This is a genomic window from Arthrobacter sp. AFG20 (assembly GCF_002892795.1).
Classification (GTDB): domain Bacteria; phylum Actinomycetota; class Actinomycetes; order Actinomycetales; family Micrococcaceae; genus Arthrobacter.
Genome location: NZ_PJMC01000016.1, coordinates 1 through 110637 on the forward strand (window position 1 = coordinate 1; position 110637 = coordinate 110637).

The following is a 110637-nucleotide window of genomic DNA, read 5'->3' on the forward strand; positions in this document are numbered from 1 at the left end:
CGGCGTCGAGCTACTTCATGAAGTCCCCGCCGGAGCAGTTCAACGACGACCTCGCCCGCGAAAAGGTCGAGGCCTTCATCCGCGGCGACCTCGACCGCTGACCCCGGACCCTTCCTCACATCCTGCAGGTTTTGACCGGACCCTTCCTCAGGTCCTGCAGGTTTTGACCGGATCCTTCCTCAGGTCCTGCAGGTTTTTGCGCGATGCTCCCTCACCTTTGGGTGGGGGAGCATCGCCGCTTAAGCCTCCGTTTCGTAGCGCCGAATCGCGTGGCTCGCGTGCGCGAGCGCCAGCAGCTTCAGGATCAGCTGGCCATGCAGATGCATTCCGACGGCCGCCGTCATGATCAGCTGATTGACGTCTTCCGGCGCGGTTGTGGCCGAAATATTTACTGTGGCAATGGCGTCCACTGCCAGGCTGTAGGCGTCGAGCAGGTCATCGGTTACCGGCACGCCGAGACTTTCCATTAGGGCCAGGTGGGCATTGAGGGAGTTTCTGGCATCGCTCGGTACGTCCGGCCAGTTCCGGAAACGTACGACGGCGTCGCCCGCCGGTGTGCGGACGTCGCCGTGCTCCCTGCCCACGTCGTCGAGGCCCAGCACCGTGCGCTGGACCGCAGCCAGGAGCTCAAGGCGGGGCACGCCGTCGTCGGCCATCCTGAGCAGGGAACCGATCTGGGCGATATTCAGTCCGACCACGCGCCGCAGCGTCTGGATGAGTTCCAGCCGGCTCACGTGGAGTTCCCCATACTCCGCCCGGGTGGCGCGGACCGAACGGCCCGGGGGCAGCAGCCCCTCGCGCAGGTAGAACTTGATGCTGGCGGGGGAGACTCCCGTCCGCTCGCTGAGTTCCTTCAGCTGCATGCCCGCTCCTTTCTCGGCGGATGGCAGCCGGTTGGATAGCTGCTGCCGCGCTGGCTATCTTGATTTACACAATAGGATAGTGCTCCTATCCTAGAGGCATGGAGCCTTGGAATGTACTGCTTGCCAGCCACGTCATTGCCGCCCTTTTTGTCCTTGCTATTGGCCCGGTGCAGATCCTTCGGCGCCGCCGGGACCGCATCCACCGGACCATGGGACATCTGTGGGTCGCGGCCATGTATTATGTCTGCTTCAGCAGTTTCTGGATCGTCAGTGACGGGCATTTCAGCTGGCTTCACGGGCTCTCCGCGTTCACGATCGTGACGGTCACCCTTGGACTGATCAGCGCGATTCGCCGGAACATCCCGGCGCACAGGGGGAACATGATCGGCAGCTACATCGGCATTGCTGTGGCGTTCGGCTTCGCCGTCGCGGCTCCGGGGCGTGCCATTCCTCGCCTCTTGGCCGTGGATCTGCCGACTGCGCTGTACGTTGCCGCGCTGGTGGCGCTCAGCGTCGCCGTCGTCTTCATCTCGCTCAGGCGCGGTGAGAGCCGTCGCCCTGGCACGATGCGGACTGTGGAGCAGCCCACGGCAGTTGCGTCCCCAGCGGGGAGCACGGCGGGCCGAAAGTAGTACCCGCACCCCCAAACGCCTCCTCACCTTCCGTCGCTTCAACCCCGACGCTTCCTCACCTTTCGTCGCTTGACGAGGAACCCTTCCTCAGCTGCTGGTTGGCTCCTAGCCCTGCCTGTGGATAACTTCTGCGGGGCGGGGCGGTTTCGAGCAACAATGCCGTATGCAAAAACGAACCGATCTACCTGTCAGCCTGGTGTCTGCCCCCTTCACCCTGGGATCCGCCAAAGCTTCAGGTGTTCCGCCCAACAGACTCCGACGGGCCGACGTCGCGCATGTAAGTCGTGATCTGTACCGCCCCACTGCCTGGAGCTTCGAGCTTGAGGCGGCGGCGCGGGCACTCTCTGCGGCATCACCCGGCGCCTGGATCTCGCACGTCACAGCGGCCCGGATTCGAAGGCAGATCCTTCCGCCTTGGCTGGCGGACTCGACTGAGCTGCATCTGAGCAAACCCCATTCCCTCCCGGAAGTGCGGCGAAGAGGGGTGATCGGGCACAGCGTGCTGGCATCGGAAAGTGAGATCGAATTCGTCGACGGCATCCGTATCAGCAGCAGGTCCCGCACCTGGCTCGATATGGCGAGACGGCTGTCGGAGAGCGAACTGGTCTGCATGGGCGATGAACTGATTCGCGTTCCAAGAGCGGAATTCGAAGACCGCACCCAGCCGTTCGACACGCTTGAGGGATTGCGGTCCCTCGTCGCCCGCCATCCGAATCTTCAGGGAGTGGTCCGGGCGCGTGCCGCGATCGAGCGGATGCGTGTCGGAGCGGATTCTGCGCCCGAGTCGCTACTCCGCCTCGCGATGGAGGACGCAGGCCTTCCGGAGCCTCAGCTGCAGGTGCCACTGCGAGAGGACAAGACCATTGGTCCGACTGCCGATCTCGGCTACAGGCATCGGCGACTGGCCATACAGTACGACGGCGGCCACCACCTCCTCGAGCCCCAAATCTTCAGCGACAAGCGGCGTGACAAAGCATTCGAGGCTGCTGGGTGGACCGTTGTTGTGTTTGGCAAGAAGGATTTGGCTGACGGCTTCGACCGGGCCATCCGCCAGATCAAGCGTGGAATGCGAAGGAGTCGGCTGGACCATCCTCAGGCGTCGGGATTTGCCGATGACGCCTGAGGAGGGGTTGGGGTGGAAGCGACGGGACGTGAGGAGGGGTTGGGGTGGAAGCGACGGGACGTGAGGAGAGGTTGGGGTGGAAGCGACGGGACGTGAGGAGGGGTTGGGGTGGAAACGACGAAAGGTGAGGAGGGGTCTAGAAGAGGCCGACCGGGTTGCCGTCGTCGTCCACGTCCATCCGCATGGCCGCGGGGACGGCCGGAAGGCCCGGCATGGTCATCACCGCTCCGGTCAGGGCCACGATGAAGCCGGCGCCGGTCTTCGGGATGACGTCGCGGACGTGGATGGTGAAGCCCTTGGGAGCCCCGAGTCGCGAGGCGTCGTCCGTGAACGAATATTGGGTTTTCACCATGCAGACCGGCAGCCCGGACCAGCCGTTCTTCTCGATGTCCGCCAGGCGGCGCAGGGCAGGCACCGAAAAGTCCACGCCGTCGGCGCCATAGATTTCCTGGACGATGGTGCGGATCTTGTCCTCTACGGACATGTCCAGCGGGTAGAGATGCCGGAACGACGACGGTCCGTTCACCGCAGCGACAACCTTGGCAGCCAGCTCATCGCCGCCGTCGCCGCCCCCGCCCTTTCCCCAGATGTCAGCCACCGCGGCCTGGATACCCTCGCCGGCGCACCAGCCGAGTAGCCAGTTGAGCTCCTCCACGCTGTCCGCGGGGAACTTGTTGACCGCTACCACCGGCGTCACGCCGAACCGCTCCACATTCCGGACATGCCGGCGCAGGTTCACCACGCCCGCGGCCAAGGCCTCGACATTCGGCTCCTTCAGCCGGTCCTTCCGAACCCCGCCTTGCATCTTGAGTGCGCGAATGGTCGCGACCACCACGACGGCGGCCGGCGCCACATCAGCGATCCGCGCCTTGATGTCCATGAACTTTTCCGCGCCGAGGTCGGCCCCGAACCCCGCCTCCGTCACCACGATGTCGGCAAGCCGGCGGGCGGTCTGCGTGGCGATCAGCGAGTTGCAGCCGTGGGCAATGTTCGCGAACGGGCCGCCATGGACCAGTGCGGGGGTGCCGGCGATGGTCTGGACGAGGTTCGGCTTGATCGCGTCCTTCAACAGCAGCGTCAGTGCGCCCTGCACGCCCAGGTCCGCCACGGTGACCGGCGTCCGGTCATAGGTGTAGCCGAAGGTGATGCGGCCCAGCCGGTCCCGGAGATCGGCCACGTCGGTGGCGAGGCAAAAGACCGCCATGATTTCGGAGGCGACGGTGATGTCGAAGCCGTCCTGGCGGGGTACACCCTGTGAAGGCCCGCCGAGACCAATGACCACCTCGCGAAGGGAACGGTCGTTCATGTCCAGTACCCGTTTGAACGTCATCCGGCGCGGGTCGATGTTCAGTTCATTGCCCTGGTAGATGTGGTTGTCCACGAGGGCCATGAGGGCATTGTTGGCGGACGTGACGGCATGGAAGTCGCCGGTGAAGTGCAGATTGATCTCGTCCATGGGCAGCACCTGGGACAGGCCGCCGCCCGTGGCCCCGCCTTTCATGCCCAGGATCGGCCCGAGCGAGGGCTCCCGCAGCGCGACCATCACCTTGTGGCCAGCCCGCGCAAGCGAATCCGCGAGGCCCACCGTTATGGTTGATTTTCCTTCTCCTGCGGGCGTCGGCGACATCGCGGAAACCAGGACCACTTTTCCGGCGGGCGCAGGGGCTGACAGCTTTGCGGGGTCGATCTTGGCTTTGAAGCGGCCATAGGGCTCCACGGCCCCGGCATCGATGCCAGCGGCAGCGGCGATCTCCTCGATCGGCCGGAGCACTGCCCTGCGGGCAATGTCCAGGTCGCTCAGGGGAGTGCTGCGCTGGCCGGTATCGGTCAGGGGAGTGCTGTCAGACATCGTCGTCCTTTCCGAAGGTGGTTAGCCGGTGAGCCGTGACCCGTAGACGGCGGCCATGGGGTGGCTGGAGGCATATTCGTCGACGGCGGCGTGGTAGCTGTCGAGGGTGATGGCGGCGGTGCGTTGCCAGCCGGAGTTTGCTGCGTGGATGGCGGCGGCGGTGCCCATGTGGTGTCGGGTGGCGGGGTCGTCGTGGAGGGCTTCGAGGGCGTCGGCCCAGTCTGATGCCCGGTGGCCGTCCACCAGAAGCCCGGTGCGGCCGTGGCTGACTGCGCGGGCGAGTCCGCCGACGCGCGTGGCGACGACGGGGGTGCCGCAGGCCTGGGCTTCCAGCGCCACGAGGCCGAAGGATTCGCTGTAGGAGGGCATGACGACGACGTCGGCTGCCCGGTACCAGGCGGCGAGTTCCGGTGCGCCGACCGGCGGGTGGTGGGTGACGGCGTCGTCCAGTCCTGCGGCGCTGACGAGGGTTTTGAGGTTGAAGTCCTTGGCGCCGCTGAGCGCGCCAAGGATGGTGAGTTTAAGGTCGATGTCGGGGCGCCGTTGGCGGAGCAGGGCGGCGGCCTTGAGCAGGATCTGCGGGCCTTTGAGCCGTTGGATACGGCCGGCGAAGAGCAGGTGGAAGGTGCCGGGTGCGATGCTGTGCTCGGTCCGGGAACGGGTCCGGAAGGCAGGGGTGAAGACGGAGAGGTCGACGCCGGGGGGCGCGACATCGATGTGGTCGAAGTCGGCGCCGTAGTGGGAGACGAGTTCGGCGGCTTCGGCGGTGGTGTTGGCGATGAGCCGCGTGGCGCCGTCGACGATGCGGTGTTCGCCGTCTTCCCGGCGGCGGGGTTCGGGTTGTTCACCGGAGTTCAGGAGGAGGTTCTTGACTTTGGCCATGGTGTGCATGGTGTGCACGAGCGGGATGTTCCACAGGCCGGAGAGCTCGAGGCCGGCGACGCCGGAGACCCAGTAGTGGGTGTGGATGAGGTCGTAGCGGCCGTGGGGCTGCCGGGCGCGGATGCGTTCGATTTCGGCGACCATGCTGTGCAGCAGTTCGGGGAGTTCTTCTTTGGGGAGTTTGCGGGGCGGTCCGGCCATCACGTTGTGGACGCAGACGCCGGGGTCGGGGTGTTCGACGGCGGGCTGGCCGGCGGCGGTGGAGCGGGTGAAGATTTCCACTTCGATGCCGGTTTCGGCCAGGGCGGAGGCGAGGCCCCGGATGTAGACGTTCATGCCGCCGGCATCCCCGGAACCGGGCTGTTCCATCGGGGAGGTGTGCAGCGACAGGAATGCCACTCGCTTGATCACAGACATGAGCCTCCCTCCTCTCCGTACTGCTGGAACTGCATCGGATAAAACACTACTCCTGAACAGTCCCGGCAACGGCGGCGTTTCAAGTGCTTCATACGTGGTGTTTCACACGCCAACCAGTGCGGCCGGCGGATGTAGCACGGTGCTGCTAAGACCACTCCGGTGTCCTGCCACCAACCGGTGAGAGTCAACCAGTGCGCGCCTTCAGCGGCGCCATAACCCGGGCAACTCCGGAAACGCGCTTTCGTAGCCGGTGAGCAGCGCGTTGGCCAGCGCCGCCGAGCCGACCAGCGGATGTTCGGCGAAGGCTTCCAGTGCCGCTTCGCGGTCGCCAGCAGAAGCCGCACGCACAGTGAGCAGCTCCACCTTCTTGACCTGCTGCAGAAGGCCGAGTTGCTGCTCGGCGGGCCGGGCCTGCGGAATGGGTACTGCCCCCTCCGGCGTAACCTTGCAGGGAACTTCGACGACGGCGTCCGCCGGCAGCCCGGGAATCGCGCCCTGGGGACCGCCCCCCAGGGCGAGGGACTGTCCAGCCGAGTTGGGTGTGTTGAGGATCAGCTCGGTGGCGCCGGCACCGCCGGCCAACGCCCGCATCACCGCCAGCGCCACCTGCTCGTAACCGCCGCCGGCGAGGTCCTCGGGGTTCCGCGACTCGCCGCCGGCCCTGGCCTCGGCCAGGTACCCCTCCTCGCGGGACCGCCGCGCGGCCTCCCACAGGCCGTACGCTTCGTCGCCGGCGGTGGCCAGCCGCGGATACAGCTCCGTCTGCTGGCCGTGGATCGACTCACCGCGGGTCCTGGCCATGGCCCGCATGCCAGCCGCCGCGCGCGCCGCCTCGTAGTAGTAGAACAGGTACTCGTTCGGCAGCAGTCCCAGATCGCGCAGGAACGGCTGCGGAAACAGCCTGCCCTCCTCGAAGCCGGACATGGCATCCGCGTCGGCCAGCAGGTCGGGGAGGACATCCCGGCCGGCGCTCTCCAGCCGGTACAGCCAGCCGAGATGGTTCAGCCCGTAGTAGCCCACGCCGTCGAGCCTTCCCGCCGGCAGCGGCACCCCAGCCGCCCGGGCGGCTCGGTGTACCAGGGCGCTGGCGGAATCGCAGATGCCGATCACCTTCCGGCCCAGAACAGGAACCAGCGCCTCGGTGACCATCCCGGCCGGGTTGGTGAAGTTGATCAGCCAGGCGTCCGGGCAGTGCGTCCGCATGCTGGCGGCCAGCTCCAACATGGCAGGGATGGACCGGAGCGCGTAGGAGATGCCGCCCGCGCCGGTGGTTTCCTGACCGAGCAGCCCGAGGTCCTGGGCCACCCGTTCGTCGGCAACCCTGCCGGCCGTTCCGCCCGGGCGGATGGCGGCGAACACAATGTCCGTCCCGTTGAGGGCGTGGGGGAGGGACGTCGTGGACGTCACGGCGGGCAGGCGCCAGCAGGAACGTCCGACGGCGGGACTTCCGTCCGGAGCGCCCCCCACGTCCGAGGACATGGACCTCAGTACAGCCTCGATGGCGGCCAGCCGGCCGCCGTCGACGTCGAACAGCACCACCTCGCTGACCAGGCCTGAATAGGGCCCGGAACACAGGGCACGGTAAACGAGGGGAACCCGGAATCCGCCGCCGCCGGCGATCATGAGCCGCATGGCAGGAGTCTATGCGCAGCGGCCGACAACATGGCCTGACCTGCGGCGCCGGAGTCCCGCCGTCGCACTCCAACCCCCACATCGCGGGGTTTCAACGCCAAGGTACACAGCGTAATGTGCCGAACATGGAGGCGAATCCCGCACGCCGTTTCGACCCGCTTGCGGCCGTCCGTACCCAGGCGGCCGGAGAGCTCGACCTGCTGCTGGCCGGGACCGTTTTTCAGGACATCATCTTCACCGGGTTGCCGCACGCGCCCGAGCCTGGAACCGAAATCTGGAGCGAGGGGATGGGCAGTTGCCCGGGTGGCGTGGCCAACCAGGCCATCGCGGCCGCGCGCCTCGGCTTGCGGACCGGGCTGGCTGCGGCCTTCGGCGACGACGGCTACGGCGACTACAACTGGAAAGTCCTGGACCGGCAGGAGCACGTGGACCTGTCCCTGTCCCGCCGGATCCCGGGCTGGCATTCGCCGGTGACCGTATCACTCAGCGTGGACCACGACCGCTCGATGGTCACGCACGGGCACCCGGCGCCGGTGACCTCCTCCGAGCTGATTGGGAATCCGCCCCGCGCGCTGGCTGCTGTGGCGGACCTCGGCCATGAACTGGAGCCGTGGGCGCTCGCGGCGCACAAGGAGGGAGTGAAACTGTTCGGCGACGTCGGCTGGGACCCCACCGGCGAATGGTCCCACGCGCGGCTTGCCAACCTGCAGTACTTCCATGCCTTCATGCCCAACCAGCGCGAGGCCATGGCCTTCACCGGCAAGGACGATCCCTGGGCCGCGCTGTACTCCCTGGCGGACCGGGTGCCGGTGGCGGTGGTGACCCTGGGGGCGCAGGGGGCCATGGCAGTGGACTCGGAAACCGGCGAGGAGGAGTGGGTACCCTCCCTGCCGGTGGCCGCCTTCGATCCGACCGGTGCCGGGGACTGTTTCGGGGCCGCGTTCATCGTCGGGAGCCTTGCGGGGTGGCCCCTCAGCGACCGGCTGCGGTTCGCCAATCTCTGCGCCGCGCTGGCAGTCCAGGAAGTGGGCGGGTCCCTCGCGGCGCCGGGCTGGGGCGACATCGCCGACTGGTGGAAGCGCGCCAACGCCCGGCCGGAACGCCGCGGCAGCCAGTGGCTGCGCCGCTACTCCTTCCTCGCCGACATCGTCCGGGATGTTCCTCTTCAGGCGCAGCGGCGCGCGGCCGCCACCATCGCGCACCTCTCGGACGCCTGAGTCCCCGGCACGCCGCCGGCCCGGCAATTATTCGGCCCGAAGCGCCAGCACTAGAATCAGTAGCGTGATTTATCCAGCAGCAACAGGAGACCGCCCGGCAGCACCGGGCCCGGTCGGGACGGCCCACGGTTACAACCGGACGGCCCATGAACGCTCCGCCGTGATCGACCTCGCGGCCATCCGGCACAACGTCCGCCGGCTCGCCGCGGCCGCCGAACCGGCCAAGGTTATGGCGGTCGTCAAGGCCGACGCCTACGGACACGGCGCCGTGCCGGTGGCGCGTGCGGCCCTCGAGGCGGGCGCCAGCTGGCTGGGCGTCGCGCACATCTCCGAAGCGCTGGCACTGCGCGCGGCAGGCATCGAAGCCCCGCTGCTCGCCTGGCTGCACACCCCGGAAAGCAACTTCGGCGCGGCGGTGGCGGCCGGCGTCGACATCGGGTGTTCCGGCTGGGAGCTGGAACAGATCGTGGCCGCGGCCCGGGAACAGGAACGGCCAGCGCGTGTCCATCTGAAGGTGGACACGGGGCTGGGCCGCAACGGCGCCACCGTCGAGGTGTGGGACCGGCTGGTGGGCGAAGCCGTGGAGTACCAGGACCAGGGGCTGCTGCGCGTGGTGGGCATCTTCTCCCACCTTGCCGTGGCCGACGAGCCGGAACGCCCGGAGACCGATGACCAGCTCGCCGCGTTCCGCGAGGTCCTGGCCATCGCGGAAGACGCCGGTGTGGACCCCGAAGTACGCCACCTGGCCAACACCCCGGCCACGCTGTCCCGGCCGGACACGCACTTCGACCTGGTCCGCGTGGGGCTGGGAGTCTACGGCCTCTCGCCCTTCGAGGGGCAGAACTCCGCGGAACTCGGCCTCCGCCCCGCGATGACCCTGCGCACCGTCGTGTCCCACTGCAAGGATGTGCACTCCGGCCAGGGCGTCTCCTACGGCTTCAACTACTACACCGCCGGGGAGAGCACGCTGGGGCTCATCCCGCTCGGCTATGCCGACGGCGTTCCCCGCGTCGCCACCGGCGGACCCGTCCGCGTGGAGGGCGTCACCTACCCCGTGGTGGGACGGATCGCGATGGACCAGATGGTGATCGATCTCGGCCCGTTGGACGTGACCCGGGGCGGCCACAGCGTCCTCGGGGCAGAGGCCGTACTCTTTGGCGACGGTGCCGACGGCGGCCCCACAGCGGACGACTGGGCCCGCGCCGCCGGCACCAACAACTACGAGATTGTCACCCGCATCAGCCCCCGCGTGCCCCGCACGTACATCAACGAATCGCCCAGCAGCGAAGCGCCGGCGCCGTGAGTATCCCGGAAACCGTCAACGCTCCGCTGTGGGTCCGGACCCTGACGGTCACGACGGCGGACCAGACCCACGCCCTCGGCGCGGCTCTGGCAGAGGTGCTCCGGGCGGGGGACCTCCTGGTGCTCACGGGCGAACTGGGCGCCGGCAAGACAACCTTCACGCAGGGCCTCGGCGAGGGCCTGGGCGTCCGCGAGGGCATCATTTCGCCGACCTTCGTGCTGGTGCGCATTCACCCCAACCTCCCCGACGGGCCGCGCCCGGGCGGGCCGGACCTGGTGCACGTGGACGCCTACCGGCTGGGATCGGCGTCGGAAATCGACGACATTGACCTGGAGAACACCCTGGACTCCGCCGTGACCGTGGTGGAGTGGGGCCGGGACCGCGTGGAGCACCTGACCGAGAGCCGGCTCGAGGTGGAACTGCACCGCCAGCTGGGCGGCGCCACCGCGGCCCACCAAACCGGTAACGGCGCCCTGGACTTCGAGTCCGAGGACGACGACGAACCCCGCACCATCATCATCCGCGGCTTCGGGCCGCGCTGGGCCGAACAGCCCGTTCTCGCCGCGGAAGGAATCTCCTGATGCTCATTCTCGCCATTGACACATCCGCCGTGGCCAGCGCCGCGCTGGTGTCCGACGACGCCCTGGAAGGCGTGGTGGGCAGCTTCTCCACCGAGGACACGAGGAGCCACGCCGAGGTCCTTGCGCCGGGAATCGAACGGCTGCTGGCAGACGCCGAGGTGACCGGGGCCGACATTGACGCGATCGTGGTGGGCGTTGGTCCCGGTCCCTTCACAGGGCTCCGGTCCGGCATTGCGACGGCGCGTACCCTCGCCTTTGTTTGGAACACACCATTGCACGGCATGATGAGCCTCGACGCCGTCGCCCTCGAGGTGGCAGAATCCACCGATGCGCCGGCCGAGTTCCTCGTGGCCACCGACGCCCGGCGCAAAGAGGTCTACTGGGCCCGCTACACCCTGGCCGCGGGACAGCTGCCGAAGCTCACGGACGGGCCGCACGTGGGCTTCGCCGCGGACCTTCCCGAGCTCCCGGCCTACGGCGCGGGCGCAGGGCTCTACCCGGAGGCCCTCCGCGCGGATCCGGACTTCAGCACCGAACAGCCGGACGCGCTGTACCTGGGCCAGTTTGCGCTGGCGAGACTGGAAGCGGGCGAGGAGCTCCTGGACTCCACGCCGCTCTACCTCCGTGAATCCGACGCGCAGGTCCCCGGCCCCCGAAAGCGTGCCCTGTGAACCTGCTGCCCGAATCATCCGGCAACCCCACACCCGGTGCTTCCGGCACGCCCGGCAACCCCACACCCGGTAACGCGCCCGTCCTGCGCCAGCTGGACTCGGGCGTGACCATTCGCGACATGCTTCCTGCGGACATCCCTGCCGTCCACGAGCTGGAGGTCCGGCTGTTCCCGGTGGACGCATGGCCGCTGCAGATGTTCTGGGACGAACTGATGCAGCCGGAAACCCGCCGCTACTTCGTGGCCGAGGCTCCGGATGGCATCGTCGGCTATGCGGGACTGATGTGCGTGGAGCCGATCGCCGACGTCCAGACCATCGCCGTGGTTCCCCAATATGAGGGCAGGGGAATCGGCACGGCGCTCCTCACCGACCTGATCGCCGAGGGGCGGCGCCGCGGCGCAGCCGACATCCTGCTCGAGGTCCGGGCTGACAACCCGCGCGCCCAGCAGTTGTACATCCGTTTCGGGTTCGAACAGATCCACGTGCGGAAAAAGTACTACCGCGACGGCGTCGACGCCCTGATCATGCGGCTTCAGCTGGAGGAAGTGCTCGCTGTGCACCAGGACATCGTGCACGACGCCGAACCCGAGCCTGCGCAGACTGATGAAGCCGGCCGCGCCGGCGAGACCGCTCCCACGGAGGCAGACCAGAAATGAACCGCTCGCAGCCGCTTGTACTCGGCATTGAGTCATCGTGCGACGAAACGGGCGTAGGCATCGTCCGCGGCACCGACCTCCTGACCAACACGGTGTCCTCGTCCATGGAAGAGCACGTCCGGTTTGGCGGCGTCATCCCCGAAATCGCCTCGCGCGCCCACCTGGACGCCTTCGTTCCAGCCCTGCAGGCGGCCCTCGCCGAGGCGGACGTGACGCTGGACGAGATCGACGCCATCGCGGTGACGTCCGGTCCGGGGCTGGCGGGTGCCCTGATGGTTGGAGTGTGCGCCGCCAAGGCGCTCGCCGTCGCCACGGGCAAGCCGCTCTATGCCATCAACCATCTGGTGGCCCATGTGGGGGTCGGCCTGCTCAACCCGCGCGCCGCCGGCAACACGGGCAACACCGGCGGCGTCGGTGCCTACAACCCCATACTTCCCGACAACCTCGGCGCCCTGCTGGTTTCCGGCGGGCACACCGAGATTTTGCGGATCCGCAGCATCACGGACGACGTCGAGCTGCTCGGTTCGACGATCGACGACGCCGCCGGCGAGGCGTACGACAAGGTCGCCAGGATCCTCGGCCTGGGCTACCCCGGCGGCCCGGCCATTGACCGGCTGGCGCGCGAAGGAAACGCCAAGGCCATCCGGTTCCCGCGCGGACTGACGCAGCCCAAGTACATGGGCACCGCGGAGGAGCCCGGCCGTCACCGGTACGATTGGTCCTTCAGTGGACTGAAGACTGCGGTGGCCAGGTGCGTGGAGCAGTTCGAAGCCGCGGGTGATCCCGTGCCGGTGGCTGACATAGCCGCAGCCTTCCAGGAAGCCGTGGTGGATGTCATCACGTCCAAGGCGGTCCTGGCCTGCCGGGAGCGTGGCATTACGGATGTGCTGCTGGGCGGGGGAGTGGCCGCCAATTCGCGGCTGCGGCAGCTGACAGAACAGCGCTGCTCGGCCGCCGGCATCACGCTGCACGTTCCGCCGCTGGACCTGTGCACGGACAACGGCGCGATGGTGGCCGCGCTCGGAGCGCAGCTGGTCATGGCCGGGATTGAACCGAGCGGCATAGCTTTCGCGCCGGACTCATCCATGCCGGTGACCACGGTCTCGGCGCCCGCCACGTACACGGCGCCCGCCAGCGCGGGCGCCTGAGGCCAGACGGTCCGGCTCGGCGCGGAGGCGTCGGGTTACGCCGTCGGGCCGTTCCGCATCTGCTTCACGAGATCGAGGACCACGGCCTGGAGGTTGCCGCCGCTTTCGGCGGCCACACGCCGCTGGCGCTGGTACCCCGCGCCGCGGCTGATGATCTTTTCGACGTCGGCCAGCTCATCCGGGCAGCCCAGCTTCGCGGCGATCGGTTCGAGCCGGTTGAGCGTCTCCAGCAGGTGGTCGGTGACGAGCCGCTCGTTACCCTCGGCGTCGAGGATGATGATCGCGTCCATGCCGTAGCGGGCGGCCCGCCACTTGTTCTCCTGGACGTGCCACGGCGGCATGGTGGGGATGCTGCCGCCGGCGTCCAGGATGTCGGAGAATTCGTGGACCAGGCACTGGGTCAGGGCCGCCACGGCGCCCACCTCCTCCAGCGTGGCCAGGCCGTCGCAGATGCGCATCTCAATAGTGCCGAGGGCCGGCACCGGGCGGATGTCCCAGCGGATCTCCGAGATGGCGTCGATCACGCCGGTGGTAAACATGTCCTGGACGTAGGACTCGTACTCTTCCCAGCTGGCGAACTGGAAAGGCAGTCCCGCCGTCGGCAGCTGCTGGAACATGAGGGCCCGGTGCGAGGCGTAGCCGGTGTCCTCGCCGCCCCAGAACGGGCTGGACGCCGACAGGGCCTGGAAATGCGGGAAGTAGTTGACCAGGCCATCGAGCACGGGAAGGACCTTGCTGCGCCGGTCCAGTCCAACATGGACGTGTACGCCGTAGATCACCATCTGCCGGCCCCACCACTGCGTGCGGTCGATCAGCTTGGCGTAGCGTTCCTTGTCCGTGACCGGCTGCAGCTGCGGCGGGCTGAACGGGTGGCTTCCGGCGCAGAACACCTCCACGCCCATCGGGTCCGTGACTTCACGAAGGGCGGCCAGGGAGCGGGCGAGGTCTTCCTTCGCTTCCGCGGCGGTCTCGCAGATCCCGGTAACCAGCTCCACGGTATTGAGGAGCAGCTCCTGCTTGATGTGGGGATGCTCGTCGTCCTCGTTCAGCTCGGGATGCCGTGCCACGACCCCGCGCAGGACCTCGTTGGCCACCGACGACAGTTCACCGGTCTGCGCATCCACCAGCGCGAGTTCCCATTCCACACCGAGAGTTGATTGCCTGGATGAAGCGAAATCAATCTTCATGTGTTCCTCGCTGTGTGCTGGCCTAATGACACCGGGTCCGGTCGCCGTCCGTTCCTGGCGAACGGCTGGCAGGGGAACGGTCATCCAAGTCTAGTGCAGGGGTAGCATCGAAGTGATGGCTTGGCTACACAGGGCGCGTGAGAGTGTTCACACCACCAGCCGCCCCAATTTCCCCAGGGTACGTCCCGGCATTGCACCTGCGCGCAACGCACCGGCGGCGTCTGCGGCAGCGCTCGCGGCGCTGTTCGCGGTTGCGTCGTGCACGCCGGCGGCACCCGAACCAGGACAGGGTACGACGACGGCGCCCGCGGCTTCCGCTTCCGGCTCACCGCAGGGGGCAGAGAGGTCTTCACCGCACTCCGGTTCACCCCAGACAAATACACAGAGTCCGGCCCCGCCCGCGGCGGCGCCCGCACCGAAGGACAGGGCGGCGCTGGGCTGGGGCCCGCAGCAGCGGGACGCCGACGCCGCCGCCTCGGCGGTGGCCAAAATGACCCTGGAGGAGAAGGCCGGGCAGGTGCTCCTGCCCTTCTACACCGGCCTTGACCATGAAGCGCAGGCCGCCGCGGTGGAACGGCTCCACCTTGCCGGCTCCATGATCATGGCCGACAACGTGCCCGGAACAGCCACCGGCCTGGTGGACATCCCGGCGCTGGCCGGGGCGACGCGGCGGCTGGACGAGGCGTCCCGCTCCGGGGGCCGCACCTGGCCCGGCCTGATCGGCGTTGACCAGGAAGGCGGAGCAGTGAGCCGCGTCGGCGCACCGCTGACCCGCTGGCCCACTCCGATGAGCTACGGCGCCGCCGGCAGCGTGCCCCTCGCCGCCGAGGCCGGCACCGGGCTGGCAGCGGAACTCGCGCCGCTGGGCTTCACCGTGGACTTCGCCCCCGCGGCCGACGTCACAATGGGTCCCGCCGATCCCACCATCGGCGCGCGGTCCATGTCCGCTGACGCCCGTGCCGCGGCTTCGCTGAGTGCCGGCTTTGCCACAGGCATGCTGGCCGGCGGCGTGCTGCCCACCGTCAAGCATTTTCCCGGGCACGGTTCGGTGACCACCGATTCCCACAAGGGGCTTCCCGTCCAAAACGCCACCCTTGGGCAGTTGAAGGCGCGGGACTGGAAGCCGTTCCAGTCCGCGGTCAAGGCAGGAGCGCCGATGATCATGACCGGCCACATCGCAGTGCAGGCCCTTGACCCGGGCGTGCCCGCGTCCCTTTCGAAGGCGACCTACACGGCGCTCCGCGGCCTTGGCTTCAAGGGCGTGGCGGTCACGGACGGGCTGAACATGGGCGCGGTGACAGACCGCTATCCTCACGGTTCCGCAGCGCCGGCCGCGTTGGCAGCCGGGGCAGACCTGCTGCTGATGCCGGCGGATGCCGCTGCCGCGCATGCCGCCGTCGTCGGGGCGGTTACCGGCGGGAAGCTCCCACTGTCGCGCCTCGAGGAGGCGGCCCGCCGGGTGGTCACCATGATGATCTGGCGCGGACGGACCGCACAGCCGAAGCCCCCGGCGGCACCGGGGAGCGGCGAGGCGCTATCCGCGAAAATTTCGGCGCGGGCCATCACCGTGGTGGCCGGCCGGTGCAAGGGTGCGTCCGTGGCCGGCCACATGCGGGTGGCAGGGGGCACGCCAGTGGACCGGGCCCGCTTCGCCGCCGCGGCCAAGGAGGCGGGGATCGCGCTCGGAACGGGGCCGCTGGTCACGCTGATCGGTTACGGCGGCGGGCCCGTGAAGGGCGATATTGCGGTGGCCCTGGATGCGCCGTGGTCCTTGGCGCAGTCCGTCGCGCCCACGAAGATCGCCCTCTACGGGCGCACGCCCGGAGCGTACAAGGCGCTGCTTGCCGTCCTGGTGGGGAAGGCCGCCGCCCCCGGGAAGCTGCCGGCCGCCGTCGGACCCTACCGGCCCGGCACGGGCTGCAACTAACAACCTGCTTCAGGTAATAAAGCCGGCCCCGCCGTTTAATGGAGGGGTGCCGATTCTCAATAAAGACATGACCTTGTGCATTTCCCTCTCGGCCCGGCCGAGCAACAACGGGACCCGCTTCCACAACCACCTGTACGATCAGCTGGGCCTGAACTGGATCTACAAGGCCTTCGCCCCCACCGACCTGGCCCAGGCGATCGCGGGCGTCCGCGGCCTGGGGATCCGGGGCTGCGCCGTCTCGATGCCCTACAAGGAGGACGTGATCGCCCTGGTGGACGCCATGGACCCGTCCGCCAAGGCCATCGATTCCGTCAACACCATCGTCAATGACGGCGGGCGGCTGACCGCGTACAACACTGACTACACGGCGATCGAGCAGCTGCTGCAAAGCAACGCCGTTCCTGCCGGGTCGTCGGTGCTGCTCAAGGGCGCCGGCGGCATGGCCAAGGCCACGGCCGCGGCCCTGCGCGACGCGGGGTTCAAGGACGTGACCATCATCGCCCGCAACGAAGCAACCGGCCGTGCGCTCGCCGATCTGTACGGCTTTGCCTGGCGCGGAGAGCTCGGCAGCGGCCCGGAGGCCTCCGCGGACATGGTCATCAACGTCACGCCGGTGGGGATGGCCGGGGGTCCGGAAGCCGATTCGCTGTCCTTCCCCGCCGAAACCATCGAGGCCGCCAAGATCGTCTTCGACGTCGTGGCACTGCCGGCGGAAACGCCACTCATCAAGGCGGCGCGGGCGGCCGGCAAGCAGGTCATCACCGGAGCTGAGGTTGCCACGATCCAGGCGCTGGAGCAGTTTGTGCTGTACACGGGAATCCGCCCCACCGAGGAGCAGGTCCGGGACGCCGAGGCGTTCGTCCGCGCCCAGTAGGGGCTGTAGCAACCAGCGTTACACGGGCTCCACCGAGACAGCCACTCTTTCCTCCCCGATCCGGGTGAGGACCAGGGTGGCTGTCTTTTTGCCTGCGCCCTTGCCTGCGGCTTTACCCCCAGCCAGCAGCTGCTTGCGCAGCTCCTCCGGGGTGACGGAGGTGCCGCGCTTCTTGATGTCCAGCACGCCGACGCCGTTCTCCCGGACCCAGGCCTTGAGCGCCTTGACGTTGTACGGCATGACTTCCAGGACCCGGTAGGCCCGGGCGTACGGGGTGTCCACCAGCTCCGGGGCGCAGATGTAGGCGATGTGCTCGTCCACGAGGTGGCCGCCCAGGTCGAGGGCGAGGTCGGCCACGAGCCCGGCTCGGATGACGGCGCCGTCCGGCTCGTACAGGAAGCCCTCCACCGGGCCAACAGGGGCCACGGGTCCGGCGTCGAACTCCTCCCCGCTGGTGAGTTCGGCGGCGCCTTCGGGACCGATGACCAGGGCGGCCCGGCGGATTCCCGGGCGGGCCACGGCGTTGAACCAGAGCGTGACTTCCGTGACGTCGCCGCCTACCGAGACCCACTGCGCCTCGCAGCCGGCAGGCACCGACTCGTGCGGCATGCCGGGGCCCATCTTGACGCCGACGGCGCGCCCCGCGGCGGCCAGCGACTCCACGAAGGACAGCGGCGGAGAGAACGCCTCGGGGTCCCAGATCCGCTTGGTGCCGGACGTGCTGGTGGTGCGCCGGGCGGGGTCCAGCCAGACGCCGGCCCCCTCCTCCAGCTCCACCGACGTCGCGTCCGAGTGGACCACCGTGGCGTGCGGAAAGGGAATGAGGTTGATCGTGGCGCAGGCGGCCGTGGTCTCGTCGACCTCCACCGCGGTCACAGCGATGTCCAGCGACGCCAGGGCCATGGCATCCGCGCCGAGGCCGCAGCCGAGGTCGGCAACGTGGCCGACGCCCGCCTGGGCAAAGCGCTGGGCGTGCCGGGCCGCCACGTTGAGCCGGGTGGCCTGCTCCAGGCCGGCCTGGGTGAAGAGCATCTGCCGGGCAAACTCACCGAACTTGGCCTCGGCCCTGGTCCGGAGCCGTGACTGCGTCAGGACTGCGGACACGAGTTCGGGGGAGTGGCCGGCCTTGCGGAGGCTTGAGCTGAGGGTGAAGGAGCGGTCCTCCCGGTAGGGTCCGAGCGAGGCCAGCAGCTCCCATCCTTCTTCTGTGAGGAGCGGGGCGATCTGGTCCTGCGGTGCTTCAGACATGGGATCAAGCCTAGTGGAGCGGCCGCCCCAAGCTCTTCCCGATAGTGTGGTCTGAATGGAATCCAGCGAAACGCCAGCCCCCGATCAGCCCGAAAGCACCAGCCCCCGTCCGGCACAGCATAGCCGCCTGGTCCGGTACGCACGCCCGGTGCTGATCGCCGGAGCCGTTGTCGCCGTCGTCTGTCTTGTCCTGCTGGTGATCATCTTCCTGCTGGACTCCTTCAATTCCACCGTCTACTCGGTGGGCGGCAAGAACATCAGTGACGCCACCGAGGAAGCCCGGCAGATCCGGGACCTGTACCTGGGGGCGCGTGTCGGCGGCATCGTGGTGCTCATCGTGTCGGTCGTGACCGCGGCGGCGGCCGCCGCCGTGCTTGTCCGCGAACAGCGGAAAGCGGGCGACCAAGACGCCGACGGCGGCGAGGACCTTGGGTTCGACGACCTCGCCGGGCGCTGAACGAAGGGTCCGCGCGGGTTACGGCGGATGAATTTCTGGCACTCGCCTTGACCGAGTGCTAACCCCTTACATAGAGTCATCATTAGCACTCTCCCTAGGAGGGTGCTAACACACGAAGAGCTGCCAGCCTGGCTGCTGCCGGCACCGCGACGACGGTCTGCCGCCAAGGCGCAACGGCTTTACTGTCCATGAATTTTGACGAAAAGGAGAGGTCCGAGTGTCGGTCTCTATTAAGCCTCTTGAGGATCGTATTGTTGTCCGCCCGCTCGAAGCCGAGCAGACCACGGCTTCCGGCCTGGTTATCCCGGACTCCGCCCAGGAGAAGCCGCAGGAAGGCGAAGTTGTTGCAGTAGGCCCCGGCCGCTTCGAAGACGGCAACCGCGTACCGGTTGACGTAGCCGTTGGCGACGTCGTCATCTACTCCAAGTACGGCGGAACGGAAGTCAAGACTGGCGGCACCGAGTACCTCGTGCTCTCCGCCCGCGACGTTCTGGCGATCGTCGTAAAGTAACTCTTTGGATCCCCGTGCCGCCGTCCGTGTCTGATTCTGTCTGACCGGTCGGCTGCACGGGGTTCTGTCTTGAAAGGACAAAACCATGGCAAAGCAGCTTGCGTTTAACGACGCTGCCCGCCGGTCGCTTGAAGCCGGCATCGACAAGCTCGCCAACACGGTTAAGGTGACGCTTGGTCCCCGCGGCCGCAACGTCGTGCTGGACAAGAAGTGGGGCGCCCCCACCATCACCAACGACGGCGTGACCATCGCCCGGGAAATCGAGCTGGACGACCCGTACGAGAACCTTGGCGCCCAGTTGGCCAAGGAAGTCGCCACCAAGACGAACGATGTCGCCGGTGACGGCACCACCACTGCCACCGTGCTCGCCCAGGCACTGGTCAAGGAAGGCCTGCGCAACGTTGCCGCCGGCGCCGCTCCGGGCCAGATCAAGCGCGGCATCGAGGTCTCCGTCGAGGCCATCGCAGCACGCCTGCTGGAGAACGCCCGTCCCGTCGAGGGCACCCAGGTGGCCAACGTTGCCGCCATCTCGGCCCAGAGCGACGAGGTGGGCGAGCTGCTCGCCGAGGCATTCGGCAAGGTCGGCAAGGATGGTGTGATCACCATCGAGGAATCCTCCACCACGCAGACCGAACTGGTTCTCACCGAAGGCATGCAGTTCGACAAGGGCTACCTGTCCCCGTACTTCATCACCGACACCGAGCGCCAGGAAGCCGTCCTCGAGGACGCCCTCATCCTGATTAACCAGGGCAAGATCTCCTCGGTGCAGGAATTCCTGCCGCTGCTCGAGAAGGCGCTGCAGAGCTCCAAGCCGCTGTTCATCATCGCCGAGGACGTCGACGGCGAGGCCCTGTCCACGCTGATCGTCAACCGCATCCGCGGCACCCTGAACGTGGTTGCCGTCAAGGCTCCGGGCTTCGGTGACCGCCGCAAGGCCATGCTGCAGGACATCGCCACGCTGACCGGCGCCCAGGTTGTGTCCCCCGAGCTGGGCCTGAGCCTGGACTCCGTGGGCCTCGAGGTGCTGGGTACCGCCCGCCGCATCACGGTGACCAAGGACAACACCACCATCGTTGACGGCGCAGGTTCGGCCGAGGACGTTGCAGCACGTGTTGCCCAGCTGCGCGCCGAGCTGACCCGCACCGACTCCGACTGGGACCGGGAAAAGCTGCAGGAACGCCTGGCCAAGCTGGCCGGCGGCATCGGCGTGATCAAGGTCGGCGCAGCCACCGAGGTTGAGCTGAAGGAAAAGAAGCACCGCATCGAAGATGCAGTGTCCTCCACCCGTGCAGCCCTCGAAGAAGGCATCGTGGCCGGCGGCGGTTCCGCCCTGATCCACGCGCTGAAGGCACTCGACGAGGATCCGGCTGTCACGGCACTCGAAGGTGACGCGGCTGCTGCGGTCGGCATCGTCCGCCGTGCGCTGGTCCAGCCGCTGCGCTGGATCGCCCAGAACGCCGGCCACGACGGCTACGTTGTGGCGGCCCGGGTTGCCGAGCAGGACAACAACCACGGCTTCAACGCCAAGTCCGGCGAGTACGAGGACCTGATCGCGGCGGGCGTCATCGACCCCGTCAAGGTCACCCGTGCGGCCCTTCGCAACGCAGCCTCCATCGCTGCGCTGGTGCTCACCACCGAAACCCTCGTGGCCGACAAGCCCGCCGAGGAAAACGAGCACGCAGGCCACAGCCACTAGGCTGCAGCCTGCTCTTGCGGTTCCTCAGAGGAGGCCCGGTCCAGCTGTTGCTGGCCGGGTCTCCTTTGCGCTTCCTGGCGTCCGGCTTTTAGCGCCCGCTACCTCCGGGTGCGAATGGCCTGCCGGCGCAGTCGCAGCGCGACGCCGTCGGGAAGCCGTTTGGTGACCAGCCGGTAAAAGTACAGGACCGCGACGGCGGCGGCCACGATGCCGCCGAGGTTCACCAGCAGTTGCAGGGCCGAGCCGGCCGCCTTGCTGAACTCGCCGAGGACCAGCGCCACGGCAACAAAGCCTCCCGCCGGCACGGTGGTTACTGAAATAAAGACGCCGATCAGGGCGGCCGAGCGCCCGCTGATCACGGAAAGCATCCCGGCGGCGCCGGCGAGGACAGCCACGATCAGCGAAAACGGTCCCGGGTGGTAGATGAACTCGGCCGCCGGGGCGCGGTCCAGCACATCACGCGGAAAGAGGTCCGCGGGCAGCGCAAGCCAGGTGATCAGCGCGGTGCTGAGCATCGCGATGGGGAAGCCCACACCGAGGGCAAGCGCCGCGCGCCCGCCGAGCTGCCAGTTTCCCCGCACCACAGCCACAGCCAGCGCCGCCAGCGGCCCGAACTCCGGACCCACGGCCATGGCACCGACGATCGCGATGGTGGAGTCGGTGACGATGCCGATGGCCGCAAGCAGGGTGGCAAGCACAAGGAACGACAGGAAAGTCCAGCTGAGCCGGGACTCTTCACCGGTCTGCCGCGACAACTCGTCCCAGATCACCGTGTCGGCGCCTTCTCCGGGCGCCGCTTCCTCAGCCTTGTCGGCCCTGTCGGAGAGAACCAGGTCCGGAGCTGTAAGGGCGATCGAACCGAGACTCTCAATCTTCAGGGCCCGGAGCTTCTCCATCAGCTCCTCCACCGATTCCCGGGCAACGTGCACTAGAATCACGTCGCCTTTGGGAAGGATCGAGGCGCCGGTATGCAGGGCAACCTCGGCCGTGCCGGCCTGCTGCTGGCACAGGTCAGCCACGAGAGCTGTCAGTTCGGCCGGAACGCAAATGCGCATCTGCACAATCACGGGGCTCTCCAATCCCACGCCGCTAAATTCCCTTAGGGCGACTCTATAGTGCCCATGAAACAGGTATCTGCCCTGCCGAGACGCGGGTCACATGCCGCGCGTTTGATTCGTCTCGAATATCACGAATCGGTAACATGGGTACTTTGTGCTGCCGTTTGAGGGGTTATCTGTGCCAGAAGCGAGATCGACTGACCCGCTGAGAAGCATGCCGCGCGAGGAGCCGGCAGGGGGACAAAATCAAGCGCCGCGGGCTGCCCGGCTGAAGGCCAAACCGGGCTACCGGCCCGAGGTCCAGGGCCTTCGTGCCCTCGCGGTGCTCATGGTGGTCACGTACCACGTGTGGCTTGGCCGGGTTTCCGGCGGCGTGGATATTTTCCTCCTCATCTCGGCGTTCCTGCTGACCATGTCCTTCGTCCGCAAGGTGGAAAAGGGCACGCCGCTGCGCCTCGTGAGTCACTGGCTGCACCTCTTCAAGCGGCTGATCCCGGCCGCCGTCGTCGTGATTCTCGGTGTGCTGGCCGGAACCTGGCTGGTCCTGCCGCAGAGCCGCTGGCCCGATGTCCTCAACGAGGCGTGGGCGTCCCTCCTCTACGGGCAGAACTGGCTGCTGGCCAACAGCGCAGTGGACTACTACGCGCAGGACCACTCGGGAGCCAGCCCGCTCCAGCACTTCTGGTCGCTGTCCATTCAGGGCCAGGTCTTCATTCTCTGGCCCCTCATCTTCGCCGGCTCCGCCCTGGTGTGGAGGCTGCTGCGGCGCCGCCGGGACGTCAGCTACCGGACTGTCCTGATGGTTGCCTTCGGCGGCATCTTCATCGCTTCCCTGGTGTTCTCCATCGACCAGACGGCCAGCAACCAGGCCTATGCCTACTTCGATACGCGGACCCGGCTGTGGGAGTTCGCGCTGGGATCGCTGCTGGCACTGGTGCTGCCCCACCTGAAGCCGGGGAAGGCGCTGCGCGTTGTGCTGGGCTGGGCCGGGCTGGCCGCCATGCTTTCCTGCGGCCTGCTGCTCACCGTTGACCGGTCCTTCCCGGGCTACATCGCGCTGTGGCCCACGCTGGCGGCGGCCGCCATCATCGTCGCCGGGCAGAGCGGCAGCCGGTTCGGCGTGGACCGGCTCCTGATCGCAAAGCCGCTGGTCGCGCTGGGGGACAACTCCTACGCCCTGTACCTCTGGCACTGGCCCATCCTTGTCCTGTCGCTTGCAGCCACCGGCATCGAAAAGCCCAATTTGGTCCAGGGCCTCGCCATTGTTGCCGGTTCCGTGGTCCTGGCCGTGCTCACCACCCGCTTCGTCGAGAAACCGCTGCGCGAATGGCACTGGCCGCAACTGCGGGCCTGGCGCACCGCCGTCGTGATTGTTGCCTGCGGCGCCCTGCTGGCCGGGCCTGTCGCGGTGTGGCAGACCAAGCTGACCGCAGAGGAAGCGGCAGCAGCCGCGCAGCCGCGCGAGCTGACTCCGGGTGCCGCCGCGCTGGCGCCGGAGAACGCCGGCAAGGCGACGCCGGAAGCCACCGTGATCCCGGCACCTGCCGCCATGAAAAACGAGTGGGCGGACATCGACGGGCTGTGCACCGGCGAAAACGTCCCCAGCGACCCGCTGCTCAACGGCTGCCTGCAGAACAGCAAGCCGGACAAGGTCACCAAGAGGATCGTGGTGCTCGGCGATTCCCACGCGCAGCAGTACATGGCCGCGCTCGGCCCCATCGCCAGGGACCACGGCTGGGAGGTGGTCACCCTCCTGAAGGGCAACTGCCGGTTCGGTGCCGAATCCACGGAGCGCGACGCCGACTGCAACGCCTTCAACAAGGCCAGCGCCGCGTACGTCATGGAGCACAAGCCGGACGCGGTGTTCACCGTGGCTTCCCTCACGCGTAAGGAAGCCCCGTTCGAAACCGCTGTGCCCGGCTACCTGGAGGGCATCAAGCCATTCACCGACGCAGGGATCGACGTGGTGGGGGTCCGGGACAACCCCCGCTTCGCCACCAACATGCCCGAATGCGTCCAGAAGTACGGCACCGACGCTCCGGAGTGCAACCCGCCGCTGGGCGAATCACTGGCCGCCAAGTCCCCGCTGGACGCGTACCGGGGCAAGGTGGACGGGCTGCACCTGATGGACATGAGCGACTTCATCTGCGCGGGCGGCATCTGCCCGGCCGTGGTGGGCAACGTGTACGTCTACAAGGACGACAACCACCTCACCAAGACCTACGTCCAGTCCATGATTCCGATGTTCGAGAAGCGGCTGCTGAAGGCGACCGACTGGAAATAGCGCCTCGGTCGTGCCTTTGCTCACAAAGCCGTCCCGGAATATGGGGATCGCCGCAGAGGTTCTAGAATTTATTCAATACTTCTGCACAGGCCAGTCCCGTAATGACGGGCTGGTCATCGGCTGCAACCCCTACCCGTGAACCTGTAAACCAAGGTAAGAGGCGCACTCATGACCCAGCCCGAGCACGACCCCTTCGGCTTCATCGGCCTGACGTACGACGACGTCCTGCTGCTTCCCGGCCACACCGACGTGATCCCCTCCGAGGCGGACACGTCCTCCCGGATCTCCAAGCGCATCACCGTCCAGACGCCGCTGCTTTCCGCGGCCATGGACACCGTCACCGAGTCCCGCATGGCCATCGCCATGGCACGCCAGGGCGGCCTCGGCGTCGTCCACCGCAACCTCGCGATCGACGACCAGGCCGACCAGGTGGACCGCGTCAAGCGCAGCGAGTCGGGCATGATCACCAACCCGCTCACCATCGGCCCCGAGGCCACGCTGCTGGAACTCGACGAGCTGTGCGCCCGCTACCGCGTCTCCGGCCTTCCCGTGGTCGACGACGGGAACCGGCTCCTCGGCATCGTCACCAACCGCGACACCCGCTTCGTGCCGGAATCCGACTTCCCGATCCGCCTGGTCAGCGACGTCATGACCAAGATGCCGCTGGTCACCGGCCACGTCGGCATCAGCCGGGAAGAGGCCTCGCACAAGCTGGCCACGAACAAGATCGAGAAGCTCCCACTGGTGGACGAGCAGGGGCGCCTGAAGGGCCTCATCACCACCAAGGACTTCACCAAGGCCGAGCAGTACCCGCTGGCTACCAAGGACGACGAGGGCCGGCTGCGTGTCGGCGCCGCCATCGGCTTCTTCGGCGACGGCTGGGAGCGTGCCATGAAGCTGGTGGACGCCGGCGTTGACGCCCTTTTCGTGGACACCGCCAACGGCCACTCGCAGGGTGTGCTGGACATGATCCGCCGCCTGAAGTCCGATCCGGTTGCTGCGCACGTGGACATCATCGGCGGCCAGGCCGCCACCCGCGAAGGCGCCCAGGCGCTGATTGACGCCGGTGCCGACGGCATCAAGGTGGGCGTCGGCCCGGGCTCCATCTGCACCACCCGCGTGGTGGCCGGTGTGGGCGTTCCGCAGATCACCGCCATCTACGAATCCGCGAAGGCTGCCATTCCGGCCGGCGTTCCGCTGATTGCCGACGGCGGCCTCCAGTACTCGGGCGACATCGGCAAGGCGCTGGTGGCCGGTGCTGACACCGTGATGCTCGGCTCCCTGCTGGCCGGCTGTGACGAGTCCCCGGGTGAACTGATCTTCGTCAACGGCAAGCAGTTCAAGAGCTACCGCGGCATGGGGTCCCTCGGTGCCATGCAGTCGCGCGGCAAGAACACCTCCTACTCGAAGGACCGCTACTTCCAGGCCGACGTCTCCGGCGATGACAAGCTCATCCCCGAGGGCATCGAAGGCCGCGTGGCCTACCGCGGACCGCTGGCCTCGGTGGCGTACCAGCTGGTGGGCGGCCTCCGCCAGACCATGTTCTACGTCGGGTCCCCGACCATCCCCGAGCTGAAGTCCCGCGGCAAGTTCGTGCGTATCACTCCGGCCGGACTGAAGGAATCGCACCCGCACGACATCCAGATGACGGTCGAGGCGCCGAACTACGGTTCGCGCTAGCCGCCGCTGACGGGCCGCCGGGATACCTCCCGGCGGCCCGTCGTCGATTGCACCGCCTCAGACGTGTCGGTGCCGGGGCTAGGCTGGAGCCATGTCCCAACCACGCCATCCCGCCGAACTGAACCCAAAAAAGGAACCCCAGCGGCGGCTGGCTCTGAAGCCCTATGCCCGTGCCGTGGCCCAGGTGCTCCGCGTCAGTTTCCACGCGTCGCCGGGTGCCGTGCTCATGAAGGTGGCCGGATCGCTGATCTCGGCGGTGCTGCCGCTGGTCACCACGTACTTCGCCGGCCTGACCACCACCGCGCTGGCCGCAGCCTACAGCGGGGACGCCGCAGCCGGGCAGCAGGCCATCGTGTACGTCATCATCACTGCCGCCCTCGGCCTGTTCTGGGGCGCGTTCGGCAGCGTGGACCGCTACATCCAGCAGCTCATGAGCTTCAGGGTGGGTGCCATCGTGGGGGACCTGATGTACGAGCGGTTCCTTGCGCTGGACTTCTGGCGGTACGACGACAAGGAAACGGTGGACCTCTACGACCGTGCCAAGCGGTTCTCCGACTCGTACGCCAGGGTCCTGGACCGGATCGCGGCCATCTTCACGCAGCTGGTGTCGGTGATTTTGGCCATCGGCGCGCTCCTGCTGGTGAGCTGGTGGATCGCCGTGATCGTGCTCGTCGCGATCGTCCCCAGCGTCTACCTGCAGTTCAAGCTGTCCCGCGAGCAGATCGCGCACTGGAACACCCAGGTGGATTCGCGCCGGCAGCGGCGGATGATCGAGACCAACCTGCTCCGGCCCCAGCACATCGCCGAGATGCGTCTGTACGGGATCGTCGGGTACCTCATGGGGCTGCGCTCCCGGCTCCGGGACGCGGACGAGAAGCGCCGGCTGGACTTCCAGAAGCGGTACATCCCCAAGCAGTTGGCCGCCGACGCCCTGCAGTACGCCGCGGAGGTTGTCTCGCTCATTTGGGTGGTCGGCCAGATCATCGCCCGCGCCCAGCCGGTCGGGCAGTTCCTCTACGTCCAGCAGATCGTCAGCCGGGCTCTGTCCACGGCGAACAGCCTGGTGTCCTCGCTCAGCTCGATCGACGAGGACCTCGCCAACCTCAAGGACTACGAACTGTTCATGGCACTGCCCGTGCACTCCAGCCATGCACCGCCGCTGCTGGAGGCGCCAAAGACGGTTGAGCTGCGGGACATCCGCTTCACGTACACCGGCAGCGACATCGAAGTGATCCGCGGCATCAGCATGACCATCCGCGAGGGCCAGCACATCGCCATCGTGGGGGAGAACGGCGCCGGAAAGTCCACGCTGATCCGCATCCTGGCCGGGCTCTACCGCCCGGATTCCGGCCAGGTGATGCTCGACGGCGTGGACCTCGCCGCCGTCGACGTCACCTCCTGGCACCGCCACCTGGCGGTGCTCAGCCAGGAATTCCTCAAGTACGAGTTCGCCACCGCGGCCGAAAACATCCTTTTCGGTGACGTCGACTCGCCCCGCGACGATGCGCGGGTCAGCCGTGCGGCCGCCGATGCAGAGGCGCTGGAATTCATCAACAAGCTGCCGAACGGCCTGGACAACCACGTCAGCAACTGGATGGAGGATCCGCGCGGCCGGAAGGGGAGTGGACTGAGCGGCGGGCAGTGGCAGCGGCTGGCCATGGCCCGGAATTTCTACCGGAACGCCTCCTTCATGGTCATGGACGAGCCCACTTCAGCCATCGACGCGCTGGCGGAGCACCGAATCTTCACCCGGCTGTTCGCCGAGCGCAGCAGCACCATCATCGCCATCAGCCACCGGCTCGCCACGATCGAGAAGGCAGACATCGTGTACATGCTGGAGGACGGCCGGATCGTGGAGCAGGGCACGCACCGGGAACTGGTTGCGCTCCGCGGCCGCTACTTCCGGATGTTCGAGTCCCAGCTCAGTGTTGAGGAGGCCGGGGGGATCTAGCTTCCGCCACCGTGGTCCGGACCCGGGCGAGGCTGGGCCGCGGCGGGACGCTGCTGAACCCGAAAGTTACCGGCGGGCTGATGGAGGACAGCGGTCCGGCGTCCGTGCCCTCCCAGCTGACGACGGCGGAGCTGACGTGGTGCAGGTCGCTCACCCCGTAATACTCCAGCCTGCCGTTCCCCGCCGTGCCGAAGGTCCTTGTTCCGGGGCTGGCTGCGGTCACGAGCGGGCTGACGGCGGTCAGCCAGCGGGTGTTCACGGCAACGGGCCGGGGGACCGCCCGCAGCAGAGAGCCCAGGAGGGCCCTGCCGCCGACAGTGGCCCGGAGAGCCAAGGGACCGGCGTCGACCGTCAACGACTGCCCGGCCAGCACGGCAGAGACGTCGACGACGCGGACCTCCTCGAAGCTGTAGGTGGCGGCGATGAACTCAGCCACCTCCTCCGCCGGAGCCAGCAGTATCCGCCGCGCCGACGGCAACTGCACCATCGCATCCGCGAACGGACCGAAGGGCGATTCCTGCCAGATCCCGACCACCGCGCGCAGGCCGGAGCCGGTCCCGATCCCTGCGATGTGGCCGTCGAAGACCCAGCGTCCGCCCATTCGGCCACTGTAGCTGGGATAACCTAGAGCAGTGACTTACGAGATTGAGATTGGCCGTGGCAAGCGTGGGCGTCGTGCCTACTCCCTGGATGACATTGCGATCGTCCCCAACCGTCGCACCCGTGACCCCAAGGACGTCTCCGTCTCGTGGCAGATCGATGCCTACAAGTTCGACATGCCGGTTATCGCGGCCCCAATGGATTCCGCCATGTCCCCGGCTACAGCCATCGCGCTCGGCAAGCTCGGCGGCCTGGGCGTCCTGGACCTTGAAGGCCTCTGGACCCGGTACGAGGACCCGCAGCCTGTGCTGGACGAGATCGGCGAGCTTGCGGACGAAACCAACAGCCCCGCCGTCACACGCAGGATGCAGGAGCTCTACAAGGCACCCATCCAGCCTGAGCTGATCACCTCGCGCCTGGCCGAAATCCGCGCCGCAGGCATCACCGTGGCCGGCTCACTGACCCCGCAGCGCACCCAGGAACACTACAAAACCGTGGTGGCCGCCGGCGTCGACATTTTTGTGATCCGTGGAACCACGGTGTCCGCCGAGCACGTCTCCAAGGACCATGAGCCGCTGAACCTGAAGCAGTTCATCTACGAACTCGACGTCCCCGTCATCGTGGGCGGCGCCGCGGGCTACACGCCCGCGCTGCACCTCATGCGCACCGGCGCGGCCGGCGTCCTGGTCGGGTTCGGCGGCGGTGCCACCACCACCACGCGGCGCGCCTTGGGCATCCACTCGCCCATGGCCTCCGCCATCTCCGACGTGACCGCCGCCCGCCGCGACTACATGGACGAATCCGGCGGACGCTACGTCCACGTGATTGCCGACGGCGGCATGGGCACCTCGGGCGACATCGTCAAGGCCATCGCCGTGGGCGCCGACGCCGTCATGCTCGGCACCGCCCTCGCCCGGGCGGAAGAGGCCCCCGGAAAGGGCTGGCACTGGGGCCAGGAAGCGCACCACCTTGAACTGCCCCGCGGCGACAGGGTCAACATCGGGACTGTCGGTCCGCTGGAAGAGGTGCTCTTCGGGCCGGGCCACCACACCGACGGAACCTCCAACCTGATCGGCGCGCTCCGCCGCTCCATGGCCACCACCGGCTACTCGGACCTCAAGGAGTTCCAGCGGGTCGACGTCGTGGTTTCGCCCTACGCCGGAAACTGACCTGCGGCCGCGGCAACACAGTCCGCGGCCCTGCCCATCGGCAGGCGTACGAAGTAGTCTGGTGAACTACAACGTTCGATGAGGATGGAGGCCTGTCATGACCGGTTTCGGTGAACGTCCGCCGGCGACTAGGGGAGCCTTGGGACCCGAGGCGCGGGAGTCCGCACTGGCGGCGCTCAAGGCTTCAACGGAGCCGGGCAAGGAACTGGACATCCTCATCGTCGGCGGCGGCATCGTCGGCACCGGGGTGGCCCTCGACGCCGTCACCCGCGGCCTGAGCGTCGGCATCGTGGAAGCCAGCGACTGGGCCGCCGGGACCTCATCCCGGTCCTCCAAGCTCATCCACGGCGGCCTCCGTTACCTCGAAATGCTCGACTTCGCCCTGGTGAAGGAGGCGCTGCAGGAACGGGGGCTGCTGCTTTCCGAGCTGGCGCCGCACCTGGCCCGGCCGGTGCCTTTCCTGTACCCGCTGACCAAACACTTCGTCGAGCGGCCGTACATCGGCGCCGGCATCGCGCTGTACGACGCCATGTCCATTTCCGGCGGGCACAAGCGCGGCGTGCCGTTCCACAAGCACCTGTCGCGCCGCGGCACTCTGCGCGCCGCCCCGAGCCTGAAAGACGACGCCTTCGTCGGCTCGATCCGCTACTACGACGGACAGGTGGACGACGCCAAGTACGTGGCCAACCTGGTGCGGACCGCCGCCTACTACGGCGCGCACGCGGTCAACCAGACCGCCGTCGTCGATTTCCTGCGCGAAGGCGAACGTGTGGTGGGCGCCAAGGTGGTGAACCGCGAGGACGGCTCCAACTTCAACATCCGCGCCAAGCAGGTCATCAACGCCACCGGGGTCTGGACCGACGAAACACAGGCCATGGTCACGGACCGCGGCCAGCTGAAGGTGCGCGCGTCCAAGGGCATCCATCTGGTGGTGCCGCGGGACCGCTTCCAGTCAACGGTCGGGCTGATCCTGCGGACGGAGAAGTCCGTGCTGTTCGTCATCCCGTGGGGGCGGCACTGGATCATCGGCACCACGGACACCGACTGGCACTTGGACAAGGCCCACCCCGCGGCGTCCAGCAAGGACATCGACTACATCCTGGAGCACGTCAACACGGTCCTCAAGCGGCCCCTCACCCGGGAAGACGTGGAAGGTGTCTACGCCGGGCTGCGGCCGCTGCTGGCCGGAGAAAGCGACTCCACGGCCAAGCTTTCCCGCGAGCACATCGTGGCCCACCCCGTGCCCGGCCTGGTGGTGGTGGCCGGCGGCAAATGGACCACCTACCGCGTCATGGCCAAGGACGCCGTGGACGAAGCCGTCCGCAGCATGGACGAGCGCGTGCCCCCGAGCTGCACCGAGACCATTCCGCTGCTCGGAGCCAGCGGGTTCAGGGCCGCCTGGAACCGCCGGAACCGGACCGCCGAGGAATCAGGGGTGCACGTCGCACGCGTGGAGCACCTGCTGAACCGCTACGGATCCATGACCTCTGAGGTGCTGGCCATCATCCAGGACCGGCCCGAACTGGCCGAGCCGCTGCCCGGCGCCGACGACTACCTGCAGGCCGAGGCAGTCTACGCGGCAACCCATGAGGGCGCCCGGCATGTGCATGACGTCCTGACCCGGCGCACCCGGATTTCCATCGAGGCGTGGGACCGCGGTGTGTCTGCCGTCCCGGTAGTCGCTAAGCTTATGGGAGAAATTCTTGGCTGGAGCGATGCGCAGCGGGAAAGCGAAATCAAGCACTACCTGGCGCGGGTGGAAGCCGAACGGCTCAGCCAGCAGCAGCCCGATGATGAATCGGCCGACGCTGCCCGGCTGGGCGCGGAGGACATCGTCCCGCTGCGCTGAGATCGCAGACCGCCGCCGGACGGGCCCCGGCCTCACTGAAGGGACACCACTTGGCGGAACCACTGGACCGTTACGATGCCGAGCTCACCACACCGGACATGGTGATCCTCGAAATGGACGCCGAGGACAAGGTGGACGCAGCCAGCCAGCTGGCCCGGAAGCTGTTCGACGCCGGCCGCGTCTCAGACCTCGAGGGTTTCCTGGCACACGTTAACGCCCGTGAGCACCAGCTCGCCACCGGCCTGCCGGGGGGAGTGGGCCTGCCGCACGCCCGCAGCGAGTTTGTCTCCGAGACCTCGATCGCCGTCGGAATCACCAAGTACGGCAAGGCCCTGGACTTTGGGGCCGCGGACGGACCGGCCACCGTGGTCCTGCTCATCGCCACGCCGGCGAGCTCGTTCTCCGATCACCTCGAGGTCCTCGCCACCCTGGCGCGTTCCCTGTCCAAGGAATCGTTCCGCGAGTCGCTGCGCCGGGCCTACGATGCGGACATCATCGCAGAGCTCATCAACTCAAGCCTGGTCTTCTTCGACCATTGACGATTGGAGGCAGGCTGCCCCGCCCTGGGCAGGCGTTTCGTTGTTCTACACACGGACGAAGTAACGTTAAGGGGTGTGGAAAACAGCCCTCCAGCCCCGGTGGATCGCAGGCCTGGTCTTTGCGATCGCCGTTTCGGGTGTCTTTGTGCTCCTGAGCCAATGGCAGTTCGGCCGTTCCACACAGCCTGAAGTGCCGGTCAGCCCCACCACGGAGCAGGTCCAGGCCCTGACAAAAACCCTGCAGCCCGGCGACTTCTTCCGCGGCTCGGTGGCGGACCAGATGGTCACGGCATCCGGCGCCTACGATCCGGCCAAGCAGGTCCTGGTTCCGGGCCGCCTCAAGGACGGCAAGACCGGCTACTGGGTGGTTACGGCCTTCGCGGTGGCAGACGCCCCGCTACTCAAGGGCGCGGCAGTCTCACCGAAAACCTACATACCGGTGGCCCGCGGCTGGATCGCCGATCCCGCCGACGCCAGCGCCCCGCCGTCGGGCGTAATCCGGCTGACCGGACGGCTGCTGCCGTCCGAGGCCCCGGTGCCCAACACGGCCCCTGAACCCGGCCGGGCGACGGCCGTGTCCGTGGCCGAACTCATCAACGCCTGGAACGTCAGCAGCTACCCGGCCTTCGTTTCGGCCACGGCGGAAAAGTCGGGAACGGCCGACGTCGGTGCTGCCGCCGGCAGCGGCCTGGAGCCGCTCAGCATCGCCGCCCAGCCCCCGGCCGCGAAGGTCAACTGGCTGAACCTGTTCTACTCCGTGGAGTGGATCGTTTTCGCCGGCTTCGCCCTGTTCATCTGGTGGCGGCTGGTCAAGGACGACTACCGCAGGAGCCTCGAGGACGCTGAGGATTCCGCCAGCGGGGACAACGACGCCGGTGGCAGCGGCAGACCAGAACCTACCCAACCCAACGAGATCCAACAAAAGGTACAGCCATGATCGAACCCAAGCCGGCCGTCCAGCCCTCGAACCCTACCGGGGCGCCGAAGAAGCGACGCTTTGGCGGCACGGAGGCGCAGATCCGCTCCGCCCTGAAGTTCTACAAGGTCATGGCCTACCTCACGGGTGCCATGCTGCTGCTGCTGTGCGCGGAGCTGGTGGCCCGCTACGGCTTCGGCCAGTACCTCTTCGCCGGGGGAACGGACGCCCTGACCGGCCAGCCGTTCGGCTTCGGCTTCGCCCAGGCGGAACCGAAGGGCGTCCTCGGCGGATTCAACGTGTCCGTGACCGTGCTCATCGTCCACGGCTGGATGTACGTCGTGTATCTGATGTCCAACTTCCGCCTGTGGACACTGATGCGGTGGCCGTTCGGCAAGATGATCCTGCTGGCACTCGGCGGCGTGGTCCCGCTGCTGTCCTTCATCGTGGAGAAGAAGTTCCACGCCGAGGTTGAGGCTGAACTGGCCGCCAACCCCCAGGCCGCCAGCCGCTACTGATCCGCGTTCCGTGCGTCACAGCGGGCCCCCTCAAGATGCGTCGGGGCAAGCGCGCAAAGTAGGCTAGTACGGTGACTACTCCCACTGCATCCCAGACTTCCCAGAAGCCGGTGCTGGTTGTTGACTACGGTGCCCAGTACGCGCAGCTGATTGCCCGCCGCGTCCGGGAAGCGAATGTGTATTCGGAAGTGGTTCCGCATACCCACAGCACTGAGCAGCTCCTGGCCAAGAACCCTGCCGCCATCATCCTCTCCGGCGGCCCCGCCAGCGTGTACGCGGATGGCGCCCCGAGCGTCGGTGCCGACCTTTTCGAGGCCGGCGTCCCGGTCTTCGGCATCTGCTACGGCTTCCAGGCCATGGCCAACGCCCTCGGCGGCAAGGTGGACAAGACCGGCCTGCGGGAGTACGGCTCCACCCAGACCACCATCCTGGGCGAAGGCCGTTCCGTCCTGGACGGAATGCCCCAGCACCAGAACACCTGGATGAGCCACGGTGACTCCGTCCACGAGGCTCCCGAGGGCTTCGAGGTGCTGGCCACTACGGCGGGTGCGGAAGTTGCCGCTTTCGCCAACGAGGAGAAGTGCCTGTACGGCGTGCAGTGGCACCCCGAGGTGAAGCACTCCGCCTACGGCCAGCAGGTGCTGGAAAACTTCCTCTTCAAGGGCGCCAAGCTGGAACCGAACTGGACCACGGGCAACATCCTTGAGGAGCAGGTGGATCGCATCCGGAAGCAGATCGGCGATGCCCGGGTTATCTGCGGCCTCTCCGGCGGTGTGGACTCGGCCGTTGCCGCAGCCCTCGTCCAGCGTGCCGTCGGTGACCAGCTGACCTGTGTCTTTGTCGATCACGGGCTGCTGCGCGAAGGAGAGGCCGAGCAGGTGGAGCGCGACTTCGTTGCCGCCACCGGCGTGAACCTCTACGTGGCCAACGAGCAGGAGCGGTTCCAGGCGGCGCTGGCAGGCGTCAGCGACCCTGAAACCAAGCGCAAAATCATCGGCCGCGAATTCATCAGGGCCTTCGAAGAGGCCGAGCGCGCGATCATCGCCGACGCCGCAGCGCACGGCGAAAAGATCAAGTTCCTCGTGCAGGGCACCCTGTACCCGGACGTCGTCGAATCCGGCGGCGGCGAGGGTGCAGCGAACATCAAGAGCCACCATAACGTGGGCGGCCTGCCGGAGGACCTGCAGTTCGAGCTCGTCGAGCCGCTGCGTGCCCTGTTCAAGGACGAGGTGCGTGCCGTGGGCGCCCAGCTCGGCCTGCCGCAGGAAATCGTCGGCCGCCAGCCCTTCCCCGGCCCCGGCCTGGGAATCCGCATCGTCGGCGAAGTCACCAAGGAGCGCCTGGACCTGCTGCGCAAGGCAGACGCCATCGCCCGCGCTGAACTGACCGCTGCCGGACTCGACAACGACGTCTGGCAGATGCCCGTGGTGCTGCTCGCTGACGTCCGCAGCGTCGGCGTCCAGGGCGACGGCCGCACGTACGGCCACCCGATCGTGCTGCGCCCCGTCTCCTCCGAGGACGCCATGACGGCCGACTGGTCGCGGCTTCCGTACGACCTGCTGGCCCGGATCTCCAACCGGATCACCAATGAGGTGGACGGCGTCAACCGGGTGGTGCTCGACGTCACCAGCAAGCCGCCGGGAACCATCGAGTGGGAATAGCGTTGTGAAAATGGCCGGCCTCCGCAGGGAGGCCGGCCATTTTGCATCCCCGGGTATCGCGTCCGGGACGGCCGCCAACTGTGCGAAATGCGCCGCAACTTGGACCGTCCCAGTGTTGCGGTCTCTCAACCGCGGCGGTTTCCGGCTACGCTCGAAACTATGCCCGTATGGTCCAAGGCGTCACGCGCAAGCACAGAAAAGAAGGCAGCAGTGTCAGTAGGTCAGGTCGACTCCGAGGGTTCGGAGGAGCTCAGGAAGTGGCTGTCCGGGCTCAAGCCCGTAACGGGGGCAGACACCATGCTGCGCTTCACCAAGACGCCCGAGGGTTCCATCGACCTCACGCACGCGCACCCTTCGGGCCTGGCGCAGCTCATGGCCGGGCGCCGCACGAGGCTTTCCACGCTGATCCGTGACCAGCAGCAGTACGTCGTGGCTGCGCGGGCCTCCCGGAACCTGCGCTCCAAGATCTTCGAACTGGCCAATGACCGTGGCATAGAGGCCGGGTACTTCTCGGCCGGCACCGTGGTCTGGACCTCGGCCGTCGGGGGCAAACCGCAGCGCGTCTCGGCACCGGTGATGCTGACCGCCATGTCGCTCACCATCCGCCCCGGGGAAGACGACTATGAACTGCAGCTCACGGAACAGGCGCGGATAAACCCGGCCCTGGTCCGCCACCTGAAAACCATCCACGGGATCGTGTTCGACGTCAACGCGGTGACACGGATGGCTTACAGCACCGCGCGGTTCGACCCCCTGCCCGTGCTGGACCGTATCAGCACCCTGGTCAAGCCGATCCACGGGGCCGACGTGGAGCACAACCTGCTCGTCTCCACCTTCGCGGACCTTTCCGGGAACCTCGACGATCCGTGGATCAACGGTCAGAACGAACTGGTGGCCTCGCTGGCCAAGACAGCGTCGGGCGAGATCGTCGACGTGCCCGCGCTCCAGCCCGGGCGCTTTCCCAGCGTGGACGAGCGGGACCCGGCGGAAGAGCTGCTGCTCCTCGACGCCGACGCCGACCAGCAGTATGTGATTGACGCCGTCCGTGCAGGGGACTCGCTGCTGGTGAGCAGCCCGCCCGGCACCGGCCAGACCCAGACGGCGATCAACACGATCGGTGCGCTCGTGGACGAAGGCAAGACCGTCCTGGTGGTGGGGGACCGGCGTGCCAGCCTCAGCGAGGTAGCCGGCCGCCTCGAGGACCTGGGCCTGGACTCCATCCTTTTCCAGTTGTCCGGAAACGCAACGCCGCAGCAGCTCAAGGGCCAGTTGGTGCGCGCCATCGTGCGTAACGAGAAGGCCCAGGAGCCGCAGCTCGGCGGCCTGCACAAGACTCTCACCGAGCACCGCCATGCCCTCCTGGACCACGTTGCGTCGCTGCACAACGTCCGGCAGCGGTGGGGCTGCTCTCCCTACCAGGCGATGCAGTCGCTCGCGGAACTGACGTCCATCCAGCCCGCCCCGGCCACCACCGTCCGCCTGAAGCGCAGCGTCCTGGACAGCATCCGCGACCGCGAGGAGCTCGCCGGACGGCTGAAGCGCGCCGCCGAACTCGGTGCGTTCAGCAGGGCGTCGACCACCAGCCCCTGGCACGGTGCGCGGCTGGTCACGCGCAAGGAAACCGAGGAAGCGCAGGAGCTGGCACGTGCGGTGGCGAAAAAGCTGCCGCTGCTCCAGGAACGGATGAAGGACGTGGCCAGCCACGCAGAAATCCGCCTGGGCACCACCTTCGCTGAATGGGGCTCGCAGCTCAAGCTCCTGGTGGCCGTCCGCGAAAGCCTGGACAAGTTCACCCCCGATATCTTTGACCGGCCCGTTACCGACCTGATTTCCGCGACGGCGTCCTCGTCCTGGCGCAGGGAGCGAGGCATCGACATGGCCTCGATGCAGCGGTCCCGCCTGCGGCGGGTGGCCAAGGAGTACGTCCGCCCGGGAGTCCATATCGCCGATCTGCACAGTTCGCTGGTGCTGGTCCAGGAACAGCGTGCCCAGTGGGCCGGATACGCCACCACGCAGCGGCATCCAGCGGTGCCGTCCGGCCTGGCGGAGATCAGCATCATGCACCGCGGACTGACCCGCGAGATGAAGATGCTGGGCGATGCCCTGCGGCATACGGCCGCCGGCGGTTCGCTGGAAAACATTCCCTACCCGGAGCTCATGGAGCGACTGGAACGGCTGGTCGCGGACACGCAGACGCTGCAGACCTTGCCCGAGCGCACGCTGCTCATCGAGAACATGCGCGAGCACGGGCTGGGGGAGCTGCTGGCAGACCTCTCCGAACGCGAGGTCGGGGCCGGGTCCGTCGCGGCCGAACTTGACCTGGCCTGGTGGCAGTCGGCGCTCGAAGCGATGATCAGCGGAGACGACTACCTTGCCATGTCCGACGGAGACGCGCTGCGCCAGCTTGAGGCGGAGTACCGGCTCGCGGACAACGCGCACATCGCCAGCGGCGCCGGACGGTTGCGATGGAAGCTGGCCGAGCGCTGGCGCGCGGGCATCGAGGAGCATGCCCGCCAGGCGGACCTGCTCCGGAGCCTGCTCAAGGACGGCCGCGTCACGCTGGCTGCGCTGACGGCGCAGGCGCCCGGGCTGGTTCCCATGCTGGTACCCGTCTGGTCGGTCAGCCCTTACCTCATGACCGGGCTCCTCCCGGCCGAGCAGAAGTTTGACGCCGTGGTGATCCTGGATGCCGAGGCGACGTCGCTGCAGGCGGTGCTTCCGGCCGTCGCCCGCGCCCGGCAGGTGATCGCCTTCGGCGACGACAGGATCGCCAGCCCACGCACCTTTACGGTCGCGGTGGAGCGTCTTGCCGCCGGCGAACAGTCGCACCAGAGTGTCGAAAGCGCGTTCACCGCGCTTTCGGCCGTGCTGCCGACGGCGCCGCTGCGCTCCGTATACCGCGCTGTGGACGAGGACCTGGTGCTGCAGCTCAGCAAAAACTTCTACGACGGCGGCCTCCGCCGGCTGCCGGAGGGCCAGTCGGCCACCGGGCTGGACCGTGCGCTGACGGTGGAGTACCTGCCCGACGGCACCGGCCTGCCCAGCGCGGACCATGAGGGCGTCGAATCGGTGGTGGCCGAAGTCAACCGGGTGGTTGAACTCGTGTTCGAACACGCGCGGCTCCGGCCCCGGACCTCGCTGGCCGTGGTGACCGCTAGCCTCCGGCACGCGGCACGCATCGGCGAGTCCATCCGGCTGCAGCTGCCCAACCATCCCTCGCTGTCCGGGTTCTTCACGGCAGGTGAAGAATCCTTCAGGGTTGTGGACCTGGAACGCGCCCAGGGGCTGGTCCGCGATCGTGTGATCTTCTCGCCGGGCTACGGGCGGACGCCGCACGGCCGGGCCCTGCACAGCTTCGGTCCGCTGTCCGCCGAGGGCGGCCGGGCCAAGTTCGCGCTGGCCATGACCCGGGCACGGCAGTCGCTGCACGTACTGACGTGCTTCAAGCCGGAGGACCTTGACCGGACGCGGCTGGCCCACGGCGCCGTCGATCTCTTCGAACTTCTGGACCGCGAGATCTCCGGCAACACCGATCTGGGGACTCCCGCATCCCGGGCAGCGGCAAGTGAACAGGCGCTGGGGGCCGATCCTCTGGTTGCAGATCTCGGTGACCGGCTCCGGGCCCGGGGTGCCCGCGTATGGCACCAGTACGACGGCGCCATCGATGTGGTGGCCGCGGCGGACCCGCTCAGCACCATGGGCCAGGACGACGCCGACATTCCGCGGCCGGTTGCCATCGAATCGGACGGCACCGAGCAGTACCGGCAGATGACAGTCCGGGAACGCAGCCGGCTGCGGCCCCAGCTGCTGGAGCGGCTCGGCTGGCGGTACATGCCGCTGTGGACCATCGAGGTCTTCACCGATCCCTCGGCGTGCGCCGACAGGATCGGCGGATACCTCGGGCTTGAGAAGCCTTCGCCCTCGGTGCGCTCGGTTGGCGCACCGGGATTCTTCCTGGATGACGACGTCAGTACCCTCGCGGTGGGTGACCTCGAGCCAGAGCCGGGGCAGGAGACCGCGTACGAGAACTTGGATGACCGTTTCGGCGACGAGCTGAGCCGTGACGACGCGGACGAGTCGGACGCGGATCAGCGGAACGCGGCTTCGTCGGGCGCGGATCAGACCGGCACCGATCGGACCGACCGAGATCAGACTGACATGGACCAGCTTGAGATTGATCAGACCGGTCCCGATCACGTGGCCGTTGACCAGCCGGATCACGACACTTCCGGTTACGACGCCGCGGGCGCCGGAGTAGGCTTCGGTTCTGAGGCTAGCCCGGACGGGCCGGCCACGGAATGGAAGGAGGGCCCGCTGTGACATCCGCCGGCGGGGCTGAACGCAAGGACGGGACCGAGGGCAAGGATGTGCAAGCCACGGCGGGGGAGAAGCCCGCACGGGTGCGCCCCAGCAAAAGCCGCGGACAGCAGCGGACAGGCGTGGTCCCCAAAAGGGCTGCCGAGGACGATCCGCGCACCTGGGGCGATGCAGAATCCGGCAACGACCACGACGCTTGGCTGAAAGAGCAGAAGCCCCCGCACTGGGGCTGAGCAATCGGGCAAACATACCGCGGATTCGTGCGGAGCCAAGGCTCCTGGGGCCGAGGATGCGCACTGGGAGGCTCACCGGGCGCCAGACCGCACGAGCACGAAAAACAGCTTTCCCTGGGTTGACGCGCCCGCCAGGGCACTGGCCTGCGCAGGGGTGGCGGCCACGACCAGGAGCCCGTCCGAATCCCCGGCAGCAAGCCACTGGCCGCTTTGGGCTTCCTGACCGGAGGTCCACAGGACCGGCACTGACTTGGCGAGTACCTTCGAGGCAGATGCCTGCTCATAGCCGTTGCCGCTTGTCAGGACCACGTTCACGAGTTGTCCGGGAGATACCAGCTGGATGGATGACGGGTCCGCCATCCGCAGCGGCACTGCAGCGGACCCGGGCGGCGCTCCCGTCAGCAGGCCTGGACCCACCAGTTGAGCATCGGTGAGGAGCTGGCCCTTGCGGAGCGGCGCTGCCAGCTGCTTGCCGTCCGCTCTGGAGCTATCAGCGAAGGTCCCGTCCGGCACCATGGCCGGCGGAACGCTGACGGTCTTGACATCACTGCCGTTGAGGTTTGCCCCGGCCGGAAGGTCACGGGCGGCGGCCAGGACGCTCACAGTCCGGGCAGGGGCAGGAGTCAGCTGGTGAACGGCGATCCCCGCGGCCGCGCAGAGGAGCAGTGCCACGGCAAGGCGCCGGTTACGGTTCAGCCATCCCGCAAAGCGCCGTCGGCGGGGACGCGGACGGGCGGCGGAACCAGGCAGTGCGTTGCGGCGCCCGGGACGAACGGCCGGGCGGCCTGCCCTGGCGGGGAAAACTCCGGTAGCTGGCATGCCGCCACGCTACGGGCCCCCGCTGGCCGACGACAGGCACCGGCAGCCGTATGTGGATAAGCCACTCACGAAACGCATCAAGGACTTGCTTGCAAGCGCGAACAGACACTGAGACCCAGGAATACCCGCACAAAGCAAAGAGTCCGGCCGGGTAAACCCGGGCGGACTCTCGTAGCTTGAAGGCGGCACGTGCCGCGGGAACCCGCCTAGCTCGCGGCTGCAGCCGCCGGGGCAGCGGATGATGCAGACGAGGAGGTGGCGGCCGGGGCAGCCGGTGCTGACGCAGCGGGGGAGGGTGAGACGGTGCTTCCCTTGGAATCGCGCGAATCAGTCCGGTAGAAGCCGGAGCCCTTGAAGACCACGCCGACGCTGTTGAACTTCTTACGAAGCGTCCCCTGGCATTCGGGGCAGGACGTCAGAGTGCTGTCGGTGAAAGACTGCACGATGTCGAAGGCATGGCTGCAATCTTTGCAGGCATAGGCATACGTGGGCACTATAGATCCTCCTCTTGGACAAACGGCAGGTCCCGTGCTGCCTGGTTCATTTGCCGGATTCTCCTTGACGGATCACCGCGGCGGAAATGACTCCATTAGCAGTCGCAGGGCCTGAGTGCCAATTCTATCACCCCGCCCGGGCGGGGTCACGCGAAGGCTACCAGCCCGGAGGGCGTGAGTACTGCTTCGACGGGGCGGTCGAAGTCTTCAGCCGGAATGGTCTGTGCGGGCAGGAGTTCGGAGTCGTAGATGATGGCGGCCTTCGGAAGGTGCAGGCCGCCGGCGTTGGCTGCGGCCAGGAACTTGTCGTAGTAGCCGCCGCCCTGCCCGATCCTGTTGCCGCTGCGGTCCACGGCCGTCGCCGGCATGAACATCCCGGCCGCAGTCCGCACCGTGTCCAGGCCGTGGCGCTCACCGGCCGGCTCCTGGATGGGCGCATACCGGCTGCGGACGAACTCGCTGTCCGGCGTCCAGAAGACCCAGCTGAGCTCGCGGTCAGGCTCGCAGACCGGGAGCAGGATACTGTGGCCGGCCTCATGCAGGGCGTGCAGCAGGGGAAGGGTGGGCGGTTCGAAATCGACGCCGAGGTAGGCGGTGAACGTGGCCGGGTTGCCCGCAGCGATGGACTCGGCCCAGGGCAGGCCATGGGAGGCGATGCCGTCGCCGGCACTGGAGAGGTCCGCCGCCGTCATCGTGGCCCGGAGTTGCCGGTGCCGGGAGCGGATAACGTCCTTCGAAGGCATGGTCCCTGTTGGCATGGGTGTTTTCCTTTGTCGCAGCGGCAGCGGCCGGGCCTCTGCCGGAAGCATTTACCGTATGAATGTTCCCTCGGATAGATTAGACGAGTGACTTCCACTAATTGTTCAGTCCGCAAGGCCGTAATCCCCGCTGCCGGGCTCGGCACCAGGTTCCTGCCAGCCACCAAGGCCATGCCTAAGGAGATGCTGCCGGTGGTTGACAAGCCGGCCATCCAGTACGTCGTTGAGGAGGCCGTCAAGGTCGGCCTGAGCGACGTCCTGATGATCACCGGCCGCAACAAGCGCGCGCTCGAGGACCACTTCGACCGCGTTCCGACACTGGAAGCGACGCTGGAGGCCAAGGGCGACACCGCCAAGCTGGAGTCGATCCAGGCCGCGAGCAACCTGGGCGACATCCACTACGTCCGCCAGGGTGACCCCAAGGGCCTTGGCCACGCGGTGTTGCGCGCACGCCAGCACGTGGGCCATGAGCCGTTTGCCGTTCTCCTCGGCGACGACCTCATCGATGCCCGCGACGATCTCCTCAGCATCATGATCGACGTGCAGGCGAAGACCGGCGGTTCGGTCGTGGCCCTCATCGAGGTGGAACCGTCCCAGATCAGTGCCTACGGGTGTGCGGATATCTCGGAGATTGACGGCGAAGGCTTCGTTAAGATCAACAAGCTGGTGGAGAAGCCGGACGTCGACGACGCGCCCTCCAACCTGGCCGTCATCGGCCGCTATGTGCTCCACCCCGATGTCTTCGACGTGCTGGAAAAGACCGAACCCGGCCGCGGCGGCGAAATCCAGCTGACGGACGCCCTGCAGGAACTGGCCAGCAGGGACGGTGAAGGCGGCGGCGTGTACGGCGTGATCTTCCGCGGCCGCCGTTACGACACCGGGGACAAGCTCAGCTACCTCAAGGCCTGCGTCGAGCTCGCCATCGACAGCGACGACCTCGGACCAGGTCTGCGTGCCTGGCTTCCGCAAATTGCCGCCCGTTTGTCCGAGTAACCTTTCATGAGGGTCAGCCACATCTGGCCGGTCACGCTGGAGTGCGGGGATATCGTCCTGCGGCCCATCAGATACCGTGACCGGAAGGAATGGACCGAGGTCCGTTCGCGCAACAGCGACTGGCTGGCGCCCTGGGAGGCCTCCAACCCGATCCCGGGCGGGGCGCTGCCCGATTACCGGCAGATGGTCAGGTCCCTGAACACCCAGGCGGCCCAGGCCACGGCTCTGCCGTTTGTGATCGCGGAGCGGACACCCGGATTCCGTGACCCTGTCATTGTGGGGCAGCTGACCGTCTCCTCCATTGTGTGGGGATCCGCCCTGATGGCGACCCTCGGCTACTGGGTGGACCAGGCCCGGGCCGGACATGGCATCGCTCCTACAGCGGTGGCGATGGCAACCGACCATTGTTTCCGGACCCTTGGCCTGCACCGGATGGAAATCAACATCCGTCCGGAAAACAGCCCAAGCCTGCGCGTCGTGGAAAAGCTCGGTTTCAGGGACGAGGGCTACCGCCCGCGTTATCTGCACATCAACGGTGAATGGGCCGACCACCGCGCGTTCGCACTGACGTCAGAGGAAATTCCAGAAGGACTCCTCAACCGGTGGCTGCGGGTCAGGCCCGCCTGACCTGCAGCCTGGCAGAGCCGCTGGTCAGAGCGGGGTTCCACGGATAAGTCCATTGATTTGAAGCTCGGCCGCGACACACCGAGACGAATGCCACAAGAGCCCCAACATTCCTCATACGGTTTTGTGTGTGGACTTCCCCCTTAGCAGCTCAGTCATCCTTGTGGCTGCTGTTGCGCTCTGGATCGTTTGGGTCGCCCCTTACGTGCTCCGCAACGGCCGGCATCAGTTCCAGACTGCCGGTGACCTGACGCTGGACAGCGTCGACGCCGAAACTGCAAACCCGCAAGCCGGGACGGTTGTGTATATGGCCGCCCAGCAGGAGAAACGCATGGACACCAGGAAGAGCAGCGAACCAGCAACAGGCCTTACCCCGGTTCCGTCCGGCAGCAGGCCTGCCGCCCTGGGGGCCGGCGCTTTTCGGATCCGGTACGGACGGACGGCAATCGCATTCGTTGGGCTGTTGTCCTTCCTGACGGCGATCATTGCCGGTCTCCTGCGTCTCTTCGGGATTGGTAACCCCTGGGTTCCGGTAGTGGCGCTCCTGACCGGTGTTGCCGCCGTCGTGGTTTTGCGGCGGCTTGCCGTCCGTGACCGACGCAGGAAAGTCAGCGCTGCCTTCAGGGCAGCCATGGGCTCGCCCTCCGACCGGACGCACGACCGGGTACCGGTCGCCGAGCGCCTCCCGGAGGCGGCGCCCGCGTCGGAGCCCGAGAAGCCCCGTGAAAGTGCGCTCTTCGATGCCCAGGCCGAAGCGCCGAAGCCCAAGCCCCTCACCGCAATCGAACTTCGCGAGGCTGCACTGGCAGTTGCCCTTGCGGCCGGCGATGAAAGCGCCGCAGCCCCGGTGCAGGGCCCGGCGGCCCCGCCTGAATCCAGCTGGGAACCGGTGGAGGTTCCCAAGCCGACCTACGTCGAGGCGCCCAAAGCCGAGCGTCCGGCACCCGAGCCGCTGGCGCTGCCCGAGGCTCCGAAGTCCGTGGGCAAGCCTTCACTCAAGCAGGGTCCGGCCGCCGCACCTCCTGTAGCCTCTCCGAATGCAGCGCCCGCCAAGCCGCTGACCAAGGCCCAGAGCGCGCTGAGCAACCTTGATGACGTCCTGCAGCGCCGCCGCGCGTAGCCTGGCGTCCGTGCAGCATCAGGTGTCACAGTAGTGGTTCGCATCTGCGTTGCCGGCGGTACTGGCGAAGCCGGCCGTGAAGTGGTGCGCCAGGCCCTTGGTCTGGGGCACGCCGTCGCCGTCCTGACCCGGAACCCGCCGCCACCGGGTGCCCGGGAGTATTACGACGGCGCCGCCTACTTCCGTGCGGACGTCACCACCGGAGAAGGGTTGGCGGAAGCGCTGGCGGGCGCCGACGTCGTCGTCGATTGCCTCGAAGCGCGGACCGGCAAGGCACTCAGGCACTATGCGGCCGGCGGCGCACTGCTGCTGGGCGAGGCCAAGGCGGCCGGCGTGGCCCGGGCCGTGCAGCTTTCCATCGTGAACTGCGACCAGAGCGCCCTCGCCTACTACCGGTCCAAGGCGGACAAGGAACGCGTGTATGCGAGATCGCCGCTCGAAACCCGGACGGTGCGGGCAACGCAGTTCCACAGCCTGGTGGCGGGGATTTTCGGTGCGGGTTCCCGTGTCGGCGTGGTGCCGGTGATCAAAGGTGCCCGGTTCCAGCCGATCTCGCCGGCCGACGTGGCGTCTGCGCTATTGGAAGCCGGACTGGGACCGCCGTCAGGTGATTCCCACGAGGTGCAGACGGTCGGAGGCCCGGCGGTGCTGGGCATGGGGTCGCTGGCCAGCACTTGGAAGCGGATAACCGGAGCCAGGGGCCTCGTGACAGAACTGCCGCTGCCCGGATCGACAGGCAGATTTCTGCGCGAAGGAAAGAACCTTGCGCCTGATCAGCGTTACGGACACGCTACATTTGAGGTCTGGTTGGCAAACCGGCAGGAAAATTTGTAGCCTAGGGAAACCGGCGTTGAAGTTCCTCAGGGAAACGGCGCCACGGGGTTATAGCTCAGTTGGTAGAGCGCTTCGTTCGCATCGAAGAGGTCAGGGGTTCGAATCCCCTTAGCTCCACAGTTACACCCCGGTCTTCGGACGGGGGTGTTTTTGTTGGCGCGTGCTCCACCCTTGTCGGAAAGATATTGCCGATTTGTTTGATTCGCCCGCTGCGGGAACTGCGCTTCCGCAGTGCCGAGTTCGCCGCGTGACCACGGCACGGTTGAACGTCAGGACTCTGCAGAACCGTGGGATTTGGGCGGGAGGTGGCCGCGCCGGGACGCTTCACGGACTACCTGCCGGATGTTCGCGAACAGCACGGCCTTTACTGCTGTCATGTCAGGGGAATGGCCGTGCTTCAGTGCGCTCTCGAGACTGGCGCAGTAGGATTCAAGGCGCCGCGCTCCGGCCATCCCGGAGCTGACCCTCAGGCTGATGATCGCCTCCAGAGTCGTCTCGGTATCGCCGCGCGTGAGGCCCTTGAAGATCTTGGCCGCCCGCACGGGGAGCATCACCAGATACTCCTCCATGAACTTCTGCGCCGCATCGTCGCCGGCTTCGTCTCTGAGGTCCTGCAGCGCCGCGTCATCCAGGACCGGAAGGTCCTGGCCCGCGTCCGGGTCCTCCGCCATGCAGCCACCTCATCCAGTTGTCCACGCCGTCCTGTGATTCTCATTGAAATGGTCCCGGACACAGCTCAAGAACCTGCCACCGTCATCGCAGGTTCGGATCAAGAGTTCGTCAGTATCCATCCAGGGAGCGGAGTCCGGCCCCGCATGCGGCAAGCTCCGGCGGCCCTTGGCCGCCCATGTAATTGTCCGCCGGGTCCGGGGTACATCGGGGGGAATGCGTTCCGGACCCGGCGTTCTGAAGCAATGGTTCGCGGCTACCTTCTGCTTCAGGGACAGGAACAGTCTGCGGCCTGAACATTATGAAATGCGGGTGCTACCTGATAGTCGGGCTTCGTTTTTACCCCCTGCGGGAGGGGTTTCGACGCCGCATGCCCGAGGTTTTCCCAAGCTTCGCCTAGTATCGCTCTCATGAAAAGATGGGCCGCAGAGCACCCCTTCCGGGTAGCCGCCATGGCTGTGGTGCTTGGATGGGGCGCGGTGGTAGCCGTGGACATGATCCGCGGGCGTCCACTTGAGGATGCCCTTTTCAACGCGTCATTTTGGATGGCCGCCGTCGCCGTGATCGGGTATTTCACCTGGAAGCGCAGCAGGAAGACGGCGGACAGACTCTCGCAGCGCGGGCAGATACTGCTTTACCTCCGCTACCCGGACGCCCGCCCCGGGTCCTTGAGTGGAATCTGGAACATGGGTGTCGCCACCCTGGAGCAGGGAAGGATCGAGTTTCAGCCCGCCGTCTACGACACCCTGGAACCTTCCGGCCGCAGCACAGCCCTCACGGGAATTGAAGCACTATCCGTTCCGCGGCTGCTCAGCCGGCAGGACGCAAAATATGTGAGTCAACGCCTGTTCCAGGTCGTGACCTTTGCGTCGGACGTCGGCCGCATTGAAATCGCGGCCAGCCCTGGCTCGTTTCAAACCATTCGGGAGACTGTCTTGACGAATCCCAGCGAATGAGGCGCTGCGAGACTTGCGTTTGCCCAGCGTGAGCGCAGGGGCGGCCTCGTCTTTGCCGACGCGAAAGGCGGCCACGGGCAGGAGGAGTGCCCCGCCCGTGGCCGCCAGCGTGTAAGAGATGCGGGCTACTGGCCGCCGCAGAACCTGCTGTAGGTGCTGCCGGCCTGCTCGTAGCCGGTCTTCAGGCCGGTGAGCTTCGCCTCGTCCGGGGTTTCCTTCGCGGACTCGTCCGTGTATTCCAGGATGGCCTGCAGCGCGGGCCGCAGCTCGTCGGAGGACACTGCCTCGATGGGACGGATCTGGTTGGCCAGGCGGGTCATGCCGGTCTTGCCGACGGAGTTCGCGGGGTTCGAGACAACCGTCCGGATACGGTCGCACGTCTGTGCGGTTGTGAGCTGCGGTGCGGCGCAGGCGGAAGCGGAGAGGACGAACCCGGCGGCAAGCAGGGCAGTGGTGAGTTTCTTCATGTTTCCCTCAGTAGTTGATGTCAATCGATTGTAAGCAGACGCAACCGGCTCAGGACGGACGGGTTACGGCTGTTGCTAGCATCCGCCGGACTGCTCATCGGGCAACTGTTCGTCCGACTCGATCCGGCGAAGCCCGGACAGCCGCTCTCCGATGCGTGACAGGATGGCGGCCAGTTCCATGGGGACGCTGCCCTCCGGCGCACCAAAGGGATCGCCATGCCGTGACGGGGCGATGAGGAACGGAGTGATGTCCCGCTCGTGGAGGACATCCAGCAAATCCAGGAACCGCTGCCAGTCGGCCGGGCCGGCTGCGGACTCCGCCGAAGGTGAAGGGATGCCGTCCACTACCCACGCGGGGAACCTCCCCGCCAGCAGAACATAGTCCGCAGTCGCCCGGCCCCCGCCGCACAGCTCGGCGAAGCTGGCCCACAGGATGTCCGGGTCGGCGCCCTTCACTGGCAGCGGACCGGTGGGCAGTGCCAGAACGTCCTGCTGGGAAGCTGAGGGCCTGAACAGCCCGTAGGCGCCCAGCTGCCGTTCCGTGCCGGGCGTGATGAGCAGGCCCTGACCATAACCGGCCACTAGAGCCAGCCCTTCCGCTTGAAGATGAGATACATCAGTGCGGCGGTGGCGGCCATCAGCAGCATCGCCATGGGATAGCCGTAGGCCCAGTGCAGCTCCGGCATATGGTCAAAGTTCATGCCGTACACGCCGGCCACAAAGGACGGGGCGAAGAAGATGGCCGCCCAGGACGAGATCTTCTTTACCTGCTCGTTCTGCTGCGCGCTGGCTTCGTTCTGCCGGTTGGCCGTGAGCGTGCCGTCCAGGGTCAGCGCGTTCTGCAGGAGGTCACGGAAGGAATCGGCGCGCGAAATCACCCGCTCCACATGGTCCTCGACGTCCCGAAGATTGTGCTGGAGCTCCGCGTCGGCAGCGAAGTCGTCGAATCCCTCGTTGAGCTGCTGCATGATGGCCGGCAGCGGATGGATGGCCCGCTGGAACTGGATGACCTCGCGTGCGAGTTCATAGATGCGGCGGGAAACCGCGGAGTCGCCGGAGAAGAGCTGGTCCTCGATTTCGTCGATGTCGTTCTCCAGCCCGGCCACCACGGGAGCGTAGTCGTCCACCACCTGGTCCAGCAGCCCGTACAGTACTGCCGGCGGTCCGTGGCGGAGGAGATCCGGCCTGGACTCGAGGCGGCGGCGTACCTGTCCGACACCGGACATTTCTGCATGCCGAACGGTCACCACGAAGTTCCTGCCAACGAAAATATGGAGCTCGCCGAATTCCACGGTTTCGGTGTCGTCGCGGTACCGGGCCGGCCTCAGAACGGTGAAGAGGTTGTCACCGTAGCGCTCCAGCTTCGGCCGTTGGTGGGCCGAGATGGCGTCCTCCACGGCCAGGTCGTGCAGTCCAAACTCCTCCGCGACGGCGGCCATCTCGGCTTTCGAAGGACGGTACAGGCCTATCCAGGCCATGCCGCCGTGGCTGTCAAGCGTTTCAAACGTCTGTTCCAGGTTTCCGGGCTCCGCTGTGCGGACGCCGTCGACGTAAACGGCGTTGTCAATGATGGTCACAGTCTGCAGGTCTCCGTCTGTTGGGTCAGGACATCGCGCCGATGATCACTCCCGCTGCGGTCACAGCGAGGACATCATGGCCGGAGTCGATGAGCGTCACGGCAACAGGACGTCCGGCGAAACCGTTGTGGATTACGTGGCCTCCCACCCGGAACACCACGGCCAGCACAAAAGCGAACCATCCGCCGGCCAGTGCGGTGTTGAGTCCAAGCTTGCTGATCAGCACTGCGAGGAGGATGGCTGTCAGGGCTGCGGCCGCCATCATGGGCACCCAGACCGCGGCGCCGCCCTCCGAGTTCCTGAGGTCCGCTTCCGTCTTGCGCACGGCCGCCATCCAACGCTTGCCGAGCACGGCTGGCAGATACCAGACGAAGCCGATGGCCATGCTCGCAATGAAGGCAAGAAGCACCGCAAGCCAGTTGACCTGAAAGAAGTAAGAGAGCCAGTCCATCCTCGAATCCTATTCCGACTCTGCCCCGGCAGACTGCACGAGGCGGCTGATCAGCGGCTCGGTCCGGTAAGGGATGTGCGTGTGGAGGGCCAGTACTGTTTCGGTGCGGATCACGCCCTTGATACGCAGGATCGAACGCAGCGCGGCCTGGAGATTTTGTGTGTCCGTGGCCACCACGCGGCACCAGACGTCACCCCTGCCAGAGATCTCGTGTACTTCAAGGACCTGGGCAATCAGCCGCAAAGCAGCGATCACGCCGTCGAGCTCCCGGTGGGTCACCTCAATGGTCACAAAGGCGACGACGTCGTATCCCACCGCCTCGAGGTCGATCTCGCGTCCGCCGTCGTGCAGGATCCCGGAGCGCAGCATCCGGCGTACGCGGGACTGGGCAGTGTTCCGCGCGATGCCCAGTTTCTCGCTCAGCTCGCCGATCTGGACCCGGGGGTCGCGGATCAGCTCGAGCAGGATCTTCAGATCCGTGGGGTCCAACGTGTTCAAATCGTCACTCCGGTTCATGAATCCGGCCAAAGATTGATGGTTTTGCTCAATAATCCCACAAAATCACGCACTGGGTACGCAGTCCTGCCGCATTCTTTAGGTACACGATTCCATCCGTGCGAGCAGCCCCCACAAGGGGCCGGTTCCACGGACACACAGGCAAGGGCACGGGCATGACTGTCTTTAGCGAACTTCGGATGCGTCCGGCCCCAGCTACCCGCTGGGGCTGGGATGCGTCCACCACCTCACGGCTGGCCATGGCCGGCGTCGTCATTTTCACGCTCCTGGTGGGAGCAAACCTGGCGACCCCGCTGTACCCGCTGCTGCAGGTGCGGCTCGGCATCAGTTCCCTTGGCATCACCGTCGCGTTCGCCGCTTATGTCCTGGCGCTCGTGGCAACGCTCATGCTCGCGGGGCACTGGTCCGACCACATCGGACGCCGTGCGGCCCTCCTCCTTGCCGTGCTGACGGGGCTCGCGGGCGGCCTGCTCTTTGCGAACGCGGACAGTCTGGCCGGGCTGTGCGGCGGCCGTGCGCTGCAGGGCGTTGCCGTCGCACTGGCCACGGGGGCGAGCTCGGCAGCACTGCGCGAGCTGCTGCCGGAGCGCCCGGAGTGGGCCTCCCGCTTCACGCTGCTGGCCTCGGCGGGGGGAGTGGCGGCGGGCCCCGCGATCGGCGGGATCCTCTCCCTCCTGCCCGGCGCCACCACCACGCCGTACTTCATCCATTCGCTCGTCCTGGCCGCCCTGCTGATTCCGCTGTACCTGCTGCGCGCCCGTCCCGCCATCAAACCTGCTGCCGGCTCCCGCCCGCTGAAGGCCCTGGCGCCGCGACGGCCGACGGTGTCCCGGGAAGCCCGTGGTGCATTCTGGCTGGCGGCGGCCGTCGGCTTCCTCAGCTTTGCCGTTTTCGGTTTTTGCCTGTCCCTCGCGCCAAGTTACTTCGCGACGATTCTCGGCACCGATTCGCGGCCACTGATCGGCCTGCTGGCCGGGCTCACCCTGGGCGCCTCCGCCCTGAGCCAGCTGATCGCCGTCCGCAGCAGGTTCGCAGTACCGGCGGGTCTGGCGGTGCTGGCCGGCTCGGTTGCACTCCTCGCTGCCGCGGCTGCCGCAGGCAACCCGTGGCTGCTGGTTGCGGCGAGCCTGGCCGCAGGCGCCGGGCAGGGAGTCGCCTTCCGGACCGTCTTCAACGACGTGGCGGGCAAGGTGGAGGCGTCCCGGCACGCACAGATCGTCAGCACCGTTTATGTGATCACCTACCTCGGAAGTGCCGTGCCGGTGGTGGGGCTGGGGCTCGCGACCGCGGCCTACGGCCTCGACGCGGCCGTCGCTGGATTCGTGACTGCGTGCGCCTGTGCGGCGGGGCTGCTGGCCGCGATCACGTGGCGCCGCAGTCTCGGCCGGTAACAGCGCTTCCCTCGGCGCCGCGGCCTCCGCCGGCAGCAGCGAAGGGAGGGACCGCCGTCGCTCAGGGAGACTGCAAAGAAAGAGTTGCAAAGAACCGATTGCAAAGAAATGATTGCAAAGAAATCTTTGCAAGCGTAGCCTTGCGGTATGGCCACTAAGCCGAACACCGAAACCCCCGGCGTGCAGGATCTGCCGTACCCCGTCCGCAAGATGGACCCGGCCTCTCTCAAGGCCCTGGCACATCCGTTGCGCGTCCAGATCCTGGAGATGCTGTCCCGGTACGGCGCACAAACGGCGTGCAGCCTCGGCGAGCTGCTGGGGGAGTCCAGCGGCTCCACGAGTTATCACCTGCGCCAGCTAGCGAAGCACGACTTCGTCCGGGAAGTCGAGGGAAAAGGCACGGCACGTGAGCGGTGGTGGGAGCGGCCGCGCGGCGCCATTGAGGTCTCGTCACCGGAGCTTGCAAGTTCCCCCGCCACCCAGGAAGCATCACGGCTGGTCAACCGGGAGTTCGAACACCGCCGCCAGGCCGTGCTGGCCGATTTCATGGCCCACGGGGCGGCCACCCTGGACCGCGCGTGGCTGGAAGCGGCCATCGTCAGCACCGCCAACGTGCGAATGAACGAAGAACAGCTGGCTGCCTATACACGGGCGATGGACGCCTACTCCTACCGCCTGCTGGAGGAGATCCGGGGTGAGGACGAGCAGGAAGGCGCCCGGCCGGTCCAGATCCACTTCAACGCCTTCCCCATCCTCGGCGTCCCCGCGTCCGCCGGCACCCGCGGCCAGGGTAGGACCCAGACCGCGGAGCACAACACCGCCCAGGCGGAATCCATCAGCACCAAACAGTCAATGAGCCTCGAAAGGAAAGAGCCATGAGCGCTCTATCGGTCAACCAGTCCGTCCCCGGCTACCGCCGTGCCTCCGTGCTGGAGGTCGTGGCGGTCCGTATCGGCGCCGGCCTGGTGGAATGGGCGGAGCGGCGCCGGCTTGTTCCGGAGGAAACCGTCCGGTTGCAGCGGGACGCCGCGCGGCGCCGGGATGAACTGAGCCTTCTCCGCGGCGACCTTCTCGGCGCAGCCCACTCGGGCCTGCTGCTTTCGCGCCGCTAGGTCGCCTCGGACGGGTTGTCCCGGTGCCGGCTCGGTCCTCGTGCCCGCTCAGTCCTGGTCCGGCAGTGGCCCGTGGTTGCCTGGCATGTGCTCGAACACCAGCGTGGTTTCGGTGTGGCCCACTACGGGATCGGTGGCAAGGTTGTCCAGAACCCAGTCCCGCAGGTCCTCGGTGGTGGCGACGGCAATGTGCAGCAGATAGTCGACCGAGCCCGACGTGTGGAAGGTCGACAGCACGGCGGGCAGCTTGGGGACGCGGGAGGTGAACCGGTCGATCTGCTCCCGGTCGTGGGCGCGGAGCCGGACGGCGATGAGGGCCTGCACTGACCGGCCAATCGCGGAAAGGCTCAGTTTCGCCTCAAACCCCTGGATGATGCCCCGGTCTGAGAGCGCGCGGGTGCGCATGAGGGCGGTGGAGGGGGCGATGCCCACCAGTTCAGCAAGTTGCTTGTTGGATATCCGGGCGTCGTCCACGAGGGCCGCCAGAAGCCGCTCGTCGATGGCGTCGAGGGGTTCGTGCCCCGCCGCCGGGCGAATATTCTTCGCGTTGCTGCTCACGGATCCTCCTGATGTGTTCTCCGTTCATCTTAGCGGCGCGAATGTTGGCGAGACATTCCCCTGCGCGCCGCACTTCCGAACATGTGCAGGTTTCCTGGTCCGTTGGGCGGCGATAATTCAGGAACGCTGCAGGCTCGCCTTGTCCTGATGCCGCTGCCGCCGCTGGCGCCCGGGGGCGGGGTGCACGACGGCGGTGATCACCGCCGTCGTGCACCCCAGGATGATGACGGCAGCGGCCAGCGCCTGCCAGCCGAGGGCCTGGAACACCAGTCCTCCTGCCCAGCCCAGGATGCTGGAGCCGAGGTAGTACGCGAGGTTGTACAGCGATGCCGCCTGTGCCCGGCCTGTCTGGGCAATGGCGCCGGTCCAGCCCGCGCCGATGCTGTGGGCGGCGAAGAAGCCGCCCGTGAAGATGACGAGCCCGGCCAGTATTAGCGCCAGCACCTGCGTGAGTGTGAGGGCCAGGCCCGCCGCCATGACCGCAATGCCGGCCAGCAGTACCGTGCGGCGGCCGAAGCGCTGTGTCAGGGTACCGGCCCAGCGCGAGGTCGCAGTGCCCGACAGATAGGCCAGGAAGATGAGGCTGATGAGCGTGGCGGGAAGGCTGAACGGCTCGCCGGAGAGCCGGAACCCGAGATAGTTGTAGACGGCCACGAAGCCGCCCATCAGCAGGAAGGCCTGGACGTAGAGTGCCAGCAGCCTCGGGTTGGCCAGATGGCCGGACAGGGTCCTGGCCGCACCGCGGAGGCCGATGCCCCGGGCCGGGCTGAAGCCGCGGGCCTTGGGGATGAGGACCAGGAAGAGCACGGCGGCCACGGTGGCCAGGACGGAGACCGCGAGCGCGGCGGCGCGCCATCCCCATAATTCCCCGGCCGGTCCGGCGACGAGCCTTCCGGCCAGGCCGCCCAGGGTGGTGCCGGCGACGTAGCTGCCCGCGGCCACGGCGGCGTGTGCCCGGTCGATTTCCTCGTTGAGGTAGGCGATGGCGATGGCAGGAATGCCGCCCAGAGCCATGCCCTCCAGCATCCGAAGGCCCAGCAGGACGGGGAAGGACGTGGCCAGCGGCACCATCAGGCCCAGCGCCGTGGCCAGGCAGATTCCCCAGGTCATGGCCTTCACCCGCCCGATCCGGTCTGCGAGGAACGACCAGGGAATGACGGTGACGGCGAGGCCGACGGTGGCCAGCGAAATGGTCAGTGCGGCTTCCGCCGCGGTCACCCTGAGCTCGGCGGCCATCACGGGGAGCACGGCCTGGGTGGAATAGAGCTGTGCGAAGGTGGCCACGCCGGCGAACGCGAGGCCGGCCAGGATCCTGCCGTAGGCCTGGGAACCTTTCGGGTGCCCGTTCCACTCCAGGTTTCCGCGGGCGTGCTTGTGGGGCGTTGGCATGCCTTCAGCGTAGATCTATGCTGACCTAGTATCCAATGCATGATTCGTCTCTAATTCATGCTGGAACGGATTGAATGACGGAGGAAAACCAGTGGATATCGAGCACAGGCAGCTGGTGCAGCTGCTTCCGATTCTGCCGCTGCTGGCGGAGCTTGGGCGGACGCAGCACATCACCGAAACCGCTGAGCTGCTCGGCGTTCCGCAGTCGACGGTCAGCCGTGCGCTGGCGCGCGCCAGCGCCGTGGTGGGAACCGAGCTGCTGGTCAGGGACGGCAGGGGAGTCCGGCTGACACCTGCCGCGACGACGTTGCTGCCCTATGTGGAATCGGCGCTCGCCGAGTTCCGTGCGGGCCTGGACCTTGTCCGGCACGAATCGGAGGTGGTGCGCGGCCGGGTCGCCGTGACCTTCCAGCACACATTCGGCGAGGCGACGCTGCCCCTGCTCATCAGCGCATTCCGGAGCCGCTATCCGCAGACGGAGTTCGACCTCCGCCAGGGCTCCCGCGACAGCTGCCTTGCCGAACTTTCCTCCGGCGCCGCCGATCTCGCCCTGACCGCACCCGTGGCGCCAGCCAGCAGGACCATCGGCTCAGCCGCGCTGTACCGGGAGCCGCTGCGGCTCGTGGTGCACCACCGGCACGCGCTGGCCAACCGGAAATCGGTGGCCATGGCCGAGATCCGGAAAGATCCCTTCGTTGCGCTCGGATCCGGTTACGGACTGCGCTCCCTGTCGGAGGCCCTGTTCCGGGAGGCCGGTTTCAGGCCACGGATCGCCTTTGAAAGCCAGGATTCACACACCGCGCGAGGTCTGGTGTCTGCCGGGTTGGGTGTCAGCATCCTCCCTCCGGAGGGAGGCAGCGGGCCGGGCTTCGGCGTCACGGCGGACACCGGCGACCTGGGCTGGGTCGAAGTTGCGCTGGAATCGGAACTGGCGTACCGCGAGATCGGCCTGGCCTGGCGGGAGCGCCGCAGCATGCGGGAGAGCGAACCTGACGCCGTCAGGCTCTTCCGGGAGCTGGTGCTGGAGGAGGGGCCAGGGCTTCTGGCGGGGCTGGTCCGGGCCCGCTCAGGTGCCTGAGCGGCCGCCTGGCGCCAGGCCCAAACCGGCGCCGGGCGCTAACCGTCCAGGAGTGCGCCCACGGCCTCGGCCACGCGTCCCGTCCTCGCCGAGCGCCAGCCCTTACCCGCCCAGAGGTTCAGCCGTTGCTGGTCACCGGCAGCGGCTGCTGCCGCGCGGATGGGGGCGGTCAGATGGTGGATGGCGGGGTAGCCCTCGGGGGCGTCCCCATGGTCGCGGACAAAGTCATTGACCAGCGCCCGTGCGTAACGGCCGGTGAACGCGCGGGTGGGTATTGTCTCGGTGAAGCGGTCATCGCCCAGGGCATCCTTGTGCAGCTGGCGTGCGCCGCTTTCGTCCGTCCGCAGCAGCGCCGTTCCCACCTGCGCGGCCACCGCCCCGGCGGCGATGACCGACCTGACAGCGGCGGCGTCGGACACCGCGCCGGCGGCGATCAGCGGCAGGTCGACGGCGGCCGCCACCTCCCGGATCAGGTCAGCCGTCGACGGCGGCATGCCGCCCGGTTTGGCCGCGGGCAGGAACGCGCCGGAATGGGCGCCGGCGCTGCTGTGCTGGACGACGAGGGCGTCGAATCCGCGGTCCGCCGCCAGCCCGGCCTCCGCGCGGCTGGTGACTGTGGCGAGGACCGTCGACCCCGCCTTCCGAAGCGCCTCGACCACTGCCGAATCGGGCAGCCCGAACGCGAAGCTGACCAGTTCAACCGGGTGCTGCAGCAGGAGGTCGATCTTCGACTGCCAGGCATCGTCGTCGTCAAGCACCAGGGTCGGCACGCTCACGCCGTAGCGCCCGGCGTCCCGGTCGAGGCTGCTCCGGTACTGCTCCAGCCTTGCCACTGCGTCGGGGGAGGGGTTCAGCTGTGCATGGTCCGGCACAAAAACGTTGACCCCGAACCGGACGCCGGCGTCCCGGCAGGCCCGGATCTCCGCACTGACCGCGTCCGCACTCTTGTACCCCGCGGCGAGAAAGCCCAGCCCGCCGGCGCGGTGGACGGCCTGGACGAAGCCCGGCGTGGACGTCCCGCCTGCCATGGGCGCTGCAATGATGCGGGAATCAATCTCGGCGTGGGGCATGGCCGGCTCCTTGGGGCTAATCAGTAATCTGTTCAGGTGACTAACTCTGACAACCTATCCGGTGCGGCCCCTGCTTCGTCCAGCGCTGTCCCGTCCAATGCTGTTTCGCCCGGCACGCTCCCGTCCGGTACCGCCCGAGCCAGCGACGTCGTGATCGGCCTCGACATCGGCGGCACCAAGACGAGGGGAGTCCGCTTCGAGCGCGGGGAACCGGTAGCCGACCAGAGCGTGGGAAGCGCCAACGTCCAGAACGTAAGCCGTGCGGAAGCCGCGGCGCACCTTGCGGAGCTTTTTGCGAAAATCGGCAGGGGGCCGGTGGCGCAGGTCTACGCCGGCGCCGGCGGGATCGACACCGATGAGGACGCCGCCGCCCTGGCCGCCCTCATCGAGCCGCACGCCCCGGGGGCCCGGATTACCGTGGTCCACGACTCCCGGCTCCTGCTCGCGGCCGGCGGCGCCAGCACCGGCGTCGCAGTCATCGCGGGCACCGGCTCGGCGGCCTGGGGCGCGAACGGGGACGGTGACGAGGCACGGGCGGGCGGCTGGGGCTACCTCCTGGGCGACGAAGGCAGCGGTTACTGGCTGGGCCGCGAGGCGGTCCGGCACAGCCTGCGGCGCATGAACCAGGGGCAGGAACCGGACGAGCTGACGCGGGCACTCCTGGATTCCTGCAACACCGATGACCCGAACAGGCTGATCGCGCTCTTCCACTCCCCGGACACCGGACGGCGCTTCTGGGCGCAGCAGGCCCGGCTGGTGGTGGAGGCGGCCGACGCCGGCCACAGCGTCAGCCGTGACCTGATTGACCAGGCGGGCAAGGACCTGGCGGAGATGGCCGCCCAGGTCCTGAAGCAGCTGGGGCTGGACGGTCCGGTCATCCTGGGCAGCGGCCTGGGCATGAACGTTGGCCGGCTTCAGGAATCGTTCCGGCAGCACCTGGCCGCAGCAGGAGTCAGCGACGTGCGGATCCTGGCACAGGACCCCGTTTTCGGTGTCCCGCTGCTGGTCCGCGACCAGCCCTGACCCAGGGCCCCTAGGAACGGGTCCGCGGCCTGAGCTGCACTCCGGGCAAGGGCGGCGCGGGGATCCTTCCTGCCTCGCGGCCCGCATCCGGCCCATGGCCGCGGACCAGCCCGAAGCGGGCACCTTCCGCGGCCGGGTCGGACAGCTCTGCCTGGGCCTCCCAGTCCGCCCGCGCCTGGGCGACCTCCTCATGGGTCCTGCCCACGAAGTTCCACCACATCAGCAGCTCCTCCTGGAGCGGCTCACCGCCGATCAGGACGAACCGGGTCTCCGGCAGGGCGTTCACGGCCAGGACCTCACGCCCGGCCCCCAGGTAGCCCAGCGGTCCCGGTTCGATCGCCCGCCCGTCCACCGTCAGGCCGCCGTCGAGCACCAGGACGGCGTGCTCGAACGCCGGGTCGAGCGGGAAAGCGGCGACGCCGCCGCAGCGGACGTCCGCGCCGACGATCGGCGTGTACATCGTGGCGGGCGAGGAAGCGCCGGCGAAGGATCCCACCATCACGGTGGCGGTGAAGCCCGGGCCATGGACCGTGGGCAGGTCACGGTGCTGTTCGAAGGCCGGAGGCCTGTCCCGCTCCCCGTCCGGCAACGCAACCCACAGCTGCAGCCCGCGCTGCAGCGGAAGCCCTGCACCGCCGTCGTCCGTGCCGTCGTCCGTCGCCGGCAGCACGGCAAACTCGGAGTGCGAGACGCCGTGGCCCGCGGTCATGATGTTCAGCTCTCCCGGGCGGACAATGACGTCGCTGCCCACGCTGTCCCGGTGCCTGATCTGCCCGGCTAGCGGCCACGTCACGGTCTGCAGCCCGGTATGCGGGTGCGGGAGCACTGACATCGCCGTCCGGTCGGGACCGAAGCTGTCCAGGAAGCACCAGGCACCCACCGTCGGCAGGCCGCGCTGGGGCAGTGTGCGAAGCACCGACATCGCGCGGACCCCGCCGAGCGGCACTTCGCGTGCCGGCCACAGCTGCAGGCAGGGCCCCGCTCCCGTCCCTGTTTCCGGGCCGGCGGGCGGGCAGGTTTCCTCCTGCGGGAGAAGCTCCAGATTCGTCACAGTCCCACTCTAGGACGGCAGCCTGCACGCGGATAGCGCGGGGCTACGCTGGAGCCATGAGCGTTCTCTTCGACACCCGCCCCGCCGCCTATGCAGTCATCATCCGCGACGGCGCCATCCTTCTGGCGTACTGGAAGCAAGACGGCAAGGAAGGCTGGACACTGCCCGGCGGCGGGCTGGACCTGGCCGAGCACCCCGTGGACGGCTGCATCCGTGAGGTCTTCGAGGAGACGGGGTACCACGCCGAAATCGGCGGGATGCTCGGGATCGACGTCGGCCATTGGCCGGCGGATTCGCGGCTGGACGGGGCGGACCGCGACTTCCAGGCGCTCCGCCTGGTCTACGAGGCGAGGGTCACGGGCGGGGAGCTCACCCACGAAACGAACGGCACCACCACGCACGCCGCGTGGATTCCGCTGCGGGACGTCGACTCGCTCAACAGGGTGTCCCTGGTGGACGCCGCGCTGCGGCTTTTCTCGGAGCGGCCGGTCAACGGCAAGCTTGAGTCACTGGACTGAGATTCCTGGACTGATTTCCGGGCGCAGCCCAGTTGCCCTAGCCAGCCGGTGCCCCGCTGGCTATTCTGGGGGAGTCCCCGGACCTTTTTGTCCGGCGGCGGCCAGTCCGGCATGAACTTCGTACGGGGGAGGTGGACCTGATGATTGCAGAATCCGTGCGCGCTCCGCGCCTTCTCGAAATCACCTTCATTACTCCTGCCCCTGCTGCTGCCCACTCTTAGCCAGCCCAGCGCGCACAGCGCACTTCTTTGCCGGCCGGCGGCGCTTCGGGGCCAACCCGAGGTTCACAGTGAAAAATTCTTCCGGCACTCGTGCCAACCAGCTTCAAAACCAAACCCCTAACCCGGCCCCTCTCACAAAGACTGATCTCATGAACACCGGGCCCGTGCCCGGCCCAAGCCAGTACGGCTTCACGGAGGCCAAGGCGGAGCACTTCGCGGCCCATCCGGCCGGCGGCGCCGAGGCTGCCGCCCGCGTCGTCCGGGTGGACCGCAACCGGATCGTCGCGGCCACGGCCGGCGGACTGGTGCACCTGCCGTATCCCCCCGGTACCGTGCCGGCCACCGGCGACTGGGTCTGGCTCGGCCGCAACCGGGCGGCGGAACCGGCCGTCGTCGGCGTTCTTCCGCGCACGTCGGAGCTCAGCCGTAAACGTGCGTTCGACCCGTCCACGGAGGGGCAGGTCCTCGCCGCGAACATCGACATGGTGGGCGTGGTTGTTCCCGTGGACCGTCCGCTGAGCCACAACAGGCTCGAACGGACCCTGGTGGCCGTCTGGGATTCCGGCGCCACCCCGTTGGTGATCATCACGAAGGCGGACCTGGCGGACATCGCTGACGACGTCGTCGGGAAGGTGATCCTGCAGGCCGCCGGCGTGGATGTGGTGACCACCTCGGCGGAGCACGGAGACGGCATCGACGAACTGCTCTCCAGGGTGCAGCCGGGGTGGACGCTCGCCCTGCTGGGCCCCTCCGGCGCCGGGAAGTCCACCCTCATCAACGCTCTCGTGGGGCACCACGTCCAGTCCACCGGGGACGTGCGGGCCACCGACGGCAGGGGGCGGCACACCACGACATCGCGGGAGCTGGTGCCGCTGCCCAATGGCGCCGTGCTGATGGACACTCCCGGTGTCCGCGGCTTCGGCCTGTTCGACGCCGAGGACGGCATGGAAGAGATGTTCGGCGACCTGCAGGTGCTCTTTGAGCAGTGCCGCTTCTCCGACTGCGCCCATGACCGGGAACCAGGGTGCGCCGTCCGGGCGGCGCTCGACGACGGATCCCTCAAGGAGCGGCGGTGGGCCAGCTACCTCAAGCTCCAGCGCGAACTCGCCGCCCTGGCACGGCGCCACGACGCTGCGGCGAGAAGGGCGTACCAGCGGGAATGGCACCAGAAGGTGGTGGTGGCCGGGCGCAGCCAGCGGGCCGCCGAACGCTACCGCCATTCGTGAACCGGAGTTTTTGTCCAGATAATGGCCGCTCCGGTGGCATTTGGACCCATTATCTGGACAAAAACTCCTCCACCCATCCGGGCCGGAGACGGCACCGAATCAATCGTGTTTGTGTCCGAATGATTACGGTATCCGTGCCTGCGGCGGTTTTGCTTCAGGCACTGGTTACGCTTGGTCAAGATGCGCTTTACAGCCAAAAACAGCGTGCTTATGATCAATTCGCTTTACCGTCCGATGTTGCCGCCCAACAGTAAGGTAAGCCGGGTATGGCCGAAGCCATGATTGAGTTCCAGAGCGTCACCAAGCAGTACCAGAGCGGGCAACCGGCGGTGGACCAGCTAAGCATGTCCATTGACCGTGGCTCCATCACGGTGTTCGTAGGACCATCAGGCTGCGGCAAGACCACCTCCCTACGCATGATCAACCGGATGGTGGAGCCCACGTCCGGGACCATCACGGTGGGCGGGCGCGACGTCACTTCCGTGCCTGCAGCCGAGCTCCGGCGCTCCATGGGCTACGTGATGCAGTCGTCGGGCCTCATGCCGCACCGCTCCGTCGTGGACAACATCGCCACCGTGCCCCGGCTGAACGGCGTCTCGAAAGCCGACGCCCGCAAGCGCGCGGAGGAACTGCTCGACGTCGTGGGGCTGGCCCCGTCGCTGGGCAAGCGGTACCCGTCGCAGCTCTCGGGCGGCCAGCAGCAGCGCGTCGGCGTGGCCCGGGCGCTCGCCGCCGACCCGCCGGTCCTGCTGATGGACGAGCCCTTCAGCGCCGTGGATCCCGTGGTCCGCGACGAACTCCAGCAGGAACTCCTGCGCCTGCAGCGGGACCTGGCCAAGACCATCGTGTTTGTCACCCACGACATCGACGAGGCCACCGTGCTGGGGGACAAGGTGGCTGTCTTCGCCGTCGGCGGCAAGCTGGCGCAGTACGCCACGCCCGAGGAGATCCTCCGGGCACCGGCCAACGAGTTCGTGGCTTCCTTTGTGGGCCGGGACCGCGGGTTCCGGCACCTCGCGTTCACCACGGCCGACGGCGTCGCGGTCCACCCCGTTGACACGGTCACCCGGGGCGGGGAGGCCGGTTCACATACGGACAGTTGGCGCCTGGTGGTGGATGACCAGCAACGCCCGCTGGGCTGGGAAGGCCCCGGCCTCGACTCCCAGCTCATCCCCGGCGGCTCCCTGTTCCGGCCGGGCGACACCCTGCGGCGCGCCCTGGACGCCGCGCTATCCTCCCCATCGGGGCTCGGCGTCGCGGTGGACGGCGACGGCAAGGTTGCCGGCGTCGTCAAGGGCGCGGAGGTGCTCTCCAGCATCGAGTCCGCACGCCGGACCCGGCAGGGCGCCCGCTGATGGAGTGGTTCCTGGCGAACAGCCCCATGGTCTTTGAACGGGCCGGCCAGCACCTGGTCCTGGCCCTGATTCCGATGGTCCTGGGCCTGGTGATCTCCATTCCACTGGCACAGTTTTCGCGGCGGCACAGCGCACTGCGCCAACTCGTGGCCACCGTGAGCTCCCTGCTCTACACCATTCCGTCGCTGGCGCTGTTCATCATTCTCCCGCCGCTGCTGGGGACCCGGATCCTTGACCCGCTGAATGTCATCGTCGCCCTGACCATCTACGCCGTGGCGCTGCTGGTGCGGGCTGCCATGGACGCCTTCGATTCCGTCGATGACGACCTCCGGCAGGCGGCCGTGGCCATGGGCTACAAGCCGGCCGCCCGGTTCCTGCAGATCGACCTGCCGCTGTCCCTGCCGGTGATGTTCGCCGGCCTCCGCGTGGTGTCGGTAAGCAACATTTCGCTGGTGAGCGTCGCCGCGCTGCTGGGCGTGGGAAACCTGGGGATGCTGTTCACGGACGGGCTGCAGCGGAACTTCGTCACCGAAGTGGTGGTGGGGATTGTCGCCATCCTGCTGCTGGCCGTGGTGATGGACGCGTTGCTGGTGATCCTGGAACGGGTCCTCACACCGTGGACCAGGGCCGGTTCCGTAAAGACAGACGCGCACGCCCGGTCCGGCGCCGAATTCCTCGCTGACGCCAAAGTCCACGCGGGGGCAGGCTCATGAACATCTTCACCGAAACGTTCGCCTGGCTCGCCGATCCATTGCACTGGTCGGGTCCGGGCGGGATCCCCGTCCGCCTGCTCGAACACCTGCAGTACAGCGGCCTGGTCCTGCTCATCGCCGCAGCCATCGCTGTCCCGGTCGGCCTCTATATCGGGCACACCGGAAGGGGCCGCGTGGTGGCCGTGGCCGTAGCCGGAGCCCTCCGGGCGCTGCCCACGCTCGGGCTCCTGGTGCTGTTCGCCCTCGTCGCGGGAAGCGGCCTCATGCCGCCGGTGTGGGCCCTGGTCATTCTTACGGTGCCACCGCTGCTGGCCGGCACCTACGCCGGCATTTCCAGCGTGGACCCAAACGTGGTGGACGCCGCCCGCGCAATGGGCATGAAAGAGCTCCAGGTCCTGTTCGGCGTGGAGGTACCCAACGGGCTTCTGGTGATGTTCGGCGGCATCCGCACCGCCGTGCTGCAGGTGATCGCCACGGTGTCGGTGGTGGCCTACCTTCCGCTGGGCGGCCTGGGGCGCTACCTGTTCGACGGGCTGGTGCTCCAGGACTTCCCACGGATGCTGGCAGGTTCGCTGCTCATCGCGGCGCTGGCGATCGTCGTCGACCTTGTCCTGGCCGCCGTGCAGCGGCTGGTCGTTTCACCGGGACTTTCCGCACGTTCCACAGGCGGCCGCAAGGCCGCCACCGATCTCTCGGCTGCCGCGCCCGCGGCTGCCGCTGTCCAAGGAGGCACCGCATGAAGCACCCCGTCCGCACGACTCTTACCCGCCGTGGCCTGGGCGGCCTCGCCGCCGGTGTCGGCGTCGCCCTCGCCTTGTCCGCCTGCAGCAGCGGCAATCCGCTGTCATCCCCCTCCACGAGTGCAACCGGGGGCGCCACCTCCGGCGGTTCCCTCGTCGTCGGCTCCGCGGACTTCCCGGAGAGCCAGATCATCGCCGAGATCTACGCCGGTGCCCTGAGTGCGGCCGGAGTCACCGCCACCACCAAGCCGAACATCGGCTCGCGGGAGATTTACTTCAAGGCGGTGCAGGACGGGTCAGTGGACGTCGTTCCGGACTACTCCGGCAACCTGCTGTCCCACGTCGACGCGCAGGCTGCGGAGGTCACGCCGGAGGACATCTACAAGGCTCTTCCCGGCAAGCTGCCGCAGGGACTGGCTGTGCTTGAGCCGTCCAAGGCGGAGGACAAGGATGCCATGGTGGTCACGAAGGCCACCGCCGAAAAGTACCAGCTGAAGTCGATCGAGGATCTGGCCAAGGTCTGCAAGGACCTGACCATGGCCGCACCTGCCACGTTTGAAACCCGGTCCTACGGGTTCCCGGGGCTCAAGAAGAACTACAACTGCGAACTCAAGGGGCTGAAGCCCTTTAGCGACGGTGGAGGCAACCTGACGTTGCAGGCGCTCCTGAACGATGAGGTCCAGGTGGCCGACATCTTCACCACCACGCCGTCCATCGCCGACAATGACCTGGTTGTGCTGGAGGACCCGAAGAACAACTTCAAGGCCCAGCAGGTGCTGCCGCTGTACAACGACGCCAAGGTGACGGACAAAGCCAAGGAGGCACTCAACAATGTCTCCAAGACCCTCACCACTGAGGACCTGATCAACCTTAACCGTGCGGTGAGCGGAAGCCAGAAGCAGAACGCCAAGGACGCGGCCGCTGCGTGGCTCAAGGACAAGGGCATCGTCAAGTAGGCCCTGCGGCTGACCAGGAGAGTACGACGGCGGCTGCCGGGTCCGCGGGGACCGGCAGCCGCCGTCGTCGTTAAGCGGGGGACGAACCCAACTGACTGGCGGTTCCGGCAGGTCCGGGCCGTCCGTGTGAGGCACGTCTCCCCGGAAGTACATCCCGCTTGTGGCATATTTGATGAATGGCAGAATTCAAGCAGTCCACCAAGCTTCATAATGTCCTTTACGACATCCGTGGACCGATTCTTCAGGCCGCCCAGCAGATGGAGGCAGAGGGTCACCGCATCCTCAAACTGAACATCGGCAACCCCGCACCCTTCGGGTTTGAAGCGCCGGACGCGATTTTGGTGGACATGATCCGCCACCTGCCCCACGCCCAGGGATACAGCGATTCCCGCGGCATCTTCTCGGCCCGCACCGCCGTCTCGCAGTACTACCAGACCCGCGGCATCCAGAGCATCCACGTGGACGACATCTACCTCGGCAACGGCGTCAGCGAACTCATTACGATGTCGCTGATGGCGCTGCTCGAGGAGGGCGACGAGATCCTGATCCCCACCCCGGACTACCCGCTGTGGACCGCCTCGGTGGCGCTGGCCGGCGGCCGTCCGGTGCACTACCTCTGCGACGAGGAGTCCGGCTGGCAGCCCGACCTGGAGGACCTCGAGGCCAAGATCACGCCCCGCACCAAGGGGATTGTGGTGATCAACCCGAACAACCCCACCGGTGCTGTGTACCCGGAAAGCACGCTGCGCAAGATCGTTGCCCTGGCGGAAAAGCACGGGCTGGTGATCTTCGCCGACGAGATCTACGAGAAGATCCTCTACGAGGACGCCGTGCACGTGAACATGGCGGGGCTTACCGGCGACGACGTGCTGTGCCTGACGTTCAGCGGGCTGTCCAAGGCGTACCGCGTCTGTGGCTACCGCGCGGGATGGATGGCCATCTCCGGGCCCAAGAAGGAGGCCGCCGACTACCTCGAAGGCATCAACCTACTGGCTAACATGCGGCTCTGCGCCAACGTTCCGGCCCAGCACGCCATCCAGACTGCCCTGGGCGGGTACCAGAGCATCAACGACCTCATCCTGCCCGGCGGCCGGCTGCTGGAACAGCGCAACAAGGCGTACGACATGCTTAACGCCATCCCCGGCGTGAGCACCCAACAGGCGCGGGGAGCCCTCTACCTGTTCCCCAAACTGGACCCTGACGTCTACGACATCCGGGATGACGAAAAGTTTGTCCTGGACCTGCTCAAGGAACAGAAGATTCTGGTTTCCCACGGCAGGGCGTTCAACTGGGTCCGGCCCGACCACTTCCGCATGGTGACCCTGCCCAACGTCAAGGACATCGAGGAAGCAGTCGGCCGGATGGGAGACTTCCTCAGCAGGTATCAGGGGAACTAGCCTTTACCCACATACAACTGTGGAAAGAGGACCCGATGGCCGGCGTGGTGGAATTCACGAAGCTTCCCTCCGAAACTCTGAAAGTGGGCAAGGGCTTCAAGCTGGCCGACGTTGACCCTGACGCCACCCACGGTTACCCGGGGAACAAGGCCGACGGCGAAGCGCTCCTCGAGGAGCTGGACGCAAAGCTCGCGGAACTTCAGGAGAAGCTGTTTGCCGAGTCCAAGTTTGGCGGCACCAAGCGCGTCCTCCTGATCCTGCAGGGAATGGACACCGCCGGCAAGGGCGGAATCGTGAAGCACGTGCTGGGCGCCATGGATCCGCAGGGTGTCCAGTTCAAGTCCTTCAAGGCCCCCACGCCCGAGGAACGTGCTTACGACTTTCTGTGGCGCATCGAAAGGGAAGTCCCCGGCGCTGGCATGCTCGGTGTCTTTGACCGGTCCCACTACGAGGACGTCCTGATCCACCGGGTTCACCGCTGGGCTGACCCGAAGGAGCTTGACCGCCGCTACCGTGCGATCAACGAGTTCGAGGCCAGGCAGGTGGCGGTGGGCACGAAGGTGGTCAAGGTCATGCTGCACATCAGCAATGACGAGCAAAAAGAACGGCTGCTGGCCCGGCTGGACAATCCCGCCAAGCACTGGAAGTACAACACAGAGGATCTGAAACAGCGCGCCTTCTGGGACGACTACATGGCCGCCTACCAGGCTGCCTTCGACGAAACCAACTCGGACCATGCGCCCTGGTACGTCGTGCCCGCCAGCAAGAAATGGTACGCGCGCATCGCCGTGCAGCAACTGTTGCTGGAGGGGCTCGGCGAGCTCGACCTGGAGTGGCCCAAGGCCGAGTTCGACGTTGAAGCCGAGCGCCGCCTCGTCGAGCGGTCCTGACCAGGCCGGGCGGTCCTCAGCCGGGCCTCACCCCCGGCTGGATCCCGCTGGCTTCAGCTGTCCTTGCGGGCAGCCGCGAGCCTCTTCCTGGCGCCTTCCAGCCAGTCTTCGCAGCGCCGTGCCAATGCCTCGCCCCGCTCCCAAAGAGCCAGGGAATCCTCAAGACTGGTCCCGCCGGCCTCAAGCTTGGAAACCACGGCTACCAGCTGTTCCCGTGCTTCCTCGTAGCTGAGGCCATCGATGTCCGGAGGAAGCACGGGGCCGGGCTGGGCTGCGGTGCTTGGTTCCGTGCTGTGCGGCTGGTCTGTGCTGATAGTCGGATCTGTCATGGTTCCTGGCCTGTCATGTAGGTGGTGCTGTCATTCGGTGCTGGCGTCATTTGAGGTGCTGGCCCATATGCGTCCCGGCTCATGGGGTGCTGGTTTCACATGCGCCGGGCTTATGGGGCGCCGGTGGATTCCGCGCCGAACCGTCCGCCGGCCACCCTGACCGCGAGCGGTGTTCCGGCAGGGGCCTGGGTCGGTTGGCGGACAACCGCCCCGGCGGAGCCGGAAAGCTGCACCACGGCGTAGCCGCGGTCCAGGGTCTGCTGCGGTGACAATGCCCGGACCTGCGCCTGGAGGTGGACCAGCTGGTCGGAAGCCCTCGTCACGGCTGCACTGATGGCCGCAGTGGACCGGCGGGTCAGCCGTTCCACGTCATCCGCGCGCGCTGTGATCATGCTCTCGGGGGCCGCGAGGACCGGGCGGGACCGGATCGCGGCCAGACGGTCCGTTTCCCGGGCCACCATCATAGTGACGGAGCGCCGCAGCTGGGCTTCAGCCTGCCGGACCCGGGCAAGTTCCTCCGAAACTTCCGGCACGATCCGCTTGGCTGCGTCCGTGGGCGTGGAGGCCCGGAGGTCGGCGACGTCGTCCAGGATGGGCCGGTCCGCCTCATGCCCGATTGCGCTGACCACCGGGGTCACCGTGGCCGCCACGGCGCGGATGAGTTCCTCGCTGCTAAACGGCAGCAGGTCCTCCAGCGCGCCGCCGCCGCGGGCGATCACGATCACGTCCACCTCGGGACGGGCATCGAGTTCGCGCAGCGCCTTGACCATCTGGGATACGGCGGTGTTGCCCTGCACCGCGACCTCGCGGATCTCGAATTCGACTGCCGGCCAGCGCAGGGCAGCGTTGCGCAGGACGTCTTTCTTGGCATCGGAGTCGCGGCCGGTGATGAGCCCGATCCGGTGGGGGAGCAGGGGCAGACGCTTTTTCCGCGACTCGGCGAACAGGCCTTCAGCGGCCAGGGCATGGCGGAGCCGTTCTATCCGTGCGAGGAGATCGCCCAGCCCAACAGGGCGGATGTCCTTCACGGACATGTTCAGGCGCCCGGTCTTCAGCCAGAACTCGGGCTTGAGCAGGGCCACCACCCGGCTCCCGCGCTCAAGCGGCGTCTCCTGACGGTCGAGCAGTTTGGACCAGATGGAAGCGGGCAGGGAGATCTCGGCGTTTACATCCCGGAGGGTGAGGAACGCATTGCCGCCGCGCCGGTTGAGTTCGATGACCTGCCCTTCAACCCAGGCTGCCGGTGCCCGTTCTATATGGGTCTTGAGCTTCTGGGAGAGCAATTGCAGCGGCCAGGGGTTGTCCGGGCTCGTGTCGGCGGCGGTGGCCGGCACTGTGCTGGTGCCGGCTGCAGAGGCCGTGCCGGGTACAGGGACGGTGGCGTTTTCAGCCATGTGCAGCCCCGTTGGCGGCGAATGCCAGTTGCATGGTCGCGGTCCTTTGCCTGTGGATGGTGCGTGCGCGGTGGGTTAATCAACTCTATCCATAGCTGTATCACCGGGCTCGGACATTGTTGATAACCCGGCATTTGCCGGGACCGCTGATGACCCGGCAGACTAGGTGGTCCGCCATTTTTGGTCTCTGGCATCTTTGATCGCCCTACTTTTTCAATAGTGGGATGGCGCGCCTAGGATTGCAGTGACCTGCTGACCAGCCAGGCACCCGACCAGCCGAGAAACCCGACCAGCTAGGAACCCCTTGCGCTCATTTCTTGCGGCTTTGGCCGTCATCCTTGGTCTTCTCCTCTCCTCCGCCGCCGTTCCGGCCATCTGGGTGGACCGCAACATCGTGCAGGAGGATGGCTTCGTAGCCCTGGCGGCACCGCTGGGCAAGGATCCGGATTTCCAGAAGCGCCTGGCGACCGCCGCCGTCAACAGCATTGATACCGGCGGCGCCATCCCGGCGCAGGCGGCCGAACTGGTCCGGCCGGTGCTGGAGAAGGCGGCAACCTCCCTCACCGGCTTGCCCGACTATCCGGCTGCCTGGGAAGAGACGCTGCGAAAAACCCACCGGCTCAACTTCGCCGATCCGGCGTCCCTTCCCCCCGAAGCTGATTCGAGCACCTCGCTGACACTGGATGTGGCCCCGCTCGTCGCCCTCGCGGCCAAGCAGATTTCCAGCCAGGTTGGTGTTCCGCTGGAAGCCCCTGGCCAGACCCTGGTGAGCATCGGCCAGACGAACCAGCGCCAGCTCGTTGAACGTGTTTCGGCTTACTCTCCGCTGGGATACAGCCTGGCCGTCGGTGCCGGGGTGGCGTTCCTGCTAGCGCTCGTGACCGCGCGCAGGCGGTGGAAAGTCCTGGCCGGGATCGGACTGGGCGCACTGGTGCTTTCCGGACTGTGGACGCTGGCGTCCCGCTGGGCCGCCGACGCCGTGATGGGCACCGCGAGCGGAAACGAAATGGCAGACCTGTTCAAGCGGGAGTTCGTTACGGCTTCCGCTGCCGGGTTTGCGTCCTGGACGCTTGCGGCGGCGATCGTCGGTGCGGTCCTGGTGGCGGCAGGCCTGCTGCTCAGGCTGGTCGCCGGTCCAGCCCGCGGACGATGAGCATGCCCGGATGCCTGCGGCCCAGCCGGTAGCATGGAGCAATGACTTCCTCTGCAGTTTCCCTTTCGATGCCCACCGTCCCGCGTCGGCGGCGTTCGCCGGAGGAAGTGCTCGCGGCGGCACCGGTCCCGGGCCCGAAGAGGGTTCTGCTGGCGGCTCCGCGCGGATACTGCGCGGGCGTTGACCGTGCGGTCATCGCCGTCGAAAAGGCCCTGCAGCACTACGGACCGCCCGTTTACGTCCGGAAACAGATCGTCCATAACGTGCACGTGGTCAGCTCCCTTGAGGAGCAGGGCGCCATCTTCGTGGACGAAACTGACGAAGTGCCCGAGGGCGCCCTGGTCATCTTCTCGGCCCACGGCGTGTCCCCGGCCGTGGTCCAGTCCGCAGAGGACCGCGGACTGCGCACCATCGATGCCACCTGCCCCCTCGTGACCAAGGTCCACAAGGAAGCCGTCCGCTTCGCCAAGGACGACTTCGATATCCTCCTGATCGGCCACGACGGCCACGAAGAGGTTGAAGGAACGGCCGGCGAAGCTCCCGAACACATCCAGATCATCAACGGCCCCCATGAGGTGGACAAGGTGACGGTACGGGATCCCGAAAAGGTCATCTGGCTTTCGCAGACCACGCTCAGCGTGGACGAGACCATGGAGACCGTCCGGCTGCTCAAGGACCGGTTCCCCACGCTCCAGGATCCGCCCAGCGACGACATCTGCTATGCAACGACAAACCGTCAGGTGGCCATCAAGAAGATCGCGCCCCAGGCTGATCTGGTGATCGTGGTCGGTTCGGCCAACTCCTCCAACTCCGTCCGACTCGTCGAAGTGGCGCTTGAGTACGGCGCCAAGGCGTCGTACCGGGTTGACTTCGCCAACGAGGTGGACGAGTCCTGGTTCGAGGGTGTTGCCACGGTGGGCGTGACCTCGGGCGCGTCCGTTCCGGAGGTCCTGGTCAAGGACGTGCTCCGCCTCCTGGCCGACTACGGATACGACGCCGTCGAGGAAATTGTGACTGCGGAGGAGGACCTGCTCTTCTCCCTGCCGAAGGAGCTCCGCGCCACGCTCAAGGAAGCGGGGGACGTGTCCCGCGCCCTCGGCGGACGCCGCTCGCGCTAGCAGGAGCACGCGAGCCGGCGTCCATCCTGCGGCTTCTTAAGCGGCATCCTCTTCCTGCACGGTCGAGCGCAGTTCGTTGGCTTCCGGTTCGGTCGCTGCAAGCTCCGTGGCATGCAGTTCATCGTGCTGCCGCGATTCGCCCTGAAGTTCCGGGGCTGCGAGGGACCGCGGTGTCGCCTGCACAGCCGGAGGCGTGACCAGTCCGCTGGTGTCCAGCGCGTTCAGTTTCCGGGCTGTGGGAAGCACCCGTGCCTCAAGCGTGCCGACCATCGCGTTGTAGCGGTCCACCGAGCTTTTCAGCGAGGACCCCAGCTTGCCCACGTTGTCCCCGAGCGTGCCCATCCGCTCGTACAGCTGCCGGGCAAGTTCGAAGAGCTCCCGAGCACTGTCCGTGAGAACGTCCTGGCGCCAGGTGAACGCCACGGATTTGAGCACCGCAAGCAGCGTGCCCGGGGAGGCCAGCACCACATTCCGGGACAGGGCGTGATCCAGGAGCGCGGGATCGGCGGAGAGAGCGGCGGCGAGGATGGACTCGGCCGGAACAAAACAGATCACCAGCTCCGGCGAGTTCCCCGAAATGTCCCAGTACTTCTTGGTGCTGAGGGCGTCCACGTGGGACTTCAGCGCCTTGGCGTGCGCGGCCAGGAGGTTTTGCTGCGCGGCCTGGCTGAGCCCGGGCTTGTCGCCGGCCGACTGCCCCAGCTCCTGCGCCTCAAGATAGGCGGACAGGGGGACCTTCGCGTCGACAACGAGCTGCTTGTCGCCCGGCAGCTGGACCACAAGGTCCGGGCGGACGGCGGCCTCGGCGCCTGACGTGCCGTGCTGCTGCTCATGGAAATCGACATGCCGCATCATGCCGGCCGCCTCCACAACACGGCGCAGCTGCACTTCGCCCCACTGGCCGCGCGCGCTGTTCGACCGGAGCGCCGACTCAAGGGCATGCGTGGACCGCATCAGCTGCTCGTCCGTGAGACGGGCTTCCTGCAGCTGCTGGGCCAGCTGCCCGTACTGTTCGAGCCGGTCCCGTTCCAGCAGGGATACCTGCTGCTGCACCGCCGTCAGCTTCTCAGCCACCGGCGCCAGGGCCCGCAGCACGCTTCCATCCTGATCACGCGACATGCCCAGCTCCCGGTTCTGGGCCGACAGGAGCCTCCGCTCGGCATCCGCGGCAGCAAACTGGGCGCTGACTTCCGAAAGACGCGCCGAAACGCCGTCGAAATCCGCTTCCACGGCGGCGCTCCGCCGGCGCAACACCACGTATACCGCGCCGGCGCCGGACACGGCGCCCAGCAACAGCATCAAAAGGGCCAGAATGACTGCAAAAGGTTCCATGCCTTCACTGTGGCACGGGGCTGTGACATTTATCGGAAAGGCAACAGCCCGGCACGGGATGCGGGGGCCGAACGGGTAGAATCAATGTCCGTGGCTCTTACTATTGGCATCGTCGGACTGCCCAACGTCGGCAAATCAACTCTTTTCAACGCACTGACCCGCAACCAGGTCCTGGCCGCGAACTACCCGTTCGCCACCATCGAACCCAATGTCGGCGTCGTGAACCTGCCCGACCCCAGGCTCCAGCAGCTCGCCGGGATCTTCGGTTCGCAGCGAGTACTGCCCGCGGCCGTCTCCTTCGTCGACATCGCAGGCATCGTCAAGGGCGCCTCCGAAGGGGAAGGCCTGGGCAACCAGTTCCTCGCCAACATCCGTGAGGCGGAAGCCATCGCCGAGGTGGTGCGCGTCTTCGACGACCCCGACGTCATCCACGTCGACGGCAAGGTTGACCCCCGCTCCGACATGGAAACCATCAACACCGAGCTGATCCTCGCCGATCTGCAGACCATCGAGAAGGCCATTCCCCGGATCGAAAAAGAGGTCAAGATCAAGAAGCGGGAGGCCGCGGAGCTCGCTGCCATCAAGGCCGCGCAGGTAGTTCTGGAGCGCGGTGACACGATCTACTCCTCCGTCAAGAGCGACAAGCTGGAGATGGAGCACCTCAAGGAGCTCAGCCTTCTGACGGCCAAGCCCTTCATTTACGTCTTCAACGCGGACGAAGGGATTCTCGGCAGCGAGGAGAAGCAGGCCGAGCTGCGCGCAATGGTTGCGCCGGCCGACTGCATCTTCCTTGACGCCAAGCTCGAGTCCGACCTCGTGGAACTGGACGAGGCCGAGGCGCGGGAAATGCTCGAAATGAACGGGCAGGATGAATCCGGGCTGGACCAGCTGGCCCGCGTCGGGTTCCACACGCTGGGGCTGCAGACCTACCTCACGGCCGGGCCGAAAGAGGCTCGCGCATGGACCATTCACCAGGGCGACACCGCCCCGCAGGCAGCCGGCGTCATCCACACGGACTTCCAGCGCGGCTTCATCAAGGCGGAGGTTGTCTCCTTCGAGGACCTCATCGACGCCGGTTCCATGGCGGAGGCCAAATCGCGCGGCAAGGTCCGCATTGAAGGCAAGGAATACGTCATGTCCGACGGCGACGTGGTGGAGTTCCGCTTCAACGTGTGAGCTTGCGCTGAGCTACTCAGTGATTGAGTATTAACGGCAAAAAGCCCCGGTCCTTTGGACCGGGGCTTTTTCTGTGATTGGCTCCTCTACCCTCCGTGCAACATGGCGTCAAGGAAAAAGGGCGCGAACTTTTCGCACGGCAACAGCTTGGTTGCATCTCGATAACAACCTTTACTGAGGGACAACTTTCGGACCGCAGGTGGCGGGTTCGGGTCTAGGCTACTTGTCATGTGAGACTCGCCACATCTCACTGGGGGGATGTAGCGGGTCTGGCCAGCGCCCACAGCGAAGGTCTTTTCCACACTCACAGAAACATAGGAGGCGGAATGCGATTCAGTCGTATTTCCAAAGCAGTAGGCGTTGCAGCCGCGGCTGCACTGGCGCTCAGCGCCTGCGCGAGCACCAATGGCGGGACAACCCCGTCCAGTAATGCGGCCGGCAAACAGGGGGGAACAGCCACTGTCGTTGAGGTCAACGCGTTCAACACCTTCAACCCCAACACGGCCGACGGCAACACTGACATCAACTCGAAGGTCAGCTACGCCACACACTCCGGGTTCTACTACATCGACAACCAGCTGAACATCGTCCACAACGACAAGTTCGGCAAGATGGAAAAGACATCTGACGATCCGCTGACCGTCAAGTACACCATCAATGAAGGCGTGAAGTGGTCGGACGGCACGCCCGTTACCGCAGCGGACCTGCTCCTGCAGTGGGCAGCCTTCTCCGGGTACTACAACGATGCCGACGCCGAGGGCAAAGCGGGAACGTCCTACTTCTCCTACGCCGGCGACCCCACGGGTCTGGCGCTCACCGATTTCCCCGAAATCGGCGACAGCAACCGCTCCATGACCATCAAGTACTCCAAGCCGTTCGCTGACTGGGAGATCGCGCTGGGCGGACCGGGCATTGACATTCCGGCCCACGTCCTGGCAAAGAAAGCCGGCCTGGCCGACACGCAGGCCTTCATCGACCACCTCAAGGGCCTGCCCCGCGGCGACGCCAAGGCGCCCAAGAGCGCCGATGCCAAGCTCAAGGCCATGTCCGACATGTGGAACACCGGCTTCGACTCCAAGACCCTGCCGAGCGATCCGAGCCTGTTCCTCTCCAACGGCCCGTTCGTTGTCCAGAGCATCAACCAGGATCAGTCCCTGACCATGGTCCGCAACAAGGACTACAACTGGGGCCCCGAAGCCAAGCTGGACGAGATCACCGTCCGCTACATCGGTTCCTCCCCGGCCCAGGTGCAGGCGCTGAAGAACGGCGAAGCTGACATCATCGCGCCGCAGGCGTCGGCTGACACCCTGGAACAGCTCAAGGCCCTCGAGAGCCAAGGCGTGACGGTGGAGCAGGGCAACCAGCTCTCCTACGACCACATCGACCTGAACTACTCGGGTCCGTTGGCGGACAAAAACGTTCGTGAGGCGTTTATCAAGACGGTTCCGCGCAAGGACATTGTGGACAAGATCATCAAGAAGCTCGATCCGGAGGCAAAGCCCCTGGACTCCCAGTTGTTCGTTCCCGCGCAGCCGGCTTATGACGCTTCCGTGCAGGCCAACGGCTCCTCGGCCTACCAGGACGCGGATGTTGACGGTGCGAAGAAGCTCCTGAATGGTGCGACCCCTGAGATCCGCATCATGTACAACAAGGACAACCCGAACCGTGTGGACGCGTTCTCGCTCATCCGCGAGTCCGCAACCAAGGCTGGCTTCAAGATCGTCGACGGCGGACTTGGTGCCTCTGACTGGGGCAAGGCCCTCGGCAAGGGCGGTTACGATGCCACGATCTTCGGCTGGATTAACCCGGGCGTCGGAGTCTCCGGCGTGCCGCAGATCTTCCGCACCGGCAACGGTTCCAACTTCAACAAGTTCAGCGACCCGGAAGCCGACAAGCTGATGGACGAACTCATTGTGACGACCGACCGCAGCAAGCAGGACGACCTCATCAAGCAGATCGACAAGAAGATCTGGGACTCGGCCTACGGCCTCCCGCTGTTCCAGTCCGTTGGTGTTGACGCCTACAGTGACCGCATCACCGGCGTGAAGTTCATGCCGAACCAGACGGGCGTCTGGTGGAACTTCTGGGAGTGGGCCGAGAAGTAAGCCCGTGCCACGAAGTACAACAAGCTAGTTGAGGCGCCGGGACCATGCACCACGGTCCCGGCGCCTTGCAGCGCCATCTCCCGGCAGTGCCTGTGTTGGCAGCACAAGCAGTAAGGCACCGCCAAACCTGCGACCGGTCCGGGCAATCCCTGGGCCCGAATCCTGAGGTTCTATCACAATGGTGACCTACATAGTCCGGCGCCTAGTCACCGCCGCACTCATCCTCTTGGGCGCATCCTTCCTGGTGTATCTGCTGACCGCGGCATCAGGTGATCCGCTCGCGGAATTCCGCCCCAGCAGTGCGCCGAACAAGCAACAGCTCATGGACTCGAGATCCGCGCTGTTGGACCTCGATACGCCTGCCCCAGTGCGGTACTTCAAATGGCTTGGCGGCGCGGCCCAGTGCCTCGTGCCTTTTGCGGGCTCCTGCAATCTCGGCAAAAACATTGCCGGGCAGCCCATCACGGACGCCCTGGGCCATGCACTCATTCAGACACTGACACTCGTCACCGGTGCCACCATCCTGGCCATCCTGGTCGGCATCACCCTGGGCATCATCACCGCCCTGCGCCAGTACAGCACACTGGATTACGGCGTGACCTTCATGGCCTTCCTGTTCTTCTCCTTGCCGATCTTCTGGGTCGCCGTCCTGCTCAAGGAATTCGGCGCCATCGGCTTCAACAACTTCCTCCGGAATCCGGAGATTCCGCTGCCTGTCTCGCTTGGGATCGGTGTTGTCCTCGGCGCAGTGGCCGTGGTCGTGGCAGGCGGCGATATGCGGCGCAGGGTAGTAACCGGCGGCATCGTCTTTGCCGTCGTCGCCGCCGTCCTCGTCTACTTCTCCGTGACCCAGTGGTTCAAGACCCCCGGACTGGGGCCGGTGGTCATCGCCATCGCCGGCGTGGGCATCGCCTTTGCCGTGACCCTGCTGACTGCCGGCCTGCGGAACCGCAAAGCGCTGCAGTCCGCCCTGATTGCCGCGGGCGTGGGAGTGCTGCTCTACTTCTTTATCCAGCCGCTGCTGAACCAGGCCACATTCCTGATGATCGTGCTGCTGGCCATCGCGGCAGTACTGGTCGGCCTGGTCATTGGCTACTTCATGGGCGGTTACGATCGGGGACAGTCCATGCGGGCGGCGGCCATCACGTCGTTCCTCGTGGGCTTCCTCATGCTGCTGGACCGCTTCCTGCAGGCCTGGCCCGCCTACTTCAACAACAGCAGGGTGCGGGGACGGCCGATCGCAACCATCGGCGCCGGTACGCCCAACATCGAAGGTGATTTCTGGATCCTTGGACTGGATTCCTTCACCCACCTCGTACTCCCCACCACGGCGCTCGTCCTCATCTCCCTCGCCGGATACACGCGGTTCACCCGGGCCTCCATGCTGGAAATCATGAACATGGACTACATCCGGACGGCACGGGCCAAGGGCCTTTCGGAACGGGCAGTGGTGATGCGGCACGCGTTCCGGAACGCGCTCATTCCGGTGGCCACCATCGTGGCCTTCGACATCGGCGGTCTTATCGGCGGTGCCGTCATCACCGAAACGGTCTTTTCCGTCAGGGGCATGGGCTTCCTGTTCCTGGATGGCATTCTGCACGTTGACCCCAATCCGGTCATGGGCGTCTTTCTCTGCGTCGCCATCACGGCCATGGCGTTCAACCTCATCGCGGACCTCGCCTACTCCGCACTGGATCCACGAGTAAGGGTGAAAGCATGAGCCAGCCCAGTCAGCAGGATGAAATCATGGCGGAGCAGGCCGGCCTGCGGCAGGAAGCTGCCGGCATCGAGCCCGTTTCCGAAGCCCGGGGCCTGAGCCAAGGCCAGATTGTCCGCAAGCGGTTTCTTGGCCACTCCGGCGCCATTGTCGGCCTCGCTGTCTTCGCCATCATCTTCGTCATGGCCTTCACGTCCGTGGGCTACGCCGGGATCCCCGGATGGTGGAAGTACACCCATGAAGCCGTCTCGCCACTGGTCAACGACGGCGCTCCCACCGCTTCGCTGTGGCCGCTGGCCTGGGGCGAGCACCCCTTCGGCCAGGACCGGATCGGGCGCGACCTCTTCGCCATGACCATGCGCGGCGCCCAGCAGTCCATCACGATCATGGTGGTCATCGGCCTTATCGCCGGCCTGATCGGTGTGGTCGTCGGGGCGCTGTCCGGCTACTTCCGCGGCTGGATGGAAGCTGTCCTGATGAGGCTCACCGACGTCATCATCATCGTCCCGGCGCTGCTCCTCGCCGCCGTCATGGCTCAGCTGGCAGGCCGCCGGGATGAGGGCAGCTGGTTTGCAGCCTTCGCCAGCAGCAACGGTGTCCTCGCCCTCGGCATCTTCCTGGGACTGATCAGCTGGGTGGGGCTGGCGCGACTCATGCGCGGCGAGTTCCTCTCCCTGCGGGAGCGCGAGTTCGTCGACGCGGCGCGGATTTCCGGGGCCAGCAACGCCCGGATCATCTTCAAGCACATCCTGCCCAACGCGGTGGGCGTGCTGATCGTCAACGTCACCCTCACCATGTCGGCGGCGATCCTTACCGAAACCGCCCTTAGCTACCTCGGCGTCGGCGTCAAGTCCCCGGACACCTCGCTCGGGCTGCTCATCTCCCAGAACCAGGAAGCCTTCGCCACCCGCCCCTGGCTGTTCTGGTTCCCAGGCCTGTTCATCGTCCTCATCTGCCTCAGCATCAACTTCATCGGCGATGGCCTGCGGGACGCCTTTGACCCGCGGCAAAAGAAGTTCAACGCCAAGAAGGCCAGCGACTCCGGGGCAACAGTTCCGGAGGCGACGCCCGTGGCGGCCCTGGACAGCAGGGCAGATGACGGCCGGACCTCCGGCGGGGACAGGGGAGCCTGAGGTGCTGCTGCGACGCCGCGGGCGGCCGCAGCGTGCTTCCTGCCTACAGGACGGCCACGCTCCAGTAGCTAAGCCCGAGAAGGATCAGGGTCGCCGCAGCCTCGCGCCAGCGGAAGTTGACGTTGACCGGAGTGGTCTCGGCTGCTCCGGCATCAAGCAGCCCGCCTTCGACCAGTTGTTGCCAGCGTGCACGGACCAGCTGCGCGGCCTGCCCCGAGTCGGTGCTCTTCAGGTCGCCGGGGCGGACGGAGTTCCCCGGCCCGTACGTGCTGTCCGGCAGTCCGCGGAGGTCCTCGGGGCGGGCGTTGCGTCCGCCCCAGATGCCGGGGGCGGGAGCTGCCCAGGCCCCGTAGCTGCGGCCGGGCGTGACGAGGGTCAGCGCGTAGCGGGTGTCCACCTGCACCAGTGCAGCCCATGGCACCGTGATGGCACGGAACGGATTCTCAATGGTGACCCCGGCGTCGTGCACAATCACCGCGGGACGCCAGAACAGCAGCCAGCCCAGGTAGGCGATGAGCAGCAGCGGCCCGGCACCGGCCAGGGCGGGGACTCCGCCCGCCACAACAAGTCCGGCCAGCCCCGCGGCCGCCACGAACCACGAAAATCCGGCAAACCATTTGTTGGTGCGCGCTTTGAAGATTGCAGCGTTTCCGGCATGCGGCACAGTGCTCATGCCCCCAATAATTCAGTATTCCCGGCCGCAGCACTAATCTCAGCTGCTCCGCTGGCCCGGGTGGAAGGAAAACCCCAACATGTCTGACCACATCAGCCCTGGCCGTCCGTCGTCGGACCCTCTGGAGCCAGACCCCATTGAGCCCGGCGCCGGACGGCGGAGGGCAGACGGGAAGGGTTCCGTCGTCCTTGAAGTGCGCGACCTCAGCGTCGACTTCGGCGTCGAAAAGAAGTGGGTGCCGGCCGCCGTCGGCCTCAACTATGAGGTCCGCGCCGGCGAGGTCCTGGCCATCGTGGGCGAGTCCGGCTCGGGCAAGAGCGCCAGTTCCATGGCGCTGCTCGGCCTGCTGCCCAGCAACAGCCGGGTGTCCGGGAGTGTCAGGCTCTCCGGCAAGGAGCTGCTGGGCACGGATGCGGCCAATATCCGCAGCGTCCGGGGCAAGGATGTGGCCGTCATCTTCCAGGAGCCCATGACGGCGCTGAACCCGGTGTACACGGTGGGCGCGCAGATCGTCGAGACTGTGCGCCTTCACAACGAAGTCTCACCGGACCAGGCCAAGGAGCGCGCACTGCGGATGCTGGAGCTGGTGGAGCTGCCGGACCCGGTGAAGGCGTTCAAGTCCTATCCGCACCAGCTCTCCGGCGGCCAGCGCCAGCGCGCCATGATTGCCCAGTCGCTGTCCTGCGATCCCAAACTGCTCATCGCTGACGAGCCCACCACCGCCCTGGACGTCACCGTGCAGGCCGAGATCCTGGACCTGATGAGGAACCTGCGCAACAAGCTGGACAGCGCCATCGTCCTGATCACCCACGACATGGGCGTCGTGGCCGACCTGGCCGACCGGATCGCCGTCATGCGCAAGGGCCTGATCGTGGAGACCGGCACCGCCCAGCAGATCTTCCACAACCCCCAACACCCGTACACGCAGGCGCTGCTGGCGGCCGTGCCGCACCTCGGACAGGGCGGAACGGACGCCGCGCCGGAGGTGGACGTGACAGCAGCGCTGGCCGCTGCCACCCACGCAGAGCTCGACTCCGTGGACCACGATGAACTGGTCCGCCGCGAGCGGGAGAACGCGGCGGCCCTGGCAGCCGCCGAATCCAGGGGACCCGTGGGCGAACCGGTCCTGGAGCTGACCGACGTCGCCATCGAGTACCCGAAGCAGGGCCGTGTGCCGGCCTTCCGCGCCGTCGAGGGGGCCAACCTGACCATCCATCCCGGGCAGGTGGTGGGCCTCGTGGGGGAGTCCGGGTCGGGCAAGACCACCATCGGGCGCGCCGCCGTCGGACTGCTGCCGGTGGCGGCCGGAACGATGCGCGTGGTGGGTGAGGACATTTCCGCCGCGAAAAAGAACGGCAAGCAGTTGCACCAGGTGCGGCGCCACATCGGCATGGTGTTCCAGGACCCGTCCTCGTCCCTGAACCCACGCCTGCCCATCGGCGAAAGCATCGGTGAGCCGATGTACCTTGCCGGCGTGGCGAAGGGCGCCGACCTGCAAAAGCGCATCGAGGCCCTGCTGGACCAGGTGGAGCTGCCGCGGAACTACCGGAACAGGTACCCGCACGAGCTGTCCGGCGGGCAGAAGCAGCGCGTCGGCATTGCCCGGGCACTCTCGCTCAAGCCCAAGCTGATGGTGGCTGACGAGCCGACGTCTGCACTCGACGTGTCAGTGCAGGCCAAGGTCCTGGAGCTGTTCCAGAACCTCCAGCGCGAGCTCGGTTTCGCCTGCCTGTTCGTCACCCACGACCTCGCCGTCGTGGACGTGCTGGCAGACCGCATCTGCGTCATGCAGCGCGGACGCATCGTGGAGCAGGGCTCCCGCGACCAGATCCTGCGGAACCCGCAGGAGGCCTACACACAGCGGCTGCTCGCCGCCGTGCCGCTGCCGGATCCGGAAAAGCAGCGCGAACGCCGGGAACTGCGGGCACAGCTGCTGGCCACCGGGACGGAGTAGTCGAGCGTCAAGCAATAGCAAGGGAGCCGGTGGCCGCCATGAGGCGGCCACCGGCTCCCTTGCTATTTCGCTTAAGAACGGCCCTAGGAAAGACCCAGCCCCAGCTTCGCGAGCCTGTCACCCAGCAGCGTACCCAAAGCATGGTGCCCCTCGCCGGTCATGTGGACACTGTCCTTGAGCTGCGACTCCAGGCCGTAGCGGGTGAGCCAGTCCCCGACACTGACGAACGGAATTCCGTGGTCAGCGGCGACCGTCCCCAGCAGGGCGTCAACCTCGGCGCGCCGGGCGCCGCCGTGGTCCGCTCCCTTGCCCAGCGTTCCCACCATGGCCAGCTTCGCGCCAGGGTACCGCTGCTTGATCGTCGTAATAAGCCGGTCTGCGTTGGCCAGGATCTGCTCGTTGCTGGCCCCTTGCTTCGCGTCGTTTCCGCCGCCCTCGATGACCACCAGCGGGGGGAAACCATAGGGGAGGTGCCAGTCACCGCGCTGCAGCGCATCGACGTAGTTGCCGGTGGTGCCGTTGGAGGCGACGAAGCCGGTGCCGCCCTTGCCGCAGAAGAAGACGTCGTAGCCCAGCCCCGACAGGGCCCGGCGCGGCCAGCTGGCCTGCGGCTCGGACTGCGAGTCGCCGATCAGCAGCGCGGTGTGGGCAATGTTGCCCACGATGACCTCGTCCCGCCCGTTGGCCGGATTGCGGTACAGCGCCCCGGCCGGAAGGCTGGCGGGGTCGACGGCGGCCCCCAGATCGCTCACGACCGCCGAACCGGCGGCCACTGCCTCACCGGGGGCAGCCACCGGGGCGGCGGCACGAGGCGCCGCCGATCCGGCACCGGACGCCGGTTCCATGGCTGCGCCGCAGCCGGTCAAAAACACGCTGGCGGCAATGACCGGACCAATCAGGAGGGCCCGCGTCGAGGCTTGTAACATCCGTGGACTCCTGGCCTGTTCGTAAGTGGTCTAGCAATAGTGGTGGATCACTTTTGGAAAAGCCAGTGATTTTGCTCACATGACGCGCCGCTGGATTCACGATTTGGTAACGGGGCCGGTGCGTGTGCCAGCGGCCGTTTTAGGCCAATAAATGGCTCAGCGTTTAGACTGGAGGTAGGTGCCCTGTGTTAAGGGTCTGATCCGTCGTGCGTTCCGGTTGGAAATGTCGCGATACAACAGCTGACTTCACCACTGAATCGAGCAATAACGCATGTCTGAAACCACCACCAACACCGCGGTAGCAACTGCAGTTCGCAGTGACCTGCGCAACGTCGCGATTGTGGCCCACGTTGACCACGGCAAGACCACCCTTGTGGACGCCATGCTCAAGCAGACCAACTCCTTTGCCGAGCACAACCACCTCGAAGACCGCGTCATGGACTCCGGTGACCTGGAGCGCGAAAAGGGCATCACCATCCTGGCCAAGAACACCACGGTGGCCTACAACGGACCGTCCTCCAACGGCGAAACCATCACCATCAACGTCATCGACACCCCCGGCCACGCCGACTTCGGCGGCGAAGTGGAGCGCGGACTGTCCATGGTGGACGGCGTTGTTCTTCTCGTGGATGCCTCTGAGGGCCCGCTGCCCCAGACCCGCTTCGTCCTCCGCAAGGCCCTCGCCGCGCACCTGCCGGTGATCCTCCTGGTCAACAAGACCGACCGCCCGGACGCCCGCATCGAAGAGGTCGTCCACGAGTCCATGGACCTGCTCCTGGGCCTGGCCTCCGACCTTGCCGATGAGGTTCCGGACCTTGACCTGGACAAGATCCTCAACGTCCCGGTGGTTTACGCCGCCGCGAAGGTAGGCCGCGCATCCCTCGAGCAGCCGGCCGACGGCACTGCCCCGGAGAACGAGGACCTCGAGCCGCTCTTCAGCGCGATCATCGAGCACATCCCCGCCCCGACCTACAACCCGGACGGTGTCCTGCAGGCGCACGTCACCAACCTGGACGCCTCCCCGTTCCTGGGCCGCCTCGCCCTGCTGCGCATCTACAACGGCACCCTCCGCAAGGGCCAGCAGGTTGCCTGGGCCCGCGCCAACGGTGAGCTGAAGACCGTCAAGATCACTGAACTCCTCGCCACCAAGGCGCTCGAGCGCGTTCCGGCCGAGTCGGCCGGCCCGGGCGAGATCGTCGCCGTCGCCGGCATCGAGGAGATCACCATCGGTGAGACCCTGACCGACGTCGAGAACCCGCAGCCGCTGCCCCTGATCACCGTTGACGATCCCGCGATCTCGATGACCATCGGTATCAACACCTCCCCGCTGGCCGGCAAGGTCAAGGGTGCCAAGGTCACGGCCCGCCAGGTGAAGGACCGCCTGGACAAGGAACTGATCGGTAACGTCTCCATCAAGGTTCTCCCCACCGAGCGCCCGGATGCCTGGGAAGTCCAGGGCCGCGGCGAGCTCGCGCTGGCCATCCTCGTGGAGCAGATGCGCCGCGAAGGCTTCGAGCTCACCGTCGGCAAGCCGCAGGTTGTCACCCGGACGATCGACGGCAAGATCCACGAGCCGATGGAACACATGACTATCGACGTACCGGAAGAGTACCTCGGCGCCGTCACCCAGCTGATGGCCGCCCGCAAGGGCCGCATGACCAACATGGCGAACCACGGCACCGGCTGGTGCCGCATGGAGTTCATCGTTCCCGCCCGTGGCCTGATCGGCTTCCGCACCAAGTTCCTCACGGACACCCGCGGCGCCGGCATCGCAGCTTCCATCTCCGAGGGCTACGAGCCCTGGGCCGGCCCGATTGAATACCGCACCAACGGTTCCATGGTGGCCGACCGTGCAGGCGTCGTGACCCCGTTCGCCATGATCAACCTGCAGGAGCGCGGCTCCTTCTTCGTCAAGCCCACCTCCGAGGTGTACGAAGGCATGATCGTCGGCGAGAACTCCCGCGCCGATGACATGGACGTGAACATCACGAAGGAAAAGAAGCTCACCAACATGCGTGCGGCTTCCTCGGACACCTTCGAGAACCTGACGCCGCCGCGTGACCTGACCCTCGAAGAGTCCCTCGAGTTCGCCCGCGAGGACGAGTGTGTTGAGGTTACCCCGGACGCCATCCGCATCCGCAAGGTCATCCTTGACACCAACGAGCGTGCCAAGGCCAACCGCGCCCGCGCGAAGGCATAACGGCACCCTCCCGCAGGGAACTGAAATCGTGAACAGAAGAGCTGCCGGCATGGCAGGCGGCCTGGCCGCCGCCGTGCCGGCAGCTCTTTTTGCAGCCCTCGCCGGAACCGCGCTGCACGGCCAGGAGTTTGGCGCCGCCGGTTCCGCTCTGCCGGTGGGTGCCGTGGCGGCGCTGCTGCTCCTGGCATCGCTTCAGCTGTTCCTCGGGGCGGTGTTCCGGACGCTGATTCCGACGGCGGTGTGCGGCGCGGTTTGTTATGCCCTGGCCGGCTGGTGGTCCGGGATGGAGCCGGGCAAGCGGCTCATCGCCGGTGACCTGGCCGGGGGAATCTGGGTCTACGGGATCGTGGTGGTTACCGTCGCGATGCTGGCCTGGTGCCGGCGGTACAGCCGCTCGTCAGCCCGCCGGCGGCAGCGCGGCTAATCTGCGGCCGGGTCCCGGTGGTGGGCAATCATAAGTGAGGTGGCCTCGCCGTCGTCGTCTGCGAGAAGTGCCATGTACTCCTCCATGACGGTGCGGAGCTTGGCCAGCATTTCCTCCCGCCTGGCGGTGTTGAACTTCACCCCGAGGCGCCAAACCTCGATGTCCTCGGGCGGAAGGTCGCGGGTTTCCAGCAGGAACGTCTCGATGAGGATGGGCGCAACGTTGTCCACGGGAGTGCTCCACGATTTGCGGCTGGCGATGTAGGGCACCTCGGTGGCTCCCCGGCGCCCCTTCCTGCGCTCCTCCGCCACCAGGAATCCGGTCCGCACCAGGGTGCGGACGTGGTGGAGGCTGGACGCGGGATTGAGGCCGAGCAGCTCGGCGATCTCCTTGTTGGTACGCGACTGGTGCAGGCATAGACGAAGAATCCTCAGCCGTAGCGGAGAACTTAGGGCGCGGCCCTTTGCCACCAGGTCTGCATCATCGCTTTCCGGCGGGGGTGTCATAGACGCCAGTGTAACCAGCAATCAACGATTGACATATGCCAATCACTGCCCGGACTGAAGCCGTTCCTGTACCGCCGGAATGAACTTTTTCGGCACACTGATCTTCACGCTGACGCCGCTGCTGGTGCTGCGCAATCTCGGGCTGGGGCCGCAGGGCATGGGCCTGATCATGACCGTTGGCGCGGCCGGCGGAGTGCGGGACGTCAGTCCGCGGCAGGCGGCGTCAGCCGTGAACCACGCCGCGGAGGTGCTGGCGGCACCTGTTTGGCGGCCACCACGCTGTCAAGGGAAATGCCGACGTCGGACTTCCGGGTCCGTACGGTGCACTCACTTTCGCCGCACTCCAGGAGGTCTCCCAGGGCATCCGTAAAGCCGCCGTCGATCCTGTACCGCACCACCACGCGCGTTCCGGCCGGGGCCGTGGCCAGGAACTGCCGGGGCGTTGGTGTTGTCAGACTCACCGGTCCATCGTATGACGCGTCCGGAGTGTGACGCGCCCGCTTCGTTCGCGGGCAGGGCCTGGGAGATAATAGGCTCTGAAGTGGACAGCCCGGCATGCAGGCCGGATGCAGCAACCGGCCAGTCGCCGGGAATCAACGTGGAGAGGCAAGGGACGTGACGTACGTAATCGCGCAGCCGTGTGTAGATGTTAAGGACAAGGCATGCATTGAGGAGTGCCCCGTCGATTGCATCTACGAAGGCGATCGCTCCCTCTATATCCATCCCGATGAGTGCGTCGACTGCGGTGCATGCGAGCCCGTCTGCCCGGTGGAAGCCATCTACTACGAGGATGACACCCCCGAGGAATGGGCAGACTACTACAAGGCGAATGTCGAGTTCTTTGACGACCTCGGCTCCCCGGGCGGCGCCGCCAAGGTGGGCAATACCGGCAAGGACCACCCGATGATTGCAGCGCTCCCGCCGCAGAACCAGGACCACTGAGGCGGACCCCTTCGTGACTACAGCTGTGCGCAGTTTCGGCCTTAGCCTGCCCGACTACCCGTGGGAAGCGATGGCGCCGTACCTCGCCAAAGCGGCTGAACACCCCGGCGGTGCGGTCAACCTGTCCATCGGCACGCCCGTGGACCCGACGCCGCCGGTCATCCAGGACGCCCTGAAGGCGGCCGCGGATGCGCCCGGTTACCCCACCGTGCACGGCACGCCCGCGCTCCGGGAGGCCATTGCCGCGTGGTTCGCCCGCCGCCGCGGCGTCGAGGGGCTGGACCCCCGCGCCGTCATGCCGACCGTAGGCTCCAAGGAACTCGTGGCGTGGCTGCCGTTCCTGCTGGGCCTCAAGCCGGGAGACGTCGTCGTCCGGCCCACGGTCGCCTACCCCACCTACGACATCGGGGCCACGTTCGCCGGGGCCACGGCGGTTGCGGCTGATGACCTCGACGAACTGGACGCGGCCACCCGGGCGAAGGTCCGGCTGGTGTGGGTCAACTCCCCGGGCAACCCCACCGGCAGCGTCCGGGACGCCGCGTCGCTGAAGAAGATCGTGGACCAGGCCCGCGAAATCGGCGCTTTGGTGGCATCCGATGAGTGCTACGCCGAGCTTGGCTGGGGCGAGTGGGACCTGCAGCGCGGGGGACAGGCTGTTCCGAGCATCCTGGATCCGCGCGTCGCAGGCGCGTCCCACGACGGGCTCCTCGCCGTGTACTCGCTGAGCAAGCAGTCCAACCTGGCCGGCTACCGGGCCGCCTTCGTCGCCGGTGATGCGGCCCTCATGGCCAACCTCGTCAACAGCCGCAAGCACGCCGGCATGATCGTGCCGTACCCGGTGCAGGAAGCGATGCGCGTGGCCTTGGGCGACGACGCACACGTTCTGGAGCAGAAGGACCTGTACCGCGGGCGGCGGGAGCGGCTCCTGCCGGCGCTCGAGTCCTTCGGGCTGACGCTGCACGAGTCCGCCGCCGGCCTGTACCTGTGGTGCACGGCGGGCGAAGCAACTTGGGACACCGTTGCACGCCTCGCCGAGCGGGGCATTGTGGTGGGTCCGGGGGTGTTCTATGGCGACGCGGGGCACGGCTATGTCCGCGTGGCCCTCACCGGAACCGACGAACGGATCGACGCCGCGGTGTCCCGCCTGGCATAGCCGTCACGCCGTAACAATGATGTGACTCGCGCCACAACATGCCCGTTTTGGGGATAATTTGGCGCTTCCGGATTAGTGGCAGCCCGCAAGTGGCGGTAGTTTTTAACTGACTATCAATGGTGGCTTTCTACAAGAAGGCAGCACGGCCGTTGGATGTCCCGCCGTGCGGGATCCCGCTCGGCTCACCTGATGTTGGATCAAGCTTTCTAGGGAGGCCAAGAGGCCTCATGAAGGGGACTCCATGACTGAGACCACCAGCGCAACTGAGACCACCAGCGCGTTCTTGCGCCACGCAGGCGGCGAACTCGAACTTCCGCGCATCAAGGTTGTTGAGGGAAACGAAGGCTACGACGTTTCCAAGCTACTGAAGCAGACCGGCGCCGTTGCCTTTGACCCTGGCTTCATGAACACGGCCGCCACGACGTCGGCCATCACCTACATCGACGGCGACGCAGGCATCCTGCGGTACCGCGGTTACCCGATCGAGCAGCTTGCCCAGCACTCCAGCTTCCTGGAAGTCTCGTACCTGCTGATCTACGGCAACCTCCCGACGCCGGCCGAACTGGAGGACTTCGACCAGAAGATCCGCCGCCACACCCTGCTGCACGAGGAGCTCAAGGGCTTCTTCGGCGGCTTCCCGCGGGACGCACACCCGATGCCCGTGCTGTCCTCGGCTGTGTCCGCGCTGTCCACGTTCTACCAGGACTCGCTGGACCCGTTCAACGACGAGCAGGTGGAGGTTTCCACCATCCGCCTGATGGCGAAGCTGCCGGTCATTGCCGCCTACGCGCACAAGAAGTCGATCGGGCAGCCGATGCTGTACCCGGACAACTCACACAACCTGGTGGAGAACTTCCTGCGCCTGAGCTTCGGCCTGCCGGCCGAGCAGTACGAGGTGGACCCGGTTGTCGCCAAGGCGCTGGACCTGCTCCTCATCCTGCACGCGGACCACGAGCAGAACTGCTCGACCTCCACGGTGCGGCTGGTGGGCTCCTCCAACGCCAACCTCTTCGCCTCGGTGTCCGCAGGCATCAACGCCCTCTTCGGCCCCGCCCACGGCGGCGCCAATGAGGCCGTCCTGAAGATGCTCCGCCAGATCCAGGCCGACGGCACCAAGCCCGAGGACTACATGGAGAAGGTCAAGAACAAGGAAGACGGCGTCCGCCTCATGGGCTTCGGCCACCGGGTCTACAAGAACTACGACCCGCGCGCCAAGATCGTCAAGGCAACCGCGCACGAGATCCTCAGCAAGCTTGGGGGCCACGACGAACTCCTGGAGATCGCCTTGCGCCTCGAAGAGAAGGCCCTGAATGACGACTACTTCATCCAGCGCAAGCTGTACCCGAACGTGGACTTCTACACTGGCCTGATCTACAAGGCCATGGGCTTCCCGGAGAAGATGTTCACCGTGCTGTTCGCCATCGGCCGCCTGCCGGGCTGGATTGCCCAGTGGCGCGAAATGATCAACGATCCCAACACCAAGATCGGCCGTCCGCGGCAGCTCTACACAGGCGAGCCCGAGCGGCAGTACCCCGCCCGGTAGTCCCCACCACCGGCTCCCACTAAGGGTCCAATTCACGACGGCGGTCGTCCACCTTCCCGGTGGGTGGCCGCCGTCGCGGTTTTAACCATCCCCACCAGCCCCTGAACTCGCAAGCTCGCTCCGGGAACCCGGCTGGCGTGGCCCCATTCGCCGCGCCGCCGCGGTTTGAGGGCACAGCCGTGCTAAAAACAAGGGTGCCGAAAATTGTGGACGCCGTGCAGCGCCGGCAGGAGATTGTTGGCGCCGTGTGCAGGATCATCGCCACAGACGGACTGGAAGGCGCGTCCCTGCGTGAAGTGGCGGATGAAGCGGGCCTCGCGGTGGGCTCGGTGCGGCACTACTTCGACAGCAGCGATGACCTGCTGGCCTTCTCCTTTGCGGCTGTTTCCGACCGCATCCTGACGCGCCTCCAGGCGGCGCTTGCCGGGCTCGGGCCCGCAGCCGGTGGCCCGGACACGAGCCATGCCGTATTAACACTGCTGGGCGAATTCCTGCCCCTGGACGAAGAACGCGCCCTGGATGCGTGCGCCTGGCTGGCGTTCCGGAACGCCGCCCGGATCCGGCCCTTCCTGGCCGCCGAGGCGGACAGGAGCCACCGGGCCGTGGCTGCCGTTGTCGGCCAGGTGATCACACGGTTCCTGCACGGGCACGATGCCACGTTGGGCGATGCCACGCCGCAGCTGGTGACCGCCGCCGAACACCTGCTGGCCACCCTGGACGGGCTGGCCATGCATGCCCTGCTGCAGCCCGGCTGGATGTCCCCGGAAATGTGCCGTGACGTGCTCGAATCCCACATCGAGGGCCTTCGCAGGAGGGTCGGTGCCAGCCATTAACCTCCCCGGGCTGGGGGAATAGACTGAAAGCCGGAGAGCGGGTGGCCGGCAAAACGGGGTGGAAAAACGAGATGCCAAGGAGGCATACGCATGCAGCACACAGGCGGTCCAGGCTGGCGAATCACTATGGACACGTCGGGTCCCATGCTTATTGCCCTTTATATACGTGATGTTGCCGGGCTCGATGGTGCCGGCTTTCCGCCGCTTTCGCATGCCGCACCCAAGGTCCGCCACGTGGATCATTCCCACCTCACCGCCGAAGTGGGCGGCATCAGCGCTCTGAAAACCGAGTGGGAAGCCTGGTGGGAGCAGCTCCTCAAGGCCCACCCGCAGATGTCACCTGAACTGTCGCCCCCGGGATTCCGCTCCTTTGCCAACTCGCCGGCGTTGCGCAAGGTCCTGCAGGCGCACTTCGGCGCAGCCCTGACGTGGGCCAGGGAGCGGCGCGCGGAGTATGCCGAACTGGAGGCCGAACGCGTGGCCGGAGGCTCCGCGCACCTTATCGAGGACATCGTGGAGGACCGGCTGCTGGAGGTGGGCCGGGATTCGCGGGACTTTGCGCTCACGATCATCGAGCTGCCGCTCGATGAGCAGCGGGCGTGGTACCTGGAGCCGGACAAGATCATCATGAGCCACGAGCTGCTCTCGCAGCCCGAGGTGTTCCGCAGCTACGTGCAGCCGGTCGTGGAGATCCTCGTCTAAGTCCGCGGATTCAGGACCCGGCAGCAGCAAGCGTGACGGCCACCCGGCCGCCGGTGTCCGGTGCATCCTGCCACCCGTCGCGGGATTTCCTGTCCCACCGCTTTCCGTCCACGTCCACGCGTTCCACCGCATACTCTTTGGCGTTCGCCACCGCCCAGTGGGCCACAGACCAGGCATAGCTATCTGCGACGTCCACCTCCAGCGTTTGGCCGGAGGCCGCCGTGGGGATGGCTCCGTAGGCGGCTTCCAGCCCAGTGAGCAGAGTAGCGGGATTGCCGGCGGTATCCGGTGAGCGGAGCGTGCAGTTCAGGGCAGCGGGCGTCTCACCCGTCAACGCCGAGGCGAAGGCCCGGCCCATCGCCTCGTGCTCCGCGTAGGCCGCCGGGTAGGCGGAGCGCTGGACGCGCTGGGCGGCGTCGGTGATTTCCAGGGTGGCGTAGCCGGGCACCTTCACGAGAGCGTCGTAGAAGGCGTTCGTGGCGTAGACCGGGTCCATGACCTGGTCCTGGGTGCCCCAGCCCTGCGATGGGCGCTGCTGGAACAGGCCCCTGGAGTCCGGACCGGCAAGGTCGCCGTGGCCGATGTTCCGAAGCTTGGATTCCTGCATGGCGGTGGCCAGGGCAATGCTGGCTGCCCGCGGAGGGAGCCCGCGGCGCACCGAGACAGCCGTGATGAGTGCAGCGTTCGCGGCCTGGTCGGTGGCCAGGTCGGCCCGCTGTGAGCCGACGGCGGCGGTGCATTCCTCGGTGATCAACTGCTCGGAGCGCTGCAGCAAAGTGGCCGCGGTGTAGATGCCGCCGGCGACCAGGACGAGCGAGAGGCCGCCGATGACAGCCCCGCGCAGCCTGCGTCTGCGTGTCACGTTATTACTCCAGCAATCCGCCGGCACGCCCGTCTGGGTGGCGTGCCGGCTGTGTCCTCACGGTCGGTTGGCGTGCCGTCAGTTGGCGTGCAGGGCGTCGTTCAGTTCCACGGTCTGGCCTTGGCGGGGCAGGACTTCGACTTCACCCGTGGTGGAGTTGCGGCGGAAGAGCAGGTTCGGCACGCCGGACAGCTCCACAGCCTTGACGATCTTGCTGGTGTCCTCGCCGTCGGCGTCCCTGGGCCCGGCAACGCGGACGCGGGTGCCTGCCGTGACGTACAGCCCGGCCTCCACCACGGAGTCGTCGCCGATGCTGATGCCGACGCCGGAATTGGCACCCAGCAGGACGCGCTGGCCCAGGGACACCTTCTCCTTGCCGCCGCCGGAGAGGGTGCCCATGATCGAGGCGCCGCCGCCGACGTCGGTGCCGTCCCCGGCCACCACACCGGCGGAAATGCGGCCCTCAACCATCGAGGTCCCCAGCGTGCCGGCGTTGAAGTTCACGAAGCCCTCGTGCATGACGGTGGTCCCGTCGGCGAGGTGGGCACCCAGGCGCACGCGGTCGGCGTCGGCGATGCGGACGCCTGTGGGAACGACGTAGTCCACCATCCGCGGGAACTTGTCCACGCCGTAGACGGTAACAGCACCGCGCTTGCGCAGCTTGGCGCGGGTCAGTTCGAACCCGTCCACGGCGCACGGGCCGAAGTTGGTCCAGACGACGTTCGGGAGCTTGCCGAAGATGCCGTCAAGGTTGATGCTGTTGGGCCGGACCAGGCGGTGCGAGAGCAGGTGCAGGCGCAGGTAGGCATCGGCGGTGTCGGCCGGAGCCGCGTCCAGGTTGATCTGGACGAACACCACCTTCTGCTCGGTACCGCGGTCGGCGTCGGTGCCGGCGGCTGCGATTTCCGTGAGGGTCTCGTCGGCGTTTTCCACGGCGCGAAGGCTTTCCGCGGCCACACCGAGGGCAGGGGCGGGGAACCAGGCATCCAGCACGGTGGCTTCGCCGTTCCGCGTGGCGATGGTGGCTACGCCGAATCCATAGGCCGAACGGGATTCGTCGGACAGTGTCTGGGCAGCGGGCACGGCGGAAGAAGCGGTTTCAGTCATGCGCCAAGTCTATCGAGACGAGGTGCACGCGCCGAAACCGGTCGGCACACATCTGAGTCGCATTTGAGGGCGTTCCCGGCGCTGGGAACCCCCTGGGCTGCCTCCCGGTTGGGACGGGCAGGCGCGGGATACAGTGGGATGGTGATTGCCGAAACAGCCCCCGTAACCCTTGACCTGCACCAGGACGTGGCACTGCTGACCGCTGCGCTCATCGACATCGAAAGCGTCTCCGGCAACGAGCGCCAGCTGGCAGACGCCGTCGAGTCGGCACTCCGCCAGCTCCCCGGCTTCGAACTGGTACGTGACGGCGACTCCATCATTGCCCGGACCAACCTCGGCCGCAGCGAACGGGTCATCCTGGCAGGCCACCTGGACACCGTGCCGCTGCCCGTTACGGAGGACTCGCTGGGAACGGTGCCGTCCACCTGGCCGTCCGGGGTTCCCGGCGACGGCGTCCTGTACGGCCGCGGCGCCACGGACATGAAAGGCGGCGTTGCGGTCCAGCTTGCACTGGCCGCTTCAATGTTCGACGGCGGGGCGGAACCGGGCAAGGACGTCACCTTTGTGTTCTACGACCACGAGGAGGTGGAGGCCGTCAAGAGCGGGCTCGGCCGGCTGGTGCGGAACCACGGCAGGCTCCTCGGCGGCGACTTTGCCATCCTCCTCGAACCGACTGACGGCACCGTGGAGGGCGGCTGCAACGGCACCATGCGGTTCCACGCCACCACCTCCGGCGAGGCGGCCCACTCCGCCCGCGCCTGGATGGGCCGCAACGCCATCCACGCCGCCGCGCCCATCCTGGAACGCCTCGCGGCATACAGCCCGCAGACCGTGACCGTGGACGGCCTGGACTACCGCGAAAGCCTGAACGCGGTGAAGATCCACGGCGGCACCGCCGGCAACGTTATCCCGGACCGCTGCGTCGTGGAGATCAACTACCGCTTCGCCCCGGACAAGACCCCCGACCAGGCAGAAGAGCACGTGCGCGCGCTGCTGGAAGGGTTCGACGTGGTCCGCACTGACAGCGCCGCCGGCGCGCGCCCGGGACTGAACCACCCTGCCGCCGCATCCTTCGTTGCCGCCGTGGGCGGCGAGCCGAAACCCAAATACGGCTGGACCGACGTCGCGCGCTTCAGCGAACTGGGCATCCCGGCGGTGAACTTCGGGCCCGGCGACGCGCTGCTGGCCCACAAGGACAACGAACACGTGGAGGCGGAAGCCGTCCGCACCTGCCTGCGCGCACTGCAGACGTGGCTGTCCTGAGTATCGGCCGACAAACACGAAGGGTCCGCAGCCGGTTGGCTGCGGACCCTTCGCTGTTACTGCCTGCCCTTTTTATTTCACCACGGTGGACACGCCGGCGGTGGGGGCCTTCGCCACTCCGCCGGCGGCCTTCTTGGATCCGCGCCGCTCGATCCAGATGGCCAGCCGGGACACGGCCAGGTTGATGGCGATGTAGATGGCCGCCGCCACGAAGAAGACCGGGAACAGGAACTGCGGGCCCAGGAAGTCCGCCATCACCTGCACTGCACGCAGCAGTTCACCATAGGCAACGATGTACCCCAGCGACGTGTCCTTCAGCAGGACCACGAGCTGGGCCACGAGGGACGGCAGCATGCGGCGGACCGCCTGCGGCAGTTCGATGGTCAGCCGGGACTGGAAGCTGGTCAGGCCGATCGCCAGACCCGCTTCACGCTGGCCGCGGGGGAGGGACTGGATGCCTGCGCGGATGATCTCCGCGAAGATCGCGGCGTTGTAGAGGACCAGGCCGGCCACCACGGCGATGAACGAGCTGGTGGCGAAGACCAGCAGCACGAACAGCATCATGAGGACCACGGGCATGCCGCGCAGGAACTCGAGCACGATCCTGGTGGGAACGCGGATCCAGGCCACATCGGAGATGCGCATCAGGCACAGCAGGAGTCCAAGCGGAAAGGCGATGACCGCTGCTATCGCCGCTGCGCTCAGCGTCGCGCCGATGCCGTTGGCGAGGAGTGTCCAGACGTCCGCCTGGCCGAAGATCGCCCAGCGCTGCGCCTGGAAGATGCCCTGCTGCGCCAGCGTCATGACAGCCCAGGCCAGCAGGGCGGCGATCAGCACGACGCCGATCACGGAGCCGATCAGCGAGACACGGCGGGCCTTGGGCCCGGGAACGTCGTAGAGAACCGAACTCATCGGGCGATCGCCACCTTTCGTTCGACCAGGTGGGCAAGGTAGCCCAGCGGCACGGTGATCAGGAGATAGAAGATTGCAACCCCCACCAGCACCCACATGACGGCGTCGCCGTGATCGTTGGCAAGCTGCTTGCCGTAGCCGAACAGCTCCAGCACGAAGAAGGCACCGGCCACTGAGGAGTTTTTGACGAGCGCGATCAGGATGTTGATCAGGGGCGGAACCACGGTGCGGAGGGCCTGCGGCAAAATGATCAGCGACAGGACCTGGCTAAACTTCATGCCGATGCTGCGGGCTGCCTCGGCCTGGCCGACGGGAACGCTGTTGACGCCGGAGCGGACCGCCTCGGCGATAAATGCCGAGGTGTAGGCGCTCAGGGCGATGATCGCTGCGACTTCGAACTGCTGGAAGGTCACACCGAGCCGGGGCAGGACCACCGCCGCGAAAAAGAAGGCGATGGTCAGCGGGGTGTTACGCACCACCTCCACGTAGGCCATGCTGAAGCCGCGGAGGGCAGCAACAGGGGAGACCCGGGCAGCGGCCAGCAGGGTGCCCACAACCAAAGCAATGATGCCGGAAACGGCGGCCAGGAACAGGGTTCTGAGAAAGCCGTCCCAGTATTGGGGGAGGCTTTCAATGATGACGTCCATAGGATCCTTTAGCTGCGTTCAGAAGAATGTGCGGAAACGGAAGCGGCGGCTACCGGCAGCAGCTGTGGCACAGCCGCCGGTAACCGCCACGATCGTTCTAGTAGCGGTCGATGGCCGGAAGTTCCGGTGCGGTCTTAATGACCGCGCCGGCCGTATCTTCCCAGGCCTTCTTGTACGAGCCGTCCTTGGCGAAGCTTTCCAGCTGGTCGTTGATCCAGTTGCGGAACTCGGTGTCGTCCTTCTTCACGCCGATGCCGTAGGGCTCCTTGGTGAAGGTCTCGTCGGATGCCAGCTTGAACGCATCCGGCTCCTTGTTAACGAAGCCTGCCAGGATGACGTTGTCAGTGGTCACCGCTTCAACCTGCTTGTTGCGGAGCGGTTCGAGGCAGGCCGAGTAGGTGGCGGCCGGCACCAGGACTGCGCCGTACTTCTCCACGATGGTGGAGGCCGGGGTGGACCCGGTCACAGAGCAGACGTTCTTGCCCTTGACGTCCTCGGGCTTGGTGATGGACGTGTTGTCCTTGTTCACCATCAGCGCCTGGCCTGCTTCGTAGTACGGGCCGGCGAAGGCGACCTCAGTCTTGCGCTTGTCGTTGATGGTGTAGGTGGCCACGATCAGGTCCACCTTGCCCTGCTTGATGAACTGCTCGCGGTTGGCGGAGACGGTCTCGACCCATTCAATCTTGTCTGCGGGGACGCCCAGCTTGGCGGCGAGCAGCTTGCCGATTTCGACGTCGAAACCGACCGGCTTGCCGTCCAGGCCCTTCTGGCCGAACAGCGGCTGGTCGAACTTGGTGCCGATGGTCACCTTGCCGGCCGAGGCGAGCTTTTCCATGGTGGTGCCTGCAGCGAAGCTGGGCTTCTCGACCGGGGTGGGGTTGGAGCCGGTCCCGGTGCCGCCGCCGCCGCAAGCGCTCAGGGTCAGAGCGAGGGCCGCGGATGCTGCTGCCAGAAGGGATTTCCTCCGGGTCAAAAATGCCTTCATGACATTCCTTTCATTGGGCGGCCGCCGGTGACGGCCTGGGTGCGAACTCGGGTGGTCTTGAAGTGGGTGGGGAGTGCTGGATCGGTTGTCAGTGCGTGAGCAGCTTGGACAGGAAGTCCTTGGCGCGGCTGCTCTGGGGATTGGTGAAGAACTCCTCGGGAGTGGCGTCCTCCACGATTTGTCCGTCAGCCATGAACACCACACGGTCGGCAGCCTTGCGGGCGAAGCCCATCTCGTGGGTCACCACGATCATGGTCATGCCCTCCTTGGCCAGCTGGATCATGACGTCCAGGACCTCGTTGATCATCTCCGGGTCGAGTGCGGAAGTTGGCTCGTCGAACAGCATGACCTTGGGCTTCATGGCCAGGGCACGTGCGATGGCCACACGCTGCTGCTGGCCGCCGGAGAGCTGGGCCGGGAGCTTGGGCGCCTGGTGGCCCACACCCACCCGCTCAAGCAGGGCCATGGCCTCCTTGTCCGCCTCCGCCTTGGCGGTGCCCTTGACCTTGATGGGGCCCAAGGTCACGTTTTCCAGGATGGTTTTGTGCGCGAACAGGTTGAAGGACTGGAACACCATGCCGACGTCGGCGCGCAGCCGGGCAAGCTCCTTGCCTTCCGCAGGCAGCTGCTTGCCGTCGATGGCGATGTCGCCGTCGTCGATAGTCTCCAGCCGGTTGATGGCCCGGCACAGGGTGGATTTGCCCGAGCCTGAGGGGCCGATGACCACAACCACCTCGCCCTTGCGGACCTGGAGATTGATGTCCTTCAGAACGTGCAGCTGACCGTAATGCTTGTTAACGGCATTCAGGGAGACGAGTGCGTCGCCTGGCAGTTGAGTAGTCATAAGAAAGAATCTAGCGAACATTGCTCGGTTATGACCGTAATCACCCCAACTTCCGGTTGATCGTAATTCAAGAGATACCTGCTGGTCAGCAGGTTAGCCTTGGGGGATGAGCATCAACGCAGATCCGTCAAAATCAGTACAGCCCCGCCGGAAAGGGCCCCTAGAACTGCGCCGCAAGCAGGCAGCCGTGGAGATGTCGGATCAGCGGCTCCTCGACACCAAGGGCCCCGGCCACTTCATCCACACCGACCCCTGGCGCGTCATGCGGATCCAGAGCGAGTTCGTGGAAGGCTTTGGCGCCCTTTCCGACCTGGGCCCGGCGGTCAGCGTTTTCGGCTCTGCGCGCACCAAGCCCGGAAGCGCGTACTACGACATGGGTGTGGAGGTGGGCCGCAAGCTGGCCGAAGCAGGCGTGGCCGTCATCACCGGCGGCGGCCCTGGCTCGATGGAAGCCGCCAACAGGGGAGCCGTGGAAGGCAACGGCGTCTCCGTGGGCCTCGGCATCGAGCTGCCTTTCGAGCAGGGCCTGAACCAGTGGGTGGACCTCGGCATCAACTTCCGCTACTTCTTCGCGCGGAAGACCATGTTCGTGAAGTACGCCCAGGGCTTCATCGTTCTTCCCGGCGGCCTTGGCACCCTGGATGAGCTCTTCGAGGCCATGGTCCTCGTCCAGACGCAGAAGGTGACCTCGTTCCCGATCGTCCTGCTGGGTGCTGCGTTCTGGGGGCCGATGATCGAATGGATCAAGGGGACCCTGGTGGCTGAGGGAATGGTCTCGGCGAAGGACCTGGACCTCATCCAGGTAGTGGACAGCCCGGAGGAAGCAGTGAATTTCGTCCTCCACGGCCATGTCCGGGCGCCGTCCTCCGATGGGGACCAGCGCCCCGAGTAGCAGCCGGCCGGGCACGCCGCCCGGGCAGCAGCCGCCCTACTTAGCGGCAGGCGGGGCTGCGTCTGGCACGATTGGTGGTGTGAGTTTCTTCCTCGTTTTCCTCGCCATCGTCCTGATTGGAGCCACTGCCCTCATCGGGACCGACCTCGGGGCGGGCATGCTGCGGAGGAAACGCACCCGCGCGCCTCGCGCCAGAGACGGCTTCAAGGACGGGTTCGATGAACCCGTGGCGTCCCTGCCTCCGGTGCTTCTCCCCGCCGACGCAAAACCGGCAGACGTCGACCATGTCCGGTTTGCGCTGGGATTGCGGGGTTACCGGATGGACCAGGTGGACCAGGTGCTGGACGACCTGCGGGACCAGCTGGCCGCCAGGAACGCCGAAATAGAGGGCCTCCGGGAGCAGCTTCGCGCCCGTGCAGAACAATTGACTGCCGCAGAACAAATAGCAGCACAATTGGCCCCCGGCGAACAGACGGCCGCCGAGGACCGGACGTGAGCTCCCCAATGCCGCCTCCGGGCCCCGTGCCGCCAGCAGCCGAGCTCCCGTCGTCGGCTCACGGGACACGGCGGGACGGGGCACGGCGGGACGGGGAACGGCTGGACGGGACACGGCTGGACGGGACACGGCTGGACAGGGCGTTCCGGGCCGCCGCGGCACGGCTCGGCGGCCGCCTGGCCCGCTGGCCGTGGTGGGCCCAGGTGGCGGCGGTCTATGTGGCCGCCCGGCTGGTCAGCGCCTGCATCTTCATGTCGGCCGCCCTGCACCAGGGATTCAACCCCTGGTTCCCGGCCAAGCCCGACTACTGGAACTTCATCAACATCTGGGATGCGCGGTGGTACGAGTCCGTCATGACCGGCGGGTATCCGTCCGAACTGCCGGTGGACGCTGCCGGCAGCGTGCAGGAGAACACCTGGGCGTTCTATCCGCTGTTTCCGACGCTGGGGCGGATGCTCTCCGCTGCCACGGGCATGGGCCCTGCTGCCGCCCTCATCCTGATTGCGATGTGCGCCGGACTGGCGGCCTCGCTGGTGGTCTACAAGCTGTTCCGCACCAAGGCAGCTCACTGGCCGGCCCTGTGGGGCGCCGCGCTCTTCTCCACCTTCCCTGTCTCGCCGGTGCTCCAGGTGCCTTACGCGGAATCCCTGAACCTCCTGCTGCTGGCCGCTGCGCTGCTGCTGGTGGTCCGGCGGCACTACCTGTGGGCCATTCCCGTGGTTCTGGCCATGTGCCTTTCCCGGCCCACGGGTGTTCCGTTTGCGGCGACCATCGGGATCCTGTTCCTGTTCCGTGCCGGTGAGGCATGGCTCGCGGCGCGGAACCACGGAATGGCCGTCAAGGGGCGCCGGATCCACGGCCGGAACGAACTGTGGTCCCTCGCCGGGCTGACCGCCGTCAGCGGTGCAGGCGCCCTCGCCTGGCCCGCCATCGCATGGGCGGTCACCGGTGACATCGCTGCGTACACGAAGACCGAGACGGTCTGGCGCGGACACGACCTGGTGCCCTTCAAACCCTGGTTCGACACCGGCGTCCAGCTGTTCGGGCCAGTGCTGGGGCTCGTGGCACCGTTCGTCTTCGTGGCGGTGTTCGGGCTCTTGATGGCCTCGCCCCCGGTGCGTCGGCTGGGAACAGAACTCCGGCTGTGGTGTGTGTGCTACATGGGGTACCTCGTGGTGTTCCTGCATCCACAGACCAGCACCTTCCGCATGCTGCTGCCGCTGTTTCCCCTTGCCCTGGCGGCCGCGCTGGTTTCCCGGTCGCGGGCGTACCGTGGCGCGGTGATCACGATGTTTGTCCTGCTGCAGATCGTGTGGGTGGTGTGGCTCTGGGCGTGGGCGCAACTGCCGGGCGGAGGGGACTATCCGCCGTGACGGGCCGGAGGTTCCCGGATAGGTTTGCCCAGATCAGCCCGCAGAAGGGCGCAGGAATCCGCACGTGAACGAATTGTCCATCGATTAGCTACAGGCGGGTAATTACAGGATAATAGGTAGTAAGCAAGGACAAAAAGCATTCGCATTGTTCAGCCATGGCGGCTGCCGAAGGGACCGCCAGAGCGGCATTGTTTTGACTACGCGGACTCAGCCCGGCCGGGCTGCTCGGTCCTGGGACTACTGGAGGGGATATTCCTCATGGCGGCTATGAAACCACGCACCGGCGACGGCCCTATGGAAGTAACCAAGGAGGGCCGCAGCCTGATTATGCGTGTGCCGCTCGAAGGCGGGGGCCGGCTCGTGGTTGAACTTAATGCCGCAGAGGCGGCCAACCTCAAGGACTGCCTCGTCGGCGTCACCGAATAAGAGCAAAGGCAGGGCCCGCAGCCGATAGGTTGCGGGCCCTGCCTTTTTGGTCTTCCGAGCCTGCCGCAGCGGGCCGGGCTATTTCTTGACTGCTACCAGCAGCCCGTCACCGGTGGGGAGCATGGCGGAAGCCAGCCGGTCGTCGTCGCGCACGGCCCTGCCCACCTGGCGCAGCACAACGGTGGTTGCGTCGCGGGCTGCGGGGTTGGATACCCGGTCCTTGTCCAGGGCGTCATTGACGATCAGCAGGCCGCCGGTCTTGAGCAGGCGTACGGCCTGTTCCACGTAGCGGGGAAAGTTGGGCTTGTCGCCGTCGATGAAGACGAGGTCATAGGCGGCGTCGGTGAGCCTCGGCAGGACATCACCGGCGCGGCCGGAAATGGTGCGGGTGCGGTTGGCCGGACTGCCTGACTCCTGGAACGCCTCCCGGGCGGCCTTCAGGTGCTCGACGTCCACGTCAATGGTGGTGAGCACGGCCTGCGGACCGAGGCCGCGGAGCAGGCAGACGCCAGAGACGCCGGCGCCGGTACCGATCTCGACGGCGGTCTGCGCCTTGGATGCCGCCGCCAGCACAGTCAAGACGGCGCCGACGCCACGGCCGATGGGTGTTACGCCAAGCTCGAACGAACGCTCCCGGGCGCGCAGCAGGACCTCATCCTCGGCAGGCAGATCTTCTGCATAGGACCAGCTCGTGGACTTATCGGCGCTCATGGATTTCGCTTTCTGGGCGGCAGGGGGCATGTTATTACAGCGTACTTGGTTGGACGGCGCCCGAGGGGCAAGTGACAGCGGGCACGCCTGTGATGGCGGATACTGTTCTACTGCCCGGCGGAGGGTGACGAAAATTTACGGAATGCGGGCAGGAAATGCGGGCCAAAAGTTGCGCTTTTAGCAAAGAGGGGCCCCGCAGTCAGGAAATTCCCAGCCAACTTTGACATGATAATTATCCGCTCATCCAAGTGGTGACCGGCGCCGAACCAATGATGTAAAGCACGTCAGGCGTTATTACATCCATGAGGGGAGTGGACGATGTCAGCATCCGTTGCGGCACCTGTCCCTGCAACTGAAGAGCACGCTGCCGAGTGGGCCATGCCCACGTGGGAAGAAGTAGTCACCAACCACTCCGCCAAGGTGTACAGGCTCGCCTACCGGCTTACCGGTAACAAGTACGACGCCGAGGACCTCACCCAGGAGGTGTTCGTCCGTGTCTTCCGCTCCCTGGAGAACTTCAAGCCGGGAACCCTGGACGGTTGGCTGCACCGGATCACCACCAACCTCTTCCTGGACCAGGCGCGGCGCAAAAGCCGGATCCGGTTTGACGCGCTGGCCGAGGACGCCGAATCACGGCTCCCGGGCCGTGAACCCGGCCCCGAGCAAAGCTTCGAACTCAACAACCTGGATCTCGACGTCCAGGCCGCCCTCGAGGAACTCCCGCCGGACTTCCGTGCCGCCGTCGTCCTGTGCGACCTTGAGGGACTGTCGTACGACGAAGTCGCCGAGGCCCTGGGCGTGAAGCTGGGCACGGTGCGTTCACGCATTCACCGTGGCCGGACCATGCTTCGCGAAAAGCTTGCCCACAGGGATCCGCGGCCGCAGCAGGCGCGCAAGCCGCGGCTGAAGATGCCCCGCATCGCCGGCGTTCTCTGATCGGCGACATGCATCGGCTACATCGCTTGCTGGAGGGGCTCAGAAAGAACACCGGGTTTCCGCCGCTTGCCGGCGGACGGCACCCGCAGACAACGGACCATATCCGTGCTTGCACGGAATGCGCCAGCGCGCTGCGACGGCAGCGTCAGTACATTGAGCGGCTCCGTACTGCCGCAGTCCCGGCCGCCAGTGACGAACTGACCGCGCGGCTCCTGCTCCGCACCCAGCAATTGGCCATGGCGCCGGCCCCCGCTGCCCGGCCCAGCCGGATGCGGCTGGCGGGGCTGGCCGGCGGGGTGGCCGTGGTGGCGGCAGGGGCCGTCGCCGCCGGTGCCTACACGGTTGCCGGCGAACCCGGGCAGTATGCCGCGGGCACCGCCTCGCTCCATGGCCAGTCCGGGCATTCCCCGGGAACAGACAGCCGCCTAGCCGCCCTGCGGTCCTCCGGCTGGACCTGCCCCGAACTGCGTGCCATGGGTTTCCGCCTGGTATCAGCCAGCACGACGATACTGGCAGGCCGGCCCACAGTGGAGCTGCGCCTCACCGACGGGCAGCATACGGCGAGGATTCTGGAACAGCACCAGGGGTCGCCAACTGCGCCGTCCCCGGTCAACCCGCTGACAGGCCACCAGGCGGGAAGCGACGGTTACGTTGCCGCTGACCCGCCGGGAGCGACGGCGGACGGCCGGGTTTGGGTCAAGGCGGGGCCTCCGTGGAGCGCGATCTACCAGACAGCACGGAGCACTTTCACCTACGTGTCGGACCTGCCCGCCACCTCGGCTGACGATGCTTTGGCGATGCTCGCAGCGCCCGGAAGCATGGCCGGTCCGGGTTTGGCCGCCGGGACCGATACGGCCGGAGACAGCAGCGCAGCGCAGGAAACCGGGGTCGACCGGGTCGAACGCGGCCTCCGCAAAATAGCCCGCCAGTTGGGGCTTTGAGGCGCGTCCCTCCCTGCGGCATGCCCCCCCAGAGGGCCAGGGCCGGGTCAAAATCGTCACTGCCTCCCCGGAAAGGGTAATCTTCCTAAAGTGTTTGGAATCAACGGCCCGGAGTTTATCCTTCTGCTGCTCATCGGCATACTGGTGATCGGCCCCCAGCGGCTGCCCGAATACACCCAGAAACTGGCAAACCTGGTCCGTGAAGTGCGTCGGATGGCCTCCGGTGCGCGGGAGCAGATCAAGGAAGAAGTCGGCATCGACATCGATGACGTCGACTGGAAGAAGTACGACCCCCGCCAGTACGATCCTCGGCGCATCATCAAGGAAGCGCTCCTCGAAGACGACACCAAGCCGGTCAGCGCCGGCGGTCCGGCGGCGGTAGCCGCTGCGGCATCAGCCGCCGCTTCCCACACGGAGGAGCGGCCGGCGCGCATCATCGCAAGCCTCGGCGTGGGCGAGCGGGCCCCCTTCGATTCCGAGGCGACGTAGCCGCGTTTCGCGACGGCTCAATCAGCGGGGCTGGACGTCCAGCTTCATCCCGGCCAGTCCCCGCGGCCTGGCCGCGAGCTTCCCTGCGATGCCGGACAGCGCCGCCGCGGCCTGAGTGTCCGGGCCGCCCAGGACGATGGGCTTGCCCGAGTCTCCGCCTTCCCGCAGGAGAATATCCAGCGGAATCTGGCCCAGCAGCGGCACGTCCGTGCCGGTCGACGCACTGAGCCTCTCGGCGAGCACCTCCCCGCCGCCGGTGCCAAACAGATCCATCCGGCCGCCGTCGGGCATTTCCAGGAACGACATGTTCTCGATGACCCCGGCCACCGTCTGCCCGGTCTGGGTGGCGATGGCACCGGCACGCTCTGCGACGTCCGCCGCGGCGGCCTGGGGAGTGGTGACCACCAGGATCTCGGCCTTGGGCAGCAGCTGCGCCACCGAGATGGCGATGTCGCCGGTGCCCGGCGGGAGGTCAAGGAACAGCACGTCAAGGTCGCCGAAATAGACGTCGGTGAGGAACTGCTCGAGGGCCCGGTGCAGCATGGGTCCGCGCCAGGCCACGGGCTGGTTGCCGGTGACGAACATGCCGATGGAAATGACCTTCACGCCGTACGCCACCGGCGGGAGGATCATGTCGTCCACGCGGGTGGGAGCCTGGGTGATCCCCATCAGGGCCGGAACCGAGAAGCCGTACACGTCCGCATCCACGATGCCCACTCGCAGGCCCTGTGCCGCGAGGGAACAGGCGAGGTTGACCGTCACCGAGGACTTTCCCACCCCGCCCTTGCCGCTGGCCACCGCAAAGACCTTGGTCAGCGATCCTGGCTGGTTGAACTGGATGCCCCGCTGGCCGCCGGGGCCGCGCAGCTGCTCCTTCAGTGCGTCGCGCTGCGCCTGCGTCATGACCTTCAGGTCCACCTCGACGGCTGTCACGCCCGGAACGTCCAGCAGCGCCGCCTCGGAGTCCCTCGTGATCGTGTCGCGCAGCGGGCAGCCGGCAATGGTGAGCAGCACCGCCAGGCGGACCGTCCCGTCGTCGGAGATCTGCACGGAGTCCACCATGCCCAGCTCGGTGATGGGGCGCCGGAGTTCCGGGTCGATGACGGTTGCCAGGGCAGCGTTGACTGCCTGAAGGAGGGTGGTGCTCATGCCGTGGTGCTCAGCTTTCGGGAGATGTGGGTCGGTGGGCTGCCCGGCCCCGCGTTTTTTCAGACTTGACCTTGGGAATCTGCTGCGTGCGGGGATTGCGTTGCTTCTCCCGCTTCTCCTTCAGCTTTTCCCGGACCAGTTCGCGCGGTGATTCGTGGCTTCCTGGCCCCGACGGCTCGTGCGTGCGGAGCTCCTCCTGGGCCTCCAACAGGTCCTCCAGCAGGCTGCGCAGTTCCGCCCGGACGTAGTCACGCGTGGCCACTTCACGCAGCGCGATCCGCAACGAGGCCAGTTCCCGCGTGAGGTATTCGGTGTCCGACAGGTTGCGCTCCGCCCGCTGGCGGTCCTGCTGCAGGGACACACGGTCCCGGTCATCCTGGCGGTTCTGCGCGAGCAGCAGCAGCGGCGCGGCGTAGGAGGCCTGCAGGGACAGCATCAGGGTCAGGAGCGTAAACCCGAGTTCGACCTTGTCGAACTGCCAGGCCGTGGGCGCGAAGGTATTCCAGGCCAGCCAGAAGACACAGAACACGGTCATGTAGAGCAGGAACTGCGGCGTGCCCATGAAGCGGGCGAAGCCCTCCGTCGCATGGCCGAAGGCATCAGGGTTCGGCGAGAACTTGGGGAGGATGCGCTGGCGGCCGCTCAGCGGCGTGTCCAGGCTTCCCTGGGCTGCCGGCTTTCCGCCGGGTCGCGTTGTCTTTGCCGTGTTTTCAGCCAATGCGGCCACCAAGCTTCCTGACCGGGGCCTCGCCGTCGTTGGCCCGCCAGTCGTCGGGCAGCAGATGGTCCAGGACGTCGTCCACTGTCACTGCGCCCACCAGCCGGCCGGCCTGGTTAACAACCGGAAGGGAGTTCAGGTTGTACGTGGCGAGGGTGCGCGCGACTTCGCTGATGTGGGCCAGGTCCGAGAGTGGCTCCAGGTTCTTGTCCACGAGGTTGCCCAGCGACTCGAACGGCGGGAAGCGCAGCAGCTGCTGGATGTGCACCACACCGAGGAACCGGCCGGTGGGGGTTTCCAGCGGAGGGCGGGCGATGAAAATGGACGAAGCGAGGGCAGGGGAGAGTTCCTCGCGCCGGACGTGGGCGAGGGCCTCCGCCACCGTGGCTTCGGGCGGCAGAATGACCGGGACGGGGGTCATGAGGCCGCCGGCGGTGTCCTCGTCGTATTCGAGGAGGCGCCGGACGTCCTCGGCACCTTCGGGCTCCATCAGCTGAAGGAGCTCCTCCGCCTGGGCGGATGGCAGCTCGCCGAGGAGGTCGGCGGCATCGTCGGGGTCCATCTCCTCCAGGACGTCAGCGGCGCGCTGGACGTCGAGGGCGGAGAGGATTTCCACCTGGTCGTCCTCGGGCAGCTCCTGCAGGACGTCCGCGAGCCGCTCATCCTGCAGTTCGCTGGCGACCTCGAAGCGCCGCTTGTCGCTCATTTCCTGCAGTGCCTCGGCGAAGTCCGCGGGCTTGAGGTCCTCGTGGTTGGCCACGAACTGGGTGGCGGCCTGCGGTTCTGTCTTGGCCCCCTGGTGCGCGTCGGCCCAGTCGATGATCATGGTCTCGTTGCGGCGCAGCCTGCTCAGGGGCGCCAGGGAGTGCCCGCGCCGGACGAACAGCTTGCTCACGAACCAGTCGCCCGAGCGGTGCTGGTCCATGGCGATGTCCTCGATGGTGGCATCGCCGCTGCCGTCCGTCAGGGTCACACGGCGGTCGAACATTTCGGCCACCACCAGCGTTTCGGCGCCGCGCTGTTCGAAGCGCCGGAGGTTGACCAGCCCGGTGCAGATGACCTGCGTCTGGTCGATGGAAGTGATGCGGGTCATGGGGACGAAGACGCGCTTCTTCCCGGGAACTTCGACGACGATGCCCACCACGTGCGGGGCGCCCCGGGTTCCGCGGGAGAGCACGACGACGTCACGCAGCCGCCCCAGACGGTCGCCCAACGGGTCGAAGACGTCCAGTCCCAGAAGGCGCGCGACAAAGACGCGGGTAGGATTCGTGCTCACCCCTACAGGCTACCGAGTCTGCTCTCTTTTAGCTGAATTTTCAGCTTTCACCCATCCTTATGGGCAAGAATGGGGTTATGGCTAACATTTTTGGTGCTCCGAAGGCTGCGCCCAACGGATCGGACGAATCGAAGACCGTCCCCACGGGGGACACCGTCGGCTCGTACACCTCCTACCTGGACGCCCAGAAGGCCGTGGACTACCTCGCCGACCAGCAGTTCGCGGTGCACCTGGTCTCCATCGTGGGGAACGACCTTAAGATGGTGGAGCGGGTAACGGGGCGCCTCAGCTACCCGCGCGTGGCGCTCTCCGGTGCCCTGAGCGGCATGTGGTTCGGCCTCTTCGTCGGCGTCATGCTGTCCTTCTTCACGCCTGCCGGCGGGACGTTCTCCATCATCAGCTCGGTGCTGATGGGTGCGGCGTTCTTCATGCTGTTCGGGATCGTCACCTATGCCATGCAGCGCGGCAAGCGCGACTTCACGTCCACCAGCCAGGTGGTTGCCACCAATTACGACGTCGTCGTGGCCTTCGAGGCGGCCCAGGAGGCGCGCCGGCTGCTCCAGCAGCTCCCGATGACGCCGTCCGACGCCACCCCGGGTGCGCGTCCGGCGCCGCACGCCCAGCACGACTACCAGAACCAGCCCTACCAGCAGCCGGGCCGGCACCAGGGACCGCCGCAGGGCCCGTCCCACGGCCAGGCGCCGCAGCGGCCGGCAGGCTGGAACGACCCCTACGGCCAGCGGGCCCAGGATGCCCAGGGAAATGACGCCCAGGGCTCCCAGACTCCCCAGGCGCAGGGCGAACCGGGCCCGGGCACACCGGTTCCGGATGGACCCCAGTATGGGGCCGTCGAGGGCCAGCCCGGCCAGCCCGGCCAGCCCGGCCGGGCCCCGGAAGCTGCGGATACCCCGGACGCGCAGCGCGCTGGCCAGCGTCCGGCGGCTGTTCGCTACCCCGACCTGCCAGATGGCCGCCCGCAGTACGGCGTGCGCGTGAACGACGCCAACCAGCCGGCGCACAGCAAGGACGAGCCGCAGCGTTAGCGCCGGGCGAGCCCGACAGGTGAGACCAAAAAGGGATGGGCACCGGAGAAATCCGGTGCCCATCCCTTTTCGCTCGTAGAGGCCGGCCGGCCGCAAGAGCCGGCGCCGGTTAACCCTTGGCGTCGATCTCCTGGTAGATGCCTGCCATCCAGGACTCGACGTCGTCCGCGGTGCGGGGGAGCGCCGCGCTGAGGTTCACGGGGCCCTCGGCCGTCATCAGGATGTCGTCCTCGATGCGCACGCCAATGCCGCGGTACTCCTCGGGAATGGCGAGGTCTTCCTGCTTGAAGTACAGGCCCGGTTCGATGGTGAAAACCATGCCCTCCCGCAGCACGCCGTCCAGGTAGAGTTCCCGCTTGGCCTGGGCGCAGTCGTGGACGTCGAGGCCGAGGTGGTGGCTGGTGCCGTGCGGCATCCAGCGCCGGTGCTGCTGGCCGTCCTCGCCGAGGGCCTCCTCGACGGAGACAGGGAGCAGACCCCATTCCGCAAGCCGCTCCGCGAGGACAGTGGTGGCGGCGGTGTGGATGTCGCGGAACTTCACGCCGATCCTGGCGGCCGCGAAGCCGGCGTCGGCCGCGTCCAGGACCGCTTCGTAGATTTTGCGCTGCACGTCCGAGAAGGTGCCGTTGGCCGGCAGCGTGCGGGTGATGTCCGCAGTGTAGAGCGAATCGGCCTCGACGCCGGCGTCCAGCAGGAGGAGCTCCCCGGCGTTGATCTTGCCGGTGTTGCGGGTCCAGTGGAGGACGGTGGCGTTGTTGCCGGAAGCGGCGATGGTGTCGTAGCCGAGTTCGTTGCCTTCCTCCCGGGCACGGGCGAAGAAGGCGCCTTCCACCACGCGTTCGCCGCGGAAGTGCGTCAGGGCGCGGGGCAGGGCCTTGACCACTTCGGTGAAGCCTTCCACGGTGGCGGCTACCGCGGTCTGCATCTGCTCGATTTCCCACTCGTCCTTGGTCAGCCGCAACTCGGAGAGTGCCTCGGACAGCTTCTCGTCGAGGGCGTCCAGCACGCCAAGGTCCAGATTGTCCGGATCCTTGGCGGTGTTGTAGCGGGCGGTGTCCACGAGCGCGTCGATGTTGTCGTCCACCTTGCGTACCAGGCGGATGGAGATGCCGCCGATTTCGGGGGCGCCGACGTTCTTGGTGACGGCCACCTCGAGTTCGTCGATGTGGGCGGTGGGGATTCCGAGCCGGGCCTCAAACTCGGCCAGCGTAGGCCGTGCACCGATCCAGAATTCCCCCGACCGCGCGTCGGCGTAGAACTGTTCGGTGTCCCGTCCGGCCAGCGGCCGGAAGTAGAGCGTGGCGCGGTGGCTGCCGCCGTCGTCGCCCTTTCCTTCCCCTACGGGTTCGAAGATGAGCACGGCGTCGGGCTCATGGTCCAGCCCGAGGCCGGTGAGGTGGGCGAAGCCGGAGTGCGGCCGGAACCGGTAGTCGCAGTCGTTGGAGCGGACCTTCAGGGGGCCGGCCGGAAGCACCAGGCGTTCACCCTTGAACTGGTCGGAGATGGCCCGGCGCCTCCTCGCGGCGTGGCTGGCAACGGCGTCCCGTTCAGGGGTCACCTGCGGCTCGGGCGCCCAGCTGCTGGCCATGAAGGCCTTGAAAGCGGCGGAACTGGGCCGCTGGGAGCGGTTGTTGACGCGCTCTTCCAGGGGCTGGGAAGCTGTGTTTTCACCGTGGTGGGTGTTGTCTGCATCGTTCACCGTCCAATAGTCTCACCAGCCGAGCGGCTTAGGCCAACACCGGCGCGGGAGGGCGAATCACGCCCTTCCCGGGCACAGGGGCGCCCCATCTACTAGGCTGGGCTGGTGAGGATAGATCTGCACGCCCACTCGAATATTTCCGACGGCACGGAGACCCCGGCGGAGGTCATGGCAGCCGCGGCGGCGGCGGGGCTGAACGTCATTGCGCTGACGGACCACGACTCCACGGACGGCTGGGCGGAAGCGTCCCGGGCGGCGATTGACAACGGCGTGGCACTGGTGCCCGGCATGGAGATTTCCTGCCGGACGGAGCAGGGGATCAGCGTCCACCTCCTGAGCTACCTGCACGACCCCACGCACCCGGGCCTGCTCGAGGAAATCACGAAGGCCAGGGACGCCCGCCTGACCCGCGCCGAACGCATGGTCACGCTGCTGGCCGAGGACTACCCCCTGACCTGGGACGACGTGATCCACCATGTGGCGCCGGGGGCCACGCTGGGACGCCCGCACATCGCCGACGCCCTGGTGGCGGCGGGAGTGGTGGCGGACCGGTCCGAGGCCTTCACCTCGATCCTTACCTCCCATTCGCGCTATTTCGTGCAGCACTACGCGCCGGAGCCGGCCCTCGCCGTCGAACTGGTCCGCGACGCCGGCGGCGTTCCCGTCTTTGCGCACCCTGTCGCCTCCGCACGCGGGCGGGTGGTGGGCGAAAGCACGTACCACGACATGATCGACGCCGGCCTGGCCGGGCTGGAGGTCAACCACCGGGACAACCCCGAGGAGGGCCGGGAGTTTCTGCGGAAGCTGGCCGCCCAGCACGGGCTAGTTGTGACCGGGTCCTCGGACTACCACGGCCTGGGCAAGCCGAACAGGCTGGGCGAGAACCTGACCGCCCCGGACGTCCTCGACCGGATCGAGGAGCTGGGGACGGGGACACCCGTGGTCCGCTGACTCCCTACCTACGCGGGTGGGTAGGACGCGATCTCGGCGTGCGCCCCGAGCCGTTTGGCCATGACGTCGATGGCCGGCTGGTTCTGGTCCACGCAGACGAACCTGCGCCCCAACTTGGCAGCGACGGCGCCGAGCGTGCCGGACCCGGCGAAGAAGTCGAGGCACCAGTCACCCTGACGGCTGGACGCGGCCACCACGCGCCGCACCAGGCCCTCGGGTTTCTGCGTGGGGTACCCGGTCTTTTCCTTGCCCGTGGGGGAGACGATGGTGTGCCACCAGACGTCCGTGGGCAGCTTGCCCAGCTCGCGCTTGGCCGGCGTCACGAGCCCCGGGGCCATGTAGGGCTCCCGGTCCACCTCGGCGCTGTTGAAGTGGTACTTGGCCGGGTTTTTGACGTAGACGAGGATGTTGTCGTGCTTGGTGGGCCAGCGGTTTTTGGCGCGTGCACCGTAGTCGTAGGCCCAGATGATCTCGTTCAGGAAGCACTCGCGGCCGAAGATGGCATCCAGCATCACCTTGGCGTAGTGCACCTCACGGTAGTCAAGGTGCAGGTACAGGGTTCCGTCGTCGGCCAGGAGCCGCCAGGCCTCCACCAGGCGGGGCTCGAGGAAGGACCAGTAGTCACTGAAGGCGTCGTCGTAGCGGTGCAGGGCGCCCTTGATCGTGTCGTAGGAGCGGCCCTTGAAGCCCACCCGGTCGCCGTCGCCGCCGGCGTTGAGCACCATCCTTGTTTCCTGGCGCTGCTGGGCCCGGCCGGTGTTGAAGGGCGGGTCCACGTAAATGAGTGTGAAGGCGCCGTCCGGCAGCGAGGGGAGGAAGTCCGCGTTATCCGCGTGCACCACCAGATTGCTGCCGTCCGGCGCCCAGACAGTTTCAGTCATTGAGGCTATGGGGCCTCGGTGCCGGGCTGCGAACCGGTTGCGGCGGATTCGCCGCCGGAGACCACTTCGCCGTTGCGGCGGCGCGTGCGGGTGCGGCTGCGGCGGGGG

Annotated in this window: 106 protein-coding genes and 1 tRNA gene; 67 read left to right on the forward strand and 40 right to left on the reverse strand. The window is 66.8% G+C overall.

The genetic code is table 11. From position 1 onward, the window contains the following. Window positions 1-239: 239 nt before the first annotated feature. Window positions 240-863, reverse strand: coding sequence for a MerR family transcriptional regulator (locus tag CXZ05_RS17150; protein ID WP_102973735.1), 624 nt, complete (start codon window positions 861-863; stop codon window positions 240-242). A 98-nt stretch (window positions 864-961) separates the two neighbouring features. On the opposite strand from CXZ05_RS17150, the gene CXZ05_RS17155 reads away from it, so the two are divergent. Further along, window positions 962-1495, forward strand: a complete 534-nt coding sequence (locus tag CXZ05_RS17155) for a DUF2306 domain-containing protein (RefSeq protein WP_102973736.1) — start codon at window positions 962-964, stop codon at window positions 1493-1495. Window positions 1496-1658: 163 nt separating this feature from the next. Then, on the forward strand, window positions 1659-2618 hold the full coding sequence (locus CXZ05_RS17160) for an endonuclease domain-containing protein (RefSeq protein ID WP_180987439.1): 960 nt from the start codon (window positions 1659-1661) through the stop codon (window positions 2616-2618). Window positions 2619-2754: 136 nt separating this feature from the next. On the opposite strand, the gene CXZ05_RS17165 is transcribed toward CXZ05_RS17160, so the two are convergent. The 3 genes from CXZ05_RS17165 to CXZ05_RS17175 form a co-directional block, all read right to left on the reverse strand. After that, complete coding sequence (locus CXZ05_RS17165; protein ID WP_102973737.1) at window positions 2755-4467, reverse strand: formate--tetrahydrofolate ligase; 1713 nt, start codon at window positions 4465-4467, stop codon at window positions 2755-2757. Between the two features lie 21 nt (window positions 4468-4488). Next, a complete protein-coding gene (gene mshA / locus CXZ05_RS17170; protein ID WP_102973738.1) occupies window positions 4489-5766 on the reverse strand; it encodes a D-inositol-3-phosphate glycosyltransferase in 1278 nt (425 codons plus the stop codon). Between the two features lie 201 nt (window positions 5767-5967). Then, on the reverse strand, window positions 5968-7398 hold the full coding sequence (locus CXZ05_RS17175) for a 6-phospho-beta-glucosidase (protein ID WP_102973739.1): 1431 nt from the start codon (window positions 7396-7398) through the stop codon (window positions 5968-5970). A gap of 125 nt (window positions 7399-7523) precedes the next feature. Here CXZ05_RS17175 and CXZ05_RS17180 point away from each other — a divergent pair, with 125 nt between their 5' ends. From CXZ05_RS17180 to tsaD, 6 genes are all read left to right on the forward strand, one after another. Then, the gene (locus tag CXZ05_RS17180; RefSeq protein WP_102973740.1) at window positions 7524-8615 is read left to right on the forward strand and encodes a carbohydrate kinase family protein; all 1092 of its coding nucleotides are present in this window, start codon (window positions 7524-7526) and stop codon (window positions 8613-8615) included. A gap of 64 nt (window positions 8616-8679) precedes the next feature. Further along, entirely contained in the window at window positions 8680-9918 is a 1239-nt protein-coding gene (gene alr / locus CXZ05_RS17185) for an alanine racemase (RefSeq protein WP_102973741.1), read from the forward strand. Beyond that, window positions 9915-10499: a tRNA (adenosine(37)-N6)-threonylcarbamoyltransferase complex ATPase subunit type 1 TsaE gene (tsaE, locus tag CXZ05_RS17190; protein WP_102973742.1), complete on the forward strand. Its 585-nt coding sequence runs from the start codon at window positions 9915-9917 to the stop codon at window positions 10497-10499. The genes alr and tsaE overlap by 4 nt, the downstream gene beginning before the upstream one ends. Continuing rightward, window positions 10499-11170, forward strand: coding sequence for a tRNA (adenosine(37)-N6)-threonylcarbamoyltransferase complex dimerization subunit type 1 TsaB (tsaB, locus tag CXZ05_RS17195; protein WP_102973743.1), 672 nt, complete (start codon window positions 10499-10501; stop codon window positions 11168-11170). Before tsaE ends, tsaB begins: the two co-directional genes overlap by 1 nt. A gap of 119 nt (window positions 11171-11289) precedes the next feature. After that, entirely contained in the window at window positions 11290-11826 is a 537-nt protein-coding gene (gene rimI, locus CXZ05_RS17200) for a ribosomal protein S18-alanine N-acetyltransferase (RefSeq protein ID WP_102973832.1), read from the forward strand. Beyond that, window positions 11823-12974 (forward strand): tRNA (adenosine(37)-N6)-threonylcarbamoyltransferase complex transferase subunit TsaD, encoded by a 1152-nt coding sequence (gene tsaD, locus CXZ05_RS17205; protein ID WP_102973744.1) that lies wholly within the window; start codon window positions 11823-11825, stop codon window positions 12972-12974. The genes rimI and tsaD overlap by 4 nt, the downstream gene beginning before the upstream one ends. A gap of 35 nt (window positions 12975-13009) precedes the next feature. On the opposite strand, the gene CXZ05_RS17210 is transcribed toward tsaD, so the two are convergent. After that, window positions 13010-14161, reverse strand: coding sequence for a glutamate--cysteine ligase (locus CXZ05_RS17210; protein ID WP_102973745.1), 1152 nt, complete (start codon window positions 14159-14161; stop codon window positions 13010-13012). 115 nt (window positions 14162-14276) lie between these two features. Here CXZ05_RS17210 and CXZ05_RS17215 point away from each other — a divergent pair, with 115 nt between their 5' ends. Then, on the forward strand, window positions 14277-16088 hold the full coding sequence (locus CXZ05_RS17215; RefSeq protein ID WP_308411007.1) for a glycoside hydrolase family 3 N-terminal domain-containing protein: 1812 nt from the start codon (window positions 14277-14279) through the stop codon (window positions 16086-16088). A gap of 46 nt (window positions 16089-16134) precedes the next feature. Beyond that, window positions 16135-16962 (forward strand): shikimate 5-dehydrogenase, encoded by an 828-nt coding sequence (locus CXZ05_RS17220; protein ID WP_258006625.1) that lies wholly within the window; start codon window positions 16135-16137, stop codon window positions 16960-16962. 18 nt (window positions 16963-16980) lie between these two features. Here CXZ05_RS17220 and CXZ05_RS17225 read toward each other — a convergent pair whose 3' ends face one another. After that, the gene (locus CXZ05_RS17225; RefSeq protein WP_102973747.1) at window positions 16981-18210 is read right to left on the reverse strand and encodes a class I SAM-dependent methyltransferase; all 1230 of its coding nucleotides are present in this window, start codon (window positions 18208-18210) and stop codon (window positions 16981-16983) included. A gap of 55 nt (window positions 18211-18265) precedes the next feature. On the opposite strand from CXZ05_RS17225, the gene CXZ05_RS17230 reads away from it, so the two are divergent. From CXZ05_RS17230 to groL, 3 genes are all read left to right on the forward strand, one after another. Next, entirely contained in the window at window positions 18266-18667 is a 402-nt protein-coding gene (locus tag CXZ05_RS17230) for a hypothetical protein (protein WP_102973748.1), read from the forward strand. A 217-nt stretch (window positions 18668-18884) separates the two neighbouring features. Further along, a complete protein-coding gene (gene groES, locus CXZ05_RS17235) occupies window positions 18885-19178 on the forward strand; it encodes a co-chaperone GroES (protein ID WP_003805290.1) in 294 nt (97 codons plus the stop codon). An 85-nt stretch (window positions 19179-19263) separates the two neighbouring features. Continuing rightward, complete coding sequence (groL, locus tag CXZ05_RS17240; protein ID WP_102973749.1) at window positions 19264-20874, forward strand: chaperonin GroEL; 1611 nt, start codon at window positions 19264-19266, stop codon at window positions 20872-20874. A gap of 98 nt (window positions 20875-20972) precedes the next feature. On the opposite strand, the gene CXZ05_RS17245 is transcribed toward groL, so the two are convergent. Further along, window positions 20973-21941 carry a DUF389 domain-containing protein gene (locus CXZ05_RS17245; protein WP_102973750.1) on the reverse strand — a complete coding sequence of 323 codons (969 nt, stop codon included), beginning with the start codon at window positions 21939-21941 and terminating at the stop codon, window positions 20973-20975. Window positions 21942-22146: 205 nt separating this feature from the next. Here CXZ05_RS17245 and CXZ05_RS17250 point away from each other — a divergent pair, with 205 nt between their 5' ends. From CXZ05_RS17250 to CXZ05_RS17260, 3 genes are all read left to right on the forward strand, one after another. Then, complete coding sequence (locus CXZ05_RS17250; protein WP_102973751.1) at window positions 22147-24216, forward strand: acyltransferase family protein; 2070 nt, start codon at window positions 22147-22149, stop codon at window positions 24214-24216. A gap of 168 nt (window positions 24217-24384) precedes the next feature. Then, complete coding sequence (gene guaB / locus CXZ05_RS17255) at window positions 24385-25896, forward strand: IMP dehydrogenase (RefSeq protein ID WP_102973752.1); 1512 nt, start codon at window positions 24385-24387, stop codon at window positions 25894-25896. A 91-nt stretch (window positions 25897-25987) separates the two neighbouring features. Continuing rightward, window positions 25988-27847 (forward strand): ABC transporter ATP-binding protein, encoded by a 1860-nt coding sequence (locus tag CXZ05_RS17260; protein WP_102973753.1) that lies wholly within the window; start codon window positions 25988-25990, stop codon window positions 27845-27847. Here CXZ05_RS17260 and CXZ05_RS17265 read toward each other — a convergent pair. Then, window positions 27819-28448, reverse strand: coding sequence for a hypothetical protein (locus CXZ05_RS17265; protein WP_102973754.1), 630 nt, complete (start codon window positions 28446-28448; stop codon window positions 27819-27821). The genes CXZ05_RS17260 and CXZ05_RS17265 overlap by 29 nt on opposite strands. Before the next feature lie 31 nt (window positions 28449-28479). On the opposite strand from CXZ05_RS17265, the gene CXZ05_RS17270 reads away from it, so the two are divergent. The 8 genes from CXZ05_RS17270 to CXZ05_RS17305 all read left to right on the forward strand — a co-directional run bounded on the left by CXZ05_RS17270 (window position 28480) and on the right by CXZ05_RS17305 (window position 39649). Continuing rightward, complete coding sequence (locus tag CXZ05_RS17270; RefSeq protein WP_102973755.1) at window positions 28480-29616, forward strand: GuaB3 family IMP dehydrogenase-related protein; 1137 nt, start codon at window positions 28480-28482, stop codon at window positions 29614-29616. A gap of 97 nt (window positions 29617-29713) precedes the next feature. Next, window positions 29714-31465 (forward strand): glycerol-3-phosphate dehydrogenase/oxidase, encoded by a 1752-nt coding sequence (locus CXZ05_RS17275; protein WP_102973756.1) that lies wholly within the window; start codon window positions 29714-29716, stop codon window positions 31463-31465. Between the two features lie 50 nt (window positions 31466-31515). Further along, entirely contained in the window at window positions 31516-32004 is a 489-nt protein-coding gene (locus tag CXZ05_RS17280; RefSeq protein WP_102973757.1) for a PTS sugar transporter subunit IIA, read from the forward strand. Between the two features lie 73 nt (window positions 32005-32077). Then, on the forward strand, window positions 32078-32941 hold the full coding sequence (locus CXZ05_RS17285) for an SURF1 family protein (protein ID WP_102973758.1): 864 nt from the start codon (window positions 32078-32080) through the stop codon (window positions 32939-32941). Next, a complete protein-coding gene (locus CXZ05_RS17290; RefSeq protein WP_102973759.1) occupies window positions 32938-33438 on the forward strand; it encodes a DUF3817 domain-containing protein in 501 nt (166 codons plus the stop codon). The genes CXZ05_RS17285 and CXZ05_RS17290 overlap by 4 nt, the downstream gene beginning before the upstream one ends. Window positions 33439-33509: 71 nt before the next feature. After that, window positions 33510-35099 carry a glutamine-hydrolyzing GMP synthase gene (gene guaA, locus CXZ05_RS17295; RefSeq protein ID WP_102973760.1) on the forward strand — a complete coding sequence of 530 codons (1590 nt, stop codon included), beginning with the start codon at window positions 33510-33512 and terminating at the stop codon, window positions 35097-35099. A 159-nt stretch (window positions 35100-35258) separates the two neighbouring features. Beyond that, on the forward strand, window positions 35259-39419 hold the full coding sequence (locus CXZ05_RS17300) for an AAA family ATPase (RefSeq protein WP_258006626.1): 4161 nt from the start codon (window positions 35259-35261) through the stop codon (window positions 39417-39419). Next, window positions 39416-39649: a hypothetical protein gene (locus CXZ05_RS17305; protein WP_102973762.1), complete on the forward strand. Its 234-nt coding sequence runs from the start codon at window positions 39416-39418 to the stop codon at window positions 39647-39649. Before CXZ05_RS17300 ends, CXZ05_RS17305 begins: the two co-directional genes overlap by 4 nt. 72 nt (window positions 39650-39721) lie before the next feature. Here the strand turns inward: CXZ05_RS17305 and cpaB are convergent, their stop codons facing one another. From cpaB to CXZ05_RS17320, 3 genes are all read right to left on the reverse strand, one after another. Continuing rightward, complete coding sequence (cpaB, locus tag CXZ05_RS17310; protein ID WP_180987440.1) at window positions 39722-40468, reverse strand: Flp pilus assembly protein CpaB; 747 nt, start codon at window positions 40466-40468, stop codon at window positions 39722-39724. Between the two features lie 206 nt (window positions 40469-40674). Next, the gene (locus tag CXZ05_RS17315) at window positions 40675-40962 is read right to left on the reverse strand and encodes an FmdB family zinc ribbon protein (protein ID WP_102973764.1); all 288 of its coding nucleotides are present in this window, start codon (window positions 40960-40962) and stop codon (window positions 40675-40677) included. Window positions 40963-41108: 146 nt separating this feature from the next. Continuing rightward, entirely contained in the window at window positions 41109-41720 is a 612-nt protein-coding gene (locus CXZ05_RS17320; protein ID WP_102973765.1) for a 5-formyltetrahydrofolate cyclo-ligase, read from the reverse strand. Window positions 41721-41807: 87 nt separating this feature from the next. On the opposite strand from CXZ05_RS17320, the gene galU reads away from it, so the two are divergent. The 5 genes from galU (at window position 41808) to CXZ05_RS17345 (ending at window position 45408) form a co-directional block, all read left to right on the forward strand. After that, on the forward strand, window positions 41808-42713 hold the full coding sequence (galU, locus tag CXZ05_RS17325) for a UTP--glucose-1-phosphate uridylyltransferase GalU (RefSeq protein ID WP_102973766.1): 906 nt from the start codon (window positions 41808-41810) through the stop codon (window positions 42711-42713). Between the two features lie 6 nt (window positions 42714-42719). Further along, entirely contained in the window at window positions 42720-43340 is a 621-nt protein-coding gene (locus CXZ05_RS17330) for a GNAT family N-acetyltransferase (protein ID WP_102973767.1), read from the forward strand. Window positions 43341-43467: 127 nt separating this feature from the next. Continuing rightward, entirely contained in the window at window positions 43468-44457 is a 990-nt protein-coding gene (locus CXZ05_RS17335) for a hypothetical protein (RefSeq protein ID WP_102973768.1), read from the forward strand. A gap of 33 nt (window positions 44458-44490) precedes the next feature. After that, a complete protein-coding gene (locus CXZ05_RS17340) occupies window positions 44491-45291 on the forward strand; it encodes an SDR family oxidoreductase (protein WP_102973769.1) in 801 nt (266 codons plus the stop codon). A 44-nt stretch (window positions 45292-45335) separates the two neighbouring features. Then, window positions 45336-45408: transfer RNA gene (locus CXZ05_RS17345), tRNA-Ala, on the forward strand. A 152-nt stretch (window positions 45409-45560) separates the two neighbouring features. On the opposite strand, the gene CXZ05_RS17350 is transcribed toward CXZ05_RS17345, so the two are convergent. After that, the gene (locus tag CXZ05_RS17350; RefSeq protein WP_102973770.1) at window positions 45561-45962 is read right to left on the reverse strand and encodes a hypothetical protein; all 402 of its coding nucleotides are present in this window, start codon (window positions 45960-45962) and stop codon (window positions 45561-45563) included. Between the two features lie 408 nt (window positions 45963-46370). Between CXZ05_RS17350 and CXZ05_RS17355 the strand changes: the two genes are divergently transcribed. Next, on the forward strand, window positions 46371-46916 hold the full coding sequence (locus tag CXZ05_RS17355) for a hypothetical protein (RefSeq protein ID WP_146033109.1): 546 nt from the start codon (window positions 46371-46373) through the stop codon (window positions 46914-46916). A gap of 125 nt (window positions 46917-47041) precedes the next feature. Here the strand turns inward: CXZ05_RS17355 and CXZ05_RS17360 are convergent, their stop codons facing one another. From CXZ05_RS17360 to CXZ05_RS17380, 5 genes are all read right to left on the reverse strand, one after another. Next, a complete protein-coding gene (locus CXZ05_RS17360; protein WP_102973772.1) occupies window positions 47042-47383 on the reverse strand; it encodes a hypothetical protein in 342 nt (113 codons plus the stop codon). A gap of 75 nt (window positions 47384-47458) precedes the next feature. Beyond that, entirely contained in the window at window positions 47459-47965 is a 507-nt protein-coding gene (gene zapE / locus CXZ05_RS17365; RefSeq protein WP_102973773.1) for an AFG1/ZapE family ATPase, read from the reverse strand. Beyond that, the gene (corA, locus tag CXZ05_RS17370; RefSeq protein WP_102973774.1) at window positions 47965-48960 is read right to left on the reverse strand and encodes a magnesium/cobalt transporter CorA; all 996 of its coding nucleotides are present in this window, start codon (window positions 48958-48960) and stop codon (window positions 47965-47967) included. Before corA ends, zapE begins: the two co-directional genes overlap by 1 nt. A gap of 25 nt (window positions 48961-48985) precedes the next feature. Further along, window positions 48986-49411: a DUF1761 domain-containing protein gene (locus CXZ05_RS17375; protein ID WP_102973775.1), complete on the reverse strand. Its 426-nt coding sequence runs from the start codon at window positions 49409-49411 to the stop codon at window positions 48986-48988. Window positions 49412-49420: 9 nt separating this feature from the next. Then, window positions 49421-49909 (reverse strand): Lrp/AsnC family transcriptional regulator, encoded by a 489-nt coding sequence (locus CXZ05_RS17380; protein WP_374754670.1) that lies wholly within the window; start codon window positions 49907-49909, stop codon window positions 49421-49423. A gap of 173 nt (window positions 49910-50082) precedes the next feature. On the opposite strand from CXZ05_RS17380, the gene CXZ05_RS17385 reads away from it, so the two are divergent. The 3 genes from CXZ05_RS17385 to CXZ05_RS17395 all read left to right on the forward strand — a co-directional run bounded on the left by CXZ05_RS17385 (window position 50083) and on the right by CXZ05_RS17395 (window position 52430). Next, window positions 50083-51318, forward strand: a complete 1236-nt coding sequence (locus CXZ05_RS17385) for an MFS transporter (protein ID WP_102973777.1) — start codon at window positions 50083-50085, stop codon at window positions 51316-51318. Window positions 51319-51465: 147 nt separating this feature from the next. Next, entirely contained in the window at window positions 51466-52197 is a 732-nt protein-coding gene (locus CXZ05_RS17390; protein WP_102973778.1) for a transcriptional regulator, read from the forward strand. Next, on the forward strand, window positions 52194-52430 hold the full coding sequence (locus CXZ05_RS17395; protein WP_102973779.1) for a 2-nitropropane dioxygenase: 237 nt from the start codon (window positions 52194-52196) through the stop codon (window positions 52428-52430). The genes CXZ05_RS17390 and CXZ05_RS17395 overlap by 4 nt, the downstream gene beginning before the upstream one ends. A 48-nt stretch (window positions 52431-52478) precedes the next feature. Here CXZ05_RS17395 and CXZ05_RS17400 read toward each other — a convergent pair whose 3' ends face one another. Next, window positions 52479-52988, reverse strand: a complete 510-nt coding sequence (locus CXZ05_RS17400; RefSeq protein WP_076801434.1) for an Lrp/AsnC family transcriptional regulator — start codon at window positions 52986-52988, stop codon at window positions 52479-52481. 117 nt (window positions 52989-53105) lie between these two features. Further along, window positions 53106-54377: an MFS transporter gene (locus tag CXZ05_RS17405; protein WP_102973780.1), complete on the reverse strand. Its 1272-nt coding sequence runs from the start codon at window positions 54375-54377 to the stop codon at window positions 53106-53108. 91 nt (window positions 54378-54468) lie between these two features. On the opposite strand from CXZ05_RS17405, the gene CXZ05_RS17410 reads away from it, so the two are divergent. Beyond that, entirely contained in the window at window positions 54469-55455 is a 987-nt protein-coding gene (locus tag CXZ05_RS17410; RefSeq protein ID WP_102973781.1) for a LysR substrate-binding domain-containing protein, read from the forward strand. A 38-nt stretch (window positions 55456-55493) separates the two neighbouring features. On the opposite strand, the gene CXZ05_RS17415 is transcribed toward CXZ05_RS17410, so the two are convergent. Then, window positions 55494-56525, reverse strand: a complete 1032-nt coding sequence (locus CXZ05_RS17415; RefSeq protein WP_180987441.1) for a nitronate monooxygenase — start codon at window positions 56523-56525, stop codon at window positions 55494-55496. A gap of 150 nt (window positions 56526-56675) precedes the next feature. Here CXZ05_RS17415 and CXZ05_RS17420 point away from each other — a divergent pair, with 150 nt between their 5' ends. Further along, on the forward strand, window positions 56676-57548 hold the full coding sequence (locus CXZ05_RS17420) for an N-acetylglucosamine kinase (RefSeq protein WP_102973783.1): 873 nt from the start codon (window positions 56676-56678) through the stop codon (window positions 57546-57548). A gap of 10 nt (window positions 57549-57558) precedes the next feature. Here CXZ05_RS17420 and CXZ05_RS17425 read toward each other — a convergent pair whose 3' ends face one another. After that, window positions 57559-58599: a pirin family protein gene (locus CXZ05_RS17425; RefSeq protein WP_102973784.1), complete on the reverse strand. Its 1041-nt coding sequence runs from the start codon at window positions 58597-58599 to the stop codon at window positions 57559-57561. A gap of 56 nt (window positions 58600-58655) precedes the next feature. Here CXZ05_RS17425 and CXZ05_RS17430 point away from each other — a divergent pair, with 56 nt between their 5' ends. The 8 genes from CXZ05_RS17430 (at window position 58656) to CXZ05_RS17465 (ending at window position 66615) form a co-directional block, all read left to right on the forward strand. Next, a complete protein-coding gene (locus tag CXZ05_RS17430; protein WP_102973785.1) occupies window positions 58656-59117 on the forward strand; it encodes an NUDIX hydrolase in 462 nt (153 codons plus the stop codon). A 370-nt stretch (window positions 59118-59487) separates the two neighbouring features. Continuing rightward, a complete protein-coding gene (gene rsgA, locus CXZ05_RS17435) occupies window positions 59488-60564 on the forward strand; it encodes a ribosome small subunit-dependent GTPase A (protein WP_102973786.1) in 1077 nt (358 codons plus the stop codon). Window positions 60565-60830: 266 nt separating this feature from the next. Beyond that, complete coding sequence (locus CXZ05_RS17440; protein ID WP_102973787.1) at window positions 60831-61919, forward strand: ABC transporter ATP-binding protein; 1089 nt, start codon at window positions 60831-60833, stop codon at window positions 61917-61919. Beyond that, entirely contained in the window at window positions 61919-62632 is a 714-nt protein-coding gene (locus CXZ05_RS17445; RefSeq protein ID WP_102973788.1) for an ABC transporter permease, read from the forward strand. The genes CXZ05_RS17440 and CXZ05_RS17445 overlap by 1 nt, the downstream gene beginning before the upstream one ends. Continuing rightward, complete coding sequence (locus CXZ05_RS17450; RefSeq protein WP_102973789.1) at window positions 62629-63372, forward strand: ABC transporter permease; 744 nt, start codon at window positions 62629-62631, stop codon at window positions 63370-63372. Before CXZ05_RS17445 ends, CXZ05_RS17450 begins: the two co-directional genes overlap by 4 nt. Next, window positions 63369-64328, forward strand: a complete 960-nt coding sequence (locus CXZ05_RS17455) for an ABC transporter substrate-binding protein (protein WP_102973790.1) — start codon at window positions 63369-63371, stop codon at window positions 64326-64328. Before CXZ05_RS17450 ends, CXZ05_RS17455 begins: the two co-directional genes overlap by 4 nt. Before the next feature lie 176 nt (window positions 64329-64504). Beyond that, the gene (locus tag CXZ05_RS17460) at window positions 64505-65725 is read left to right on the forward strand and encodes a pyridoxal phosphate-dependent aminotransferase (RefSeq protein ID WP_102973791.1); all 1221 of its coding nucleotides are present in this window, start codon (window positions 64505-64507) and stop codon (window positions 65723-65725) included. Between the two features lie 35 nt (window positions 65726-65760). Then, window positions 65761-66615, forward strand: coding sequence for a PPK2 family polyphosphate kinase (locus CXZ05_RS17465; protein ID WP_102973792.1), 855 nt, complete (start codon window positions 65761-65763; stop codon window positions 66613-66615). A 53-nt stretch (window positions 66616-66668) separates the two neighbouring features. Here CXZ05_RS17465 and CXZ05_RS17470 read toward each other — a convergent pair whose 3' ends face one another. Together CXZ05_RS17470 and xseA are read right to left on the reverse strand one after the other, a co-directional pair. Then, window positions 66669-66944, reverse strand: a complete 276-nt coding sequence (locus CXZ05_RS17470; protein ID WP_258006627.1) for an exodeoxyribonuclease VII small subunit — start codon at window positions 66942-66944, stop codon at window positions 66669-66671. 110 nt (window positions 66945-67054) lie between these two features. After that, window positions 67055-68338 (reverse strand): exodeoxyribonuclease VII large subunit, encoded by a 1284-nt coding sequence (xseA, locus tag CXZ05_RS17475; RefSeq protein ID WP_102973793.1) that lies wholly within the window; start codon window positions 68336-68338, stop codon window positions 67055-67057. A gap of 304 nt (window positions 68339-68642) precedes the next feature. Between xseA and CXZ05_RS17480 the strand changes: the two genes are divergently transcribed. Then, window positions 68643-69491 (forward strand): hypothetical protein, encoded by an 849-nt coding sequence (locus CXZ05_RS17480; protein ID WP_102973794.1) that lies wholly within the window; start codon window positions 68643-68645, stop codon window positions 69489-69491. Window positions 69492-69532: 41 nt separating this feature from the next. Beyond that, window positions 69533-70609 carry a 4-hydroxy-3-methylbut-2-enyl diphosphate reductase gene (locus CXZ05_RS17485; RefSeq protein ID WP_102973795.1) on the forward strand — a complete coding sequence of 359 codons (1077 nt, stop codon included), beginning with the start codon at window positions 69533-69535 and terminating at the stop codon, window positions 70607-70609. Between the two features lie 36 nt (window positions 70610-70645). On the opposite strand, the gene CXZ05_RS17490 is transcribed toward CXZ05_RS17485, so the two are convergent. Beyond that, window positions 70646-71941, reverse strand: coding sequence for a DNA recombination protein RmuC (locus CXZ05_RS17490; protein ID WP_102973796.1), 1296 nt, complete (start codon window positions 71939-71941; stop codon window positions 70646-70648). Window positions 71942-72031: 90 nt separating this feature from the next. Here CXZ05_RS17490 and ychF point away from each other — a divergent pair, with 90 nt between their 5' ends. The 4 genes from ychF (at window position 72032) to CXZ05_RS17510 (ending at window position 78072) form a co-directional block, all read left to right on the forward strand. Beyond that, entirely contained in the window at window positions 72032-73117 is a 1086-nt protein-coding gene (ychF, locus tag CXZ05_RS17495) for a redox-regulated ATPase YchF (protein WP_102973835.1), read from the forward strand. A 326-nt stretch (window positions 73118-73443) separates the two neighbouring features. Beyond that, a complete protein-coding gene (locus tag CXZ05_RS17500) occupies window positions 73444-75222 on the forward strand; it encodes an ABC transporter family substrate-binding protein (RefSeq protein ID WP_102973797.1) in 1779 nt (592 codons plus the stop codon). A gap of 178 nt (window positions 75223-75400) precedes the next feature. Continuing rightward, window positions 75401-76942, forward strand: coding sequence for an ABC transporter permease (locus CXZ05_RS17505; RefSeq protein ID WP_102973798.1), 1542 nt, complete (start codon window positions 75401-75403; stop codon window positions 76940-76942). Continuing rightward, the gene (locus tag CXZ05_RS17510) at window positions 76939-78072 is read left to right on the forward strand and encodes an ABC transporter permease (protein ID WP_374754671.1); all 1134 of its coding nucleotides are present in this window, start codon (window positions 76939-76941) and stop codon (window positions 78070-78072) included. The genes CXZ05_RS17505 and CXZ05_RS17510 overlap by 4 nt, the downstream gene beginning before the upstream one ends. A gap of 43 nt (window positions 78073-78115) precedes the next feature. On the opposite strand, the gene CXZ05_RS17515 is transcribed toward CXZ05_RS17510, so the two are convergent. Further along, window positions 78116-78745, reverse strand: coding sequence for a PH domain-containing protein (locus CXZ05_RS17515; protein ID WP_102973799.1), 630 nt, complete (start codon window positions 78743-78745; stop codon window positions 78116-78118). 79 nt (window positions 78746-78824) lie between these two features. Between CXZ05_RS17515 and CXZ05_RS17520 the strand changes: the two genes are divergently transcribed. Beyond that, the gene (locus CXZ05_RS17520; RefSeq protein ID WP_102973800.1) at window positions 78825-80699 is read left to right on the forward strand and encodes an ABC transporter ATP-binding protein; all 1875 of its coding nucleotides are present in this window, start codon (window positions 78825-78827) and stop codon (window positions 80697-80699) included. Between the two features lie 83 nt (window positions 80700-80782). Here the strand turns inward: CXZ05_RS17520 and CXZ05_RS17525 are convergent, their stop codons facing one another. Continuing rightward, window positions 80783-81625, reverse strand: coding sequence for an SGNH/GDSL hydrolase family protein (locus CXZ05_RS17525; protein WP_102973801.1), 843 nt, complete (start codon window positions 81623-81625; stop codon window positions 80783-80785). A 271-nt stretch (window positions 81626-81896) separates the two neighbouring features. Here CXZ05_RS17525 and typA point away from each other — a divergent pair, with 271 nt between their 5' ends. Next, window positions 81897-83825: a translational GTPase TypA gene (typA, locus tag CXZ05_RS17530; RefSeq protein ID WP_102973802.1), complete on the forward strand. Its 1929-nt coding sequence runs from the start codon at window positions 81897-81899 to the stop codon at window positions 83823-83825. Between the two features lie 28 nt (window positions 83826-83853). Beyond that, on the forward strand, window positions 83854-84249 hold the full coding sequence (locus tag CXZ05_RS17535) for a hypothetical protein (RefSeq protein ID WP_258006628.1): 396 nt from the start codon (window positions 83854-83856) through the stop codon (window positions 84247-84249). Here the strand turns inward: CXZ05_RS17535 and CXZ05_RS17540 are convergent. Together CXZ05_RS17540 and CXZ05_RS17550 are read right to left on the reverse strand one after the other, a co-directional pair. Beyond that, window positions 84246-84755 carry a helix-turn-helix domain-containing protein gene (locus CXZ05_RS17540; protein WP_102973804.1) on the reverse strand — a complete coding sequence of 170 codons (510 nt, stop codon included), beginning with the start codon at window positions 84753-84755 and terminating at the stop codon, window positions 84246-84248. The two genes, CXZ05_RS17535 and CXZ05_RS17540, sit on opposite strands and share 4 nt — an antisense overlap. Before the next feature lie 203 nt (window positions 84756-84958). Next, window positions 84959-85216 carry a hypothetical protein gene (locus CXZ05_RS17550; protein ID WP_102973805.1) on the reverse strand — a complete coding sequence of 86 codons (258 nt, stop codon included), beginning with the start codon at window positions 85214-85216 and terminating at the stop codon, window positions 84959-84961. Between the two features lie 154 nt (window positions 85217-85370). Between CXZ05_RS17550 and fdxA the strand changes: the two genes are divergently transcribed. The 5 genes from fdxA (at window position 85371) to CXZ05_RS17575 (ending at window position 89928) form a co-directional block, all read left to right on the forward strand. Beyond that, window positions 85371-85697 (forward strand): ferredoxin, encoded by a 327-nt coding sequence (fdxA, locus tag CXZ05_RS17555; protein ID WP_102973806.1) that lies wholly within the window; start codon window positions 85371-85373, stop codon window positions 85695-85697. 13 nt (window positions 85698-85710) lie between these two features. Continuing rightward, a complete protein-coding gene (gene dapC / locus CXZ05_RS17560; protein ID WP_102973837.1) occupies window positions 85711-86850 on the forward strand; it encodes a succinyldiaminopimelate transaminase in 1140 nt (379 codons plus the stop codon). Window positions 86851-87091: 241 nt separating this feature from the next. Then, window positions 87092-88393 (forward strand): citrate synthase, encoded by a 1302-nt coding sequence (locus CXZ05_RS17565; RefSeq protein WP_102973807.1) that lies wholly within the window; start codon window positions 87092-87094, stop codon window positions 88391-88393. 194 nt (window positions 88394-88587) lie between these two features. Further along, window positions 88588-89226, forward strand: a complete 639-nt coding sequence (locus CXZ05_RS17570) for a TetR/AcrR family transcriptional regulator (protein ID WP_102973808.1) — start codon at window positions 88588-88590, stop codon at window positions 89224-89226. Between the two features lie 90 nt (window positions 89227-89316). Then, the gene (locus tag CXZ05_RS17575) at window positions 89317-89928 is read left to right on the forward strand and encodes a hypothetical protein (RefSeq protein ID WP_102973809.1); all 612 of its coding nucleotides are present in this window, start codon (window positions 89317-89319) and stop codon (window positions 89926-89928) included. Between the two features lie 10 nt (window positions 89929-89938). Here the strand turns inward: CXZ05_RS17575 and CXZ05_RS17580 are convergent, their stop codons facing one another. After that, window positions 89939-90790: a hypothetical protein gene (locus CXZ05_RS17580; RefSeq protein WP_102973810.1), complete on the reverse strand. Its 852-nt coding sequence runs from the start codon at window positions 90788-90790 to the stop codon at window positions 89939-89941. Window positions 90791-90868: 78 nt separating this feature from the next. Further along, window positions 90869-91897, reverse strand: a complete 1029-nt coding sequence (gene dapD / locus CXZ05_RS17585; RefSeq protein ID WP_102973811.1) for a 2,3,4,5-tetrahydropyridine-2,6-dicarboxylate N-succinyltransferase — start codon at window positions 91895-91897, stop codon at window positions 90869-90871. Between the two features lie 138 nt (window positions 91898-92035). Between dapD and dapE the strand changes: the two genes are divergently transcribed. After that, the gene (gene dapE, locus CXZ05_RS17590; protein ID WP_102973812.1) at window positions 92036-93160 is read left to right on the forward strand and encodes a succinyl-diaminopimelate desuccinylase; all 1125 of its coding nucleotides are present in this window, start codon (window positions 92036-92038) and stop codon (window positions 93158-93160) included. 72 nt (window positions 93161-93232) lie between these two features. On the opposite strand, the gene CXZ05_RS17595 is transcribed toward dapE, so the two are convergent. The 4 genes from CXZ05_RS17595 to CXZ05_RS17610 all read right to left on the reverse strand — a co-directional run bounded on the left by CXZ05_RS17595 (window position 93233) and on the right by CXZ05_RS17610 (window position 96548). After that, window positions 93233-94072 carry an amino acid ABC transporter permease gene (locus tag CXZ05_RS17595; RefSeq protein WP_102973813.1) on the reverse strand — a complete coding sequence of 280 codons (840 nt, stop codon included), beginning with the start codon at window positions 94070-94072 and terminating at the stop codon, window positions 93233-93235. Then, window positions 94069-94719 carry an amino acid ABC transporter permease gene (locus CXZ05_RS17600; RefSeq protein WP_102973814.1) on the reverse strand — a complete coding sequence of 217 codons (651 nt, stop codon included), beginning with the start codon at window positions 94717-94719 and terminating at the stop codon, window positions 94069-94071. The genes CXZ05_RS17595 and CXZ05_RS17600 overlap by 4 nt, the downstream gene beginning before the upstream one ends. 97 nt (window positions 94720-94816) lie before the next feature. Beyond that, window positions 94817-95704, reverse strand: coding sequence for a glutamate ABC transporter substrate-binding protein (locus CXZ05_RS17605; protein WP_102973815.1), 888 nt, complete (start codon window positions 95702-95704; stop codon window positions 94817-94819). A gap of 88 nt (window positions 95705-95792) precedes the next feature. Further along, window positions 95793-96548: an amino acid ABC transporter ATP-binding protein gene (locus CXZ05_RS17610; protein ID WP_102973816.1), complete on the reverse strand. Its 756-nt coding sequence runs from the start codon at window positions 96546-96548 to the stop codon at window positions 95793-95795. 106 nt (window positions 96549-96654) lie between these two features. Here CXZ05_RS17610 and CXZ05_RS17615 point away from each other — a divergent pair, with 106 nt between their 5' ends. The 4 genes from CXZ05_RS17615 (at window position 96655) to CXZ05_RS17630 (ending at window position 99735) form a co-directional block, all read left to right on the forward strand. Further along, the gene (locus CXZ05_RS17615) at window positions 96655-97440 is read left to right on the forward strand and encodes a TIGR00730 family Rossman fold protein (RefSeq protein ID WP_102973817.1); all 786 of its coding nucleotides are present in this window, start codon (window positions 96655-96657) and stop codon (window positions 97438-97440) included. A gap of 79 nt (window positions 97441-97519) precedes the next feature. Beyond that, on the forward strand, window positions 97520-97936 hold the full coding sequence (locus CXZ05_RS17620; protein ID WP_102973818.1) for a DivIVA domain-containing protein: 417 nt from the start codon (window positions 97520-97522) through the stop codon (window positions 97934-97936). Next, window positions 97933-99309, forward strand: coding sequence for a hypothetical protein (locus CXZ05_RS17625; RefSeq protein WP_102973819.1), 1377 nt, complete (start codon window positions 97933-97935; stop codon window positions 99307-99309). Before CXZ05_RS17620 ends, CXZ05_RS17625 begins: the two co-directional genes overlap by 4 nt. Window positions 99310-99567: 258 nt before the next feature. Further along, entirely contained in the window at window positions 99568-99735 is a 168-nt protein-coding gene (locus CXZ05_RS17630) for a DUF3117 domain-containing protein (RefSeq protein WP_102973820.1), read from the forward strand. Window positions 99736-99813: 78 nt separating this feature from the next. Here CXZ05_RS17630 and CXZ05_RS17635 read toward each other — a convergent pair whose 3' ends face one another. Further along, the gene (locus CXZ05_RS17635) at window positions 99814-100446 is read right to left on the reverse strand and encodes an O-methyltransferase (RefSeq protein WP_102973821.1); all 633 of its coding nucleotides are present in this window, start codon (window positions 100444-100446) and stop codon (window positions 99814-99816) included. 318 nt (window positions 100447-100764) lie between these two features. On the opposite strand from CXZ05_RS17635, the gene sigE reads away from it, so the two are divergent. The 3 genes from sigE (at window position 100765) to CXZ05_RS17650 (ending at window position 102812) form a co-directional block, all read left to right on the forward strand. Further along, window positions 100765-101382 (forward strand): RNA polymerase sigma factor SigE, encoded by a 618-nt coding sequence (sigE, locus tag CXZ05_RS17640; protein WP_102973822.1) that lies wholly within the window; start codon window positions 100765-100767, stop codon window positions 101380-101382. 236 nt (window positions 101383-101618) lie between these two features. Beyond that, complete coding sequence (locus tag CXZ05_RS17645) at window positions 101619-102323, forward strand: anti-sigma factor (RefSeq protein WP_146033111.1); 705 nt, start codon at window positions 101619-101621, stop codon at window positions 102321-102323. Between the two features lie 90 nt (window positions 102324-102413). Then, the gene (locus CXZ05_RS17650; protein WP_102973824.1) at window positions 102414-102812 is read left to right on the forward strand and encodes a twin-arginine translocase TatA/TatE family subunit; all 399 of its coding nucleotides are present in this window, start codon (window positions 102414-102416) and stop codon (window positions 102810-102812) included. Window positions 102813-102833: 21 nt separating this feature from the next. Here CXZ05_RS17650 and CXZ05_RS17655 read toward each other — a convergent pair whose 3' ends face one another. The 3 genes from CXZ05_RS17655 to CXZ05_RS17665 are packed head-to-tail and all read right to left on the reverse strand — an operon-like array spanning window position 102834 to window position 105955. Then, window positions 102834-103961: an Mrp/NBP35 family ATP-binding protein gene (locus CXZ05_RS17655; RefSeq protein WP_102973825.1), complete on the reverse strand. Its 1128-nt coding sequence runs from the start codon at window positions 103959-103961 to the stop codon at window positions 102834-102836. Window positions 103962-103971: 10 nt separating this feature from the next. Beyond that, window positions 103972-104691 carry a DUF1003 domain-containing protein gene (locus tag CXZ05_RS17660; protein ID WP_374754672.1) on the reverse strand — a complete coding sequence of 240 codons (720 nt, stop codon included), beginning with the start codon at window positions 104689-104691 and terminating at the stop codon, window positions 103972-103974. Beyond that, window positions 104672-105955 carry a magnesium transporter MgtE N-terminal domain-containing protein gene (locus CXZ05_RS17665; protein WP_003805129.1) on the reverse strand — a complete coding sequence of 428 codons (1284 nt, stop codon included), beginning with the start codon at window positions 105953-105955 and terminating at the stop codon, window positions 104672-104674. The genes CXZ05_RS17660 and CXZ05_RS17665 overlap by 20 nt, the downstream gene beginning before the upstream one ends. 77 nt (window positions 105956-106032) lie before the next feature. Here CXZ05_RS17665 and CXZ05_RS17670 point away from each other — a divergent pair, with 77 nt between their 5' ends. Continuing rightward, a complete protein-coding gene (locus CXZ05_RS17670) occupies window positions 106033-106998 on the forward strand; it encodes a general stress protein (protein WP_102973827.1) in 966 nt (321 codons plus the stop codon). 109 nt (window positions 106999-107107) lie between these two features. Here the strand turns inward: CXZ05_RS17670 and CXZ05_RS17675 are convergent, their stop codons facing one another. Further along, window positions 107108-108697: an aminopeptidase P family protein gene (locus tag CXZ05_RS17675; protein ID WP_102973828.1), complete on the reverse strand. Its 1590-nt coding sequence runs from the start codon at window positions 108695-108697 to the stop codon at window positions 107108-107110. A 105-nt stretch (window positions 108698-108802) separates the two neighbouring features. On the opposite strand from CXZ05_RS17675, the gene CXZ05_RS17680 reads away from it, so the two are divergent. Further along, window positions 108803-109648: a PHP domain-containing protein gene (locus tag CXZ05_RS17680; RefSeq protein WP_102973829.1), complete on the forward strand. Its 846-nt coding sequence runs from the start codon at window positions 108803-108805 to the stop codon at window positions 109646-109648. Between the two features lie 8 nt (window positions 109649-109656). On the opposite strand, the gene CXZ05_RS17685 is transcribed toward CXZ05_RS17680, so the two are convergent. Continuing rightward, entirely contained in the window at window positions 109657-110529 is an 873-nt protein-coding gene (locus CXZ05_RS17685) for a site-specific DNA-methyltransferase (RefSeq protein ID WP_102973830.1), read from the reverse strand. Between the last annotated feature and the right edge of the window lie 108 nt (window positions 110530-110637).

What these genes read in the sequence shown, in the direction of transcription:
- dapE (WP_102973812.1), top strand. Translation starts at nt 92,036, where the DNA reads ATGGTGATTGCCGAAACAGCCCCCGTAACCCTTGACCTGCACCAGGAC.
- CXZ05_RS17390 (WP_102973778.1), top strand. Translation starts at nt 51,466, where the DNA reads ATGGCCACTAAGCCGAACACCGAAACCCCCGGCGTGCAGGATCTGCCG.
- CXZ05_RS17565 (WP_102973807.1), top strand. Translation starts at nt 87,092, where the DNA reads ATGACTGAGACCACCAGCGCAACTGAGACCACCAGCGCGTTCTTGCGC.
- CXZ05_RS17180 (WP_102973740.1), top strand. Translation starts at nt 7,524, where the DNA reads ATGGAGGCGAATCCCGCACGCCGTTTCGACCCGCTTGCGGCCGTCCGT.
- CXZ05_RS17300 (WP_258006626.1), top strand. Translation starts at nt 35,259, where the DNA reads ATGCCCGTATGGTCCAAGGCGTCACGCGCAAGCACAGAAAAGAAGGCA.
- CXZ05_RS17275 (WP_102973756.1), top strand. Translation starts at nt 29,714, where the DNA reads ATGACCGGTTTCGGTGAACGTCCGCCGGCGACTAGGGGAGCCTTGGGA.
- CXZ05_RS17405 (WP_102973780.1), bottom strand. Translation starts at nt 54,377, where the DNA reads ATGCCAACGCCCCACAAGCACGCCCGCGGAAACCTGGAGTGGAACGGG.
- CXZ05_RS17470 (WP_258006627.1), bottom strand. Translation starts at nt 66,944, where the DNA reads ATGACAGATCCGACTATCAGCACAGACCAGCCGCACAGCACGGAACCA.
- CXZ05_RS17350 (WP_102973770.1), bottom strand. Translation starts at nt 45,962, where the DNA reads ATGGCGGAGGACCCGGACGCGGGCCAGGACCTTCCGGTCCTGGATGAC.
- guaB (WP_102973752.1), top strand. Translation starts at nt 24,385, where the DNA reads ATGACCCAGCCCGAGCACGACCCCTTCGGCTTCATCGGCCTGACGTAC.
- CXZ05_RS17385 (WP_102973777.1), top strand. Translation starts at nt 50,083, where the DNA reads ATGACTGTCTTTAGCGAACTTCGGATGCGTCCGGCCCCAGCTACCCGC.
- tsaB (WP_102973743.1), top strand. Translation starts at nt 10,499, where the DNA reads ATGCTCATTCTCGCCATTGACACATCCGCCGTGGCCAGCGCCGCGCTG.
- CXZ05_RS17290 (WP_102973759.1), top strand. Translation starts at nt 32,938, where the DNA reads ATGATCGAACCCAAGCCGGCCGTCCAGCCCTCGAACCCTACCGGGGCG.
- CXZ05_RS17395 (WP_102973779.1), top strand. Translation starts at nt 52,194, where the DNA reads ATGAGCGCTCTATCGGTCAACCAGTCCGTCCCCGGCTACCGCCGTGCC.
- CXZ05_RS17515 (WP_102973799.1), bottom strand. Translation starts at nt 78,745, where the DNA reads ATGAGCACTGTGCCGCATGCCGGAAACGCTGCAATCTTCAAAGCGCGC.
- CXZ05_RS17485 (WP_102973795.1), top strand. Translation starts at nt 69,533, where the DNA reads ATGACTTCCTCTGCAGTTTCCCTTTCGATGCCCACCGTCCCGCGTCGG.
- CXZ05_RS17460 (WP_102973791.1), top strand. Translation starts at nt 64,505, where the DNA reads ATGGCAGAATTCAAGCAGTCCACCAAGCTTCATAATGTCCTTTACGAC.
- CXZ05_RS17575 (WP_102973809.1), top strand. Translation starts at nt 89,317, where the DNA reads ATGCAGCACACAGGCGGTCCAGGCTGGCGAATCACTATGGACACGTCG.
- CXZ05_RS17655 (WP_102973825.1), bottom strand. Translation starts at nt 103,961, where the DNA reads ATGAGCACCACCCTCCTTCAGGCAGTCAACGCTGCCCTGGCAACCGTC.
- CXZ05_RS17520 (WP_102973800.1), top strand. Translation starts at nt 78,825, where the DNA reads ATGTCTGACCACATCAGCCCTGGCCGTCCGTCGTCGGACCCTCTGGAG.
- sigE (WP_102973822.1), top strand. Translation starts at nt 100,765, where the DNA reads ATGTCAGCATCCGTTGCGGCACCTGTCCCTGCAACTGAAGAGCACGCT.
- CXZ05_RS17265 (WP_102973754.1), bottom strand. Translation starts at nt 28,448, where the DNA reads ATGGGCGGACGCTGGGTCTTCGACGGCCACATCGCAGGGATCGGGACC.
- CXZ05_RS17450 (WP_102973789.1), top strand. Translation starts at nt 62,629, where the DNA reads ATGAACATCTTCACCGAAACGTTCGCCTGGCTCGCCGATCCATTGCAC.
- CXZ05_RS17225 (WP_102973747.1), bottom strand. Translation starts at nt 18,210, where the DNA reads ATGTCTGAAGCACCGCAGGACCAGATCGCCCCGCTCCTCACAGAAGAA.
- mshA (WP_102973738.1), bottom strand. Translation starts at nt 5,766, where the DNA reads ATGTCTGTGATCAAGCGAGTGGCATTCCTGTCGCTGCACACCTCCCCG.
- CXZ05_RS17250 (WP_102973751.1), top strand. Translation starts at nt 22,147, where the DNA reads ATGCCGCGCGAGGAGCCGGCAGGGGGACAAAATCAAGCGCCGCGGGCT.
- CXZ05_RS17360 (WP_102973772.1), bottom strand. Translation starts at nt 47,383, where the DNA reads ATGAAGAAACTCACCACTGCCCTGCTTGCCGCCGGGTTCGTCCTCTCC.
- CXZ05_RS17175 (WP_102973739.1), bottom strand. Translation starts at nt 7,398, where the DNA reads ATGCGGCTCATGATCGCCGGCGGCGGCGGATTCCGGGTTCCCCTCGTT.
- CXZ05_RS17510 (WP_374754671.1), top strand. Translation starts at nt 76,939, where the DNA reads ATGAGCCAGCCCAGTCAGCAGGATGAAATCATGGCGGAGCAGGCCGGC.
- CXZ05_RS17260 (WP_102973753.1), top strand. Translation starts at nt 25,988, where the DNA reads ATGTCCCAACCACGCCATCCCGCCGAACTGAACCCAAAAAAGGAACCC.
- CXZ05_RS17150 (WP_102973735.1), bottom strand. Translation starts at nt 863, where the DNA reads ATGCAGCTGAAGGAACTCAGCGAGCGGACGGGAGTCTCCCCCGCCAGC.
- tsaD (WP_102973744.1), top strand. Translation starts at nt 11,823, where the DNA reads ATGAACCGCTCGCAGCCGCTTGTACTCGGCATTGAGTCATCGTGCGAC.
- rimI (WP_102973832.1), top strand. Translation starts at nt 11,290, where the DNA reads ATGCTTCCTGCGGACATCCCTGCCGTCCACGAGCTGGAGGTCCGGCTG.
- CXZ05_RS17610 (WP_102973816.1), bottom strand. Translation starts at nt 96,548, where the DNA reads ATGACTACTCAACTGCCAGGCGACGCACTCGTCTCCCTGAATGCCGTT.
- CXZ05_RS17230 (WP_102973748.1), top strand. Translation starts at nt 18,266, where the DNA reads ATGGAATCCAGCGAAACGCCAGCCCCCGATCAGCCCGAAAGCACCAGC.
- CXZ05_RS17490 (WP_102973796.1), bottom strand. Translation starts at nt 71,941, where the DNA reads ATGGAACCTTTTGCAGTCATTCTGGCCCTTTTGATGCTGTTGCTGGGC.
- CXZ05_RS17455 (WP_102973790.1), top strand. Translation starts at nt 63,369, where the DNA reads ATGAAGCACCCCGTCCGCACGACTCTTACCCGCCGTGGCCTGGGCGGC.
- CXZ05_RS17330 (WP_102973767.1), top strand. Translation starts at nt 42,720, where the DNA reads ATGAGGGTCAGCCACATCTGGCCGGTCACGCTGGAGTGCGGGGATATC.
- CXZ05_RS17500 (WP_102973797.1), top strand. Translation starts at nt 73,444, where the DNA reads ATGCGATTCAGTCGTATTTCCAAAGCAGTAGGCGTTGCAGCCGCGGCT.
- cpaB (WP_180987440.1), bottom strand. Translation starts at nt 40,468, where the DNA reads ATGCCAGCTACCGGAGTTTTCCCCGCCAGGGCAGGCCGCCCGGCCGTT.
- CXZ05_RS17430 (WP_102973785.1), top strand. Translation starts at nt 58,656, where the DNA reads ATGAGCGTTCTCTTCGACACCCGCCCCGCCGCCTATGCAGTCATCATC.
- CXZ05_RS17525 (WP_102973801.1), bottom strand. Translation starts at nt 81,625, where the DNA reads ATGTTACAAGCCTCGACGCGGGCCCTCCTGATTGGTCCGGTCATTGCC.
- CXZ05_RS17505 (WP_102973798.1), top strand. Translation starts at nt 75,401, where the DNA reads ATGGTGACCTACATAGTCCGGCGCCTAGTCACCGCCGCACTCATCCTC.
- xseA (WP_102973793.1), bottom strand. Translation starts at nt 68,338, where the DNA reads ATGGCTGAAAACGCCACCGTCCCTGTACCCGGCACGGCCTCTGCAGCC.
- dapD (WP_102973811.1), bottom strand. Translation starts at nt 91,897, where the DNA reads ATGACTGAAACCGCTTCTTCCGCCGTGCCCGCTGCCCAGACACTGTCC.
- CXZ05_RS17685 (WP_102973830.1), bottom strand. Translation starts at nt 110,529, where the DNA reads ATGACTGAAACTGTCTGGGCGCCGGACGGCAGCAATCTGGTGGTGCAC.
- CXZ05_RS17595 (WP_102973813.1), bottom strand. Translation starts at nt 94,072, where the DNA reads ATGAGTTCGGTTCTCTACGACGTTCCCGGGCCCAAGGCCCGCCGTGTC.
- CXZ05_RS17605 (WP_102973815.1), bottom strand. Translation starts at nt 95,704, where the DNA reads ATGAAGGCATTTTTGACCCGGAGGAAATCCCTTCTGGCAGCAGCATCC.
- CXZ05_RS17630 (WP_102973820.1), top strand. Translation starts at nt 99,568, where the DNA reads ATGGCGGCTATGAAACCACGCACCGGCGACGGCCCTATGGAAGTAACC.
- CXZ05_RS17615 (WP_102973817.1), top strand. Translation starts at nt 96,655, where the DNA reads ATGAGCATCAACGCAGATCCGTCAAAATCAGTACAGCCCCGCCGGAAA.
- groL (WP_102973749.1), top strand. Translation starts at nt 19,264, where the DNA reads ATGGCAAAGCAGCTTGCGTTTAACGACGCTGCCCGCCGGTCGCTTGAA.
- CXZ05_RS17415 (WP_180987441.1), bottom strand. Translation starts at nt 56,525, where the DNA reads ATGCCCCACGCCGAGATTGATTCCCGCATCATTGCAGCGCCCATGGCA.
- CXZ05_RS17215 (WP_308411007.1), top strand. Translation starts at nt 14,277, where the DNA reads ATGGCTTGGCTACACAGGGCGCGTGAGAGTGTTCACACCACCAGCCGC.
- CXZ05_RS17355 (WP_146033109.1), top strand. Translation starts at nt 46,371, where the DNA reads ATGAAAAGATGGGCCGCAGAGCACCCCTTCCGGGTAGCCGCCATGGCT.
- typA (WP_102973802.1), top strand. Translation starts at nt 81,897, where the DNA reads ATGTCTGAAACCACCACCAACACCGCGGTAGCAACTGCAGTTCGCAGT.
- rsgA (WP_102973786.1), top strand. Translation starts at nt 59,488, where the DNA reads ATGAACACCGGGCCCGTGCCCGGCCCAAGCCAGTACGGCTTCACGGAG.
- CXZ05_RS17320 (WP_102973765.1), bottom strand. Translation starts at nt 41,720, where the DNA reads ATGCCAACAGGGACCATGCCTTCGAAGGACGTTATCCGCTCCCGGCAC.
- CXZ05_RS17465 (WP_102973792.1), top strand. Translation starts at nt 65,761, where the DNA reads ATGGCCGGCGTGGTGGAATTCACGAAGCTTCCCTCCGAAACTCTGAAA.
- CXZ05_RS17160 (WP_180987439.1), top strand. Translation starts at nt 1,659, where the DNA reads ATGCAAAAACGAACCGATCTACCTGTCAGCCTGGTGTCTGCCCCCTTC.
- CXZ05_RS17440 (WP_102973787.1), top strand. Translation starts at nt 60,831, where the DNA reads ATGGCCGAAGCCATGATTGAGTTCCAGAGCGTCACCAAGCAGTACCAG.
- CXZ05_RS17540 (WP_102973804.1), bottom strand. Translation starts at nt 84,755, where the DNA reads ATGACACCCCCGCCGGAAAGCGATGATGCAGACCTGGTGGCAAAGGGC.
- CXZ05_RS17155 (WP_102973736.1), top strand. Translation starts at nt 962, where the DNA reads ATGGAGCCTTGGAATGTACTGCTTGCCAGCCACGTCATTGCCGCCCTT.
- CXZ05_RS17375 (WP_102973775.1), bottom strand. Translation starts at nt 49,411, where the DNA reads ATGGACTGGCTCTCTTACTTCTTTCAGGTCAACTGGCTTGCGGTGCTT.
- CXZ05_RS17210 (WP_102973745.1), bottom strand. Translation starts at nt 14,161, where the DNA reads ATGAAGATTGATTTCGCTTCATCCAGGCAATCAACTCTCGGTGTGGAA.
- CXZ05_RS17645 (WP_146033111.1), top strand. Translation starts at nt 101,619, where the DNA reads ATGGCGCCGGCCCCCGCTGCCCGGCCCAGCCGGATGCGGCTGGCGGGG.
- CXZ05_RS17670 (WP_102973827.1), top strand. Translation starts at nt 106,033, where the DNA reads ATGGCTAACATTTTTGGTGCTCCGAAGGCTGCGCCCAACGGATCGGAC.
- CXZ05_RS17600 (WP_102973814.1), bottom strand. Translation starts at nt 94,719, where the DNA reads ATGGACGTCATCATTGAAAGCCTCCCCCAATACTGGGACGGCTTTCTC.
- CXZ05_RS17635 (WP_102973821.1), bottom strand. Translation starts at nt 100,446, where the DNA reads ATGAGCGCCGATAAGTCCACGAGCTGGTCCTATGCAGAAGATCTGCCT.
- CXZ05_RS17165 (WP_102973737.1), bottom strand. Translation starts at nt 4,467, where the DNA reads ATGTCTGACAGCACTCCCCTGACCGATACCGGCCAGCGCAGCACTCCC.
- CXZ05_RS17445 (WP_102973788.1), top strand. Translation starts at nt 61,919, where the DNA reads ATGGAGTGGTTCCTGGCGAACAGCCCCATGGTCTTTGAACGGGCCGGC.